This window comes from Pseudomonas sp. W2Oct36 (genome assembly GCF_041060465.1).
In the GTDB taxonomy this organism is placed as follows: domain Bacteria; phylum Pseudomonadota; class Gammaproteobacteria; order Pseudomonadales; family Pseudomonadaceae; genus Aquipseudomonas; species Aquipseudomonas graminis_B.
The window spans coordinates 56,061-171,403 of record NZ_JAUERW010000005.1 but is presented as its reverse complement, the minus strand read 5'-3'; the positions used below and the strand labels follow the sequence as shown (position 1 = coordinate 171,403).

Sequence of the window (115,343 nt, the reverse complement as noted above, 5' to 3'; positions counted from 1 at the left end):
GCCGCTCTCGCCGACAATCCCCAGCGTCTGGCCCTTGGGCAGACTGAAATGGATGCCGTCGACCGCCTTGACGTGATCCACCGTGCGCTTGAACACGCCTTTCTTGATCGGAAACCAGACCCTCAGGTCTTCAACTTCCAGCATCGGCGCGCCCGGCGGGTTGTTCGCCGGCCCGCCCTTGGGCTCGGCGCTGAGCAGTTCACGGGTGTACGGATGCTGCGGCGCGCGAAACAGCTCTTCGCACGATGCCTGTTCGACGATGCAACCGCGCTGCATGACACATACTCGGTTGGCAATTTGCCTGACGACGTTCAAATCATGGCTGATCAGCAGCAAGGCCATGCCCAGCCGGGCCTGCAATTCCTTGAGCAGCTCGAGGATTTTCAGCTGCACCGTGACGTCCAGCGCGGTGGTCGGCTCATCGGCGATCAGCAGCTCGGGCTCGTTGGCCAGGGCCATGGCAATCATCACCCGCTGACGCTGTCCGCCGGACAGCTCGTGGGGCAGAGCCTTCAAGCGCTTGGCCGGTTCCGGAATGCCCACCAGATCCAGCAGCTCCAGCGTGCGCCGCGTCGCGGCCTTGCCGGTCAGGCCCTTGTGCAGGCCGAGCACTTCGTTGATCTGCTTTTCGATGGACTGCAGCGGGTTCAGCGACGTCATCGGCTCCTGAAAGATCATCGCGATGCGGTTGCCGCGAATGCCGCGCAGGCGCTTCTCGCTGACTGTCAGCAGGTCATCACCGGCGTAGCGAATCGTCCCGGTCGGATGACGCGCGAGCGGGTAGGGCAGCAGCCGCAGGATCGAGTGGGCGGTGACTGACTTGCCCGATCCGCTTTCGCCGACCAGCGCCAGGGTTTCGCCCTTGCGGATGTCGAAGCTGATGCCTTCGACCACCCGCTGGACGTTGGTGCCGTTCACGAATTCGACGGAGAGGTCGCGAATCTCGATCAGATTGTCCTGATTCATCTCATTTCCTCGGGTCGAATGCGTCGCGGGCGGATTCGCCGATGAACACCAGCAGGCTCAACATGATCGCCAGCACGGCGAAGGCGCTGATACCCAGCCACGGCGCCTGCAGGTTGGATTTGCCTTGCGCCACCAGTTCGCCCAGCGAAGGCGAACCGGCGGGCAGGCCGAAGCCGAGGAAATCCAGCGCGGTCAGCGTGCCGATCGCGCCGGTGAGGATGAACGGCATGAAGGTCATGGTTGAGACCATCGCATTGGGCAGGATGTGGCGGAACATGATCGCGCCGTTTTCCATGCCCAGCGCCCGGGCTGCGCGCACGTATTCCAGGTTGCGGCCACGCAGAAACTCGGCGCGCACCACGTCCACCAGGCTCATCCACGAGAACAGCAGCATGATGCCCAGCAGCCACCAGAAGTTGGGCTGCACGAAGCTGGCGAGGATGATCAACAGGTACAGCACCGGAAGCCCGGACCAGATTTCCAGAAAGCGCTGGCCGATCAGATCGACCCAGCCGCCGTAGAAACCCTGCAGCGCCCCGGCGATCACGCCGATGATCGAACTGAGGATCGTCAGCGTCAGGGCGAACAGCACCGACACGCGGAAGCCGTAGATCACCCGCGCCAGCACGTCGCGGCCCTGATCGTCGGTGCCCAGCAGGTTCTCTCGCGACGGTGGGGCAGGGGCCGGGACTTTCAGGTCGTAGTTGATGCTCTGGTAACTGAACGGAATCGGCGCCCACAGCGTCCAGCCGTCTTTGGCCGCCAGCAGCTCCTTGATGTACGGGCTCTTGTAGTTGGCCTCCAGCGGGAATTCGCCGCCGAAGGTGGTTTCCGGGTATCGCTTGAACACCGGGAAGTACCACTCGCCGTCGTAGCGCACGGCCAGGGGTTTGTCGTTGGCGATGAGCTCGGCGCCGAGGCTGGCGCCGAACAGGATCAGAAACAGCCACAACGACCACCAGCCACGCTTGTTGGCCTTGAAGCGTTCGAAACGGCGTCGATTGAGGGGGGACAACGTCATATCAATGATCCCTGCGGTCGAAGTCGATGCGTGGGTCGACCAGCGTGTAGGTCAGGTCGCCAATCAGTTTCACCACCAGCCCCAGCAGGGTGAAGATGAACAGCGTGCCGAACACCACCGGGTAATCACGGTTGATCGCGGCTTCGAAGCTCATCAGGCCAAGGCCGTCGAGGGAGAAGATCACTTCCACCAGCAGGGAGCCGGTGAAGAAGATGCCAATGAACGCCGACGGGAAACCGGCGATCACCAGCAGCATGGCGTTACGGAACACGTGGCCGTAGAGCACCCGGCGCTGGGTCAGGCCCTTGGCCTTGGCCGTGATCACGTACTGCTTGCCAATCTCGTCGAGAAAGCTGTTTTTCGTCAGCAGGGTCATGGTGGCGAAGTTGCCGATGACCAGCGCGGTGATCGGCAGCACCAAGTGCCAGAAGTAATCGCCCACTTTGGCCAGCCAGCTCATCTCATCGAAGTTGCTCGACGTCAGCCCGCGCAACGGGAACCAGTCGAAGTAACTGCCGCCGGCGAACACCACGATCAGCAAGATGGCGAACAGAAACGCCGGAATGGCGTAGCCGACGATGATCGCCGAGCTGGTCCACACGTCGAAATGGCTGCCATGGCGCGTGGCTTTGGCGATCCCCAGGGGGATCGACACCAGGTACATGATCAGCGTGCTCCACAGCCCGAGTGAGATCGACACCGGCATCTTCTCGACGATCAGGTCGATGACCTTGGCGTCGCGGAAGAAACTGTCACCGAAATCCAGCCGGGCGTAGTTCTTGACCATGATCCACAAGCGTTCCGGCGCCGATTTGTCGAAGCCGTACATGTGCTCGATTTCTTTGATCAGGCTCGGGTCCAGACCCTGTGCGCCGCGATAGGTCGAGCCGGCCACCGAGACTTCAGCGCCGCCACCGGCGATGCGGCTGGTGGCGCCTTCGAAGCCTTCGAGCTTGGCGATCATCTGCTCCACCGGGCCGCCCGGCGCGGCCTGGATGATGACGAAGTTAATCAGCAGGATGCCGAACAGGGTCGGGATGATCAGCAGCAGACGCCGCAGAATGTAGGCCAGCATGCTATTGCTCCGTGCCTTTGGCTGACTCGGCGTCGGCCGGCATCTGATCTGGCGCGGCCTGCACGGGAATCGCCGGCGTCGCGTCGGGTTTGACCCACCAGGTCACGGTGCCGATGTCGTAGAGCGGGGTTTTGCCCGGGTGGCCCAGGTGATCCCAGTACGCCACGCGCCAGGTCTTGATGTGCCAGTTCGGGATCACGTAGTAGCCCCACAGCAGCGCGCGGTCGAGGGCGCGGGTGTGGTCGATCAGGCTCTGGCGCGAGTCGGCGTTGATCAAGCCGCTCACCAGCGTGTCGATCGCCGGGTCTTTTAGGCCGATCACGTTGTAGCTGCCCGGCTTGTCGGCGGCGGAGGAATCCCAGTATTCGCGCTGCTCGTTACCCGGCGAACTGGATTGCGGGAAACTGCCGACGATCATGTCGTAGTCCCGTGAGCGGCGGCGGGTGATGTACTGGGAGACATCGACCCGGCGGATTTCCAGATCAATGCCGATGTCGGCCAGGTTGCGTTTGTACGGCAGCAGCACGCGCTCGAATTCGGTCTGCGCGAGCAGAAACTCGATGGTGACCGGCTTGTTTTCGGTGTCGACCATCTTGTCGCCGACGATCTTCCAGCCGGCGTCCTTGAGCAGCTGGAACGCCTTGCGCTGTTGCTCGCGGATGATGCCGCTGCCATCGGTGACCGGCAGCTTGAATGCCTCGGTGAACACCGATTCCGGCAGCTTGCCGCGCAGGGGCTCGAGGATCTTCAGCTCGGCAGGCGTCGGCAGGCCTTCGGCGCCCATGTCGGAATTGTCGAAATAGCTTTTGGTGCGGGTGTAGCTGCCGAAGAACAGCTGCTTGTTGGTCCACTCGAAGTCGAGCAACAGGCTGAGGGCCTGACGCACGCGCACGTCTTGGAACATCGGCTTGCGCAGGTTGAAGATAAAGCCCTGCATCCCCTGAGGATTGCCGTTGGGGATTTCTTCCTTGATCAGACGGCCCTCTCTGACCGCCGGAACGTCGTAGGCCGTCGCCCAGTTCTTCGCCGCCATCTCCTGCCAGAAGTCGAAAGCACCAGCTTTTAAAGCTTCGAGGGCCACCGTGTTGTCGCGGTAGTAGTCGGTGGACAGCCGATCAAAGTTGTAGAAGCCCTTGTTGATTGGCAGGTCCTTGCCCCAGTAGTCCTTGACCCGCTCGTAGCGAACCGAGCGTCCGGCTTTGACTTCGACCACCTTGTACGGCCCGCTGCCCAGCGGAATTTCCAGGTTGCCCTTGCTGAAGTCGCGGGTGGCCCACCAATGTTTAGGCAACACCGGCAACTGGCCGAGGATCAGCGGCAGTTCGCGGTTGTCGTTGTGCTTGAACTTGAACAGCACCGTGGTCGGGTTTTCGGCGACGGCCTGATCAACGTCCGCGTAGTAACTGCGGTACAGCGGCGAGCCGTCCTTGATCAGGGTCTCGAAGCTGAACACCACGTCTTCGGCGCGGACCGGGTGGCCGTCATTGAATTTCGCTTCGGGCCGCAGGTAGAAACGCACCCAGCTGTTGTCCGGGGCTTTTTCGATCTTGCCGGCGATCAGGCCATATTCGGTGAAAGGCTCGTCCAGGCCCTGGCGGGCAAGGGTGTCGTAGATCAGGCCGATGTCGTCGGCAGGCACGCCCTTGCTGATGAACGGGTTGAGGCTGTCGAAGCCGCCAAACCCGGCGCTGCGCAGAATCCCGCCTTTGGGCGCGTCCGGGTTCACGTAATCGAAATGCTTGAAGTCCGCGGGGTATTTCGGCGCTTCGTTGTACAGGGTGATGGCGTGTTGCGGAGCCGCCTGGGTTGCACAGGTTACGCCCAGCAGCAGCGGGGCCAGCACGAACGGGCTCAGAAACAGGCCGCCGGCGCGGGTCAGGGAGCGCAGGGCAGTCATTGGGTTTTCTCCGAAGGCTTGAGCCACCACGCACGCAGGCCCAGGGTATAGGGCGGGGTGGTGACCATGGCGAACCGGTTGCGGTACGCCAGACGGTGATTATTGAGGTACCAGTTGGGGATCATGTAGTGCTGCCACAGCAACACGCGATCCAGTGCACGGGTCGCCGCCACCTGATCATCCCGGGTCTTCGCGGCCAACAGCTGGTTGAGCAGGTTGTCGACCACCGGGTTGGCGACGCCGGCGTAGTTTTTGCTGCCTTTGATGGTGGCCTGGCTGGAATGGAAATACTGCCATTGCTCCAGCCCCGGGCTGAGGGTCTGGTTCAGGGTCATCAGAATCATGTCGAAATCGAACTGGTCCAGCCGCTGTTTGTACTGAGCGCGGTCAACGGTGCGCAGGTGCGCGTCGACGCCAATCCGCGTGAGGTCTTCGATGTAGGGCTGCAGGATTCGCTCCAGGTTGGGATTGACCAGAAGTATTTCGAAACGCAACGGCTGCCCGGCGCTGTTGGTCAAACCGCGCTCGGTGAATGTCCAGCCCGCGTCGGCCAGCAGCCCCAGCGCCTTGCGAATGGAATCCCGGGGCACGCCGCCGCCGTCGGTTTTCGACACCGCGAAGGGCTGGGTGAACAGCCTGGCCGGCAACTGCTCGCGGTAGGGGGCGAGCATGAGGAACTCACGACCGGCGGGCAGTCCGCTGGAAGTGAATTCGCTGTTGGGGTAGTAGCTGGTCGAGCGCATATAGGCGTCATTGAACAGCGTGCGGTTGGTCCACTCGAAGTTGAACATCAGCCCCAGGGCTTCGCGCACACGGATGTCGGCGAACGCGCCGCGACGGGTGTTCATGAACAGCCCTTGGGTCTGCGTGGGGATCTGGTGCGGGATCTGCGCCTTGATCACCTTGCCCTCGGTCACCGCCGGGAAGTCATAACCGGTGAGCCAGTTCTTCGCCTGATGCTCGATGTAGATGTCGAACTCGCCCGCCTTGAACGCTTCGAACGCTACGTCGGCGTCGCGGTAGAACTCCACTTCGACGCGGTTGAAGTTGTACTTGCCGCGGTTGACCGGCAGGTCCTTGCCCCAATAGTCCTTCACCCGCTCGAACACCAGGCTGCGCCCCGGCCGCACCTGGGTGATGCGGTAGGGGCCGCTGCCCAACGGGGCATCGAAGGAGGTGGCCTTGAAGTCGCGGTTCTTCCAGTAATGCTGCGGCAGAACCGGCAGTTCGCCGAGGCGCAGAATCAGTAATGGGTTGCCGGAGCGCTTGAACACGAAACGAATGCGGTGGCGGTTGAGGATGTCCACACGCTGCACTTCCTGCAACGCCGTGCGGTACTGCGGGTGACCGTCCTTCAGTAACGTTCTATAGGAAAACGCCACGTCGTAGGCGGTAATCGGCTTGCCGTCGTGAAAGCGCGCTTCGGGGCGCAGGTTGAACACCACCCAGCTGCGGTCGTCGCTGTACTCGACGGTTTTGGCGATCAGGCCGTAACTGGAGGTGGGTTCATCGCCGGAGGGGTCGTACTGTCCCGTGCCGACCATCAGTGGTTCGTTCAGCTCGCTGACGCCGTACTGGCCGAAGTTGGCCGTCGAAATCGGGCTGCTGCCCTTGAAGGTGTACGGGTTGAGGGTGTCGAACGTGCCGTTGGCCATGATTCGCAGGGTGCCAGCCTTCGGCGCCTCAGGATTGACCCAGTCGAAATGCGTGAAGCTGGCAGGGTACTTGAGGACGCCGAATTGTGCGTAACCATGGCTTTCGCTGATGGTCGCGGCGGCTGTCGTGCTCAAGACCAGGCTGAAAGTCAGCAGCAGGTGACGTATCAAGTCGGCGGTCGATCCAGGCAGCGGTCGGTCACAGTAACAGCTTGTATCGGCTGGAAAAAGGGCAGGGCGGGCGGATGGAGGACGCCGACTCAGGCGTGAGCCTGTGGGAGCGAGCTGACTCCCACGATGGCGGGACTGGCCCTAGATCAATGGGACAAATAAACCGTCAGTGTCTGCCCTGGCTTGAGGGCCTGGCCGCTGCGCGGATTCCAGCGCTTGAGGTGCTGCATTTCGACGTTGAAGCGCTTGGCGACGAGGTACATCGAATCGCCTTTCTGGATCTTGTACTGCATCGACTTCTTGCCGGCGTCTTCGCCCCTGGCGCTGCTGTCAGCCTTGGCCACAGCGCGTGAGCTGGCTTTCGCCGGTTTGCTGTCGTCCTGCATGACCAGCGTCTGGCCGACCTTGAGGTTCTGGCCCGACAGCTTGTTCCAGTGCTGCAAATCCTTAACGTCGACCTTGTTGATGCGCGCGATCTGCACCAGGTTGTCGCCCTTCTTCACCCTATAGCTGCGGGTGCGCGCCGGCTTTTCGTCCACCTCGGCGACTTCTTCGAACACCGGCATCGCGTACTGCATGCCGGGCTGCACCGGAATCGTCAGCGCCTGGCCGCGTTTCACCTGATTGCCGGACAGCTTGTTGATGTCCTTGAGGGTGCTGGTCGACACCTTGTAGCGGCTGGCGATGCTGACCAGGCTGTCGCCCGGACGCACGCGGTATTGCTGCCAGTCGACCAGCTCTTCAGGCTTCATGTTGGACAGGTTGGTGGTCAGCAACTGGGATTTCGACGTCGGCACCAGCAGGTGTTGGGGGCCGTCGATGGTCAGACGCTTCTTGAAGGCGGGGTTGAGCTGCACCAGCTCGTCTTCGTCGATGTTCGCCATGGCGGCGACTTTCGACAGGTCCATGCGCTGATTCAGCTCGACGACCTGGAAGTACGGCTTGTTGTCGATCGGGCTGAGGTTGACGCCGTAGGCATCTGGCGACATGACCACCTGGGACAGTGCCAGCAGCTTCGGCACGTAGTCGCGGGTTTCCTGCGGCAGCGGCAGGTTCCAGTAATCGGTGGGCAGGTTGAGCTTTTCGTTGCGTTCGATGGCGCGGCTGACCGTGCCTTCGCCGGCGTTATAGGCCGCCAGTGCCAGCAGCCAGTCACCGTTGAACATGTCGTGCAGCTTGGTCAGGTAGTCCAGCGCTGCGGTAGTGGACGCGGTGATGTCGCGGCGGCCGTCGTAAAAATTGGTTTGACGCAGGTTGAAGTAGCGGCCGGTGGACGGAATGAACTGCCAGATCCCCGCCGCATCGCTGCGCGACAAGGCCATCGGGTTGTACGCGCTCTCGATCACCGGCAGCAACGCCAGCTCAAGGGGCATGTTGCGTTCTTCCAGACGCTCGACGATGTAGTGCATGTAAAGACTGCCGCGGTTACCGGCGGTTTCGAGAAACGAAGGGTTGTTCGCGTACCAGAGACGCTGCTGATCGATCCGCGGATTCTGGTCGTTGCCGTCTTGCAACTGGAAACCTTGACGCATGCGCTCCCACACATCATGGGGCGGTGCGAGGGGGACAGGTTTGCGCGCGATATAAACAGGTTTTGGCTTAGTGCTGGCGACGGGATGGGCGGCACTGGAACCGTTCCCGGATTCGAGGCCGCCGGTGCTCTGGCAGCCTGCCAGTGTCGCGCTCGCGACCACTGCGATTGCCTGGGCCAACCGAGTCAATGTGTCGGAATTGAAGGTTTTGCGTATAGATGACGACATTGGCTGGGGGATAGTTCCAGGCGAAAATGTCGGGCGATTCTAGAAAGTGACTGGTGAACGGTCAACCTTTCAGAATTTCCGTGCTGATTCGCAGCCTGTTTAGAACTTATCTTTCCATGCCCGCAGCACGGCAAAGACCTCTGTGGCCGTCGCGTTATGGGTTCCGCTCCGTTCGTCTGCTTTTTGTTTCACGGAGATGACGGCGGCTCGCAGAAACGGATTGGTCTTGCGCTCCAGTGCCAGCGTCGACGGCACACTGATACGATTTTGCGCACGCCATCGCGTCACTTCTTCAAAACGCTTCAGCACGTCGGCGTTGTCCGGTTCAACCGCCACGGCGAAGCGCAAATTGCTCAAGGTGTACTCGTGGGCGCAGTACACGAGGGTGCTGTCGGGCAGCTCGGCGAGTCGGCTCAGGGAATGATGCATCTGCTGCGGGGTGCCTTCGAACAAGCGGCCGCAACCGGCGGCGAACAGTGTGTCGCCGCAGAACAGCAGCGGCTGTTGTGCGTCGGCATGGTAAAAGGCGATGTGGCCCAGGGTGTGGCCGGGGACCGCATGGACGCTGAATGTCAGGCCGAGTACGGTGAGCTGATCGTTGTCGGACAGGGCCACGTCCCGCGCCGGAATCTTCTCATTGGCCGGGCCGTAGACCTTGGCGTCGGTGAGCGTTTTCAGTTGCGCGACGCCGCCGGTGTGGTCGGCGTGGTGATGGGTGATGAGAATGTCGGTCAGGCGCCAGTCCGGGTTGCGCTCAAGCCAGGCGATGACGGGGGCGGCATCACCCGGGTCAACCACGGCGCAGCGTTTGACGGCATTGTCTTGTAACAACCAGATGTAGTTATCGCTGAAAGCGGGCAGGGCATCGACCTGTATCATGGCGCGGTTCGCTTGGCTGGAAACATAGAGAAGCATCTTAGGGTCTGAACAGACTCGAGGCGAGTCTCTATCGCAATGACCCTCTCATGGAGACCGGAAATGACCGATGAAGCGTTCGCCCAGGCCGATCCCGAGTGGCTTGAGCTGATCAGCGCCGCCCGCGACTGGCTGTCCGGGCCCCTGGGGCAGTTGTTGCTGGAAGAAGAAAGCCGTGTGCTGGAGCAAGAGCTTGAGCGTTTTTTTGGCGGTTATCTGGTGCATTACGGCCCGTCGGCGCAAACGCCGCCGGCGGCGAAGCAAGTGCAGCGCAACGTGCGACTGGGCGCGCCGTTGCCGGGCGTCGAGATTGTCTGCGAAGAGCAGGCCTGGCCTTTGAGCGAGCACGCCGCGGATGTGGTGGTCATGCAGCACGGTCTGGATTTCTGTCTGTCGCCCCACGGCCTGTTGCGCGAAGCCGCCAGCAGCGTGCGCCCCGGCGGGCATCTGGTGATCGTCGGGATCAACCCCTGGAGCACCTGGGGCATCCGCCATTTCTTCGCCAATGATGCCCTGCGCAGGGCGCGCTGCATCTCGCCATCGCGGGTCGGCGACTGGCTTAACCTGCTGGGCTTCGCGCTGGAGAAACGCCGCTTCGGGTGCTATCGTCCGCCGCTCGCTTCGCCCAAGTGGCAGGCTCGTCTGGCCGGGCTCGAACGTCTCGGCGATGGCTGGCAAAGTCCCGGCGGCGGCTTCTATCTATTGATCGCGCGCAAGATGAGTGTAGGGCTGCGGCCCGTGCGCATGCCGCGCCGCGAGCCCATGGGCAAACTGCTGCCTCTGCCGATGGCCAAGGTCAATCGGCGCACGCCCGAGCCCTGATTCACCGGCTGACGCCACGCTTTCTCAATTTCTGGAAACATCGTAATGAGCGATACCGTAGAACTCTTCACCGATGGCGCCTGCAAGGGCAACCCGGGCCCCGGCGGCTGGGGCGCGTTGCTGGTGTGCAAAGGCGTCGAAAAAGAACTCTGGGGCGGTGAAGCCAACACCACCAACAACCGCATGGAGCTGCTGGGCGCCATTCGCGGTCTCGAAGAACTGAAGCGGCCGTGCGAAGTGATCCTGGTGACCGACTCGCAGTACGTGATGAAAGGCATCACCGAGTGGATGGTCAACTGGAAGAAGCGCGGCTGGAAAACGGCAGCGAAGGAACCGGTAAAAAACGCCGATCTGTGGAAGCAGCTGGACGAGCAGGTCGGCCGGCACAATGTGAGCTGGAAGTGGGTGCGCGGCCACATTGGCCATCCTGGTAACGAGCGCGCTGACCAGTTGGCGAACCGTGGTGTGGATGAAGTGCGCGGTATCAAGCACGCTTGATCAAGACACAGTCTTGGTGACGCTGATGATGACGAGTGTAGGAGCCGGCTTGCTGGCGAATCCATGCGTTCAGCCGACATCTTCATCCCTGACACAACGCGTTCGCCAGCAAGCCGGCTCCTACAGAAACAGCGTGCGCCCGTCGCCAGAAGGCGATAGCTGCGCGCGCACATCCCAAAACCGCCATGCTAATATCCGCGCCTGAAGCTGAGGCGGTAGGCAATGACTGTACAAAACATCATCACTGAACGAAGGGTTGTCCTCGATACCGAGACCACCGGTATGCCCGTCACCGACGGCCACCGGGTCATCGAAATCGGCTGCGTCGAGCTGATTGGCCGGCGTCTGACCGGGCGGCATTTCCACGTTTACCTGCAACCGGACCGGGAGAGTGACGAGGGCGCCATTGGCGTTCACGGCATCACCGACCAGTTCCTGATCGGTAAACCGCGTTTCGCTGAAGTCGCCGACGAGTTCTTCGAGTTCGTCAAAGGCGCGCAGCTGATCATCCACAACGCGGCGTTCGACGTCGGCTTTCTGAACAACGAATTCGCCCTGATCGGCCAGCACGATCGCGCCAATCTCAGCAGTTACTGCACGATCCTCGACACCCTGGCCATGGCCCGCGAGCGTCATCCGGGCCAGCGCAACAGCCTTGATGCGCTGTGCAAACGCTACGACGTCGACAACTCCGGCCGTGAGCTTCACGGCGCATTGCTCGACTCCGAGATTCTCGCGGAAGTCTATCTGGCGATGACCGGTGGCCAGACGACCCTGTCGCTGGCCGGCAACAACGACGGAGAGGGCGGCGCCGATCGCCCATCGGAGATCCGCCGCATCGCCAACCGCACGCCGGGACGCATCATCCTCGCCAGCGAGGCCGAACTGGCGGAGCACGAAGCCCGGCTGGCCGTGATCGCCAAATCCGCCGGTGCCCCGGCCCTGTGGACCCAGTTGCTCGAAGCCCAGGTTCAGGCCCGGGCGGAAGCCTGAAGGCGGCAGCGGCCTTCATAGAAGGTGATGTCGATCCCGGTAATCGTGCAGGAGGCACATGGTGAACACGTCCAGCCCGACTTTCAGCATTCGTGTCGCTGACGAATGCTTCGAGGATTACATCCTCAATAGCGAGTTCACCTTCACCGTCACCGGCTATGCCCGGGTGCAGATCGGCGAGCCCGTGGCGCAGTGGCACGTCGATGCAGTCGAGCCTTACCTGAAAAATTACGGCATCGATTCCGAAGAGTTCTGCAATTATCGGGACGCCGCCGACGGCACGGTGCTGGTGGCCTGGCTCGATGAGCAGCCGGTCGGGCATGTGGTGGTCAGCGAGCATTGGAACGGTTTCGCTCACATCGACGAGCTGGCGGTCGATACCGGGGCGCGACGCAATGGCGTGGCACAAAAGCTGCTGGATGTGGCGCAGTTCTGGAGCCGCAAGCGCGGGCTGCCGGGCATCACCCTGGAAACCCAGAACAACAATCTGGAGGCGTGCCGGTTATATGAGCGCTACGGGTTTGTGGTCGGCGGGGTCGATCATCTGCGGTATCGCGCGATAGAACCGTTGACGCAGGAGGCGGCGATTTTCTGGTATCTGCTGTTCGACGCCCCGGGCGTCGATTGAAGCGGCAAGCCCCTCTGACCTGACTCATGGCCGCGCGATGTCAGCGGCCTGTGTGGAAAGAGGCGGGCTTGCAGCGGTGTTTCAATGCTCTCGTATGAGCTTGACCTTGCCCTGAATCAACTCGAATTCCTCTCCGCCCAAATGTTTGACGCGGTCGCCAATGGCCAGGCGATAAGTGGAAACGGGCTCCTTTCCATCAGCCTCGTCAGGCTGTGATTCACGGAATTCATGCACCGAGTAAACGCGTCCCTCCGCATCCCTCGCATGAAATTGCCCAACTAGAACTGAAGCCATTTGCTTTGTAACCTCTGGAAATAACTGCTCGTTTTCGCTCGCATCCTAACACCGCGAGTGAATAAACCGTGTCCGCTTGTAAGGTAATTCCCAAATTTGTCCGGGGACCTTATTCGCCTAAGGCAGTCAGACCGCCGTTTCCGGGGGGAGTTTTCGGCGATTGGAAAAATAGTCGCGACCGACGGTAGCACGGCCCGCCCAAAGCAGGGGCCGATAACCCACGGGCCAGCATCGAACGCTTCGATGATTAGCAACGGAAAAACAACACAGAATTGCACTCATGTTTCATCTATAACTGTTGTCTCCTCCCACAGCAGAAGGTCCGTTTCATGAGCCAGGTTCATTCGATTGCAGTCATCGTCGGCAGCTTGAGGAAAGACTCCATCAACCGCAAAGTGGCCCACGCACTGGCTGAGCTGGCGCCGTCCAGCCTGAAGCTGAGCATCGTCGAAATCGGCGACCTGCCGTTGTACAACGAAGACATCGACGCGGATTCGCCGCCTGCCGCTTACACCGCCTTCCGTCAGGCCCTGCAGGGCGCAGACGGGTTTCTGTTCGTCACCCCCGAATACAACCGTTCAGTGCCGGGCGCGCTGAAAAACGCCATCGACGTTGGCTCGCGGCCCTACGGCAAAAGCGCATGGGGCAGCGCCAAACCGGCGGCCGTGGTCAGTGCGTCGCCCGGGGCGATCGGTGGTTTTGGCGCCAACCAGCATTTGCGCCAGTGCTTCGTGTTCCTCGACGTGCTGTGCATGCAGCAACCGGAAGCCTATCTGGGCAACGCCGGGACCTTCTTTGACGAACACGGCAAGCTGAGCGAGAAAACCCGCCCGTTCCTGCAGAACATCATCGATGCATTCGCCGGCCACGTTGCGCGCACCTTGAAAGCCTGATCATCTGTACCGTCTTTCGGTGAAAGGGCCTGCGCGCAACGCCGCGTGCCGGCCCCTCGCACCCACCGCGCAAGATCGTCGCGCCTTCGTCAGTCAATCCTGAATTTCCTTGCCCGTGTATAGCGTTATGTACCGCAATCGCGGTGGATTTCTTCCCTACGCTCCCAGCCTTTCCTGCCCATGCCCGGCCAATGCCGGCCGTGGGCGCTTGTGCTCAAGGAGTTGTCATGTCCACCGTTACCACCACGTACTTCAACAGCGCGTCATTGCGACGGCGCTTCCTCGAAGAACTCGACCGCGCCGTCACTGCCGATCTTCTCGTGTCATCCGAACAGACTTGGCTGAAACGCGCAGCAGGCGCGCCGGCAACCGATGATGCCGATCCGGTCCGAGTGGATCAGCTGCTGCTCAATGACGGCCTGCCCAACTCGCTGGAGCTCAGCGCGGCGTTGATGTTCAGCCATGGCCAGACCGCCGATCCGCGTGTGTTTCTGTTTACCCTTGCGTCCGGTGTTGAAGCTTTCGAAGATCGCGCACAGCTTTTGGCGACGCTGCTCAGGCGATTTGCCAACGATGATCCATTGGCCTCGTTCGAATACGAAAAAATCGACGGCGATGCTTTCCAGGCGCAAATGGAAGCCATCGTTGAGTACCAGGCCCATTCAGTCAGGCAGTTCACCGACCAGTTGAAGCTGATCCCGGACCTGATCGGCGCGGTCAATTCGTCCCTGGCCCTGCAGCTGCGCCGGCTGTTGCCGGATCAGCAGATGGATCCGGCGACGCACCTCATGCGCCTGGTGCAGCCGGCTTCCAGTGCCGAAGAAGAACTCGTGTTCAGGACCCAGACGCTGGTTCAAACGGCGTATGAAGCCGTGTGCCGTGCCGAGCTGGACCAGGGCGTGACGATGCAGTACCTGGATGCGCAGGGGCGAGTGGCGAGCGACAGCGATGCGGCGTTGTTCGCTCAGGCCATACGCGAGACGATTCCTGCGGTGCCTGCTCGATTCGCCCAATTGCTAAGCGACTATTGGGGGCAGCGACACGCGGCCGGTTCGTGCCGTGACATGGCCATGCAAATTTACGCCACGAGCCTGTGCCATGAGCTCTACCGTTATGGCCACGAGGCGAATCTCACTCGGCAGGAGCAAGCGTTGTTGCGGCCGTTGCTCGTGGCCGGGCCGCGCTTTACCGCATCAGACGCCGAGTTCCACTGCAGTCGTCTCGCGCTGCATGTGCCGGGCGCCCCTGCAAAGCCACTGGCCGGCACCCTGGTCTTCGATGTCAGCCCGGCAGCGTTGCCGTTGCTGTGGTTTACGCCGGAGCACGGCCTGCGCCGATTCGCCAATCTGACGGCGCTGAGTGCCTTTTGCTCGACCCCGGAAGGACGCGAGATGCTCCGCCCGACACTGGCGCTGGCCGATCAGCCCCTGTTGCTGCGCGAAGGCGCCCTGTCCCTTTCGATGCAACGCATCAGCGGGCCCCTGCTGGGCGAACGGGTTGATTCCATCCTTGCGCTGCAGGCGCGCAATCTGCAGTTCGTCACGGGGTTGTCGACCGAGTCGGAAATGATCTCGGCGATGTACGACGACGCGCTGGACGTGCGCCAACTGATCGACCCTCGTCAACTGCACTTCAGCGCCGGACGCTGGCGCCGCGAGCAGCCAATGGACTTCGCCGCCGTCTGGTGCAGCAGCGCCAACGATGACTTGGTGGTGGCCGTCACGGAGCCAGAGAGCATTGGCAGTCAACTGTCAGCGTCCGACCCTTCCCAGCCGACCCAACTGCAACCAACGCCGCCTTCCTGGCTGGAGCGAACCCAAGTGTTCGATGCCAATGCGGCGCATCTTCGCGAGCTGGACAACGTCCTTGCCGGTTACGCCGAGCAGGCGCTGCAACGATATCTGTGCGTGGCGTCGGCCCGGGGATTGCGCGCGAGCGAGGTGCGGGTGCGCTGGCTGGAGTCGCTGCCGCTGGGCTCCTCCGATGTCGAACCAGACTCCGTCGCCATCAGTGAGACCTTGAGTGCCACGTCGATGGATCTGGTGGCGCTGTTGCTGGAACGCGTCAGCGGACACCGTTGCGATCCGCTCGAATCGTCGGCGCAGGTGCTGCTCACCGCCCAGGCCGCGGGGGCACACCTGGATATCGAGCTCATCCGCTTCATGCTCAAGCGCGTGGCGGCGGATTTCATCGAACGTTATCTCGACCACTTCAGGCGCTTGCGCACGGGCCTTGCGCGTCTGGGCGACAGGCAGCTGCAACCGGTTGCCATGGCGCTGGTCCTCAGGGAAGACACGTTGCGGCTCGATCTGGCACTGCGCCAGCGAATGGAGCAGGTGACAAGCGCGTCGGCGAGCATGGTCATGCAAGTGCTGAACGCGCCGGTCCGCGCGCAGCGGACCGAGCCGGGGGCGCCGACCACTGAAGTGTTTGCGGTGTCGCTGGTCTACGGCCCACAGCCGGGGGCCACCCTCAGTGACTCAATGGCCCTCTGGCAACCCCTGGCCCTCGATGCGGGCGTGATGTTCTGGAGCTGCCAGCTGGGCTGGGAGTATTTCGTCTCCAAGCAGGCATTGAGCGACAAAATAGGCAGTCGCTTGCGTGGCGCTCATAGCGAGCGTTGGCTGGCGCTTTTGGGGGAACGCGACCGTGTGCTGCTGCGCAACCACCTGCAAGCGCACCCTGCGGGTCCGATTCGCATTCATTTCAGTCATCGCGCCGGCCACGCGATCGAGGCGTTGCAGCAAAGCGTGTTTGACCGACAGTCACAGAACCTCCAGCAGATGTGCGCCCGCGCCCGGCGTTGTCGCTTTGAAGCCGGGCTGTTCACGCGCCTTGCCCGGGCCACCGAGCTGGACACGCAATTGATCGAGATGCTCGATGCCCTGTCGGTGCGGATCGATAACACGCTCTTTCAAGAGCTGCTGCCGGACTGGCTGAAGGCGGCATCGCCCGGCGACCTTCGAGCGTATAACGCGATATGGCGTCGTTTCTTTCTGGCCAGCGACGGCGAGGAAGACTTTCTCTTCGACATCCCGACGCTCTCGGATTACGCACGCGACCGGCTGCTCGAACAGATGCGCAAGGATTTTCCCGAGCATGTCCTGCACCCCGACGAGATCACCGTCACCCAGCGCCGCTACGTTGCGGCGCCCACCGGCGTTGGCCAGATCCCGTCAGGGATTCCGGCCGCCACCCTCGTGCACAGTGAGACGCTGACCGATTACGCGATCAATCGCTTTTCCGACATCCCGGACGGTGTATTGAGCATCAATGACGCCGGCGACCCAGAGGCAGCCCGCCTGATCACGCCCGATTACCTGCGCAGCACGGTGCGAAAGCTGGACGTCGGCACAGGATTCAGGACGCTGCTGCGTCAGACGTTGAACCCCGCGGATGCCAAATGGGTGAGGCGCAACAAGCTGTTTATCGACCAACTGCCACCGATGATGCAGGCGGTGGCGATGCAGCAGAAGCTTGAAGGACAGCTGAGCGCCGAAGCCTACGCGTTCATCTCGCGTGTGGTTGAGATGCCTGACGGGATCGCCCGTGAACCGGTCAACGGGGTGCGCGTCATTATCAGTGCGTTGCGGCTGGTCGCCGACGCAGGCATGACGCCCGACATCCTCAAGGGCATTTATCTGATCTGCGCCGAGGCGGGCGCCAGCGGTCCGGTGATCCTGCACGCCGTGTTCCACCGCGATTTTGTCTTCCGCGAGTACGCCAGCCTGTCGGCGCTGGAGGCCGATATCCGCAGTGATGCGAGCCTGCAAGCGTTGTTGCTGCAGCGAGTGGACCCGGAAGTTCGCAAGCGGTATGAACACGGCGGCTTCATTGAGCCTCACCTGCCGTTCTTTGCGCAGGGGTTCGGGGATGTGCCGACACACACACCGGGTCCGGTCACGGTGTCACTGGCTGAGGAAAACGGCAACTCGCTGCAGTTCATGTTCACCGACACCATGAGCCTGCTGGTGGACATCGGTAAGTCCGACACGGTCACGAATCAGGAGGCCGATCACGCGTCACGCCAGTTTCTGGCGTCCCTTGGCCTTGAGCAGGTACTGAGTGTCATGCCCGGCAAGCTTGGCACGATGATCGCGCTGTGGCAGAGCCATACGTTGTTTCGTGCGTCAGCCGCGTCGGCCTCCGGGCGTCACTGGGGGGAAGCCCTCTCCGAATTTTCTGCCGCCCTGGGCGTCATGATGACGGCCCGGGACCAGGCTGAAAAAGACGAGTTGATCAGCGCCGATCTGGTGGAGGGCGAGGAGGTGCCTGCGCCGGTGTTCTTCTGGGGAGGCGCCACGCTCACAGGCGAGCAGCTGACCCGTCTGCATGCGCTGGAGGCCCGGAACGTCTCGCTCAAGGACTTGCGCCGGGACGACCTGCTGAGTCTGTTCATGAACACGGAAAACGGCAGGGCGTATGCTGCTGTTTCCGGGCGGGTCTATGAAGTGCGCCGTCAGGCCGAGAGTGGCCGCTGGATGATTATCGGCCCCGACCGATCGCCCGGCCCGAGCCTGAAGCTGGACGACAGGCAGCGCTGGCAGCTGGATATCGAGTCCGGTCTGAAGGGCGGCGGCGGGGCCATGACCAAACTGCGGAGCCACGCTGCCGATGTCAGTGCTGACGACGTGCTGCTTATCGAGGCCAGCGGCATGGCCGACATACGGACCTTCTATCGGGAGCGCGCCCAGCGTATCGGTGAAGCCCATCTGCAGGCCAAAAGGTACCTCGAAAATGCGCTGGACAACCTCAACGTGCATGCCCCCGGCACGCCGCTGGACCCGAGGGTCACGCAGATCATTGGCGACTTTTTCGGGGTCAGTGAGCCCGGTCAAGAGCTGCTGGTCGACACCGAACGCGCGGTCAAGGCGCTGTTTGATGAAGTGATGGATGCGTCGCTGTCACCCTATTCTTCGCCACGCTTTGTGGTGGGCACCAACCGCTCGGGGCGGGAGGGCACCATGGGCTTCGTCATTAAACGAGACCCGAAAAAGCGCGTGTTTCTGACCGACCGGTATTTTGATGCGCCGCCGTTTCCACTGAAGCCTGAGGCGGCGAACGAAGGGTTCGATTGCCCGGCCCATTACCGCGCGGCCACCTTGATCCATGAACTCTCGCATCTGGTGCTCGATACCCACGACATTGCCTACCTGGAAAGCACGGCGCCGTATCCCGACCTGCTGCTGGAAAACAATGCCAACAACATCAAGCTGAGGGGAGACATCGAACGCATGCAATCGTCTGGGTTGTCGCATCTGAGCGTGAAGAAGGACCTGTTTCTGCAATTCACGGACGGCGAGTGGCGCGATTTCGATGAGGAGGAGAGTTTCGAGTACGACGCGATCCTGAAGCTCACCAAGTGCAAGACCCTGGACGATGCCCGCGATGTGTTTATGAGCGATGCCCAGAAACGCAGCCGGGTTATTCTGGCCAACGCCGATTCGGTAACCCTGCTGGTGCTGCGGCTGGGGCGCCGAAGCTTTGTCGTGCCGAGCCCTTCGCCGGGCGGCCGCTGAGTGACAGACGCCGAGCCTTCAGGCTCGGCGTCTGTCCTTGATGGGCAGGCGCCGGTGTCGGCGAGCCGGCACGTACCTTACAGCGAGTAGTGGCGCAGCTCGCGGGCGATCAGCAGGCGCTGGATTTCGCTGGAGCCTTCGTAGATCTGGGTGATCCGCGCGTCCCGGTAGTATCGCTCCACCGGGTAATCTTCCAGATAGCCGTAGCCGCCGTGAATCTGCACCGCCTTGGAACAGACCCATTCGGCCATTTCCGAGGCGAACAGCTTGGCCTGGGACGCTTCCGACAGACAGGGTTTGCCCGCCGTTCTCAAGCGCGCGGCGTGCAGGACCAGCAGCCGTGAGGCGTTGATGCGGGTGTGCATGTCGGCCAGCAGATTGGCGACGCTCTGGTGCTCGATGATCGGCTTGTCGAACTGCACCCGCTCACGGGCGTAGCCCAGTGCCGCCTCGAATGCCGCACGGGCGATGCCCAGGGCCTGGGCGGCAATGCCGATGCGTCCGCCTTCCAGGTTTGAAAGGGCAATGGACAGTCCCTTGCCGCGTTCACCCAAGAGGTTTTCCGCCGGAATCCGGCAATCGCTCAGGGTCACGGCGCAGGTGTCGGATGCACGGATACCCATCTTGTGTTCCATGCGGTCGACGCGGTAGCCGGGGTTGTCGGTGGGCACCAGAAACGCTGACAGGCCGCGCTTGCCCAGCTCCGGGTCGGTCACCGCGAAGACGATCGCCAGCTGTGCGCGCTTGCCGTTGCTGACGAACTGCTTGGCGCCGTTGAGCACCCACTCGCCGTCTTTCAATTCGGCACGGGTGCGCAGGTTGTGGGCTTCGGAGCCGGCCTGGGGTTCGGTCAGGCAGAAGCAGCCGATGGCCTGGCCGCTGGCGAGTTTTTCCAGCCACTGTTGTTTCTGCGCGTCGCTGCCGTAATTGAGCACCGGCCCGCAGCCCACCGAGCTGTGCACGCTCATGAGCGTACCGGTGGCGCCGTCGGCGGCAGAGATTTCTTCGACGGCCAGCGCATAGGCGACATAGTCGATGTAGCTGCCGCCCCATTCCTCGGGGACGATCATGCCGAGCAGGCCCAATTCGCCCATCTTTGCCACGAGCGCGTCGTCGATCCAGCCGGCCTTTTCCCAGGCCTGGGCATGGGGCGCGATTTCATTGCGCGCGAAGTCCCGCGCCATGTCGCGGATCATCACTTGTTCTTCGGTCAATTCAAGATCTTGCATAGGTCACGCCTCATGACCGCTGAAGAAGCTTGCCACGTGCTCGGCATTCAAGGCCTGCACGCTGGAGGGGCTCCATTGCGGTTTCTTGTCTTTGTCGACGATCAAGGCGCGCACGCCTTCGATCAGGTCACCGCGTTCAAACCACTGGCGGTCCAGATGCAGCTCCAGGGCGAAGCAACGCTCAAGCGGCATATGCCGGCCGCGGCGCAGCAGCTCCAGAGTGACCGCCATCGCCAGGGGTGAACGGGTCTGCATCAGGTTGGCAGTGTCGACGGCCCAGGCATGGGTGTCGTGGACGGTCACCTCCAGCAGTTGTTCGATGATGCTCGGGATGTCCGGCAGCGCGAAGAAATGATCAATGGCCGGCCGCAGCTTTGCCAGCGGCGGCGCAGGCAAGTGCTGCACGCCGAGTTTCGCCAGCGCGCCCTGTACATCCTTGAGCGGGGTCAGGCTCCACTTCAGGTTATCCAACTGCAGATCGAGGTCTTCAAGGCGCTGGCTGTTGAGGTACCAGTTCGCCAGCCCGCAATACAGCGCATCGGCGGCCTGGATCTGCACGCCGGTGACGCCGAGGTAAATCCCCAGCTCGCCCGGTATCCGGGGCAGAAAGTAGCTGCCGCCTACGTCAGGGAAATAACCGATCGCCACTTCCGGCATTGCCAGACGGCTGCGTTCGGTGACCACGCGCAGGTCCGCCCCCTGGGCCAGGCCCATGCCACCGCCTAGCACGAAGCCGTCCATCAGGGCAATCACGGGTTTGCGGTAATGATGAAGGGTGAGGTCCAGCGCGTATTCTTCGACGAAGAAGTCCAGGTGCTCGTTTCGACCGGTTTTGAAGCTGTCGTACAGCGAGCGGATGTCGCCGCCGGCGCAAAACGCCTTTTCGCCTGATCCGCGCAGGACCACGGCGTAAACGTTGTCATCCTTCGCCCAGGCGTCCAGCTGAAACTGCAGCTGCCGCACCATGTGCAGGTCGATGGCGTTCAAGCCCTGGGGGCGGTTGAGGGTGATGTGACCGATATGATTGCGTACGTCGGACAGAACGCTCTCGCAGGCTGATTGCTCGCCCGCGTATTCGGCAGGTAGTACCTGAGCCGTCATCGCTGAATCCCTGTTGATTTTTGTTGTACTCAATTCCCGGCTGAACAGCCGGGATCCGTGAGGGTGCTGATGGATGCTACCAGCGCCATTTTGCAAATGAAAATGAAGATTCCTGCGGGGCCGGGCGCATGACCCCAGTCACGCCTGCAGGCTGAACAGCGCCATTTCCGGCGCCTCGCTGATCCAGCATTCGCTGACGGTCCACCCTGCACGGGCGGCCAATTCGGTGAACGATTCAACGGTAAACTTGTGGGAGTTCTCAGTGTGCAGTCGTTCCCCGGCGGCAAAGCGGAAGGTGTGCCCGGCGACGGTGACGCTCTGCTGCTTGCGGCTGACCAGGTGCATTTCCATGCAGGCCTGGTCGGCGTTCCACACCGCCAGATGATCGAAGGCGGACACATCGAAGTCGGCGTTCAGCTCGCGATTGATGCGGGTCAGCAGGTTCTTGTTGAACTGCGCGGTCACGCCCTCGGCGTCATCGTAAGCCGCTACCAGTGTCTGCTCATCCTTGACCATATCGACACCGACGATGAAATGCGCGTTTTCCCCCAGGACCTCATGGGCGCTGTGGAGGAAATCCACGGCCTGCTCGTGGCTGAAGTTGCCGATGGTGGAACCCGGGAAGAAGCCCACGCGGGTGTGGCCGTCGGCTTCTTCAGGCAGGGTGAGCACCCGGGTAAAGTCATCGACTTGCGGGGCAACGATCAGCGCAGGGTAGCGCTGGCGCAATGACCGCGCGGCCTTGTTGAGCGCCGTTGCGCTGATGTCGATCGGCACGTAAACGGCGATGTGCGGCGCGGCATCGAGCACCAGGCGCGTCTTCTCGCTGGCGCCGCTGCCGAACTCCACCAGCGCTGCGCCGGAGGGAATGGTCGCGGCAATCTGCGCGGCGATGCCTTTCAGCAGCCCGGTTTCGGCGCGGGTCGGGTAGTACTCGGGGGTTTCGCAGATGGCTTCGAACAGGTCGGAACCCGCTGCGTCGTAGAAATACTTGGGCGACAGGGTTTTCACCGCAGCGCCAAGACCGGCCACCACGTCCCGGGCGAATTCGCTGTCGTTCGGGTCCACGACGCCGGGCTGACGGCTGTCACGGGCCAGACGCAGGCCGGAGACCATCCAGCGCTTGTCGGCGTGGAAGAAGTTGCGGTAGGTCAGACGGCAATGATCGGGCGACGTGACGCTGGCGCCGCCGCGCAGGACCATCTGATTGACCATGAATTTGCCGTTGTACTCACCGACCGCGCCCACTGAGGGCTTGAAGCCTGGGTAGGCGCTGTAGGCGCTTTGCGTCCACTGCCAGGCGACGTCGTCCACCTGCTCGAGCAAGCCGGCGCGGGCGGCGGCTTCCCATTCCGCTTCGGTGGGCAGGCGCGCGTCGGCCCAGAGGGCGAATGCGGCGGCTTCGTAATAACTGATGTGGGTCACCGGCGCAGACGGGTCGATCGACTCAAGGCCGCGCAGGCTCATGCGCTTCCAGCCGTTCTCGTCGTGCTGCCAGTACATGGGCGAGTTCCAGCCGTTTTCCTGCACCAGGCTCCAGCCCTCGGACAGCCACAGGGCGGCAGTGTGGTAGCCGCCGTCGGCAATAAAACTCAGCCACTCGCCGTTGGTCACCAGCCGGTCGCTGATCTCAAAGGACTGCAAATACGTGGTGTGGCGCGGGCCTTCGTTGTCGAAAGAAAAACCGTCGCCGTCGTGGCCGATCTCGGTCAGGCCGGCGCTCAGCGGCTTGAAGTGACCGCGACGCCCCGATGGGTCTTTCGGCCAGCGCGGGCTGTAGGCGGGTTTCAGGGACGACAGGCTGAACAGATGAAGAATGTCCATCAGCAGCAGCTCCTGATGCTGCTCCTCGTGGGCAAGACCCAGCTCGATCAGGCTGGTCATCTCGTCGCTGAGCGGCGTCATCAACAGCGTCGTCATGTTTTCGTCGACGTGCCTGCGGTAGGCCAGCACCTGATCGACGCTTGGCCGGGTCATCAACCCGCGTTGGGGGCGGGGATGACGCGGGCCGACCGCTTCGTAATAGGAATTGAACAGGTAACCGAATGTCGGATCGAAGGCTTCATAACCCGGCAGATTCGGCGCCAGCAGAAAGGTTTCGAAGAACCACGTGGTGTGCGCCATGTGCCACTTGGCCGGGCTGGCGTCGGGCATCGACTGCACCACCATGTCCTCGGCGCTCAGTGGCTCGACCAGAAATTCGGTACGTTCCCGCACACTTTGAAAGCGCTGGCACAGGGTGTGGGTAGCGGATGTTTCACGAAGCTGGCGTAGTTGGCGCGTCATCAGGTGCTCTCCGGCGTTGCCGATGCCCGGTGGACCCGGTGGAGTGATTCCACGCAGCCAGGCGGTACGGCGATTCAGGGTTTGAGGCTCGTGTGGCCCGGAATGTTCAACCGAAATATCCAAACGAAGGATGGCCACTGCCCACGCGTACGTCGATGCCTTGAGTCATCAGCGTTTGCATGGATTTAACGGCACGCACCGAGTGTAGTCACAGCGTGGGTTGATTCGCGCAGTCGGTGACCGATGGCCAATGAGCGGCCAGTCTGCGTTACCCTGCCGGCCATTCCAGCGCAGTTGCGCTACCCAGGACGTACGTCTTGTGGGCAAAACCTGAACCTGCGCGGCAACTGGCAGTCAGCACAACAGCACGTTTGTCCGAGAGGGCAGGGGCGTTGCAGGTCAGGAGTCAGGTTAAAAGTGAATCACGTCAGATGAATGAACCGGTTTTTGGGGACGCGCATGAATGATCTATCCAGTCTGCTGGGGGCGCTTGATGAAGCGCAGACCGGGCAGCAGGAAGTGGTGATCGCCACGGTGGTCAAGGTCGAAGGCTCGGCTTACCGGCGCCCCGGCGCGCGGATGATTATTGCGCCGATGGGCGAAGCCACCGGCACCGTCAGCGGCGGATGCCTGGAAAGCGACGTCAGCAAGAAGGCCTGGTGGCTGACCGCCAACGGCAAGCCGTCCATGCGCACGTACAGCACCGGCGAGGATGACGACGAGCTCGAAGATGCCGAACTCAGCTTCGGCCTGGGCTGCAACGGCACGGTGCACATCCTCTTCGAACGGATAGATCCGCAGGCGGCGAGCCTGGTGGTCGACGTGCTGCGTGAGGTCAAGGCGAGCGGCACTGGCGCTGCGCTGGCGACAGTGATCGGTACGCAAAGCGAACGCCACACGGCACTGGGCGAGCGGGTGGCCATCCGTGCATCCGGGCAGGTCCAGAGTGAAATGCGCGAACGCTGGCTGGCGACGGCCGTGGCCGAGGACCTGAAAACGGTGCTCGACGCCCGCCGTTCAGCCACACGTACTTACGACAGCGCCGACGGCGCCGTCGAAGTCCTCCTCGAATACATCGCTGCGCCCCGCCGGCTGGTGGTCTTCGGTGCCGGGCACGACGCGATGCCGCTGGTCAGCATGGCGCGTCTGCAGGGCTGGCACATCACGGTGATCGATGCGCGCTCGCACTTCGCCCGGCCCCAGCGTTTCCCGGACGCCGACCAGGTGCTGTCGGCGCCGCTGCAGCCGATGCCTGAATTGCACGCAATGGTCGCCGATGCCGCCGTGGTGGTGATGACCCATAGCCTGACCCAGGACCGTCACTGGCTGGGGCAGGTCCTTGAGTCGACGCCGCGCTATATCGGCCAGCTCGGGCCGCGCAGCCGCACCGAGCGTTTGCTCGACGAGCTGCCGGATCAGCTCCGCGACGCCGCGGCTAAAGCCAGCCTCCATTACCCGGTTGGCCTTGATCTGGGCGGCGACGCGCCGCACAGCGTGGCGTTGTCGATTCTTTCGGAGATCAATGCGGTGTTCAACGGCCGCAGCGGCGGGATGCTCAAACACAGGCAAGCGAGCATTCACGCAGTGGATGTCACACTGGAGCAGGCGCGCGAACTGAGAATGATCAGCTAGCTTTGACGGGGGCAGCGCTGATAGAGCCCGCCCCATCGCGCTTCAGTGGTATTGCATGGCATTCATCAGGTTCGCTCAATGAACGACAAGTACAGACCCCACGACTGGGCCCCCCACGAGCGACCGACGTTGCCGGGGTCGCCGTCGACGCCCTTGCACGCGACGCCGAAACGCTGGGCCTATGCCATCGTTGGCGTCATCGTGGCGCTGACCGGCGGGCTCGGCAATGCGCTGGTGGTCGCCAACCTCCAGTACCTGCAGGGCTCGCTCGGCGCTACCCAGGCCGAAATCGCCTGGCTGCCCGCCGCGTATGTCATGACCAACGTGTCGATGAACCTGCTGCTGGTGAAGTTTCGCCAGCAGTTTGGTTTGCGGGCGTTCACTGAAGTGTTCCTGGTGCTGTACGCCCTGGTCACCTTTGCTCACCTGTTCGTCAACGACATCGAATCGGCGGTTGCCGTTCGAGCGGCCCATGGCATGGTAGGCGCGGCGCTGAGTTCGCTGGGCCTGTATTACATGATCCAGGCCTTCCCGCAGAAGTGGCGGATGAAAGCGCTGGTGCTGGGCCTCGGCACGGCGCAGCTGGCAACGCCGCTGGCGCGACTGGTCTCCGAAGACCTGCTGCAGATTGCCGAGTGGCGCGGGCTTTACCTGTTCGAACTGGGCATGTGCCTGCTGTCCCTGGGCTGCGTGCTGATTCTCAAACTGCCACCCGGTGATCGCTTCAAAGCCTTCGAAAAACTCGACTTCCTGACCTTCGCCTTGCTGGCATCAGGCTTTGCGGCATTGTGCGCGGCGTTGTCCCTGGGGCGGATCGAATGGTGGCTTGAAGAGCCGTGGATCGGCATCGCCCTGGCGTCGTCCATCGTGCTGATCCTCGCCGGACTGTGCATCGAGCACAACCGCACCCGCCCGCTGTTGATTACCCGCTGGCTGGGCAGTGGCCGGATGATCCGCTTCGCCTTCGGCGTGCTGCTGACGCGCATCGTGCTGTCGGAGCAATCCACCGGCGCGGTCGGTTTTCTTCAGGGCTTGAATCAGGGCACCGAGCAGTTGCACACGCTGTACCTGTTCATGCTGCTGGGCAGCGTTGCGGGCCTTGCGGTCAGCGCGCTGACGATCAATCCCCAGCACCTGTTCAAGCCGCTGATTATTTCCCTGGCGTTGATGGCTGTCGGCTCGAGCATGGACAGCTTCTCTACCAACCTCACCCGCGAGCCGCAGATGTATTTCAGCCAGTTTTTGCTGGCGTTCGGCGGCACCTTCTTTCTGGGGCCGACTCTGGTGATGGGCATCAGCGGGGTGATCAGCAACCCGCGCAACATGGTCAGTTTTTCGGTGATGTTCGGGATTACCCAGAACGTCGGCAGCTTGATCGGCTCGGCGTTGCTGGGCACTTTTCAGGTCTGGCGCGAGAAATTTCACTCGGCGCACATCGTCGAGCACGTCACGCTGATCGATGCCCAGGTGCAGTCGCGCCTGCAAAGCGCGAGCGGCGCGTATATGTCCGCCATCGCCGACCCGGCCGCGCGCACCAGCCTGGGCATTCGCTCGCTGGCGACCGCCGCCACCCGCGAAGCCAATACCCTGGCGTACAACGATGTGTTCATGCTGATCGCTGTCATCGCGGTGCTGACCATGATCTGGATCACCAGCCGCGCCACCTGGCTGTGGATCACCACCGAGCCGGTCGCACCCTTTACTCCGGCGACCCCTGCGGCATCTCCTCTCACACCTTCTGGCGCTCAACCTTCATGACAGAACCCGGTAAACCTTCTGGCAACGCTTCCAACAGTTCTGCGGGCGGCTCGGCTCCGTCTCAGGCAACCTCCGCAGCACCTGCACCGGCGGTCATGCCGGCCACCACGCAACCGCGTTCGGCGCGCATACGCCTGGTGTCGTCGATTCTGTTCGGCGGCATTGCGCTGGCGGGTGTGCTGGTGGTGCTCTACGCGTGGCAGTTGCCGCCGTTCAGCAGCCCGATTGAAAGCACCGAGAACGCGCTGATTCGCGGGCAGACCACGCTTATCGGTCCGCAGCTGAGTGGCTACGTCTACGAAGTGCCGGTGCAGGATTTCCAGTGGGTGAAGAAGGGCGACCTGCTGGTGCGCATCGACGACCGGATTTACCAGCAGCATCTCGATCAGGGCATTGCGCAGTTGGGCGTCCAGAAGGCCGCACTGGCCAATAATCTGCAGCAACGGCGCAGCGCCGAGGCCACCATCGCCCAGCGTCAGGCGGCCGTTGCGAATGCCCAGGCGCAGAGTGAAAAAGCCGCTGCCGACCTTCGCCGCGGTCAGGCACTGGTGACCGATGGTTCGGTGTCCAAGAGCGAATTCGACGTGACCCGCGCCGCGGATGCGCAGGCGAAAGCGGCACTGGCCGAAGCCAAGGCAGCGCTGGAGATTTCCCGTCAGGACCTGCAGACGGTGATCGTCAATCGCGGCTCGCTGGAGGCCTCGGTGAAGAACGCCGAGGCCGCCATAGAGCTGGCGCGGATTGATCTGACCAACACGCGCATTACCGCGCCTCGGGACGGTCAGCTGGGGCAGATCGGGGTGCGCCTGGGGGCGTACGTCAATTCCGGCGCGCAGTTGATGGCCCTGGTGCCGCGTCCGCGCTGGATCATCGCCAACATGAAAGAGACCCAGATGGCCAACGTGCGCCTGGGCCAGCCGGTGAGCTTCACCGTCGATGCCCTGGAAAACCTGAAGATGCGCGGTCGGGTGCAGCGCATCTCACCGGCGGCGGGGTCCGAGTTCAGCCTGCTGCCGGCGGACAACGCCACCGGCAACTTCGTCAAGATCGCCCAGCGCATCCCGGTGCGCATCACCATCGACGACGACCAGCACGACGTGGACCGGCTGCGCCCCGGGATGTCGGTGGTGGTCGGCATCGACACCAGCCAGGACGGCGCCGTACCGCCGGATCCGGTGGATGGGCGGGTGGATTCAGTCGGTCCTCGCTGATCCGCAGCAGGCTGACGCAAGCGGCGCCGCCGAATGAACGGTCCGGCCTACACCATGCGCTTGACGGTGTTGTCCTTGCGCACGAAGTGGTGCCAGATCGCCGCAATCACGTGCAGGCCGATGACGTAGTAGAAAATCGTGCCCAGCAAGACGTGGTAATGCTCCAGCGTTTCGGCGGTGTCCTTGGACAGGTCGAACGGCGCGGGAATGCTCAGGGATGTCAAGGGGATCGGCAGTGCGCCGCGCTCCAGCAGCACCGTGAACAGACCCAGCAGCGGTTGCGCGAACAGGAACGCATACAGCGCGTAATGGGACAGCGTGGCGGCCAGACGCAATACGCCTTCCAGGGGCGGAGTAATCCCCGGCGGCGTGTGGCGGTGACGCTCGGCGATGCGGAAAAACGCCATGACCAGCACCACGATGCCGACCCAGAAATGCGTTTGCACAACGAAAGTCCGCGCGTCACTGCCACGGGCCAGCTGGGTGCGGCTCAGGATCAGCGCATACGCCAGCACAATCAGGATCGCCATCACCCAGTGAAACCAGCGGGCTTTGTAGCTGTAGCGTTCGGTAGCGGAAGGTTTGCTCACGGTCAGGTCTCTTGGTCTGTTTTTTTTGAGTGGCGCAGTGCGGTGACCGCCCCTGCGCTTTCTTAACCCAATGGCTGACGGTCGTCGAGGAGAACGTGCAAGGCGCACTGCAAGAAAGCCGTCGCTTGTTCCTCGGAGAAACGTGTTGACGACACATACGCTTACATCTTGGCCACTCATTAATATAAGTAGTATGACTAATTAATTCAGCGATCCCTGGGTGTAACTTTTATTGTGAATCATGACGCATCAATACAATTTTGCACTGGATCTTGTATTGAACATTAATTTTCATTCGTTTGAGTTACTTCGAAAAAGGGAAGAAATTCTGATAGAGATTCATCTTCATATCAGCAATAACAAAGAGTGTTTCTTATTCTAATTTGGCATTAAAATCCCGGCGAATTACGTTTGACAGGTTATGGGAATGGATCCATCGTAATGTGTCGAAGGCTCAGATCCTTGACTATCAGCTTGAATAAGCTGGCATTTTGCCCGTATGCAGCCGGGGCCTTGATCTTCGTGACTTAATCGAAAAGGGAAGGACACCCTCATGGATGTTTCCGGCTTCGTTCAGCTTTTAAAAACATATAATTCCGATTCGGAAGTATGGTTCGATTCTTCACCCCTTATATATAAGCAGTGCCAAAGGCGGTTATTACAGACCTACCCGGATATGCAGTCGTCGGTTATTGCGCTGTTGCCTGAAGCACTGGGTTCATCGGCCGCGGGTGTCAGCGGAGCCACTACAAATCCTGCGTTGATGGGGCAGGCGTTGGTGACCCATTCAGCCCACTACCGATCATTCCTCCACACCTTGCCGGCGTCCATGCCTGCGGACATTCGCCTGCGATCGCTTTATGACCAACTGATCATCGACAGCGCGCAGCTGTTACTACCGCTGTTCCTGCAATCCTGGCATCGAACGGGCTGGCTGTCCGCGCAGATCGAGGGCGGGCACTGTATGAATCAGGACGCGCTGGTGGCCCGCGGGCTCGAACTGGCGGCGCTGGCGCCGAACATCATGATCAAGATCCCGGGCAGCGCCCAGGGCTATCGCGCCATCGAGCAACTGGTCGCCCGGGGCTGCTCGATCAATAACACCTTCTGTTTTAGCGTCTCTCAGCTGGATGCCTGCCTCAAGGCCATTCACGCCGGGCGTCAGCGGGCGCTTGCCAACGGTGTGAACACGGAGCGGGCGCGTTACGTGGTGAGCTTCATGATCGGCCGGCTGGGTGCGGAACCGGAATTCGAGCGGCAGGCGCGGGGCCGTCGCCTCCACCTTGGCCAGACGGATAAGCGCTGGGCCGAACTTGCGGTGTACCAGGCGATGCAGGCGCTGATGCGACGGTGCGAGACACCGGCGCAACTGTTGCTGTGCAGTATCAAGGTCGACACCGATGCGCGTGGGCGTGAACATTGCTGGCACCTGCAGCGCACCGGCGCCGACACCACGCTGTACACGTTGACGCCTGAACTCATCGAATTCCTCATACGCCGTCAGCAGGCCGGGCGCAGCATCGCACCGGCGACGGAATGGGTGCAGATTCCCGGCAAAGTGCTGGACCGCCTTCTGGCCATTCCGTATTTCAACCAGGCGTACTTTGAGGGCGGCCTGACCTCGGACGAATACGCCCGTTATCCGGCGTTCCTGACTGCGGGCAATGACGCACGCCTGGGCGTGCAGCGTCTGCAGTGCTTCATCGCCGACACGCTTGATCCGCCCGTTTCCACGCCGCCCGTCGCGCGTCACAAAACGACCATGGAGGGCCGCGCATGAACCGCATGATCGGCCTCTGGGCCCATCCCCGCTCGCGGTCGACGATCCTCGAAAGGGTGTTCATCGAGCGCGGTGACTTCGAGGTTTTTCACGAGCCGTTTTCGCACATGGCCTTCGACGAACAGTCCGCCATTCCCCATGGGGACCTCAACTGCGGCATGCCCCGTGACTATGAAGCGATCAAGGCCCTGTTGCGCGACGCCCGCCAGCGCGCTCACGTTTTCCATAAGGATATGGCCTACCACTGCCTCACGCCGCTGAAGGCCGACGCCGAGTTTCTCGCAGAGCAACAGAACGTCTTCATCGTTCGCGACCCGGCCCGGGCGATTGTTTCCCACCACGCCATCTTCCCGCAGATGCCGGCGCACGCCATCGGCCATCAAGCGCTGTACGAAGTCTTCTGCGAGGTCAGGCGGCTGACCGGCAAAACCCCTTGTGTGGTCAACGCCGAGAACCTGGCCAGCCATCCGGAAACCACCCTGCGCAGGCTTTGTGACCACCTGCAGCTGGATTTCCTGCCCGAAGCATTGAGCTGGAATGCGAGGTGCCCCGAGCAATGGAAAGCCTGGCGCAGCTGGCACAAGGACGCCGAGAACAGCACCACGATCATGCCGGATAGCGCCGATTTCGACCCGCGACCGCTGCACGATAATCCCCATCTGATGGCGTATGACCAGCTGCATCGACCTTTCTACGAACGCATGAATCAGTTCACCGAGCAGGGACAGCCATGAAAAAGATCGTGATCACCGGCGCCGCCAACGGCATTGGCAAGGCCACCACCCTGGCCTGCGTCAAGGCGGGCTACTACGTCATCGCAGCGGACAGCGACAGACTGGGCCTGCAGTCGCTTCAGGCAAGCCTGCCCCTGCACCGACTGGAAACCCACCTGGCTGACTTCTCCCAGGCGCACGTCTATCAGTCGTTTATCGGCAACCTGTACGACCTTCACAAACACCGGGCGCTGTATGCCCTGGTCAACAACGCGGGGATCTATCACGGCAAAGGTGTGTACGACTACACCGACGCGGAAGTGGATGAGATCTGGGCCGTCAACCTCAAATCCCTGGGGTATCTGTCCAAGGACTTCGCACGGCGGGAGTCGGCGGCCGACTACTCGCGCAGCATCGTCAACATCACGTCGGTGGCAGGGGAGGTCGGCAGCATGGATGCGTGGTACGGCGTGACCAAGGCTGGCGTGATCGGCCTTACCAAGGCGAACGCCTGGAATTTCGGCCCCCGGATCAGGGTAAACGCTGTGTCCCCGGGGCTGATTCGCGACACCTCGATCCATGACCGTATTCCCGAGCACCGACGCCGTGAGTACGAGCGCCAGGAAATCCTCAAGGAGCCCATTCAGCCGGACGGCGTGGCCGACGTCATTCTGTTTCTGCTGTCGGAACAGAGCCGTCACCTGACCGGAAAAGTCATCGCAGTGGATAACGGCGCCTACCCGCGCTAGCGATCGAAAACACCGTCGTCCCTCACGTATTTCAGGGAGAACACCATGCATCGCAAAAAACTGCTCATCGTTGGCGGCGGCAACCTGTGCCTGCAAGTCCTGCAGATCCTGGGCCCGCGCAACCCGTTCGAATTCCACGTCGCCAGTCGAGACCTCGGAAAGGCCACGCGGATGTGCAACCTGATCCGACTGGCCGCGCTTCAACAGAACGTCAACATTCAGATTGAAAGCCATCAGATGGACCTGCGCGAAGCCTGCATCAGCCGCAACGCCGAAACGCTGCTCAAGATTCGCCCGGACATCATCCTCAACTGTGCCTCGCTGCAATCCTGGCGGGTGATCACGCAGTTGCCGGCCGAGCGTTTTGCTGCCCTTGATCAGGCGCAGCTCGGGCCCTGGCTGCCGATGCACCTGGCGCCGGCCTACGCACTGATGCGAGCCGTCAAACAGTCCTGCCCGAAAAGTCTGGTGGTCAACGCGGCGTTCCCGGATGCGGTCAACCCGATCCTCTACAAGGTCGGCATGGCGCCCGACGTCGGCATCGGCAACATCGCCAACCTGATCCCGGCCACCCGCAGCGCCATTGCGCATTTGTCCGGCTGCCTGCCAACTCAGGTCTGCGCCAAGCTGGTCGGGCATCACTATTTCAGCCATTGCGTGCCTCGCCATGGCCTGCCGCCGCAACGCATGGAGCCTATCTTCAACCTGACGTACTGGATCGACGGTGAAGAGCGCACCGGCGAGCACGCGCCCGAGGCTATTTTCGATTGCGTCGCCCGTCAATTCAGCCGGCTGGGCGGCGTCGACGGCCAGTACCTCACCGCCATGTCGGCGGTGACGGTGCTGGAAAACCTGCATGCCGAGCATGAGGTGCGGGTGCATGGGCCCGGGCCTCAGGGGTTGCCCGGCGGTTATCCGGTCAAGGTTGGCATGGGCAAAGTCCTGCTCGACCTGCCATACGGCGTGACCCGGGAAGAGGCGATCAGGGTGAATGAGGCGGGGCAGCGGCTCGACGGCATCACGCTGATTCGTGCCGACGGCTCGGCGGTGTTTGGCGAGGTGCAGAGGCAGATCATGCAGCGCGAGCTCAACTTCGCCATGGCCGAGATGCGCGTGTGTGACGCTGCGGCGTGGGCGGAAGAGCTGGGCAGCAAATACCTGGCGTACGCAGAAGGCACTCCCCACACCAACAGCCACCACACAGGAGTCGCCGCCCATGGCGCCGGTCATCGCGCTTCTGCCTGCTGACCGATCGGCAATCGCCGATCACGACTACACCCGCCAGTACGTGGCGGACTTCGTCGAGCGCTGGGACGAACTCATCGACTGGGAAAAGCGCGCAGCCGGCGAGGGTTCTTTTTTCTTCGACCTGCTGCGCCAGGCCGGCGCCTGGCGTGTGCTGGATGCCGCCACCGGCAGCGGCTTTCATGGGGCGCAGTTGCACAAGGCCGGCTTTGACGTCACCGCGTGTGACGGCAGCGCGACCATGGTGGATCGCGCCCGGCGCAACTTCGATCGGCTGGGCGTCGATGTGCCGGTCCACCGTTGCGAGTGGCAAGCGCTGGACGCTCGCGTACTGGGCAGGTTCGACGCGGTGCTGTGCCTCGGCAGTTCGCTTTGCCATCTGTTCGACCGCGACGCGCGTATCGCGGTGTTGAAGCGGTTTCGGCAGATGCTCAAACCCGGCGGAATGCTGCTGATCGATCAGCGCAATTTCGAAGCGATTCTCGCCGGGCGCTTCACCTCTTCGGGGCGCTATTACTACTGCGGCAATTCCGCCAGCATCACCCTCGGCGAACTCGACGAGTCGGTGTGCGAGTTCGTGTATCGCTTTGCCGATGGTGCACAGTATCGGCTGCGGGTGTGCCCGATTCGTCCGCGACACCTGCAGGAAGAGTTGCGAGAGGCCGGGTTCCGTACCGTGTCTGCCTACGGCGATTTCAAGCCGATCTACGACGTCATGGACGTGGATTTCGTCATTCACAAAGCCCACATCTGATGCTGATCCACGCAGGAGTTTGGTCATGAGCACGCGCCATCCTGGGCTGACGCAGCACCACAACCTGGTGCCGTACCCGTTCAGCGAGATCACTCCGGCCCCGTCCGCCGTCCGACCGAGGGTCATCTGGTTGACCGGGCTCTCGGCGGCGGGGAAGTCCACCATCGTCGACAGCCTGAACCCGGTGCTGCAGGCGCGCGGGTTAACCACCTGCATTCTGGACGGGGATTCGGTGCGCAACGGCTTGTGCCGCGATCTGAGTTTTTCTGCGGAGGACCGAGAGGAGAATGTGCGGCGGGTGGCGGAAGTGGCCGCGTTGATGGTTGATGCGGGGCTGACGGTGATGGTCGCGCTGATCTCGCCGACCCGCTCGGCCCGGAAGCTGGCCCGCTCGATCATTGGCAGTGCGCGGTTTGTGGAAGTGTTTGTCGACGTGCCTCTGGCGGTGGCTGAAGCCCGGGACCCAAAGGGGTTGTACCGGCGCGCGCGGGCAGGGGGCATTCCGGGGTTTACCGGGGTGGATTCAGCGTATGAACCGCCGGTGTTTCCGGATCTGCATATTCGCAGTGATGAAGTGGATGTGAGACGGGCGGTGAAGATGATTGATGACTGGTTGTTGGCGCGGGGGTAGGCGCCCCTTGATCAAGGGCGCCGGTGAATGACAATTTCTGGTGAATGTGTTTTGCCGGTTTCAGCGGCGAACGGGCGCCCCTGGACTTACACTACGAACTTATTGACCAACTGATTCAAATTGACGGCCAACTTAGACATTTCGCCACACGCGGTTGCTGTCTGGGCGGCGCCCGCAGAACTCTGAATGGCAAGCTCGCGGATGCTGACCAGATTCCGGTCAACTTCTCGAGCAACGTGGGACTGCTCTTCAGAGGCTGTCGCGATCATCAGGTTACGTTCATTAATTTGACTAATGGCCGTGGATATCTGATCCAGCGAGGTACTGGCCTCCTGGGCCACGCCCAGTGATTCGGTCGCCAGGTCTTTGCTGGTATTCATCGCCTTCACGGCCAGGTCAGAATCGTTCTGGATGGCCGCAATCATCTGCTCGATTTCCTGGGTTGATGCCTGGGTACGATGGGCCAACGCCCTCACTTCGTCAGCCACGACCGCGAACCCACGGCCTTGCTCGCCAGCGCGTGCTGCTTCGATCGCCGCGTTCAACGCCAGCAGATTGGTTTGCTCTGCGATGGCCCTTATCACCTCGACCACTTTAGTGATGCTCTGGGCACGCTCTGACAATCCTTGAATCTGTACGCTAGTGTTTTCAACGTTACCGTTCAGCTTCTGGATGGACATCAGGGTCTGAGCCACACGTGCCAGACCCACCTCGGTATAGCCCTGGGTCCGCTTTGACTCCTCGGAAGCCGACTCCGCGTTACGCGCGACCTCATCAACGGCTGCGCTCATTTCGGTGACCGCTGTGGCCGCCTGATTGACTTCATCGTTCTGGGAAACAAGGCCACGACTTGATTCCTCCGTCACAACCGTCATCTCTTCAGACGCAGACGCCAGTTGGGTGGAGGAGTCGGATATCTGCAAGATGGTGGCGCGAAGGTTTGTCTGCATCTGAGAGAGCGCCTTCAACAGGCGCCCGGCTTCATCAGTGCCGCTGACCAGCACTTCCCTGGACAGGTCACTGGCGGCGATACGCTCGGCGACAGACAGCGCATCATTGATCGGGTTGGTAATGCTTTTCGTCAGCAGTAATGCCAAGCCAATCGTGAGGATGACGACAGCTGTAATCAGGCCGACAACCAGCCGCAGGCCGTTGTCATAGAAGGCGGTTGCGTTGTTTCCGGCTTGCTCGGCGCCTTCGTCGTTAAAGGTGGTCAAGTCTTTGATCTGGGTTTCCATCGTATTCGTCAGCGGGCGGATGCCGTTACTTACGAGGTTGACGGCTCCCGCTATATCGCCTTTTCTCATTAACGGCGCAAGAATATCCAGTTGTTTGGCGTAAGCATCGGCGCTGTTTTTTACCCGGGTATAAAATGAACGCTCTTTATCACTGGCGATGAGCGGCTCATAACCTGCTACCGCGTCGGTGAACGCCTTGCGATAGCCCGCGAAACTTTCAATATTCTTTTCAATGGACTGCGGGTCTGCGAGGCCTCGCTGTGTTTCGAGTCTGATGCGAAGGGCGGCGTTGTTCATCAACGCCGTTTGTCGAATGCTGGCCATCCAGTTGAGTTCGACATCTTTTTCAGAGTCCCTCAGTTTGCCCATTTGCAGGATTGCAAATACGCCCATCACACACACCAAAAAGATAATCGAGGCGAAAAACAGGGCCGCTCGTGGAGCGAGGTTGAGATCTCTAAGGCGCATGCGAAATTCCTGTTTTCCGTTAATGGCTTATATGTTCAATAACGCTATCGACTCAGGCTTGGAAACTTTAAGCATCTAGTCGGGAAGCGATGACGCTGGCAGGGAAGTCATTGAGGTCATCGAGTGGCGGTTGACCCTCGACTCTATTGCGGCCTTTGGTTTTGGCGCGATACAGCAGTCGGTCTGCCTCTTCCAGGGCGGCTTTGTAGCCATCCTTTCCGGGCGCGTTGACCGCCACCACACCTGAACTGATGGTCACATTGCCCAAGGGGCTGGTGGCGTGCGCTATGCGCGCATTTTCTATGGCCAATCTGACCTTGTCGGCGATGATCAGTGCCCCCTCTAAATGTGTATCAGGCAGCAGGATCACAAACTCTTCGCCGCCATACCGTGCCGCCAGGTCGCCGGGCCGGTTGATACAGGCCCCGATAATGCCCGCGACCTCGCTCAGGCAGTCGTCGCCCTGTAGATGGCCGTAGCGGTCGTTAAATTGCTTGAACCAGTCTATATCCAACAAAATAATGGAAATAAATGAGTTATTTCGAACAGCACGGCCCCATTCACGGTGCAAGGTCGCGTCGAAACAACGGCGATTGGGCAGATGGGTCAGGCTGTCGGTCTGGGCAATGACCTCCAGCTCGGTTCTGGCGGTGTTCAGGTCATTTTCCGCCGTGATGAGGTGCTGAATTTGCCTGTACAACAGCAAACCCAGCAAAACCAGAGCGAACGTGATCAACGCGATCGAAGCCATTGACCGGTACGCATAGTCCCACCACGGCGCGAATACATGCTCGCATGACACGCCTGCGGCAGCGACGATGGGTAACCCGGCCACACGCCGGTAGGCGTAGATCCTTTCTACTCCATCCACGACGGACTTGATCACGGCGTTACCGCTGTCGCTGTAAGGCAGGTACAGGGTGAAAAGATCACCTTTGGCCACGTTAGTCGTCATCAGTGCGGTCAGCGTCGGTCGCCGTGCCAGCAGGTCGCCGTTGTTTAGCGCAAGAAAAATAACGCCCTTGTCGTCCACGTCCATACGCTTGAAAAATGACTGGAAATAGGCAACAGGCACCGTTGCTAACGCGACACCTGCAAACGTTCCGTCGGCGGCATTGATGCGGCGGCTGACAGGGATGACCATGTCGCTCGTGCTGCGACTCTCGACAATTGAGCCGATGTGGATGGACGCATCGGGATTGTCGCGATGATAGAGGAAGTAGGCGCGGTCGCTGTTGGTGTTCAGCGGTGTGCCCTGGACCAATGAATTGGCGACCCAGTTACCCTTGGCGTCGTAAATGAACAGCCCCTGAATGCCATCCACGTTCATCACCGCCTGGGTCATCAGCTTTTCGAGTCGAACTTTCTGATCGCCCTCAACGCCGTCGTGCTCCACGCGCTCCGCCAAATCGCGAAGCGTGTTATCTGCCTGCCGTATGGTGTCCTGCGCTTGCTGTTCGGCCGCAAGCACGATATTCGAAACCGAAATTTTGGCCGTGGCGATGCGTTCATTGCGCGACTGTTTCATTTGCCAGGCGGTAGCCAAGATCAATGAAAGGCACACCAAAGCAATGAAACCAATCAGTGCTTTGGTCAGCACGGATGGGGCAAGCCTGGTGGATGTCAGGTACAGCGGCTTCATGGGCGCGTCATCAAATTGGCTAGTGCACGCTTTATGCAGCTATCGTACCGTTGCGGGCAGCTGCGGCGAAATGGGTAGCAAGGTGCTCGCCAACGCCCGCAATTGTTGCTTCTCCTCGTTCATCGTCAATGCGCTTTCCGCTCGTCTCAATAGGACATCCGCGTGCCTTGCGCACACGGCCCTGAACAAACCGGGATTGACCTGAGCAAGGCTGATCAAGGCTTTCAGAAAGCGCAGATCCACTTCGATGAGGGCGGCGCCGTCTCGGGCGATCGGCGCAAAGAAATCGTCGAATAAGTCGTCGACATTCAAACCATGCAGAAACACCTGATCGCAGCTGTTTGCATGCTTCGTGTCTAAGAATTCAGGCATACCCCAGGCCGTCAGGCTGCGAACGCCCCGCCCGATGACATCAATGGCCGTGCCGGGGTCATTGACGGCGGGTGATAAGGCGCGGGAGGCGATCTCCGACAGCACTGAAAGTCCAAAGCGGGGATCGTGCTCGAAGGTTCGTCGCACGCCTATGGTCAGTGCGGCGCGTGTTTTCTCGGAAAGAGCGTCGCACGCCTCGGAAGAAACGCTGTTCAGCCGCACCAGATACGCCAGGGGCATTCCCAGGTGTACAAAGCTGCCAGGAAGCACGTCTAGAAAGACTTGCATCCCCTCGGCCTTGGCCGTCTCACTCAGTGCGTTGACATCAATGTGTTGCACGTACCCCGTCGATACGCTGGCAACGGCTTGTGCTCCGTGAGGTAAAATCCATCCCTGCGGGAAGGCCCTGCCACCCAGGCAGGGCCATTGAACTCTATGATTGATCGCATCGATTGTCGCTTTCTCGACGCGGTCAATCGTTTCGCCCACGCGTCCCAGCCTGGACAGGTGATCAATCCAGCGCAGAAGGGTGTAAACGATGAGGATGACGACCAGGATGGTCACCGCGAACAGCAGGACCCTTCCTTGAGCACCGTACGCTCCGGTGCTCAAAGCAATGATGCCCACCAGGCTGAACAAGAAGGAACCGATGAATGTTGCAAGCGCGTTCTGTGTTGTCGTGTCCTCCATGACCAGTGTCGTTGCACGTGGGGTGACGCCAGTGCTCGCAGCGCCGTACGCCGTCACCATCGTGCTTAACGAAAAGGTGGTTACGGCAAGCATGCTAGAGGCAATGATGCTCAGGATTTTGTCGACGGCATCGGCGCCTACGCGGGCGGACAGCGAAAACGGAATTGAGTCCTTGACCAGAATTGATATCAGGGCAGTGGCAACGCCCAGCAGCGAAAACAGAGTGGCTCTCAGCCAAAGCTTTTTAGTCAGTTGCGTCAGCATCCATCGCCATCGAGCAATCATAGTCACACCTTTTTTGGACAACGGCGGGGAGTGACGCGGGCTCGATCCCCGATAATCTCGGTAAATGGAGTTTATCCGGCTACGCAAGGTTCAGTGCGATTAGGATCTAGAATAAGGCCAGCCATTGCATCCACGCGCCTGGCTTCCTATGATCGCGCAGGGTGCGCCATTGCATAAAGCGATGCGCAGGTTAAAAGCACACGCTGGTCGGGCCGCCAGTGGAGCTTGACTGTGGCCAGTAAAAGATCAGCACCGCCCGCTATTCCTCGTCCTCAGGTTCTAACTGAGCGTGCGCTTGCAGCGCTGGAACGTTTCTCCCATATCGAGGCTGTAAGCGGCATTGCACTGCTGTTGGCGGCGATCGTCGCGCTGATCTGGGCAAACAGTCCGATAGCGGCGTCGTACGAGCACTTCTGGAACGCCGAACTGACCTTGGGTCTGGGGCCGTTCAGCGTTTCACGCTCACTGCATTTCATGGTCAACGACGGGCTGATGACAGTGTTCTTCCTTGTGGTGGGCGCTGAAATCCGTCAAGAAATAAACGATGGTGCGCTGTCGAGCTTCAAGCTCGCTACGCTCCCATTGGGCGCTGCGCTCGGTGGGGTAATGGTGCCGGCCTTCATCTACACCCTACTCAATGTCGGTACTCCAGCCGCCAATGGCTGGGCCGTACCGACGGCGACCGACATCGCCTTTGCCGTCGGAGTCCTTGCTTTACTGGGTAAAGCAATCCCCGGCTCAGTCAGGATCCTGCTGCTGGCCCTGGCCATCATTGATGACATTGTCGCCATCCTGATCATTGCGATTTTCTACACCGCGAGTCTGGATTGCCTGGGGCTGGTCATCGCAGCTGGCGGGTTGTTGCTCGTGCTGATATTTCAACGCATGGGCATCGGGAAAGCCTACGCCTATGTCCTTCCGGGAGTGATCGTGTGGTTTGGACTGCTGAAGACCGGCGTTCATCCAACCCTTGCTGGCGTTGTCCTGGGGCTGATGACACCGGTCCACTCAAAGCCTCTGCGCGAGCGGCCGCTGGATACGATTGGGCGTACTTTCCATGAACTGATGGAGCGTTTGTCACAGACTCAGCAGGACCCAAAGGCCGCAGCCAGGCCGTTGAAACAACTGCGTCATGCTGAGCGGGAGGTGTTATCCCCGGTCCAGCGCGTTCAGATAGGGTTGCACCCATGGGTCGCTTACGGCGTCATGCCGCTTTTCGCGCTGGCGAATGCCGGGGTCAGTCTGAAGGGTGTCAACCTGGAGGATGCGGTGGCGCATGGCGTGTTTGTCGGGGTATCGAGCGCTTTGATAGTGGGTAAACCGTTGGGCGTCATCATGGCCAGCTTCGCGTTGGTCAAACTAAGGGTCTGCGAACTGCCGGAAGGCGTCACGTGGGCGGGCGTTGGGTTGGTAGGACTTCTCGCAGGCATCGGCTTTACCATGTCGATTTTCATTTCAGGACTGGCGTTCAGCGATCCTGGCTTGTTGGCGGCGTCCAAGCTTGGGGTGCTCGCCGCTTCCACAGTGGCGGCGATGCTGGGTTTGGCGTGGGGCCGGGCCAGGTTTCGTTCAGCTGCCGTGCCCCAGGCCTCAGATAGTTGATTGCTCGTCTTGTGAAGAACTCTCCAGGCACTGGGCAGCGCTGGACTGACTGCCCTTGCCCGATGCGTCGGCATACCCAAGAGAAGACCTGAATGCAAGCGCAGGCCCCTTGGCTATTTGAACCGAGCAGAGGAGTCCAAGTCATGCCGTTGAGCGCGCAGTTACTTCTGCTTTATGTGCGCCAACGCCTTGTTGGCCGCTTTGGCCTGCTGATGCTCATGGTGACATGACGAGGTGAAGTCTGCCTCCGTCTCTGCCTTCAGCTTGTCGAATGCTGCTTCGCATTCGTGATGATCATCCTTGGCCAATGCAGGTCCGGTGACGATAAGTGTGATAAGCAGCGATAAAGAAAGAAAACGCATCGACAATTCCTTTCAAATCACAGCCTTTGATGAGCGGAAATCAGCGCACTCAGAGATGTTTTTTGACTTCTTTATCCACATGCTTATCCGCTTTATGACGTTCCTCGTCGTCATGTTTAACGCCTTTATCCACTTCGCTGGCGTCGTGCTTGACGCCTTTGTCGGCTTCCTTGGCATCGTGTTCTACGCCCTTGTCCAACTCCCGATTGTCGTGACGGATACCTTTTGCCACGTCGTCTTCGGCGAGGGCCAAAGGAACAACGGACGCAGTCATCAGTGCAGTGATGAGTGCAGACGAAACGAGCTTGTGCATGGTAATACTCCTGAGCGAACGTCGAGGTCCTCATGACCCCATCGCTTTTCAGCGTAGACAAAGTTCCGCAACATGGAAGTCGTTTGGCAATGTCACGCCCACGCGCACAAGGGGGAACACGTGCTGGTGACCGGAATCCTCTGGATAGCGTTTTTCATCATTAACTTCAACGTGGTGATGATGATCCCGCTGCTGCCTTTTATTCAGCGTGATCTGCACCTTTCTTCCAGTGAGTCAGGGTGGATATTGGCCGCTTTTCCGGTCGTGGCGCTGATCAGCAATCTCGCCCTTGGTCCGCTGATTGATCGCTTTGGCAGAAAGCTGTTTATCACGGTGGGAGGGGCTGCTTGCTGCTGCACGCTGCTGATCACCGCCGCATCCTACAGCGCTTCGATGATCGTGCTGAGTCGGGCGGCGACAGGGCTGTTCATGCCGATGATTGGCGCATCGATTTTCGCCGCCCTGGCGGACTATGTCCCCGAGCCCACGCGCACCAGGGCAGCCGGGTATGTCACCACCGCCGCGCCCATTGCCTTTTTGTGCTCGCTGTCGATGGGCGTTGTCGTCGGAGGGCTGCTGTCGTGGCAAGTCACGGTCATTGGCCTCGCGCTTGTCTGCGCCGCCCTTGCCGGACTGGCGCTTACCTTTCCCACACCGCCTTCAGCTTCGTTGTCCTCTTCCAGAATAAGCCGAGCCATGTACAAGGAGCGCTTGACGTCGCTGTCGGCCAGTCCCGGCACCCGCCCGCTAATGGCGGCGTACTTTTGCTGGTCGATTGGCGTGTACGTTTTTCTGGGGCTGTATCCGAGCTGGCTGGTGCAGCACGGCCTGTCCTCATTCGGCGTCGATACCGTCGGCTCGGTCATCTTTATTGGCGAGGTCGGCGGACTGTTCGGCGCGATGCTTTCCGCCAGGCTTGCCAGTCGGTTCAACAATCCGTTGCGCCTGTGCGCCGTCGCCTCGATGGCGATCGCGGTGGTGATTCAGGTGATCCCATGGGGCGAGGGCTCGCCGTTTACGCAAGGCGCCGCCTACATGGCTTTCGCGTTCGGCCGAGACCTGATGCTGGCGTTGATCCTGGGCGATGCCATGGGGCTGGTTGAAGCGTCGCGCAGGGGAAGTCTTAACTCATCGCTCAACGCGGTCTACCAAACGGGCGGCACGCTGGGGGGATTGTTGAGTGCCTGGCTCTATGGCTTGAGCACCGGGTACTTTGCGAATGTCGTGGGCGCTTCGCTGGCGTTCGTGGCGTCTGCGGTTTTGCTGCACGGTATCTCGGGGGCGAGGATTCGTTCCTGAGGTCGCCACGGGAGTGTGTACTGCCATTTGTAGTCGGTGAGCCTGAAGCGGGCGCCTGACGCCCGCCCGCAGTGCTTGCATTGCCCCCACGACTATCAGGCGTTTTAAAAAAGAGCGAAAGCGCGTGATTGCATTGCTCTGTGCGCGGAACCGATCGGCCCTCCAGCGCCACACAAGGGCTACCCACTCACCATGCGAACCTCACAGCGATCGCCCCGTTACAACATCCAACACGCCTGCACCTGTGCAAGCGGCCAAGAGTGGGCTTGGGGCACTGCCAACCGACCTTTCAGTTTGGAGAAAAAACGTGAAATTACCCGGAATCGGCGCCTCGTCGCCCAAGACGCCTGACATCACCCCCCATGCTTCCAAGCCGGACGCCAAACCGACGCCCGACGCGGGCAAACCGACGAAAAGCCCCAACGACTCCGGTAACGGCGGCAGCCGCGCCACCGGTAACTTCAGCAACGTGGCCCAAGGTACCGGGGCTCTGGCCAGCGGCGGCGCGGCCATCTATCGGGCTGACCAAAGCACGCAGAATTCCCAATACGCCGCTCAGTCCCCCACAGGCGCGGTCAACTATGGCGGCCCTGCCGGGAGTGGCGCGCCGGCCGCTTTGCAAAACCAGTCTCTGGCTGAGCAAAGCCCGGGGCTGAGCAACAACGGTGAGGCCTCGAAGCCGTCTTCTCCCTTGATGCAGCTGCTTGATAAGTTAATCGGGGCGCTGTTGCAGCCGTTCGGTGGCGGGGCGAGTGCGCATTCCGCCGGCGATTCTGCCCGCACCCAGACCAAGGACGCCCCTGTGGCGGAGAAAGGCGATGACAAGAACGGACTGGCATCGGCCGCTGGCGAAGTGGGCAAAGCGCTGTGGATGGTCCCCGGCTTGAGTAACGTCATGACGCGGATCGGTGAGTCTGATGGCAGCGCTGGCGGGATGATCAAAGGCGGGGTCGAAGGCGGGGTGCACACCGCCAAAGGCGCGGCCGAAGGCCTGATCGGCGGTGGCGGCAACCCGGCAGCCATGGCGGCTGGCGCCTATGCCGGCGCCTTGTCAGAAACCAAAGCGGCACCCGAAGAGGTGCGCAACGTAGCGGGCATGCTCTAAACGATTCCTGCGCATGTTTCTCTTATGGGGGACATGCCTCGCAGGGAGCGACGTTCATCTGCACGGGTATGGGGTCCGTTGCGGCGTTCCTGGATCCGGCTACTGCAGATCATCTTTGACACTGGAAACCTTGTGAAAACTGGTCTTTGAGATACGCCGCCAGAGCAGTGACAGCCCTGGGAATTTGTGGCGAGTAAGGTCGAACCAAATTGATCTCGTCGGAGAACGCCCCCTTGAGTTGCCAGTGCTCAAGTAGTTGAACCAGAGAACCTTCCCCCCAACGCTGCCTGAGCGCTGATGTTGTTGCCGAGCGAGAGCGACAGGTGCAGTCAACCTGAGAAGCCCACGCACAGCGCCTGCAGAGTCCCTGACGTCTAAAAAACGTTTGGCGATACGCACGTAGGCGTCGCGCACCTCTGCGACCAGTGCGCTGCCTGCATCGTCCCCATCAATAGCAGTGTCTGTGTGGCGGAAGTCCTCGACCCTGCTTATCCCGTCAAAAAGTACCGCTCCGTGCTCGAAAAGGGCAGAGGCGTAGGGTGGACTAAAGCGAATCCATCTCCGCGCGCGTGATGCTGCACGTTTGATGGCAAATAACAGCCGGATTCAAGCTGCGAAGAAAGCTGTCGATAAGAGTGATGTCGGAATGATATCGACCAGATTGTTCACGAAAAAAACTAAAAGCCGGAGCGAAGGATGCTCCACTGTCGAAGTGCACACATATGTTTAGCAAACTCAGTATCACCCAAAAGCTCTATCTCAGTTTCGCCGCGATCGTGGTGATTCTGGGCATTCTTGTCTTCAGTGCCTATCGTGGTTTTGGTCAGGTCGACAGCGCAATTAACAGCAACGTCCACACGTATCGTGTGTTAAATCAGTCCCAGATGGCCCTTGAACAGTTGATCAATATCGAGACCGGCATGCGCGGCTTCGTGATTACTGGCAAGGACAACTTTCTTGAGCCGCAGATTGCCGGTGAAGCGAAGTTTTCCGAGGCGTTGGCAACGCTCAAATCATTGACGATTGATAACGCCGAACAACAGAAACGACTGGCTTCATTGGCGCAGTTACAAACACGCTGGCTGGACGAAGATGTTCATTCGATCATTGCTCAGCGTCGTCAATTGGCACAAAGCGGCAACTCCGATGATTCGGTTGATCAGCGCATCGACAGTGGCGCGGACAAAGCCAAAATGGATGGCATGCGCGGGATCATTTCAGATATGTCGCAGACGGAAGAAGCCCTGCTGGCACGGCGCACTCAAGAGATGAACGACGCCAAGGATCGCGCGATCACGATCCTGATGGCCGGTGGGCTGATTGCCGCCGTTCTGGCAATCATTCTGGCTTACGCCTTGGGCCGCACGGTCCGTGCCCGCCTGCAGGTGGCTATCGACGCGGCAACCGCAGTCGCCGAGGGCAGACTGGACACGGTGATCGATACCAGTACCAGCGATGAACTGCCGAAGGCGTTTGCTCGTATGCAAGCTCGCTTGCGAGAAATGATCCAGCAGATCAATCAAGCTGCCAGCCAGTTGATCGAGTCCGTGCAGAACATCTCAGGGGCGTCGCAGCAGCTTTCCGGCGCGGTGAGCGAACAATCCAACGCAGCATCAGCGATGGCGGCCACGGTTGAAGAGCTGACGGTCAGTATCAATCATGTTTCCAATAACGCGGGGGAGGCCGGTGGACTTGCCAGTCGCTCTGGTCAGCAATCGTTGGATGGATCGGCCGTTATCCAGAACACCCTTACCAGCATGAATGGTATCGCCAAGACCGTGCAGCATGCGTCGACCAAGGTGTCGGAGCTGGGCCAACACTCCGAGCAGATTTCCACCATCGTCAGTGTTATTCAGGGCATCGCAGATCAAACCAATCTGCTTGCCCTCAATGCGGCCATTGAGGCGGCGCGGGCGGGGGAGCAGGGTCGCGGCTTTGCAGTCGTGGCCGACGAGGTGCGGTTGCTGGCGCAGAACACCGGTAAATCCACCAAGGAAATTGCCGGGATGATCGACAAGATCCAGCTCGGCGTCCGCGATACCGTGGAGAGCATGCGCAGCGGCGTGATGGAAGTTAGCCAGGGCGTTGAGATGGCGGAGTCGGCAGGCAAGGCGATTACCGAAATCAGTGAAAGCTCTGGCCAGGTGCTCGTGGTCGTCGAACAGATATCGCTGGCATTGCGTGAGCAAACAGCGGCCAGTCAGGACGTCGCCCGTAACGTCGAGCGATCTGCACAGATGTCCGAGCAGAATAATCTGTCCGTGCAAGACCTTTTGCGCAGCAGCCATGATCTGAATTAGCTGGCGATAGGGCTCAAGCAGGAAGTGGGTCGGTTCCGTCTGTAGGGCTGTCAGAAATGATGTGTTCTTGAAGATGAATGCGGAAGGCTTGCCGGTATGCCGGGCAGAAGAACACTGCCCTGGCGTCCCCCGTGAGCTTCCCGGTTGGTCTGTTGGCGGGCTAAGCAGTCGCGCGGAATCCGGCCGAGGTCCGGCTGGGTGCGCAAACCGATCTTTGCCATGCCGGTTCGAGGTGACTTTTTTCACCCTTAAATACTCACCTTGAACAGGCCGTCCCAGCGAAGACGCTGGGTGCTGCATGAGCGCTAACCCGTGATGGCCTCATATATTTCTCTTTCGATACATAACAGGCTTGCAACTGGATATGTATTGTCCGACACTCTCGCTATCGGCTTCGACAATATACAGGCGCCATTGCGGTGACTATCGAAGGTGCATTGGATTAAGTATTTCTATATAGCCCGCGTCGCGACAACGGTATATAAGAAAAGGTCCAGATCGGCAGACGGGCGGCATGTATTAATCCCGTCACCCCCGGAAACACTGGGGCAAACGCCCATTAAGTTGCTCAAGAAGTTTCCATTCCCAACGAAATAAAAACCCCTAATCGACTGTTCATGACTTCAGAAGTTTCACACTGAATAATTAAACATTCTTTTTGCCCATCTGTGTTTGCAGTCATCCCTATTAGTGTTAATAATCCCGACTGCTCCGGGAAGCAAGGCAATGCGCCATCTCACAAGAAGTGAATATCAAGTCTGAATTCTGATTAAGTCCCCGGCCCAATAAACTCAATTCTCAGTTCGTTCAAGACGCAATGACGCCTTGAGCAGCGAGTAGGCGCGGAACATCCGTGTGAGGAGGGCATCATCGCTCGTAGTCATTCCGGGATTAAAATCCTGTCGATTTTCGGTACACGTCCGGAAGCCATCAAGATGGCCCCGCTGGTAAAGGCACTGGCTGCAGAGCCGGGTATTCACTCGCAGATCTGCATCACCGGCCAACACCAGAGCATGCTCAAGCAGGTGCTGGAGCTGTTCGATCTGAAAGCCGATTTCACACTGGATGTGATGACGCCGCACCAGACCCTCAATTCGCTGACAGCCGCGTTGTACGGAGCCATTGATCCGGTGCTGGAAATCACCCGGCCGGACCGTGTGCTGGTGCATGGTGACACCACGTCCGCCATGGTCGCGTCGATGTGCGCCTTCCATCGCCGGATCCCTGTGGGGCATGTCGAAGCCGGTCTTCGCACGGGTGACATCTACAGCCCATGGCCTGAAGAGATGAACCGCCGCTGCATCGATCTGAGTGCCGACATGCTGTTCGCCCCGACCGATGAATCGCGCCGCAATCTGCTGGGCGAGCGCTTGCAAGGGCGTTCCTACGTGACCGGTAACACGGTCATCGATGCCCTGCAGTTGACGGCTCAACGCATTGATCAGAACGCTGAACTGCGTACCCGTCTGGATCAGCAATTCTCCTTCCTGCGCAACGACCGCAAAGTGCTGCTGGTGACCGGCCATCGTCGGGAAAACTTCGGTGACGGCTTCCTGGATATTTGCAAAGCCTTGCGTCAACTGGCCCAGCGCAGTGATATCCAGATCGTCTACCCGGTGCACTTGAACCCGAACGTCTTGGGCCCGGTGACCGAGCATTTAGGCGGACTGGCCAATGTGCATCTGATCGAGCCGCTGGATTACCTCGCGTTCGTGCGTCTGATGCAGCGCGCCCACGTGATCCTTACCGATTCCGGCGGCGTGCAGGAAGAGGCGCCAAGCCTGGGCAAACCGGTACTGGTCATGCGCGATGTGACCGAACGGCCTGAAGCAGTTGCGGCGGGCACCGTGCGGCTGGTCGGCACTTCTCCGGACTCGATCATCAGCGGCGTCAACGCGCTGTTTGACGACGACCTGCTGTGGCGCCGCGCGTCCCAGGCGGCCAACCCGTACGGTGACGGCAAGGCCAGTTCGCGCATCGTTGATGCCTTGATGGGCCGCCCGGTCAACGACTTCGTGGTCGGCCAGTTGCACGTGCCCAGATACCTCGAGTATGGGCACAGCGCCCCGGCACGGGACGACAACCGCCCGTCGTCCACGTACCAGTAACAAACGCCCGACCCCTCTATTAGCTTGAGATCTGCCTGAATGAAGTCTTCCGTTGCCACCCAAACGGGCGCACTTAGCGCCCTTGTCTGTGGCGTGAGCCTGCTCGCGCTCATGCCCAACTTTGCCCTGGCGGCGGACAGCCCGCTCACCGAGGCGATCAACCGACTCAATGCCGATACGCTGCAACACCGGGAGATTAGCCTGAGGGATCTGGGCATCGACGCCCCCATCGTGCTCGGCTCCACGGATTCGCGCCGCGAACTGTACCTGCCGGTTCCGGCGGGTGTGCCGTTGTCCGATGCGTCGCTGAACTTCGATGCCAGCTACCTGAATGGGGAGGGCGGTCGCAACACCCTGCTGTTGTCCCTGGATGGCTATCCGGTACGGGCCGAAGGCCTCAGCGAAGCGCAAGGCAATGCCAGCTCCACGCTCGGCGTGGACAAGGCCGCTCGCAACAGCGGTTCGGTACGCCTGGGCGTGGCCTGGTCGTCGATCGTTTCTCGCGTGCTGTGTGAAGACGAACGCGCGATTGGCAACGTGTTGCGCATCGAACCCGACACCCGCCTCAATTACAGCTACGACGCCAACCTGTTGCAGGACGTCGGCGCTGCCTGGACCGCATTGCCGGCCAAGCCGGGCATCATGGTCGCGCCGGGCAGCCTGGCAGTCGGCACGTACGACGCCGCCTGGCGCCTGGGCGTTGCGCTGGAACGGGTCGGCAAACATGCGCGCATCCTGTCTTTCCCTGCCGTGCAGGACAGCGTTGACCTGAGCGCACTGCGCATTCCGGCCGAACTGCAGAGCATTCCGGCCTTCGCCAGCCTCAACGGCAAGGGCCCGCATGCCCTGGCCAACCCGGCGGAAATCGGTGCATTGCTGATGCTCGGCCAGACCCCTGACGTGCAGGCCGACCTGGCGATCAACGACCCGCAATTGCTCAAGGCGATCAACGAATCCCTGGACGCCTTGCAAAGCCAGATTCAAGGTGTGGACGCCACAGCTGCCAGCGCGTTCACGCAATGGCGCGAGCGTCACGTGAACGCCGGTTTGGCCGCCAAGGGCACGGATAACGTCCGTCTGGCATTGCTCGGCACCCGTCCGGTGCTGATGATCGCCCCTGAATCGACCGGCAAGGCCATGGCCCTGTTCAGCAGCGCCTGGAACAAACTGGCCCGCAGTCGCACGCTGACCGTCAGCGAAGCGCAGATGCCATTGAGTGCCGACGGCCGTGTGGCCCTGACCAATCTGGGCGGCAACCCCGGCACCATCGACGTGCTCGCCAAGTCCGACTGGAGCGCCTCCTTCCCTCTGGGCAGCGTGGCCTACGACGGTCGCCTGCCGGTCAAGGCCGTGATGGATGTGTCCGCCGCCCCTGGCGCTTCGGACACCGCTCCTGTGGCGTCACTGTTCCTCAACGATTACCTGATCGGCGCGCAACAGTTGCTTGCCAACGGTGAGAAACAGCGCATCGAAGCGCGTATCCCGAGCTACGCCCTGGGTTCCAAGAACGTCCTGCGTGTCTCGTTCCAGCGTCAGCCCGTCAGTGATCGCTGCCTGGAAACGCCGCAAGCGTTCCCGGTTTCCGTATTGCCGACCAGCCACATCGTGCTCGACAAAATTTCACTGGATGACGGTTTCTCCGGCATGGCCGCCCGTTACGCCACGAACACGCAGATCCTCGTGCCCCAGGCTTACCTGGATCACCCGGCCAGCAGCTTGCCGCAGGTGATCTCGGTGGCTGACGGTGCGGGCGTTTCGCCGCTGCGCGCTGAACTCAAAGTCAGCAGCGATCCTAAAGCCACGGTCACGCCGGACAAAGACTTCCTGGCCTTCGAGCTGCCGCTCAAGGACAGCAAGGAATCGGTTCGCGTCGATGACCAGGGTCGCCTGCGCATCAACCACCAGGATCAGCCGCTGCTGGACCTGTCGCCGCTCAACCACCTGGCGTCATTGCAGGCCGTGGATGCCGGTGGCCAGCACGGTCTGGTCTATCGCGTCCTGGGCAGCGATGCCCCGGTATTCGCCAAGCCCGTGCTGTTGACCCGCGGCGACGTGTCAATCCTGGGCGACAACGGTGTCGTGAACACCTTCGACAGCAAGGATCCGAGCGGTAGCCAGTTCATCGACAAAGAGGAGCCCAAGGGCCTGGACGCCTGGCGCACGCCTTCGCTGTTGTGGCTGATTCCCGGCGGCATCCTGTTGGTGCTTATCCTGATGTTGGCTGGCCGTAGCGCCCGTCGCAATCGCCAGTAACGGAACCCTTCGATGACGTCGCTTTATTGGCCCTACTGGCTGGCTCATTACTACAGCTTCCTGGAAGTCGCGACCATTGTGGTCGCTGTGCTGATCCTGATTTCCAGCCTGGACGATCTGTTCATTGACTTGTGGTACTGGTCTCGCCGCCTGTTTCGCAAGTTCACCGTGGACCGCAAATACCGGCCACTGACCGCCCAGCAATTGCTGGACCGGGATGAGCAGCCACTGGCGATCATGGTTCCGGCCTGGCTGGAATACGACGTCATCGCGCCGATGATCGAGAACATGGTGTCGACCCTGGACTACCAGAACTACGTGGTCTTCGTCGGCACTTACATCAACGACCAGCGCACCATCGATGAGGTGGAGCGCATGCGTCGGCGTTACAAGCAATTGCACCGTGTGGAAGTCCCCCATGCCGGGCCGACCTGCAAGGCTGACTGCCTGAACTGGGTGATTCAGGCGATTTTCCTGCATGAACAAACCCACGGCATGACCTTCGCCGGTGTCGTGCTGCACGACAGCGAAGACGTGCTGCATCCGCTGGAACTGCGCCTGTTCAACTACCTGTTGCCACGCAAGGACATGATCCAGCTGCCGGTCGTTTCCCTGGAACGCAACTGGTACGAATGGGTGGCCGGTACGTACATGGACGAGTTTGCCGAATGGCATGGCAAGGACCTGGTGGTCCGCGAAAGCATGACCGATACCGTGCCCTCGGCCGGCGTCGGTACCTGCTTCTCGCACCGGGCCCTGAGAGTGCTGGCCGGGGAAACCCAGAACCAGCCGTTCAACACCGACAGCCTCACCGAGGACTACGACGTTGGCGCACGCCTGGCCAAGGTCGGCATGAACGCCATCTTCGTGCGCTTCCCGGTGGAATTCCGGGTGCTGCGCAAATCGTGGTTCCGCAAACCCTACGAATCAACCCTGAAGATGCCGCTGTGCGTACGCGAATTCTTCCCGGACACCTTCCGCACGGCGTTCCGCCAGAAAGCGCGCTGGACCCTGGGCATCGGCCTGCAAGGCTGGGAGCAGATGGGCTGGAACGGCTCGCTGGCCAACCGTTACCTGCTGTTTCGCGATCGCAAGGGCGTGGTCACAGCGTTTGTCAGCATCCTGGCCTACGTGATCCTGGTGCAACTGGTGGCGCTGATTATCCTGCGCCAGAGCGGGCTGTGGAACGTGAGCTTCCCGACGCCGTTCGAATCCAACGGCTGGATCAAGTACCTGCTGATTGCCAACGGCCTGGCGCTGGGCTGGCGCATCCTGCACCGCTGCTACTTCACCACGGTGCTGTACGGCTGGCAGCACGGCTTGCTGTCGCTCCCGCGCATGGTGGTGGGCAACTTCGTCAACTTCATGGCCGCCTCCCGGGCGTGGCGCATGTTTCTGGTGGGCAAGGTGCTCAACCGCAAGCTGGTCTGGGACAAGACCATGCACGACTTCCCGTCCACCGACCTGGTCGCTGCTGCACCGCGCAAACTGGGCAGCGTGTTGTTGTCCTGGCAGGCCATCAACGACAGCAATCTGCAAACCGCACTGGACGAACAACAAACCCGCCACATGCCACTAGGCCGCATTTTGCTCAGCCACGGCTGGCTGGATGACGAAACCCTGGCGGAAGCCATCGCGTTTCAGAACGATCTGCCGCGGGTGTTCGATGTGGCCCACAAAGCCAATCCATCGCTGCTGGCCGACGAGTTCGCCCTGCGCTGGCGTGTTGTGCCACTGGGGACCAACGAGGAGGGCCGTGGGCAGATCGCCGTCGCCAGCCCGCTGTCTGCTGAAGGCCTGCAACAGATCAGCGATGAGCTGGGCAGCGAGCCGGTGCAGCTGATTGCCCGTGAAAGCGAGATCGTCGCGCAACTGCGAAACGTCTATGCGCTCGACGGCCAACCGGTGCCCAACGCCCGCGCACCGATGCTGGGCGACCTGTTGATCGAAATGGGGCTGCTGGATCGCGACGTGTTCAACCGCACCATGCTCAATTACCGCCCGCAGCACCACGGGCGCATCGGCGACTATCTCGTCGACAGCGGCGTGCTGCCTCGGACCACCATCGAACAGGCCGTGGCCCGTCAGCACAGTCATTACCCAACGGAGCTCCCGGCATGAACCGCCCTTTCCTGACGCTCATGGCCACGGGGCTGACCCTTTTGCCTGCGCTGGTGCATGGCGAAATTCTGCCGCTGCCGTTGACCGGTCCCGCGTATCAGGCGGCCAATGAGGCCTACAGCGCCTATGATCGCAAGGACTACGACCTGGCCATCGCCAAGGCCCGCGAAGCCTTGCGTCAGCGCGCCGATGTCACCCGTCTGAACCGGCTGATCGTGCAGGCGCAACGAGACAAGGAACAACGCGACAACCCCAAGCGCTACCCGCAGTCGCCTTCGCGCCAGGCCCCCGGTTTCAGCGAGGCGGCCCAGGCGTTCAAGGCCTACGATCGCGATAACTTCGGCGTCGCCGCGCAGGCCGCTCGCAAAGCGATCGCCCAGGCACCCAGGCGCATGGATTACCGCCTGCTGCTGATCGAGTCCCTGCAACGCCAACAGCATCTGGAGGAAGCCGATCATGCCACCACCGAAGCCCTGCGGGTGTTCCCGGATGACGACACCTTGCTGATGCGTCGCGAAGCGATTCGCCGTCAACTCGCCGCGCCACTGGCCATCGCCGGTTATCGCGCGCTGGAACAAGGCAACCTGCCGCTGGCCGTGGATCAAGCCCGCAAGGCCGTGGCCTGGGCACCGGAAATCGGCGCTCACCAGCAGTTGCTGATCAGCGCGCTGATCGCCAACAAGGATTACCGCGCCGCCGAACTGGCCGCCACCGGCGCGCTGGCCCAGGACGATGGCGAAACCGCGCCATGGATTCTGCGCAGCTACGCCCTGGATCGTCAGGGCAAGACCCAGGCGGCACAGGCCGACCTGACCCGGGCCTTGTCCATCGAAGGCTTGCTGGACTCTGAGGTGCGCGAGATTCGCTTTTTCGCCGCCGACCTGGCGCTGGCCAACAACGAGCCGCAGCAGGCTCTGGATCAATTGCAAAAACTGCCCGCCGACACGGGCGGTGAAGTCGCCCGCCGTCGCGCCGCCGCCCAGGTTGCGTTGCGCCAGAAGGACAATGGCCTGAAAACCGCGACGCGTTTTCCGGCCCCGGCCCTTAACTGCCAGGAAAGCGCATTCGGCCTGATCTGCGATATCTGGCCGGGCAACCAGCGCGATGGCGGCACGGACACGGCTGTGCAGGCTTACGCTGCGCTGGCCCGCAAGGACGCCGCTTCGGCGGCGGCCCTGGCCAGCGAAGCCATTCGCCGGGCGCCGCAGAATCCGGCATATCGCAGCCTCTTGGTCAGCGCCCTGACCGAGCAGAAGCGCCTGCCCGAAGCCATATCTGCGGCCAGCGATGGCCTGCAAGCCAATGGCGACGACGCCCGTCTGCTGGCCCAGCGCGGTCGGTTGAAGCAGCAGACCGGTGACGATGCCGGTGCCCGCAAGGACTTCACCCAAGCCCTGGCCTTGGGCAGCCTGCCCACGTATGAAGAAGCCAGTCTCTATGCTGCCCTGGGGCAGCGTCGTACGGCGCGGGAACGCCTTCAGGTCGCCCGCGACGCTGGCGAACTGGATGGCATGAGCGATCTGCAAGTGGCTTACCTGTCGGTACAGGCCGGCGACGATGACAGCGCCCATGAGTCATTCCGCAAGGCTGACGCTGCCACGCCTCTCGCGCCGACAGCGACTCAGGACGCGGCCTACAACGCGATGCGGGTCAGTGACGACGAACACGCTGTCGGCTATTTCAAGCGGGTTATCGACGCCAAAAATAGCGGCGAACTGGACATGACCGACCAGCAGCTGTTCGACACCCGTCGCGCCGTGGCCGATGTGTCGCGCACCTGGGGCCTGACCAGCACCACCAGTTATCGCGGCAACAGTTCCACCAGTGGCCTGAGCTCGGCGCCCAGCACTGGCAGCAATAATGGCAACAGCGGCAGTGGCAGTAGCAGCAACGACAGCCTGCAGAACAGCACCGAACTATCGTGGCGTCCGCTGGGTTACCGCAACGCCCGTTTCGTCGAACTGTATGGCCGGGTCACCGATACGCTGTGGAGCAAAAACAGCGATTCGGACACCGGGCTGGATGCACTGCAAGGCGCTTTGGGCGTGCGGGTCAAGCCGTTCACCTCGTTGAACGTCATGGCGGCCGTGGAACGCACCTTTCCCCTGGGTTCTTCCGACGTCGACGGCGACTGGCTGTTGCGCCTGGGTTACGGCTCCAGCATCGGCACCGATTTGCGGGTTGATGTCCCCAGCTGGTGGACGTCGCAGTTGTTCGCCGAAACCGGTCATTACGTCAACGACTCGCGCAATTACATCAACAGCGAATGGCAGGGTGGTCGCAGCTACGCCATTGGCGGCGCCGGCTCGCGCTGGGTGACGTTCCCCCACGTGGTGGCCGCGTTCGACTACGACTCCAAGATGGACAGCGAAACCCGCTCCGACGGCAGCACTGACTACTCTTCCGGCCATGCGGCTGGCGTCGGCGTCGGTAACAACGTGCGCTACTGGTTCCGGGAAGACGCGTACAACGCGCCGCGCTCCTATGTGGATTTTTCGCTGCAATACCGAGTGAAAGTGTCTGGCGATGACCGCGCCAAAGGTGTTTTCGCTCGTCTGACTTACTCCTATTGAGGACGGATATGCACCCTCGTATGTATTGGCTGATGTCCCTCGGACTGAGCCTGGGCATGGCGTCGACAGCGGCTCAGGCTGCTTCGGAAATCGCTCAACTCTATGCGCCGAAACTGCCGGAAGGCTCTTCCTGGGTGCGGGTGGTCAATCCCGCCGACGGCGCCGTGCAAGTGAGCGTGGATCGCAAGCCCGGCGTTGCCCTGTCTGCGCAGTCGGTGGTGGCCAGTCCTTTCCAGGTGGTGGACTCGCGGCAACCGCTGCGCATCACGATCAACGAACGTGAGCTCAAGGGCCTGAACGTCCCGAAAAACGCCTTTGTCACGGTGATTCTGGGCAGCGATCCTGCAGCGGCCCCCCGGCTGGTGATCGACCCGCAGCCGCGCGGCAAAGACTTGCGTGCCGAACTCAACGTCTACAACCTCAGCGCCGGCTGTGAGAAAGCCGATATCAAGCTGGCCAACGGATCCAGCGTATTTAGCCAGCTGCCGCTCAACGGCCAGGCGCAGCGCACTATCAATCCGGTGCAGGCGACGCTGATTGCCAGCTGCGATCAAAGCGCCAGCCTGCCGCTCAAGCTTGAGCCATTCAAGGCCGGTGACCGTTACAGCCTGTTCCTGGTCGGCTCACGCCAGACCCCCCGCCTGATTGGCCTCGTTGACCAGACTGCCCCATGACCTCTTTAGTAAAACCTCGCCATATCCTGCGCCGCCCTCCGGTATCCGGCCTGATTGCCGGTGTGCTGCTGAGTCTGTCCGGCGCCGCTGCCCAAGCTGATTCTGCAGTGATCACCGGGCAGGGCGGCTGGTTATTTCCTGCGTGGGAAAGCCTGAGCACCGTCGATAACGCCGGCATTGCCCGGGATATCGCCCTGATCAAAGACGTCCAACACCAACTTGAGCGCGAGAAAATCGCGCTCGTGGTGCTGGTGGTGCCGATGAAAGCGCCGTTCTACGCCCAGCGCCTGCCCGCCGACCACCCTCTGAGCCCGGCCGTGGTGCAGCGCTACGACCGTGTGCAAGGCGAACTGACGAAGGCTGGCCTGACGACGCTGAACATCAAGCCGATCCTCCAAGCCACGGAGCAGGGCAAGCAGACGGCGTTTTACCGCGCTGATTACCACTGGACCGCGTGGAGCGCCGAAAACACGGCCGATGCCACTGCGAAACTGATCACCGGACGCTATCGCCTGCAGGGTGAACCCGGCGGCGGTGCAGTGCTGGGGGAGTGGTTCGACAAGCGCGCCTTCGGCGATCTGGCCAGCAACTTCCTGCCGTCGATCAAGCGCAAAGCCATCGGCCGAGACATTTACACCGTGCGCCATCAGGTCGAGAAAGACCTGCTGATCGACGACGCCCCGGCCCCTGTTCAGGTCATCGGCAACAGCTTTGTGCAGCCTTACCTCGGCTATACCCAGAAGCTGTCCAACGCCCTGGACCGCCCGGTCACGTTGACCTGGAACCCCGGCGACGTCGGCCCCTGGGCGACACTGCTGCAATACCTCGAATCACCGGACTTTGCTCAGCACAAACCGCAGGTGATCGTGTGGCAATTCAACGAGGGCCAGTTCCACCTCGGCCCCGATGCAGCCGCCCAGTGGAATGCCAAGGGAGTGACGTCGTTGGGCCAGTGGCGCCAGCGCATCAACAAGGCCCTGCCTTGAAGATTCTCCCGGGGCGCCTCGGGCGTGCGACTCTAGCTGTCCTGCTGCTCGCAGCGACACTGGTCACAGGCACCGCCATGTTTTACGTCACCACGCAAAAACGGCTGGACCCTGGCATCGTTGGCATCGTCTGGCAGCCCGATAACAAAACAGTGGGCATCAAGGGGCAATGGGACCAGCTCGGAGCCAAAGAATTGCTGGTGCAATGGACCGTGGTCGACGATCAGGCGTTTGTGCCTGGCACCGGTCTGCCCAGCGTGCCGGTCCTGCCCGATTGGGCACGTATCGCCAAAGAGCCCTGGGCTCAGGATGTGATTATCGGCCTGGCGGGATACTTCAGCGAAAACCGCTCCCGGGACAACATCGAGCAACTGGCGGCCGTCTCGGAGCGCATCGCCAAACTGCCGACGCCGCTGCACGTGACCGGCTACTACTTCCCGGCCGAAGTCGACCCCAGCTGGACCCGTGCCAAGGAGCTGCCTGCGCTGCTGGCCAAGCTTCCGCGTCCGTTATGGATAAGCGTCTATGACGGCGCCAACATCGGCCCGGCCGCCACAGCAGACTGGCTCAAGCAATGGCTGCCAGACGACATCGGCGTGTTTTTTCAGGACGGCGTCGGGGTCTACGCCCGTACTGCACCGGTAGCCCGCACCTACGCCGACACCCTGCGCGAACGCTTGGGCAAGGACCGCGTCCGCATCATCGTCGAAGCCTTCCGCCCTAACTACGGCGGCGGTTTCCGCTCCGCAACGGCCGCCGAACTCAAACCGCAGCTCGCCGCCTATGACGGCTACCCGCTGTACCTGTTCGATGGCCCGCATTACGTGACGCCGGCGTTGGTGAAAGCGTTGGCGAAGTAATTATTCACGTCCCGTTTCGCGCGTGGGAGACGTCACCAGACGATGGGGGTGTCGTCCCAGGCCCAAAAGGTCCCGCTGTCGGCCGGCCCATGTGCGCCCACCACCTCAAGAATACGGTCCGCCGAGAACGCCGGTTCGAACAACTGGCCCTCAGGCACGTTCCCCTGGAATGGCCGGGACAGCTCGGTGTCGGTCGTGCCTGGGTGTATGGCCAGGACAGTCGAGGCAGGGTTCAACCGTTTCAGTTCGATGCTGGCCGTGTGCAGCAACTGGTTGAGCGCCGCTTTGCTGGCTCTGTAGCTGTACCAGCCTCCCAATCGGTTATCGCCAATAGAACCAACCCTCGCCGAGAGCGCCGCGAAGGTAGAAGGTTGTTTGCGCAATAAAGGGAGGAGGTGTTTAAGCAGCAGGATCGGCGCGAACGTGTTGGTCCCAAAGCTGGCTTGCAGGCTCGCAAGCGTCAACTGAGCCAGACCCTTTTCTGGTTTTGCGCCGTCCTGATGAAGAATGCCCAGCGCGCTGATAACCAGGTGCAGATGGTCGCACCCGGCAAGCGTCTCGCTCACGAGCGCTTCGAGGGATTGCTCATTGCGCGCGTCGCAGTCGACTCGCTTCAGGCGCTGGCCATAGCGTTCTGCAAGCGCTGCCAGTTCTGATGAGGTGCTGGCGTTTCGCGATACTCCCCATACCTGCGTCACATCATCGCGAGCCAGCAACGCCGCGCACAGTGCCAGGCCAATACCCCGGCTGGCGCCGCATATCAGCACATGAGCTTCGCTGTTCAGTTCAGGTATCAAACGCATAAGGCACCTTGAGGGGCGTGGCTGAAGTGTTTTTATGACCCTGAGTCAGGTTTTGACGTTCAGGTTTCGTGGCGTTCGGTTATGGACTAGCCTCTTCGCCAACCGTGATCATGGCACAGGACATTGGCTCATTCTCATGGGCGCTCTACACGCCTTACCCTGGAGATAAAATCATTTATGGAAAATAAACTGGCCTCCAAGACAGCCGTCGTTACCGGCGCGGCTCAAGGCATCGGTGCCGCCATTGCAAAACTCTTCGTGCAAGAAGGTTGCTTCGTTTACGTCACGGATATCAACGAAGCGCTTGGTCGTGCGGTTGCAAGCGCGTTGGGGGAGCGCGCCTGTTTTCTGCGTCTGGATGTGCGGCGTGAAGAAGATTGGCAACGATTGGCCGGGCAGATTTCAAATGACGGCCGCCGTTGGGATGTTCTCGTGAATAACGCGGGCATCACCGGATTCGAGGATGGCGCTGTGCGGCATGACCCGGAACATGCACGGCTGGAAGATTGGCGTTCGGTGCATCAAACCAATCTCGACGGTGTATTCCTCGGATGCAAATACGCCATTCGCTCCATGCGCCCGTCAGGCGCCGGTTCCATCGTTAACATCTCCTCTCGCTCCGGTCTGGTGGGCATTCCAGGTGCCGCCGCGTATGCGTCGTCCAAAGCTGCCGTCCGCAATCACACTAAAACGGTGGCGCTTTACTGCGCCGAACAAGGGCTGAAGGTTAGATGCAACTCGATACACCCGGCGGCCATTCTGACCCCCATGTGGGAACCCATGTTAGGCAGCGATGCCGGTCGCGAAGCGCGAATGGCTGCGCTGGTTCGAGACACGCCGCTCAGGCGATTCGGAATGCCTGAAGAAGTTGCCGCTCTGGCCTTGTTGCTCGCGTCGGATGAAGCCACGTACATCACGGGCAGTGAGTTCAACGTTGATGGTGGGCTGTTGGCCGGAACGGCTGCGACTCCCGCAATCGTAGATGACAGCGAAACCTAGGCATTAATGTCGCGGGGGCGAGAGACGGTTCCGCCCGATAAGGGGCCATCGCTGGGAGCAGCCTTTGACCCCTCGGCAGTACAAAAATGTAGTACACGGCGGGGAACCGATCTGCGTGCTGGTACCACACACAGCTACGAACATGCCTTGCCTACTTGTAACGCCCTTGGTAGCAGCTTTCCACGTGCCAGGGCGATTTAGAAGAAGGCGCTGACGGATTGGTGATTTCATGCTCACAGACCCCAACCTGCGTTTTTCTACGCCGTCTCGCTCGCCCCGGGCCCGCAATGCGCCCGCCGACACGACGCTAAACGGCCTCCCGCCAATGGGGGACGACACCCGCTCCTGGCTGACCGAAGTGGCCCGCGCACTGGGCCTGTCGCCCCAGGCAGCCGCCACTTTCACACGCTACGGCATGCTGACGCTGTCACCCTTGAACGTGGTGATGGTCCGCCAGCAAGAGGAACCACCCAGATGGTCCCTGCTGGGGTTCATTCAGTCGCCGACCGGGATCAGCCCTTTGCTTTGGCGCGAGGCCCTGCTGCGCGCCAACTGCGTGAGCATGGCCCTGGACACCTGCGTGTGGGCTCAGGATGCAAGCGGCGCCACGCTGCTGGTCAAGCAATTGCCCTTCTACCACCATAACGACAGCCAGGCGCTGATCAAGGCCTTCGAGCAGATGCAAGCGTTGGGGGCCAGCCTGCTGGTCACGCTGATAGCCGCCGCCAACGCCAGCGAGAATCCTCCCGAACAGCCCTCGGCGGATATGGCACCGGCCAACTCGCAATTGGCGCAGCTGGGCGAGAAGGTCGACGCCATCGCTCAGCAGCAGATCAACGACCAGTGGCACCGACCTTTGCTTGAGCGGGCCTTCACTGCTCTGCAAGTGCCGCTGCCAGGCCAGGCGTTCGGTAGCGTGGGCTCGCTTAAGGTGAATGATCGCTACATCGACATCATCGCCGACCCCGACCAACGCCACCTGTTGCTCAGCACGCCGGTGGCGGTTGCCCTGAACGGCAATGAGCAACGCGGCGCGGCGTTGCAGAGCAATCTGTACTTGATGACCGGCGCCCAATGTGGCGTCGCCCTGGCACCGGCTGGCGCCAGTCTGCAAGCGCGCTGGGACAGTACTGGGCTCGATGGCGACGACCTGGCGAGCTGGCTGGTGCGTTTCGTGACCCTGGCCGTTGGCATTGACAGTAATCACCGGCCTGGGGCTACCTCCGGCAGGCGTTTGAACGGGAGCAATATCTGATGGTTGGCGGCATTGGCAATAACCACGTTACGGCCCCTCTACTGCCCAGCACGCAGCCGTCTGCAGGCAACGCAGGCAACGCAGGCAATGCGGGGCATCAACCACCTACTCTGCAGGACCGCTTGCGCAACGCTGGTCACTCGGCATTGGCGACGGGTGGCATGCTCATTGACGATACGCGGAACAGCCTGCCTTCGGGCCGCACCATGGGCGCCATGGCGGGGCACGCTTTGCAACAGGCGGTGACTTGCGGGGCCACGACCTTCGCCCGCGAAGAAGTGTTCATGCATGCCTACAATGCCATGCTGCCAGTACTTCAGGACCAGGGTGCCCCGGCGTTGATGGCCGCCCAAGTGGCGGTGTCGGGCACCAAGATCGCGGCGAACCTCTATCGTCATTCACGCCTGGACCACCCGGATCCGGAAGCGGGGGTGAGGGGCCACTTTGGCCTCAGCCCCGAGCAGTGGCAGAGCAAGACGCCGACCGAAAAAGCCGCGCTCACGGCCGAACATAAGAGCGACTCGCGCAATGTGACGCGCAACGAGATCGTGGCCGACGCCGCTTTCCTGGTGATGTCCGCGCTGAGCCACAGCCATGGCGATGGCGCCCTGGCTGCCCGGGTGCTGGCCACCCAGATGCGCAATCTGACCTACGCCGCCAGCCGCGAAACCTTGCAGGCGACCGTCTCCACGACCACCAGCAGCAACGGAACGAGCACCCATGGTGTCAATTCCGATCATATGAACGCCAATGCCTGGACGTACTCAGCGATGACCCTGGCCATGGGTTACCTGCAAGATGCGGTGATCGGCCATGCCTTGCCCGCCGGGCAATCGGCGGCGGGCCCAACGGTTAATGATGAGCATGGCAAACCACTGACCGGCGCGGCGCTCAACAGCGCGATCAACACGGTGGCGGGCATACGCGCCTTGGCTAACACCGCGATCGAGACAGTGGATGCCTACCGGGGCAAGCACGCCAGCCTTGCTGAAGTGGGCGATACGCAAAAGCTTCAGACCGATGCAAGCAAATTGTTACCGCTCAAGGATTATGAGCGTTTGCTTGACCATTCTCCTGCGCGCTTGAGCTGGAACAATATTTCAGGGGCCCTGCCCCTGGCGCTGGACACTCTGACCAAGGGCAAGGTCTCGCCCGCTGTGTCTCAGTTCTTTAATAACGCTGGCGCCGCTGCCATGTTTGGTTTGACCTACGAAACGGTCAACAAGACCTACAATGCCCATGCCACCAACCGGGCTGCCCGCGCCGCATTGAATACCGGTAGCCCCCAGACTACCGGCGGCCAGGCGGGTGTTACCGCCACGGTAGCACCGGCGCAAGTGCAGCCAACTCCAACTGCACCGGCGCAAGCGCAGCCAGCTCCAGTCGCGCCGGCGCAAGCGCAGCCGGCTCCAACTGCACCGGCGCAAGCGCAGCCAGCTCCAGTCGCGCCGGCGCAAGTGCAGCCGGCTCCAACTGCACCGGCGCAAGCGCAGCCAGCTCCAGTCGCGCTGGCGCAAGTGCAGCCAGCTCCAACTGCACAGGCGCAAGCGCAGCCAACTCCAATTGCGCCGCCGCCGGCGCCTGTCGCCCAGCCGGCTCCAGCCCAACCTGCCCAGGCCCCGCAACCAGCCGCCCAGGCCAGCACACTTGCCCCGGCAACACCGGCGAGCCGAACTGCACCCAAACCAGCGCCAGTGCCGACCTCCGCCCTGGCCCAAGCCTCTATGAGGTCTCAAGCCCGTTTTGCTAATGTGGGCGTAGGCCAATCGTCCGCGGGCCCTGCCCGTTCGCCGGCCGCCGTGGCTGCCGGTGCCGCTGCCATTGCTCGTGCCGCCGCTGCCGCTCGACCCGCGCCCATGCCCACATCGACGCCGACCGCCGCTCAAGCCGCCGCTGCCTTAGCCACACCTGTCGAGCCAAGCGATGCGGCAGCGCCTGCACCTGAGAGCATAAATATGGACTTGGCAGACAGCTCGAGCGGGAAGCCGTAATCGGCAGGGGGATGTCAGCGTGCGGTGAAGGTACCTACCCGATCCGCCGCCTCTATCATCAGCAAGATCAAGCTGGCCAAGACCGGGCAGGGCGGGGCCTCGGGGATCTGGGGCCCAATCCAAACACCGATTACCGGCAAGATGATCGATACCATCACCCGCAGACCCCGGGTTATTTTGCCCGCCCGTTAGTTGCGATGGCCGGCCCGGAAGAGGCCCCGATTTACCTCCGACGCGTGCTGCGACGGGATATCGTTTCGAAGATGGTTCATGATTCCCCAGAGTGTGTTTTTTGTTCTGCAACGCTTATGTCGCAGCCATCGCGTGTGTTGGGGCGCCTGCTGAAACTACAAGTGCTTATAGGTCGCTGATCGAAAGGTCAGTACATGCAACCGCCGACATTCAGCTTTTACCCTGGGCGGCTGCAATTGGCAGCTAGCTGACCTCAACGAGCGGCCGATCTAGGTCGACCCTAAGCGGCCGCTCAGACTTAAGCCCCCCTAACGCTTAGCTGAATCGAGCGATGTTTACGTTGAATCCCTGGGAATGTGTAAGAGCATGACGTATTTCTTGCGCTGGTAATTGGAGCTGGCATCGCCGCTTTGCATAGGAAGTGTAGGGCTGCCTGCTCCTTAGAATGGTCATCACTCAGGCCCGTCAGAACCGTCCTGTCAACGGATACTCCACGGCCAACCTGATTTGCTCCGCATCTAGCTCTGCCTGAGCAGTATTTCCTCTGTGCAGATTATGCCGTATCGACACCGCTGCACCTTTGGCGGGCCCGCTCTGTACGACGTAGCGGGCCTCCAGATCTCTTTCCCAATGCTTACCATTGGCCCCATAACCTAGATAAGCGTAACCACCGCGAGTATCCACACGACTGCCATCAATCTTGCTGCCACGCGTATAGGCAGCGCTCAAAAGCAGACCCGGAGCGCCCCATTGCGCAAACGACAGGTCATACCGGGCTTGCCATGATTGTTCATTGGGCGCATTGAAATCCGACATCTGCACGGCGTTAGTGAGAAAGATGGCACCTCGGGTAACGTAGTCAAAAGGCGTATTCCCGTCGACGTGCTGATACCCCAATCCGAAGCTGTGTGCACCTTGAGCGTAAGTCGACATCAGACTCCAGGTCGTATTGTCGATGCGACCCGAAAGCGACTTTCCCGTATTGGTTGTGCGGTAAAGGTTCAGGTTGAAAGCAAGAGAGCGATTGTCATCCAAGGGGAACGCAAACGTGCCGCCCAGGTAGTGCTGGTTCCAGGTGTCTTCGTACCGAGAGCTGTAAAGGCTCGCAGTCATCTGTTTGGAAGGGGTAAACACCACGCCTGCAAGATCGAATGCGTTACCTTTCAAGCCGTTTGAGTAATTGACTACAAAACCTTGGTCGTGACTGGTTGCATTGCGATCAGTGCTTTCGGTGAAGTGTCCACCCACGAGCTTGACGCCTTGGAACTCATTGCTGCTAAGGAATACACCCGTCGCGGTCTCTGGCAGCAGGCGGCTATCTGAAGAGCTGAATACTGGTGTCTTTACCCGCTGCTCACCATAGGAAATGACAGTTGAACTGAACCGCAGCTTAAGCGCTGCCCCGGCTCGGCTGAACTCGTCTTTGGGATGTCCATCGTTATCCAGACCCAGCAGACGCGCTTTGCCGGCTCTGCCACCGCCGCTGTCGAGTTTCAAGCCTTGATAGGCATGTGCATCAACACCCACGCCCAGTGTTCCTTGGGTGAACCCCGACTGAACGGTGCCCATGAGACCGTATCCCCACTCCTCGGCATAGCCGTTACGATCAGCGCGTGGTTTGTATGCATTGCGAGCGCCGCCGTTGCGTGCCCCCTTCTGATAATTGCGATGGTCGTACACGCTTCGGTTAAGAACAGCCCAAGTGCTGTCCTCAATAAAGCCCTTTGCTTGAGATTGTGCCGAGTCCGCGAATGCAGAGGGGCTCAGGAGGCTGGTCAACATTACAGTTCGAAAAGATAGAGCGTTCATTTGGTTTTTGACTTGTCCATGCGTTGGGCGGGAAGGTGGCGAGCATGAAACTCTTCCGTCGAGGTAGCCGATAAGCGCCTTTTAATGGACTGGCTTGTCGGATATTGCTTCGAAAGACCTCCATGCGTGCACGGCGCGCGATCTTGCGAACGTGCGCTGTTAACCAATGGATTCAGCTTTTAGCCGCGTTGGAGAGGGCTTCTGCCTTTTCAGTGAAACCGGCTACGAGCTCGATCATGGCCTTCTTGACGTTCGGCGGTGCGGTCTTCATGGAACCGGCATTGAACGGCGGATCGGGATCGTATTCACCCATCAACTGAGCGCACTCGGCGTAGGTCTGATCGCGCAGCTCAGCGACCATGCTCAGGCCGAAATCCAGTCCTGCCGTTACACCCGCCCCGGTGATTCGGTTGCGGTCGCGCACCACACGGGCATCGGTGGGAATCGCACCAAACCCGGCCAAAGCATCCCGGCACGACCAATGCGAAGTTGCCTTATAGCCCTTTAAAAGCCCTGCCGCGCCGAGGATTAGCGAACCGGAACAAACACTGGTGACGTATTTGGCACGTGCGCCGCGATCAGCCATGAATGTCAGTGTCGCGGCATCTGTTGCAGCTGCAATGGTGCCGTCCGTGCCGCCCGGGGTGAACAGCACAGTGAGGTCGCGGGGGCAGGTGTCGAAGGTAGCGGTCGGGATGATCGTCAACCCTGCATCGCTCGTCACCGGGTCCAGTGTTTTGGCGACTATGTGAATTTTGGCGCCCATGAGAGAGCCGAACATGCAGTGTGGCCCGATCAGGTCCATGACCGTCATGCCGGGGTAGATCAGCATTCCTATTTGCTCGTCACCTACCCAGTGCACCTTGTCCATGTCGCGGTCCATGTCAGGCATGGTGTGTGCGTACGTTGGCTGTTCAGCTGCCGAGACTGCGCGAGGAATACTGGCCGCTAACGGCGCGAGAAGCGCGCCAAGCATCAGATTACGGCGTTGGTTATCGATCATGATGGTCGTCCTTAGAAGCGGGCAGTGAGAGTGAGGTACGCCGAGCGCGGCTGAGTGGGCAACACCAAGGGCGAGCCGAGGTATTGATAGGTCTCGAAGACCTTGCGTCCCGTGAGGTTGACTGCTGAGACCGAGACCGTGTAACGGTCGAAATCGTAGGAAGTCTGCGCATCGAGCAGTGCATATCCGGGTGCGGATACTGTGTTGGGGAGGGTGAGTTCGCGTGCGCTGAGCGCTGTGATACCGGCACCGAAGCCCACACCCTTGGCGGCGCCGTGGAGTATTCGGTAACGCGCGGCGAGGCGACCGCTGTGCCTCGGCACGCGCGGCAGGCCATCACCGACCGGGATCGAGTTGTCCTGCGTCACTTCTGCCTGGGTGTAGGCATAGTTGGCCAGCAATGAAAGGGCCGTGGTCGGTTCCCAGACCAGATCCGCCTCCACGCCACGAGCGCGTTGTTCACCGCTTTGCACTGAATAGCCCAGAAGCGCGTTAGCAGGATCTGGATCAGGGGTCGAGACATTACGACGCGTCTGCTCAAACACCGCGAGGGTGCCGGAAAGGCCCACATCGTTGAATGCCAGCTTGATGCCCGCCTCATAGTTGCGAGACAGCTCAGGCTTGGGTGTTTCATTACCGATGAAGTTGAACGCGCCGCGAAAACCGGTGGAGTACGCGGCATAAAGCGCGAGGCTCTCGGTCAGGTCGTAGGTGACGCCCAGCCGTGGCGTAACACGATGATAAGCGGTGTCGACGCCCTGTTCTTGCTGCTTGAGGTCTAGCTGGGTCAGACGCAACGAACCCAGCAAGTGCCAACGGCCGTAGGTCGCCTGGTCCTGAAAATAAGAGGCCGTGGTCTCGTAACGATTGGTCTGAGTCACGAGTACCTCAGGCGTCGCTCCGTAGGATATCCCATAGCGTGGATTGGCCAGATCAAGCTCGCCGATCAGCTCGGCATTGGAGACACCTGAGGTGAAGTCTGTACGGTCGTAACTGGCGCCCACGAGTAATTCGTGGCTCCCGCCCAGCGCCTCGACACGGGTGCCCAAATTGGTATCGAAGGTGTTTTCTCGTACGTTTCCTGGCAGGTACAGCTTGAAAATAGGATAGACGGTGGGTGACGCAGGACTCGCCCCGAGCAACTCCGGATAAACGAAGCTGCCGTAATCGCGGAACTTGCCCTCGTAGTGCTGAGCGGTGACGCTCATCCGCATGTCGTCATTCAACTCATGCGTGAGTTGCGCGGTGGTTGTTCGATTTTCGATAGTAGTGTGAGGCTGCCCACTGGTAGCACCCGGGAAGGCATTGCGATCAATCTGACCGCTCAATGCCTGGACGGCTGGCAGGCCGGAATATTCAAGCTGGCTGCGATCCTCGTACTGGCCGCGCAGCAACAACTCGGTCTCTGGCGTCAGCTGGAACGAGATGCTCGGCTGAATCGACCATTGATGGCCTTTGACATGGTCAATCCAGCTGTCGTTTTCCTGGTAGTCAGCGGAAAGCCGTGCAGTGACCTTGTCGCCGATGGGCGTATTGAGATCCATCGACGGATTCACCGTACCGAAGCTTCCGGTGCGCATCGACAGCAAAGCGCTTGGCTCGGCCTCGGGTCGTTTGGAAATCACGTTGATCAAGCCACCTAACGGCGCGCCGATGCCACCGCCATAAAGGGCAGATGTAGGACCTTTGAGCACCTCGATACGCTCGGTGCCAATCAGGCTGGTCGGATCGATACTTGCTGCTGTTCCTCCGAATGCGGGGAGCCCGTTCATGTAAATCTCAGCCGGAAAACCGCGCACGATCGGCTGAGCAAACAGTGCCTCTTGCGGCTTCGTGGCCCTTACACCCGAGACGTTGATCAGTGCGTCTGAAAGCGAGTGATTGTCTTGCTCCTTGAGCATCGATTGGGTGACGACTTGCACCGATTGCGGAACCTCATTCAGCGGCGTATCGGTCCGGGTAGCTGAAGAGGCTGTGGGTGCTGTGTAGCCGTCACGCACACCTGAAACGCTTATAGGCTCCAGTGTCCAGGTCTGTGAACGCTTGGCTAGTTGTGCGGCATCTACGGCGCCGTTCTCTGTTTGTGCGGCTTGGGCAAGCACGGGTGCCGCCAAGCCCACAAACATGCAGAAGGCATGACGCCAATACAAGCGAAATGGATCAACGTGGAACAGCGGCTCGTTCTGAGTCGAGTACATGGGATCGTCCGATGAAAGTCAGAGGCTGGCCGAGCGCGCAGGTCCGCATTCCATCAACGAGCACAACAGCCCATCGACGCAGAATCAGCGATTCGCGCTCAGCAAAAAGTAGAGGTGACGTTCAGCGGCCAAGCCGGTGGTGCCCTGCTTCGCGCACCGGGAAATACCGGCGCAGTCGTTAGCTGGGTGGTGAAGTGATTAGAACGATAATGCGGGGATGGGACATTCAGCCGCAAGACTGGCAGGTTGGATTCGGCAAGCGCGGGATGCTGGAACAGCAGCGAGCAATACCCACACTTCTCCCAGACGATCAGCGCATGTTTTTTCTCGGCAGCAGCATGGAGAGACATCTGGCTCATGCCAGGCATGTCGTGGCACTCCATGCCAGCCATCATCTGCACCGGCTGGCTTTTACCGTGGGCAAGGCTGATTCCCTGACTGATCAGCGGACCGACGAAGATCATCAGCATGGCGAACAGACTCAACCATGCTCCGATCAGACGCCTGTTACCCATTAGCCGCGCACCTGAAGATTACGCCTTGCTTTCGACAAAGCGTCTGGCGGCTCGCCGGTAACCCAGGAGTGCATCCAGAACGATGAAGCCCAGGAGACTGACGCCCAGTACGGGCAGCGCAAAGCCAATCAGCAGGGCTGTCAGGATCGTCGTCCAGCGCACTCCCGGACTCAATGAGCGCCAGAGATTCAAGAGCGTTGCCTGCTGCTTTCGCGCCAATGAGAGCGTTGGGCGACGTCGCCACCACATCACATAACCCATGACAACCATGGCAGCCAGGCCACTGGCGAAGACCACCAGCACCCATTGATTGACCAGACCAAACAACACGCCCATGTGTGCATCAATGCCCCACCGGGTGAGTTTGGCGGGCAACGAGTATTCCGAAAACCTGACGTGGTCGACTACGTCCAGCGTTTGCGGGTTGATCGACACAGCATCCACGTGCGTGGGCCAGCTGCGGTCTATCTCGCTGACTACCCAAGCTTTGTCATTGCTCGCGGAAGGCCTGATTTCAACCTTGGCAGCATCGATATGCTCGACGCGCGCTCTGGCCAAAACTCGGTCGAACAAGGCAGGGTCCAGCACGAATGCCTGTGCCGAAGCCGCCATGTGCATATGATGCTCGGCGTGCTCGTCCATGGGCATCTGCATCGGCGTTGCCCCCGACTTGCCCAGTGAAGTTGCGACGCTAGGCGTTGACCAGCCGTAGTAGGCACGCAAAACGCCAATGTTATCGCCGGCGTACTGCGACCACGTCAGCCCGGTGGCCGAGAAGAACAGCAGCCCCAACAGCAGCCATACGCCGGTAGTGGAATGCCAGCGGCGCACATTGCCGCGCTCGCGACTTTGCCTACGACGGCGAACTGCCCACAGTGTCAGGCCGCCGAGTGCCGCCACCCACAACCACGAGGCGGCCAACTCGCTGTAGATCCTGCCGATATCCCCAAGCAAAAGACCTCGATGGAGCTGATCGATCCAGGTGCGCAGCGGCAGTACACCGCTGGTACCGTAAACCTTCATGTCTCCGCGAATCTCGCCACTCACCGGATCTACGAACAGCGCCCGGTGCTCTGACGGGCCAAAACCCGGATCGCTGAACATGACCCGAGTGGTATCCCCTTGCCTGGGGGCAGGGCGTACCGCTGCAATGCTTAGACCTGGACCTGCCGATGCCTGGGCGTGTTGAATCTGATCCTGCAGGCTCAGAACAGGGCCACGGCTGTCTGTGTGGAGGGCATGTGCGTAGAGCGAATCTTCGATCTGAGGGGTTAACGCATAGACGATCCCGCTCAAAGCCGCGACCAGCATGAACGGACCGACAAATACACCGATGTAAAAGTGGAGCCTTTTCAGAAAGGCGACAAATGCCCCGGACGATTGGGGCTCCGTGCGTGAAGATGATACGGACATAAGGACTCACCAACGTGTAAACGTGTCCGACCGGGATCACATCCCGGAAGACTATAAATTCAGAATTGGTTATTCGTGCGAGCGATGCTCACACTTCCACGACAGCCGCTAAGGGGCCTGTGGGTTGAGTCCTGGGAGGGTGTGGCGTGATCTTTTGCTTATACAGAGGTCGGGCAACACGAAACGCGGACTGCGGGTACGGATCAGCCAGCTCAGCGCCACGAAAAAGATCATCGCCAGCGTGAGTGTCCCGGCGAATGAACAGTCTGCCGACTGCATCTTCATACTGTCTGACCGATCCTTCTTTACTGAAGCACCGTCCATGGACATAGGCATCTTGTGATGCCCACCATGCATATCCGACATGCTGTGGGCAGCAGGGGAGGCTGGGCCCGCTGCATCACCGGCAGAAGCCGACATCATCCGGCCGTGGCCGACACTGCACGCAAGACCATTGAACAGGACAACTGCATAAAGTATCCAGGCAATGGCCGAGCAGTGGGTTCGGAAAAAATTCATGGCGGGTAATTTAGCATCTCTCGCATGGCCTAAGCACACGTTTACGACCTGTCAAAACGACGCAGTGCCTTGCAGAACGCGCGCAGTCGATCTGCCTGGCAAGATCATGAACAGCCATGGGGTTCCCATCCGCATGCCCGCCAAGCTTTGCAGCCACACATCCAGGCATGCACACGTCGGCTCTATCGTCTCAACTTCGGGTCAGTTCCATTCGATCAAAGCCTTTGAATCGATACAAAGCCACCGACGCCAGCCAGCTCAATACGAAAACAGCGATGATCAGATAACCCAGCATGCCAAAGTGATCGTTCATGTCGCCGACCAAGTCCCAGAAAGGCCCCTGCAGGGACAACTTGTCCGCTAATAACCCAAGCCCCTCCACGCCGCTGATCAGTACCGCGACTACGACGGACACCAGGGTGATGGTCATGTTGTAGTAGATCTTACGCATGGGCTTCAGATAGGCCCAGCCATAGGCGCCAAGCATGAGGTGCCCGTCGAGGGTATCAACCAGTGACATGCCTGCGCTGAACAAGATCGGAAAGACCATGATCGACCACGGCGACATGCCTTGTGCGGCCTGTGATGCCGAAATACCCAGCAGCGCAATTTCCGAGGCAGTATCGAAGCCCAGTCCGAACAGAAAGCCCAGTGGAAACATGTGCCAGCTGCGAGTGATGACGCGAAACAGCGGACGGAACAGGCGTGCCAGGAAGCCGCGGTTGGCCAGTAGTAGGTCAAAATCGTCATCGTTGTACTTGCCTCCGGCGCGGACGTTCTTCCAGGCCTTGTAGATCGAGCGCAGTATGATCAGGTTCATGAGCGCGATGAGCAGTAGGAAGGTGGCTGATACAGAAGTGCCGATGACTCCGCCGATTTCTTTAAAGCCCTCGAAGCGATCGCTCAGGGCCGACGTTGTCAGCGCCACTAGCAGCGAGGCGATCACAACCACTGCGGAATGGCCCATGGAGAAGAAGAACCCGACCATGGCTGGGCGCTGTCCTTCCTGCATCAGCTTGCGCGTGACGTTGTCGATAGCTGCGATGTGATCAGCATCCACGGCATGGCGCAGCCCAAAGCCATAGGCGAGCAGAGCGGTACCGAGCAACACGGGGTGATCCCGGAAAGCGATGAATGCCCACATCCAGGCGAACACATTAATGGCCAGTAACAACGCATAGGTACTGATCAGCTTACGACGTGTTTCGGGATTGGCATTGCGGATGACGTTACGCCATTTGGAGAACATGAGCCTACCTCGGGAAAATGCGTCCCATTGGTGAAGATGAAGATCGGCAAAGACAGGTCTGGCTCCCAGCTAACTGGTTACAGTGGCGCGACCGCGCGGAATTTCACCGGCTTCCGTCTTTACGATAGTGTTGAGCCGTCTCAGTTTAACCCTGCGCGGGTCGAAGTCGACGGCTGTTTTGATGAGAGCAGCATGCGCCATCCATACCGGCCGGCGTCTGGCAGAGGACAGTCCGATCGGAGCCCTCGGCGGCCTGATTAGAAGACTCACATTTGCATATGATTCTCCACCAGCTTCAAGTCTTTGCTCAATTGAATCCGCAACGCAGAGATCAATCTTCGTGCGTTGTCCGCCAAAGGCTTCCCCGGGCGGAACAACAGTAAGCTGGTGAAGTTAACCTTAAGGGAGAACGGCCGAATGACCAGGCCACGGTCAATGTAATCCACAACCGCGACCGGGTTAGCGAAGCCAAAGCCGATGCCACGCATTGCCATCTCGCAGACTGTGTGGGCATAGGGCGTCTCAATCCTGATATTCGGCGTGACACCGTAAGGAGCTAGCGCTGCCTCCAATCGCCGACGGCTACTGTCTTCTGGGTTGAGCGCGATGAAGTCATGATCGCCTATGTCCTGCGGGGTGATCACTGACAGCCTGGCAAGTGGGTGATGGGGTGGCATTGCCATAACGCCTGGCGAATCCAGAAAAGACGAATGTTCAAGCCCTGCCACAGGCATCTCATCTGCCATCAGGCCAAAATCGCATTGGCCGGACGATACGTCTTGATGAACCTCCCTTGAGCTCAGCACCCGTAATGAAACCCTCATGTCTCGCGCTGCCAGATCGAAAGAGGAAAGGGCCCTGGGCATGAACGCATTGCCGAGTGCGGGATGGACGGCAATGGCCAGGCGATCGGTGCCGAATTGCTTGAGGCTCTTGATCCGATGCTCGATGGCGTCCATTCCGATGAAGAGTCTGTCCACATCCACCATCAACGCGTGAGCTTCCTGTGTGGGTACCAGACGACCGCGAATCCGATGAAAAAAAGCCAGCCCGGCTGAGGTCTCCAGTTTGCGAATCGCCTGGCTGACAGCGGGCTGCGATATTCCGAGCATATTGGCGGCTTTGCTGGTACTGCCTGCGTTCATGACGACCCGGAACACTTCGATCTCGCGGATGCTCATCTGTGCAGCCTATAATCTTTGCTTATTGAGTTAATAATTCTACGTGTAGCCGCCTTGGTAGGTCTATTGAACAATGTGCTTCAGTGTTAGTGACCCAACAAGGCGCATTCAGATGAAATTCGTAGACCCTGCCGGCAGCCCTTATGCCAGCCTCTCGCCAAGTGTGTGGCGAGGTTCCACTGTGGTATTCGACTCTTTCGAAGATTTCGTGAGTCGTAAAAGCCGTCAGCCAGATGGCTACAGCTATGGCATTACAGGTACGCCGACTTCCCGCGCCCTTGAGCGTCAAGTCGCAGAGCTTGAAGGGGCACGCCATTGCGTGATCATGCCGACCGGGGCTTCCGCGCTCATTACGACAGTCATGGGCTTTGTCCGAGCTGGCGACCACCTGCTTATTTCTGATTCCTGTTACGGCTCACTCAAGACGTTTGGTCGCCAATGGTTGGCCCAGTTTGGTGTGGAGGTCGAGTTCTATCCGCCGACTATCGACGCTGGGATCGAGCCGTTGATCCGGCCGAATACTCGCATGATCTGCATGGAAGCGCCCGGCACCGTCACCATGGAGATGCAGGACATCGGCGCTATTACCGCCATCGCCAAAAGGCACGGAGTGCTGACCATGATGGATAACACATGGGCCAGCCCCCTGTACTTCAAAGCTGTCGAGCACGGCGTCGACTTCGTCGTCCAGGCGGCCACGAAGTATTTCGGCGGACACTCCGATCTTCTGATGGGAACCGTCAGTCTCAACGACCCGGACCACTACGCCACGCTTCGCGAAACTCAAAGCATTTTCGGTCAGGCGACCAGCCCCGAAGATTGCTTCCTGGTCCAGCGGGGGCTCCAGACTTTTGAGCTTCGGCTGCGTGAGCAAAGTCGAAAAGCACTTGTGGTCGCGCGTTGGCTGGAGGCTCAACCGTTAGTACGACAAGTGCTCTTTCCCGCTCTGGAAAGCGATCCTGGTCATGACCTTTGGAAAAGGCAGTTCGAGGGTAGTGGCTGTCTGCTTTCGATCATCCTGGAGCCCGCTACCGATGAAAGTGCATTCGGCGCGTTCTTCAATGCCTTGCAACTCTTTCCCATCGGGGCGAGCTGGGGCGGTACGCATAGTCTGATTGCCTACTATCCGGCGTCGCAGCAACAGGCGCGGGAATTCTCGCCAACAGATCAACCTGTCGTGCGTATCTCGATCGGCCTTGAGGATGAGGCGATGCTGATTGCCGATCTGGCCAGTGCCCTGGATGCGTACGCCCGAGTGCGCTGACTCCACACAGCACGCTGCGCTTTAGACGCGGCGGCGACACAAGTTTTTTCTGCCGTTACTCCCGCGCGCCCATTGAGGCCGCACACTCAAATGAGGATGGACAAAAATGAAACAGAACGGCATTCGTTTCGCGATCGCAATGGTGTTGTCACTGGGCATCGGCTCGGCTGCGGTCGCTGAGGACTCCCTGCAGAACCTGCGTGAGCGTGGCGTTATCCGCGTCGCCAATACGCAGGCAAGCCCTCCCTGGAGTTATCTGGGGCAGGACAATCAGCCGGCAGGGTACGACGTAGCAATCGCCAAGGAAGTCGCTAAGCGCATTGGCGTTGCCAAAGTTGAGTTCATAGCCGACAGCTTCAAAAGCTTCGTCGAGGGATTGAAGGCGGACAAGTACGATATGGTGATGAACGACCTCACACCCACTGACGAACGCAGGAAGCAGGTAGATTTTGCGAGTCCTTATGGCGTTGAAGAGTTCTACATTTTCGTTCGCAACGATAATGAGGACATTCACAGCATCAAGGACATGCCAGCGCACTCCATCGGGGTAACGTCAGGAACCAGCAATGAGTCCTGGGCACGCAAGCACATGACCACGTCCGACATCCGGGCCTACGAAAACGGTGGTCTGGTATTTAATGACCTCGCCATCGGGCGCGTGGATGCCGTGTTGTCCTCTTTGTTCGGCGGTGAGAAATACAGAAAGGTTAATAACCTTCCGATAAAAGCAGTAGGTGAGCCGCTGACGTATCAGCTTTCAGCTCCGGCACTGGCCAAGGGTAAAGACAGCTTGCGTGACGCCGTCAGTAAAGCCATTGAGTCAATGGTCGAGGACGGCACAGTGGACGCTGTGGCCAAAGAGTGGATCGGGCCTGATTACCACATGACTAACGGCATCAAGGCCGCCCTCGCCGAACTGAACGAGGAATAGGTGATGTGGGATCTATTTCTACGCGCATTGCCTTTGTTGCAAAAGGCGATCGTTGTGACGCTAGGGCTTGGGCTGGGCGCGTTTGTATTGGGTACCGGCATCGGGCTGATGATTGCCCTGATGCGAATCTCCCCGGTGCGTTTGTTCCGTGTGCTTGCCTTCAGCTATGTCTCGCTCTTTCGCGGCACACCGTTGTTGGTACAGATACTCCTGATTTACTTCGGGCTGCCGCACTACGGCATCGTCATGACGCCGATACCCTCTGCGCTCCTGGCACTTACGCTATTTTCGGCGGCATACCTGAGTGAAACCTTCCGTGCAGGCATTAGCGCGGTCGACAGCGGCCAGTGGGAAGCGGCTAACTCAATGAGCATGGGGTACTGGACCTGCCTTCGCCGCATCATCATCCCGCAGGCGTTTCGGATAGCACTGCCGACCATGGGAAGCCGACTCATTGCGTTGATCAAGGACACCTCACTGGCCTCGACGATCACCGTAATGGAGTTGACCCGCGTCGCTGAGCAATTAGGTGCCTCCACGTTCCGTTACATGGAAATGTTCTTGATGGTGGGTGCGATGTACTGGGTGATCAACCAGGTGTTGACCATCCTGCAAACCTGGCTGGAAGGCCGCTGGACGAGGCACATGCGATGAATGCAAGCACTGTACGTGTTACTGGCCTGAGCAAGTCCTTCGGTGATCTTGCCGTACTCAAAAATATTGATCTGGAGGTACAGGCCGGCCAGGTCGTTGTTATTCTAGGGCCTTCGGGGTCGGGCAAGACGACGCTTCTGCGCTCTTTGAACCTCCTGGAAAAACCAGACGCCGGCGTGTTGGAGGTGTGTGGTCACCGGGTCGAAATTCCACGCAATGGGCGGTTCGACCGGGCAACGCGCAAGCAAGTGGCGCTGCTTAGGCAAAAGACCGCCATGGTCTTCCAGTCCTTCAACCTTTTCCCGCACATGACGGCGCTTGAAAACGTCATCGAGGGGCTCCTCAGCGTGAAGAAGGTCCCACGGGCACAGGCGCTTGAGCGAGGGCGCCATTTGTTGGATCAAGTCGGTCTCGCTGACAAAGCCGACAGTTATCCGGCCAAGCTTTCAGGTGGCCAGAAGCAGCGTGTCGCGATCGCGCGAGGGCTATCCATGGACCCTGAGGTGATCTTCTTCGACGAGCCGACTTCAGCACTGGATCCCGAGCTGCGTGACGAAGTGCTCGGCGTCATGCGCGAGTTGGCCAACACAGGTATGACCATGCTTGTGGTGACTCACGAACTGCGCTTTGCCCGGGAAGCGGCAGACCGCGTGGTGTTCATGGAAAACGGTGTGGTGATCAAGGATTGCTCCACTGATGCGTTCTTCGGTGGGGAAAGCGGTGAGCGCATTCAGCAGTTCCTGCGCCGGTATTGATCGCCAACTTCATCTGGAGCCAGACGATGACACCTTTAAGCAAATCTCGGTTACACCTTCTCACAGGCCTATTGTGTTGCTTACTGTTGAGCACCTCCAATGCTCATGCGGAATCAGCGCCTGATGCCTTGGCGCGCATCAAGGCGGCCGGCACCGCACAGGTTGCGACAACTTTTACCAGCCGGCCTTGGAGCTATCTAGACGATCAGAACCAGCCTGACGGCTATGACGTCGCAGTGTCCAGGGAGATCTTCAAACGCATTGGCGTTGCCCACGTGGAGTTCGTCGCAGACAAGTTTGCCAACTTTGTGGAAAGCCTCAAAACGCATAAATACGACCTAGTCGTCAGCGGCATGGCCAACACCCCCGATCGTGCCCGACTGGTGGACTTCACCAATGCCTACAGCGTTCAGGATTTTCGTATCTGGGTGAATGACCTAAACACCGATATTCACGACGCGCAAAGCCTCGCGGGCAGGAGTGTTGGCGTCAGCTCAGGCACATCCAACGAGTTGTGGGCGCACCGCAAGCTCACGCAGTCTGATGTGAGGGCATATGAAGGTGGTGGATTGCTGTTCACCGATCTCGCAACCGGGCGGCTGGACTCGGTGATTGCCTCGTATTTCGTTGGGGAGAAAACGCGTGTCGCGGGCAACCTGCCAATCAAACCGGTGGGAGAACCTGTCACCTATTCGCTTGGGGCAATCATTGTCCCAAAGGGCGACGACGCTCTTCGCATCGCGATCAACGGCGCGATCGCCTCAATGATCTCCGATGGGAGTTTGCAGGCTATCGGCAAACGCTATCTGGGCGCCGACTACGACGTGGTCGGCAACATGGCTAAAGCAAACGCCGATTGGTAGGCGTCTATGCATCACGAATGAAGGCTGGCAAACATGCTGCACACAATTAAAAGCGATATCGATTTAGACGCGCCCGGTAAGCATTTTGGTTATCTGCGCTTGCCTCACTCGGTCCATCGTTCTGCTTACGGCTGGATTCCGATCCCGATTGCGTCGATCAAACGGGGTGATGGCCCCGTGTTCATCGTGACTGCCGGCAGTCACGGGGATGAATATGAAGGCCAGATCATCGCCAGTAACCTGATCCGAATGATCGAGCCGGAAATGATTACCGGGCAGGTCATTATCCTGCCAATGCTCAACTACCCAGCGGCAGATGCAGGGTTGCGCACTTCCCCCCTGGATGATGGGAATCTCAATCGGCTTTACCCAGGTGATTTGGCCGGAACGCCCACCCAAGTGATCGCACATTTTGTGGAACACGTACTTCTCCAACGGGCGGACTACCTGGTTGATCTGCACTCTGGCGGTTCATCCTTGCAATACAACGGCGCGAACATGATGGGCTTGGAGCCGCGAGACAGAGAGGAAGAAGAGCGCGTAGTCGGCCTGTTGAAGGCGTTTGGGTTGCCGCGGGCTTATCTCTACTCTCCGAACCCGGTCAACATCACCGCAGCGGCACGTAGGCAAGGTGCGATCTGCTTTCTTACTGAATTGGGTGGAGCAGGCAACGTGAGCAAAGCGTTGCTGCAACAGGGTCAACAAGGATTACTGCATCTGATGGGGTATACCGGCGTCTTGAACGGGTCGCTGGTGCCAACCAAGCCGCCTGCCGAGGCCGTGCTCATGCGCATCGATCGACTCACCCACTACGCTTACGCGCGGCACCGAGGAATTTGGGAGCCCCTGGTCGAACTTGGCGATGAAGTGAAGGTCGGGCAAGCTGCTGCGCTGATTCATTTCCCGGACGAGCCGCTGCGTGAGCCAGAGGTCGTAGTCTTTGAGGGGACCGGCCAGGTAGTGTGCAAGCGGGCGATTGGCAGAGTCGAGCGTGGGGATTGTCTCTTTCAGCTCGCAGAGTCCCGACCAGGATTGCTCTAGCGTCACGATCCGTCTCTAAATGTAGCCATGGTCAGGATGCTAGCCGGAGGACAATCGCCTTGGCCTAGGATGTAATCGGTTATTTATCCTGACGGTATACTGCCTCGCTCAAAAGATGAGCTACTGCAAAGACAGTTTCTCATTGGCCTTACTCCCGAGGCAGTGATACCTTTCGCCGCCATGGACGGGACCCGCTCTTATCTCAAGTATCTAGCTCCAGCCTTGCTGATCCTCGTGCTACTTAATGGCATGGCATGCAGCATTGGGCACGGGCAGATGTTGCAGAAGATGTTTGCGCCCATTGTGGCGTCCCAATCTAGCCAAGTAATGTCCGCCGGACATGCGATGGTAATGGATCACGCTCATCACCACTTGAACACGGCATCCGCGAATCAGCCTATGCCACCCATGCCAGGCATGGATTCTCCTTTCAGCGACTGCTTTTTCGCAGCGTCACTGCCGTTGGGCCTCATTCTGTTCGCCGTGCTGGGCTGGCTGCTTAGGCGCCGACCGATGCGCCCAATTCCGCACCGCCTAACGCTACCGACCCATCCCACAGCGTTATTACTGAGTCTGCATCCTCGCGCGCCTTGAGTAGCCTGTTGCCCCTATAACCATCACTAAGCGCTTGGCTCTAACATGAGCTAAAAGCGCTTCTGCGCATGGTGCATAGGGAAACTGTCGAAATCCTGAAGTGCTGGCCCTGAGGCCTGTGCCATTCGTTGCTGCCTACTCTAAAGAAACTGACCATGAACAGTACATTCAACCGTTGGCCTATTCGCCCGCTCCCTTATGTCGTTTACCTTGCAGCAATCTCGTGCTCGCCAGGGCTTGCCTTGGCTTCAAACGGCAACGCGGAAATCGGTGCCGAGCCATCACCCGCTCAGGCAAGGAAAGAACCAGCCACGACATCCAACGATCCGGTAGTGCCGAACCCGGCACCACCTACTGTCGATCTGCCAAGTACCCTCGTCGTGGACACTCCCATCTCTAACTACGTAACCCAGACGTCGGTTAGCAGCATCCGAACAGATACGCCACTCAAGGAGTATCCCGCGTCCATTCAGGTCGTACCCAATGAACTGCTGAAGGACCGAGGCGTTACCCGAATCGATCAGGTGGCTGAAACCGTCAGCGGTGTCCATGCGGAGGCCAACTACGGTGGGAACGGTGGAACCTTCTTTAACATCCGGGGCTTTAGTGAAAGCAATGGCCTGCGCGATGGTTTTCGGAACTACGGCTATTACGCCTTCCGCGACGTGCAAAACATTGATCAAGTCGAAATATTCAAGGGGCCCGCTGGTGCGTTATACGGGGGCATCGGTGCGATTGGTGGCTACATCAATACCGTCTCGAAACGACCTGAGTGGAGTGACTTTGGAGAAGTGACCGGCACAGCAGGGAGCCACGACTTGGCGCGTTCCACCCTGGACGTTAACCGAGTTTTGAATGAAGACCTGAGCGTGCGTGTCAACGCGTCCGCCGAACATGATTCGTCTTTCCGCGACGACACCCGTGACCACTCCTGGTCATTTGCGCCTGCGATAACCTGGGATAACCACGACGGAACTTCTTTGACGCTGTTAAGTGAGTATAACCATCTCAACCGAGATGGATTCGACTTCGGCGTTCCCGCAGTGGCTAACTACCGCGAACTGTCGAAAACCCGATACTACGGACTCAGCAGGAGTCGGTACGCCGGCATTGACGGCGACTACGGGAAAAACGACACCCTCTCTGAAACTCTGCTGTTCGAGCATCAGCTATCTGACACTTGGAAGTTGCGTCTGGCAGGTCAGTATTCGTATGCACGGCAGCGTTCGACCCAGTCATTCCCTAACAGCACAACGACGACGGATAATTTGCTCGACTACTCTGTTTACAGCAACGCAAATGAGTCTTCTCGACAGCTCGGGACGCGTGCGGAGCTGGTAGGCGACATCATCACTGGGGACATCAAACACCAGTTGTTGATAGGCACCGACTACAGCCTCCAGAAGATTTCAAGCTCGGGTTCACAGGTGTCTGCGATGACGCTTGATCTGAGCAATCCGGATTACTTTTCAGGTTTGACGCCGGCCGGTTCGCTAAATGGCCACGAATCTCAAGGGAAGGACTACGGTGCGTACGTACAGGACCTCATCGAGCTGACACCGACGATCAAGCTCCAGGCCGCGTTACGTGCAGACCGATTCGTCAACCGCGCCAGGGAGTCGGGTGGTGACCCGGCTCAAGGACAACAATCGACCTTGTCTCCGCGTGTGGGAGTCGTATGGCAGGCCACTGACAGCACGTCGTATTTCGCGGATTGGAGCCTCAGCCATTCACCGAATGTCGGTCACAGCGGCAGCAACGTCACCTATGAAGCTGAGGTTGCGGAGCAGTTCGAGGTGGGGCTCAAGCACGAGCTGATCAAGGACCGCCTTGATGCCAATCTGGCGGTGTTCAATCTTGATCGTAACCATATCCTGACCACAGACCCGGACAACCCCTTGCTCCAGGTGTTAACCGGCAAACAGCGAAGTCAGGGCGTAGAGCTGGATATTACTGGCAACATCACCCCACGATGGAAAACTGCTGCGAGCTACACCTACACCGTTGCGAAGGTACGCAGTGATAGCAACTACCCTGTGGGGGATGTTTTGAGCAATGCACCGCGCCACAGTGCCAACCTGTGGACGGCCTACCAGTTAAAGTCAGTCGAAGGTCTGCAGGTGGGCGGCGGTATTTACTATGTAGGCTCTCGCGAAGCAACGCTGCCCAACACGTTCAAGCTTTCAAGCTATGTCCGAACAGATGTAATGGCCTCATACAAGGTTGGAGCCTGGACGACGCAAATGAACGTTTTCAACCTCTTCGACCGTACGTACTACACAGGAGGCACCGCTGCGACGTTTGACTACACGCTGATGCCAAGTCCGCCGAGAACGGTTCAGCTATCTGAAACCTATCGGTTCTGATCGCCACGAGCCTTGTTCAGCCCTTTAGTCGATACTATTCAGTACCTGGCAAAAAGGGCTGGCAATGGCTTTGAGTGTAGGTTTGACTGGGAAGCGAGCTGATATTTAGGCATGCGCAAGGCGACACTGGATACGAGACCGCTAGCCTAGATGATGTGGAAAAGGGGGGCCGCACCAGGCTAGTAGCTTCCGGTTAGCAGTGGGGCTTCATAAGGTCTCTCTGGACTGCAAAACCAGTAAAACGCTTTCATACAAGGGCATGCGTTGGGCGTATCGATGTGTCTGCCTGGAAGGTAAGCTCAGTACTCAAGAAAGCCGGCTTTTTCAAGCCCCAAGACAATCGGCGATCTACTGCTTACTGAGGGGTTCTGTTCGCGTGCCCTGGCCCTTTTAGCGCCTCCGCTCCCACAGCGCCCCTGACCGTTCTCGACCCAAGATCGCTAATCAATGGGCTCTTTTCCAAAGCTGACCATTTCCCACGGTAAACCGACCACTGCGGACACCGTGAAAGCGCATACCACGCTTTACCGTAGATGAAAGCTTGGTCATCCAGTTCGCCCCGCTACGTATAACTGCAACGTATCAAGTGCCTGACTTGATCTTGGTCCAAGCCCGCGTGCGGGCGCGTTCGGCGTCACGACCCAGAGGCTTGAGCGTATAGAGCGTGGCCATCGCGGCCTCGGTGGGGTAAAGGTTGGGGTTGTTGCGAATCGCCGGATCAACCTGTTCGGTAGCGTCTTTGTTGGGATTGGGGTAGCCGACAAAATCGCTGATTGGCGCAATCACCTGCGGCTGCAGCAGGTAGTTGATGAATGTGTAGGCGTCTTGTGAGTTCTTGGCACCCTTGGGAATGGCGAGCATGTCAAACCAGATGGGTGCGCCTTCCTTGGGCAGACGCATGTCTACGGTCACGCCGTTATTGGCCTCTTTAGCGCGGTTGGCGGCTTGGGAAAAGCTGCCGGAGTAACCGACCGCGACGCAGATGTCACCGTTGGCGATATCCGCCATGTATTTGGAGGAATGGAAGTAGGTGATATAGGGGCGGATTTTCATCAGCAGCGCTTCGGCCCTCACATAGTCCTTGGGGTTGCTGCTGTTGGGGTCGATGCCCAAGTGCTGCAGGGCCAGGGGCAGGATTTCGGAGGGCGAGTCCAGCAGCGCTACACCGCAGGACTTGAGCTTGCTGATGTTTTCTTCCTTGAAAATCAGGTCCCAGCTGTCCACTGGCGCATCGGCACCCAGGGCGGCCTTGACTTTGTCCGGGTTGAAGCCGATCAGGATGGTGCCGTACATGTAAGGCACGGCGAATTTATTGCCCGGATCGTTGGCCTCGATCAGCTTCATCAGCTTGGGATCGAGGTGGTTCCAGTTCGGCAATTGGCTGCGGTCCAGCGGCTGGAATATTCCGGCTTCGATCTGCTTGGCCAGGAACACGTTGGATGGCACTACCACGTCATACCCTGAGTTGCCGGTGAGCAGCTTGGCTTCCAACGCTTCATTAGTGTCGAAGATGTCGTACACCAATTTAAGGCTGGGATTGTGCGCCTTGAAGTCCTCCAGCGCCTTGGGGGTGATGTAGTCGAACCAGTTGTAGACCCGCAGGGTTTTCTCTTCGGCATGAGCCATGCCGCTGATAACGGCAGTGCAGAGGATAAGTGACTTGAACATGTTCATTGGGCAGCCCCTTCAAAACCTTCGAGAACGTTGACGGCATTGATGCCGATTTCTTCCACCGCGTAGCCGCCTTCCATCACGAACAGCGTAGGTTTACCCAAGCGGGAGATGCGTGCGCCCATCGCCAGATAATCCTCGCTGTCGAGTTTGAATGTCGAGATCGGATCGTCCTTGAATGTATCCACGCCCAGGGAGACGACGATGATGTCGGCGCCATAACGATCAATTTCTGTGCAGGCTTGCTCAAGCGCCGCGCTCCAGGTCTCCCAGCCGGAACCGGCCGGCAGAGGGTAGTTGAAGTTAAAGCCGGCACCGGCGCCTTCACCGGACTCGTCGGCATAGCCCAGGAAAAACGGAAACTCCGCTTCCGGGTGGCCGTGGATCGAGGTAAACAGCACGTCGCTGCGCGCATAGAAAATCGACTGGGTGCCGTTGCCGTGGTGATAGTCCACATCCAGAATCGCGACCTTTTTGTGGTCTTGATCAAGAAAGGCCTGGGCGGCAATTGCGGCATTGTTGAGGTAGCAATAACCGCCCATCAAGTCGCCAGCTGCGTGGTGTCCCGGTGGACGGCACAAGGCAAAAGCACTGTGGGCACCTTGCTGAATCGCCTGTTGGGCGCTAAGCGCAACCTGCGCCGCCGAGTAGGCTGCCTGCCACGTGCCGGCGGTGATTGGCGCTCCGCCGTCGAAGCTGTAATAACCGAGTTGACCATGCAGGCTTTCGGGTAACACGCGGCGCAGGGTGCGGGCGGGCCAGGTGTAGGGCAAGAGGTCGCCGTCCTGACCAAATTCGGTCCAGCGCGCCCAGGCACCCTTGAAGAAATCCAGGTACTCCCGGCTATGAACGCGTTGCAGCGGTTCCAGGCCAAAGTCCTGCGGCGCCTGTACCTCGCCAAGTTGGCGGTCCCTGACCCGTTGTAATACATGATCGGCGCGTGAGGGCATTTCGAAGCAGGGCATCAACTGCCCGTCCATCAGCTCACAGCGGCCGTGGTGCAGGTGGTGATCATCCGAGTAGATGGTCAGCATTGGTCGTTCTCCGCAGGCTGTATCGGTCAATACAGTCTTGCCCTGGGCGCGGCTTATGAGAACGGTAAGTGCGGCCAAAAGGGGATAAATATGGCCAGATTCTCTGTCCGTAATTCGCCCCTCAATGAGGCGTCATGCGCGAAATTGGCTCGGCGCCACGCCACTCCAGCGCACAAAGGCGTGCCGAAAACTTGCGGTCTCGCTGAAGCCCAGAGCCTCGGCGATCCGGTAGATGGGCCACCGGTCTTCGGCCAGCAGTTGCTTGGCGCGTTCGAAACGAAGTTCGTCGAGCAGTTCCTGATAGCTGCAGCCCAGGTCGTGCAAGTGTCGACGCAAGGTGCGCGCCGAGCAGTTCATCTGTCGGGCCAGCCCGTCCAGCCCAGGTGCGGCATGCAGTTGTGCAGCCAGCAATAGCCGGATTCGCCCCAGCCAGGCCTCGCGCCCGGTGAACTCAGTGTTCTGTTTTCGGCAGCGCTCGGTCATGGCCTGGTGTGTTACCGCATCAGCCAGCGGTAAAGGCTGGTCGAGCCAGCGTTTATCAAAAGCAAATGCATTGACGGTGGACTGGAATTGCAACGGACAGTCGAAACATTCGGCGTAGCGAGTCTGATAGTCCGGCGCATCATGCTCAAAGCGAGCGCCCAGCAAGGGCAGTGAGTGGCCGAGCAGGTCGTCGCAAATGACCTTTAGCGACCCCAGGCACAGCTCGACATTGAAGGCGGTCAGTGCCGGATTCTCGCGGTAATCGCCCGCAGTGAACCAGATCCGTTCGCCGTCTTCCTCCAGACTCAGCTCGAACAGTGTTCCCAGCAGCGCGGGATAACGCAGAGCCAGACGTAGCGCGTCACCGAAAGTGGCACTGGTAAGCAGGGCATAGCCCAGCATGCCGTAGGATGAGACATGCATACGCCGCCCCACGATCAGGCCGATATCGCGCTGCAGAGCCACGGCGTTGGCGCACACCTGCATCTCCTGATGCGTGGCGATGCGCGTGTCGGCACGGTTCAAGTCCGCTGCGCATATGCCACTGCCGGCCAGCAGCGCCTCGGCGGACCAGCCTTGCGCCTTGAACGTGCTCAGGACCAGTGAGACAGCATTGAGGGTGGTGAGATGGGAGTGCAGCATGGGACTTCCAGCCAGGCGAGGAATACGAGAAGGGCAAGTTATGTGCCGGAATCCCGCCTGGATGATTTTGCTTCGGCGACTGGCTGTTCGAGCCTGGGCCGGTTCAACAACCAATCGCCCGTTCCGGCCTCCAAGATCTCGGCGCTCTGCCATGCCGCATGGACGCTGACGCCGTCTATCGCAGCTCAGGCATGCTACCTTCACCCGACATCGATCACTGCGTCCTTTAGGGAGAATGTCCCGTGCTGATTGCCCACCTTTCCGATCTGCATATCAGGCCGCAAGGCATGCTTTATCAGGGGCTGGTTGATTCGAACACGATGTGCGAGCAGGCCATTGCACACCTGAACAGGCTCGTGCCGCGACCCGATGTCGTGATCATCACCGGCGACTTGGTGGATGAGGGGCTACCGCAAGAGTACGCAATGGCGCGTACATTGCTGGCCGGGATCGAGCCGCCGTTGCTGATGATTCCTGGCAATCATGATGACCCAACATTAATGGGCTCTGCCTTTTCTCTGCCGTATCTCTCTTCGACGGCAGGCCCGTGGCACTTCGTCGCCGATGACCTCGGGCCGGTACGTATCATTGGCGTGGATGTGACCGTACCGCAGGAACATCACGGCGACATGACCGAGGCGGCTGGGGCCTGGCTCGATGCGGCACTGGCCCAGGAGCCGGCGCGTCCGACTCTGATCATGCTGCACCAGCCACCGTTCCTCAGTGGCATTCCCTATATCGACACGTATGCCTGCCGGAACTCGGAGCGACTGCGCGAGGTGGTGCAGCGCTATCCGGCGATCGAACGTGTGGTGTGCGGACACATTCACCGCTCGATGCAATTACGTTTTGGCGGCACAGTCCTGTGCACTGCCCCCAGCACAACGACGGCCATCGGGTTGGCCCTGGATCCAGAGGCAGAAGAGGCGTCGTATGTGGAGCCGCCGGCGTTACTCCTGCATCACTGGAAGGTGGATACGGGTCTGATTACCCACTGGGTGCCAATCGGCACATTCCGCGGGCCACTGCCGTTTGCATGACCGCAGGAGTGGGGCGGGACCTGAAGAGGGGTGAGTCCCGGCATCGGTTAAGTGCGGGTGAAGGGTTGCTGCCGCCCCCAAAGGAGTCGTCTGTGCAACCAAATGCCTTGGATTCGATTTTGATGCGCAGAGTAGGGAATTTCGCTTACCTTGCACTTGATCCGGTCAGCTGTGAGCGAACCGTCGAACAGGCCTGAGAAAAGCTGATATTGGATAAGCGGCTCGGAGAGAGTCTGCTCGAACTGCGGAGTCGTATTCCCCACGCGGGAGAGACTCCTGCATCACCGTCTAAAGGAATAGGATTCATGTTTATGCGCCGCGTTGCGTTAGGTTTACTGATTCTGGGGTTCAATGTCCCGGCAGCACTGGCCGGGACTATTTGCACCCTTGTCGCCGATGCTAAAAACGGTGAGGTCCTGCTGGAAGAGGGTGATTGCCGAAGTCGAGTCACCCCCGCCTCAACGTTCAAGATCGCCATTAGCCTGATGGGCTTTGACGCAGCTTTTCTGCAAAACGAGCATTCTCCTACTTTGCCGTACCGTCCCGGTGATCCTGACTGGGGCGGAGCTGCATGGCGGGAGCCGACCGATGCAGCGCGGTGGTTTCAATATTCCGTGGTGTGGTTCTCTCAACGCGTTACGCATGCGCTTGGAGAGGCTAAGGTCAAGCGATATGCCGAGTCATTCGATTACGGAAATACCGACCTGACGGGTGATCCGGGGAAAAACAACGGCCTTGATCGTGCCTGGATCAGCTCCTCGTTGAAAATCTCTCCTCGCAAACAGATCACTTTTCTGAAGAGGCTGGTGAACCGTCAACTACCCGTGAGCCCCCATGCGTTCGATATGACGAGTCGGATTTCGCAAATCGCCTTGCGGCCAGACGGTTGGGACGTTCACGGTAAAACAGGCACAGCATTTCCTCGGATGGGAGACGGCACAAGCGATGAGGCTCATGGATACGGATGGTTCGTCGGTTGGGCAACGAAGGGCGAACAATCCCTGGTTTTCGCCCGTCTAGCTCAAGATGACCACGCGCAGCCGATGCCCGCAGGACTGCGAGTTCGTGATGCGATACTGGATGAGTGGCCCGAGCTGGCCAGATCGCTGGTGAAGCGATGAAGGAAGCCCAGCAGGCCGGGCGGCATCCGTCTTGACCGTTACTCAGCTGTCATCAGCGTAAAGGACCGCCTCATGCACATATCCCCTAATCTCGTCATTCACGAAACCACCCACTGGCTGATCAACCACCGCAAGGACAGCCACCTCCCAGGCTACCTGATGCTCAGCGCCAGGCAGTTAACCAATTCACTGACAACCTTACCCAACGAAGCGCTGGCCGAGCTCGGTGTATTGCAGGCCCAAATCCAGCAAGCCATCGAAACCCACCTGCTCCCCAAACGCCTCTACATCGGCCGTTTCGGCCATGACGCGGGCCATTCCATTCACTTCCATTTCATCCCGATCTACTCATGGGTCGAGGCGTTGTTCTGGAAAGACGAACGTTACAGATCGCTGCAAACCTTCGGCTCGCTACCTTTCTGCTCCAACCAAACCGACGGCGCGGAACTGACCCTCTTCGTATGGCGAGAATTCTGTGAGCGCCCTGATCCTCCGCCGATGGAAGGCCCGTCCATCGATCAAACCATCGCGGCGCTGCGGCATGCATTCAGTCCCGACACTCGTATCTGATGGCAGGGCCAATTTCAGAAAAACGACAGTCCCGCAAAAGCGCTCGGTCAACCAACGGCTGCCAACATGAAAGCGCCAACCCACCCGCCACAAAAAAACCAAAATCCTGCCCAATTGTGTGATCCCGCCCCTCCAGCATTCGTCATGAACCCTAACCCCTGCTGCCGTCAGGGGATCAACGCCAGGACCCTCCATGCAAACGCTGTTGAACGAGATTCTCGACGAAGTGCGTCCCTTGATCGGCCAGGGCAAGGTGGCTGATTACATTCCCGCGCTGGCTGACGTGCCGGCGCAGCAATTGGGCATTGCCGTTTATGGCAACGATGGCACCTATTATTGCGCGGGCGATGCCCTGGAGCCGTTCTCGGTGCAGAGCATTTCCAAGGTGTTCAGCCTGGTTCAGGCGATCGGTCATTCTGGCGAAGCCATTTGGGAGCGCCTGGGCCATGAGCCGTCGGGTCAGCCGTTCAACTCGCTGGTGCAGCTTGAGTTCGAGCGCGGACGCCCGCGTAACCCTTTTATCAATGCCGGGGCTTTGGTGATCTGCGACATCAACCAGTCGCGGTTCGCTGCGCCGACCTTGTCCATGCGCGATTTCGTACGGCGGCTGTCGGGCAATCCCCAGGTGTTGATCGATGCCCGCGTGGCGGATTCCGAATATCAATTCCGCGCACGCAACGCCGCCATGGCCTACCTGATGCAGTCATTCGGCAATTTCCATAACGAAGTCGAAACCGTGCTGCGCAGTTATTTCAGCTGCTGCGCGCTGAAGATGAGCTGCCTGGATCTGGCCCGGGCGTTCTGCTTTCTGGCGAACAACGGGTTCTGCAAACACAGCGGTGAGCAGATCCTCACGCCGCGCCAGACCCAACAAGTGAACTCGATCATGGCCACCAGCGGGCTATATGACGAAGCCGGCAATTTCGCCTACCGCGTGGGATTGCCGGGCAAGAGCGGGGTAGGGGGCGGAATCGTCGCGATCGTGCCCGGCCAATTCACCGTGTGCGTGTGGTCGCCGGAACTGAATGCTGCCGGGAATTCACTCGCCGGCATGGCGGCGTTGGAGTTGCTGAGTTCGCGGATTGGCTGGTCTGTTTTCTGACAGGGGTCGTGGTTGTTTGACGTTCGGTGGATCATTGGAAAAGTTTGACCGGCGGGCGCGTTGGTCGCTTTTCCGAGAAAGCCGAATCGAGCCGTGTCGAGGGCGAAGGGTTACCCGATACAATGCCGCTTTGGCCCTGTCCAGTTCGAACCAGTCTGCGGGATGTTGATGCCGTGGCGATGTCGGGAGATCCGTGTGACTACTGTTCCAGTCGACCCCAGCGGCGATGAGCGCCTGTCTCATGTGCTGAATGCCAGTGAACGGCTCGTCATGGCGGGATCCGTGGACGAAGTCATCGCCGTGCTGCGAGACGTGGCGCGTGCCACGCTCGGCGCGGATGGCATTGCGGTGGTGATTCAGGACGAAGGACGGTGCTCTTACATAGCCGAAGATGCGGTCTCTGCGCTGTGGCAGGGCCAGACCTTTCCGGCTGACCACTGTGTTTCCGGGTGGGTCATGCACCGCGGCGAGACGATTGCGATCCGTGACGTCCGGCTCGATCCACGCATCTCGCAAGACATCTACGCGCCGACCTTTGTGCGTAGCCTTGTTATGGCACCCATCGGTCGGCCTGTGCCGGTCGCGGCGCTGGGCGCCTATTGGTCGCAGGTCCGCAGTCACGATGACGACACGGTCAAACGCCTGGAAAGTCTGGCGCGGCTGGCAACCATCGCCATCGAGAATGCGCGCCTGACCCAGGCCCGCAATCGCGCGGCTGCACTCGGGGCCGCCCAGAACCGTATCCTTGAACTGGCTGTTGAAGAAACACCGCTGAACGCCGCGCTGGACGCGATCGTCCGCGAGGTGGAGGCGCTGTCGCCGTCCCGTTTCCTGGGCAGCATCCTGCTCCTGAACGAGGAGGGCAGCCAGCTGCAGCATTGCGCCGGGCCCAGCCTTCCCCTTGCATTTATCGAGGCTGCCGCACACATCAGTGTCGGCGCAGGTTCAGGCTCCAGCACAACCGCGACGGTTCCGAACTCGCGGACGGCGGTGTCCGACATCGTGGACGACCCTCACTGGGCCCAATTCAGGGCGCTTGCCGTCGGACACGGGTTACACGTTTGTGGGGCGATTCCGATCCGTTCGGCGCAGGGCGCCATGCTCGGCACTTTTGCCATGTATCACACCGAGCGGCGCGAGCCCTTGACGGCGGATATCGAGATCGGCGATTTCGTGGTCAAAACGGTGGGACTGGTCGTGCACCGTGCGCGCGCTGAGGCCGCCATTCGCAGCAGCGAGGTGCGCTACCGCCAGATAGTCGAAGGCTCCGAGGACTTCGCGATCATCACCTTCGATGGGCGGGGGGCCGTCACCGGTTGGAACATCGGCGCCCAGCGCATCGTCGGTTACTGCGCCGAGGAAGTCATGGGCCGCGACGGTGATCTCTTCTACACCGATTCGGACCAGATCGAACGGGTCTTTCAAGCCGAGCTCGAACTCGCCATGGAGCAGGGGCGCGCCGTCAACGAACGTTGGCACGTCGATAAACACGGCGCGCGCTTCTGGGGCTCGGGTTTGATGATGCCGCTGGCAACGGATCAGGGCGGCTTCGTGAAGATCTTCCGCGACCGCACGGCCGAGCATCAGGCGGAGGCGGCGCTGCAAGAGAGCGCGGCGCGGCTGAGCTTTTTTGATGAGCTCGACAACCGCCTTTTCAACATCCGCCGGGCCGAAGACGCGATGCTCGCGGCGACCGAGTTGCTCGGGCGCAGGCTCAACGTGTCGCGCTGCGCCTACGCAGATGTCGACATCGACCATGACCGCTTCTGGATTCGCAGCGACTACAACGCGGCTGGCATTCAGAGCTCGGTCGGCGCCTACAGCCTCGATCTTTTCGGCCCGCGGACGGCGGCTGACATGCGCGAAGGCCGAACCCTGATCGTGCGCGACGCCGTTGCAGAACTCGGTCCCGGCGAAGGCCTGGAGACCTTCCGCGGGATTGGCATCGACGCGATCATCTGCTGCCCGCTGGTCAAGAATGGCCGGCTGACGGCCATGATGGCGGTTCATCAAGATCAGCCTCGCGACTGGTTGCCCGCTGAAGTCCTGCTGGTCAGGGAAGTAGTCGAACGCTGCTGGGCGCATGTCGAGCGTGTGGGCGCCGAGATGCGGATGCGCGAGAGCGAAGAGCGCCTGCGCCTTGCCGTCGAACACGCCGATATCGGTTTCTGGGACGTGGATATCGTCCACGACGCGTTGATCTGGCCGCCCAGAACCAAAGCAATGTTCGGCATCCCGGCTGATGTGCGGGTCACGATTCAAGACTTTTATGACGGCTTGCATCCGGAGGACCGGGACGCGACGATCGAAGCCTTTACGGCGGCCAGCGACCCCGAACGCCGCGCGCTGTATGACGTGGACTACCGCACCGTCGGCAGAGACGATGGTGTGATTCGCTGGGTGGCCGCCAAGGGGCGGGGCGTGTTCGACGCCGCCGGACGCTGCCTGCGCGTCACCGGCACGGTGGTTGAAGTGACGGCCCGCAAGGATGCCGAGGAGGGGCTGCGCGAACTCAATGCCACGCTGGAAGTGCGGATTGCCAAAGCCATCGCCGAGCGCGAAGAAGTCCAGGAGGCGTTGCGCCAGAGTCAGAAGATGGAGGCCATGGGTCAGCTGACCGGCGGCGTCGCCCATGACTTCAACAACCTGCTCACCCCGATCGTCGGCGCCCTCGACATGCTCCAGCGCAAAGGCGTAGGCGGCGAACGTGAGCAGCGGTTGATCTCCGGCGCCGTGCAATCGGCCGATCGCGCCAGGACACTCGTGCAGCGGTTGTTGGCTTTTGCGCGCCGTCAGCCGCTGCAGCCGGTGTCGGTCGACGTGGCGAAACTGGTGAACGGCATGGGCGATCTCGTCGCCAGCACCACCGGGCCGCAAATCCGGGTCGTCGTCGATGCCCCGCCTGATCTGCCTGCCGCCATCGCGGACCCGAATCAGCTCGAGATGGCGCTTCTGAATCTTTCCGTGAACGCGCGGGACGCCATGCTCGAAGGCGGCACGATGAGGATCTCGGCGAGTGCCGAATGGGTGTCCACCGGCCACCGTTCCAGGCTGCCGACCGGCGACTACCTCTGTCTGTCCGTTGCGGACACCGGCATTGGCATGGATGCGTCCACGCTCGCCCGGGCGGTGGAACCGTTCTTTTCCACCAAGGGCGTCGGTAAAGGCACGGGGCTTGGGCTGTCGATGGTGCATGGGCTGGCGTCCCAGCTCAACGGCGCGCTGACGATCCAGAGCTCGCCGGGGCTCGGGACGAACGTGGAGCTGTGGCTGCCGCGCAGCATGACCGTGCCGGCGGCGTCGTTGCGTATCGACGAGGCCCCGGACCGGCGCTCCATGCGCGGGATCGCGCTGCTGGTCGACGATGAAGACCTGGTGCGCGCCAGTACGGCGTACATGCTGGCCGATCTGGGTTATCGCGTGATCGAAGCCTCGTCCGGCGAAGAAGCCTTGCAGTTGTTGGGCACCGGGCAGCCTGTCGATCTGATCGTCACCGACCACCTCATGCCGGGCATCAGTGGCACCGACCTGGCCAGACGCGTCCGAAACGCCCGGCCCGGGACGGCGATCCTGCTGGTCTCGGGGTATGCCGAACATGAAGGGCTCGACCCGGATTTGCCGCGCCTGACCAAACCGTTCCGCAAAAGCGAACTGGCGGCGAGTCTTGCTCAGTTGGGAGGGACGGCCTGAGGCGTCTGGCGGGTCTCAGGGGTATCAACACGCATCCCACGACCGTCCGAAACTTCAGCACTCCCTCACTTCTCTGCCATCATTCCCTCATCGCTTCAAACTGAGGGCAGGCAATGTCTATCGGACAGCTGAAGATCAACGCCATCCGTCTCGTCGGCGGGCCTGCGGTGCTGGATTACCTCAATACCTGTGACGGCCGTCGGCCGGGCACGGGGTTGCGGGAGGTCGTCGACAAGCTGGGCAATCTGGAGGACATCGTCCACTGGTTTCACCACGCCGGGCTGATCGACGATCAGGAGCATCAGCACTTCGTCGCGCTGGTACAGGATTCGTCCTGGCACACGATGACGGCATTTGGACAGTTAATCGATTTCCGCGAAGCGTTGTATCGGTTGCTGCTGCCCATGGCGCTGGACCACGGGCCTGGCACGTCCAGCCTGGATGCGTTGAATCAGGCACTGGTGGACACCGCTGGCCAGCGTTTGCTGGTGCTGACGCCTGCGGGCGTGATCTGGCGCTGGCGTGTGGGCGATGATCTTGGCTCGATGACGGCCGGTTTCATCGGTCGTCTCGCGGTGCAGGCAGCAGCGCTGCTGACCACCAGTGATCTGACGCGTCTCAAGGCCTGCGCCACGCCGGATTGCGACTGGCTGTTTCTCGATACGTCGAAAAACGGCCGCCGTCGCTGGTGCCAGATGAATATTTGCGGCGCCCGGGAAAAGATCAAAAGGGCCACGGTCGAGTCATGAGCACTGGCGTCCGTGCAGCCTGTGGCAATCTGCGCCCTAACACCGGCAAAAAGCCAGGGAACCTGCCACGTTCTCAAGCTTCTTATCTCTAGTTCACAAGCGTCGGGGCAGGTGCCGCGGCGGGACATGAGAGAGCACAGGCATGGGCGACATTCGTATCGGCATTTCAGGCTGGCGTTACACGCCGTGGCGCGGGGATTTCTATCCCGTCGGCCTGACGCAGAAAAACGAGTTGAAATTCGCCTCCAGAGCCGTGAGCAGCATCGAAATCAATGGCTCGTTCTATTCGCTGCAGTCTCCCGACCTGTACGCGCGCTGGTACAACGAGGCGCCGAAAGGCTTCGTCTTCAGCGTCAAGGGCCCGCGCTATATCACCCATGTCCGCCGCCTCAAAGAAATCGACGAGCCCGTCGCCAATTTCTTCGCCTCCGGTATTTTCCAGCTCAAGGAAAAGCTGGGCCCGATCCTCTGGCAGTTTGCGCCCAACTTCACATTCGACGCCGAGCGCTTCGAGCATTTTCTGAAACTGCTGCCCCACGACGGTAAAGCCGCCAAGGCCTGTGCCAGCAAGTGCGCCGAGCGGTTGCAGCAACCGGGTTATCTGGACATTCCGCCCCGCCTGAAGCTGCGGCACGCCGTTGAAATCCGCCATGAAAGCTTTAAGGTGCCGGCCTTTGTCGCGCTGCTGCGCAAGTACAAGGTCGCGCTGGTGGTCGCGGACACCGCCGGCAAGTGGCCCCACGTCGAAGACCTCGCCACCGACTTCGTCTACGTGCGACTGCATGGCGACAAGGAACTCTATGCCAGCGGCTATTCCGACGAGGCGATCAAGCACTGGGGCGACCGCATCGACGCGTGGCAGCGGGGCGCGCAGCCCAGGGATGCTCAACTGATCGTGGACAAAGCGCCCCGGGCGCGGAAGTCCCGCGACGTCTATTGCTACTTCGATAACGACATCAAGGTCCGCGCGCCCTACGACGCGCGCCGGTTGCTTGAGCGTTTCAATCTCACTGAAAACCTGGAAGTTGCGCCAGGCGATTTGCATGGAGCCACGTTGTGACCAGTGCCCTGATCCCCGAAGAACTCCACGGCCGACGACAAAGCGCGTCGACGTCGGTCACGCTTAATGTGCTGACCATGAACATGCACATGGGCTTCGGTTTCCTCAATAAACGCTTCATCCTGCCGGAGCTGCGCGACGCGGTGCGTACGGTGTCCGCCGATATCGTGTTCCTGCAGGAAGTCCACGGCGAGCATCAGGACCACGCGCAGAACGTGAAAAACTGGCCGACCACCTCGCAGTACGAATTCCTCGCCGACAGCATGTGGAAGGATTTCGCCTACGGCCGCAATGCCGTGTACCCCCATGGTCACCACGGTAATGCGCTGCTGTCCAAGTACCCGATTATTCGCCACGAAAACCTCGACATTTCCATCCACGGCACCGAAGAGCGCGGCCTGCTCCATTGCGTGCTGGACGTTCCGCATTTCGGCGAGCTGCATGCGGTGTGCGTGCACCTGGGCCTGAAAGAGGTTCATCGCCAGCAGCAGCTGAAATTGCTCGCTGATCTGGTGGGTCGGTTGCCTTCCAATGCGCCAGTGATTGTGGCGGGGGATTTTAACGATTGGCGGCAGAAGGCCGATGGCGTGTTGAATCCTGCCGGGCTGCGCGAGGTCTTTGTTGAATCATTTGGGGCGCCGGCGAAGAGTTTTCCGGCGCGCTTTCCGTTGTTGCGCCTGGACCGTATTTACGTGCGCAACGCGCACATCCGGTCGCCCAGGGTGATGTCCAATCGTCCCTGGTCGCACCTTTCCGATCATGCGCCGTTGGCGGTGGAGGTAACGCTATGAGGGGTATGAGAGCGATGGGCGCCATGTGTGGCCTTTGGCGGGACGGCAACTCGGTGGAGTTGTTGATCAATGGCGAAGACTTTTTCGCCCGGGTGTTCGACGCCATTCGTGCGGCGCGCGAAGAGGTGCTGATCGAGACCTTCATCATCTTCGAAGACCGCGTCGGCGAGGGTTTGCAGCAGGCCGTGATCGAAGCGGCCAGCCGTGGCGTTCGCGTGATTATCACGGTGGACGACTACGGCACCAGCGACCTGAGCACGGCGTTCGTCAGCAAGATGATCGAGGCCGGCGTGCAGATTCAGCTGTTCGACCCGCGCCCCAAGCTTATGGGCATGCGCACCAACCTGTTCCGGCGCCTGCACCGCAAAGTGGTGGTGATCGACGGCGAAACGTCGTTCATGGGCGGGATCAACTACAGCGTCGACCACATGGCCGACACCGGCATCACCGCCAAGCAGGACTACGCGGTTCTGGTGCGCGGGCCGATTGTCGCCGACATTTATCGCTCGACGCTGGGCATGCTCGGCCCCGCGGTGCGCAAGACTTTCAAGCCGCTCAAGCCGGTGACGCGTCAGGCCGGCAGCGCGCGCATGCTTCTCGCCGAACGCGACAACCGTAATCACACCACCGACATCGAAGAGCAATACCTGCTGGCGATGCGCAACGCGACTCAGCGCATCACCATCGCCAACGCCTACTTCTTTCCCAGCTACCGGTTCCTGCGTGAACTGCGCAATGCGGCCCGACGCGGGGTGAAAGTCACGCTGATCCTCCAGGGCCAGCCGGACATGCCATTTGTGCGCGTGTGCTCGCGTCTGACCTACACCTGGCTGCTGCGCGAAGGGGTGATCATCCACGAATACAAACAGCGGGCGCTGCACGGCAAGGTCGCGTTGATCGACCACGAGTGGTCAACGGTGGGCTCGAGCAACCTCGACCCGCTGAGCCTCGCGCTGAACCTGGAAGCCAACCTGTTCATCCGCGACCATGCCTTGAACCAGCGCTTGCACGAACACCTGCGCGACCTCGCCGTGGCCCACAGCAAACAGGTCAACCTCAAGGGCCTGGCGAAAGGGCAGTGGTGGCGTGCACCGATGATCTTCCTCAGCTTCCACTTCCTTCGGCACTTCCCGGCCATTGCCGGCCTGTTCCCGGTGCACGGTCCACGCCTGAAACCCCTGCGCGCGCCTGAAACCCTGCCGGAAGCCGCCGCGCTCAAAAACGAGCTGCCGGCCGATCAGGAGAAATCCCTATGACCGGCGTCTCTCAAGCCTCCACTCACGAGCAGAAACCGGCCGACGCGGGCAAGAATCGTCCGTGGCTGACGTGGGCCAAGCGCGCCTTCACGCTGTTCTTCTTCATCGCGGTGCCGGTGCTGCTGTTCACCCTGATGAAAAACCTCGACTGGAACGAGGTGATGCACGCGCTGGAGTCCTACAAGCTCAGCACCCTGGCGCTGGGCTTTATCATCGCGGCAGGCAGCTACCTGACGTATTGCTGCTTCGACGTCCTGGCCCGGCGCTACACCGAACACAAATTGGCGGTCAAGCAGATCATCCCCGTGACCTTCGTTTGCTACGCCTTCAACCTCAACCTGAGTTCCTGGGTTGGCGGCATTGCGCTTCGCTATCGCCTGTATTCGCGCCTGGGGCTGGACGTGCCGACCATCACCCGCATCCTCAGCCTGAGCCTGATCACCAACTGGCTGGGCTACATGCTCCTGGCCGGTTTCGTGTTCGCCGGGGACTTCGTCGACCTGCCCGAAGGCTGGAAGATTGGCGACACCACGCTGCAACTGATCGGCTTTGTCTTGCTGGCCGTTTGCCTGGCGTATTTTTTGGCCTGCCGCTTCTCGAAAAAGCGCACCTGGACCGTCCGCAAGCAACAGTTTGTCCTGCCCTCGCTGAACCAGGCACTGCGCCAAGCCCTGCTGGGCGCGCTGAACTGGGGGCTGATGGCGCTACTGATCTACGTGCTGCTGCCGGAAAAAGCCTTCTACCCGGCGGTGCTCGGGATCCTGCTCATCAGCAGCATCGCCGGCGTCATCGCCCACATCCCTGCGGGACTTGGCGTGCTTGAAACGGTGTTCATCACACTGATGCAACACCAATTCAGCAAAGGCCAACTGCTGGCGGCGCTGATTGGCTATCGGGTGATCTACTTCCTCATCCCGCTGATGATTGCGCTGGTGGTGTATGTGGTTTTGGAGAAACGGGCCAAGGCCATGCGCAGCAAGAACGAAGGGCAGTTGTAGGAGAGGAGATCGACTATCTGGGGCAGGTCGGGGACAGATTGCAGGTCGGGGACAGATTAATTTACGGTGAAGCGTTGTAAATAAATCAGTCCCCCTCAAACATCGGCTCTGACTGTAGGACCGGCTTCAGCCGGGAAGCTTTTGCTTTTGATCTTCATACACAGATGGTCCAGTCACCGCCAATCGCGACTTGGGTGCAGGCTGAACGCAGGTCTCGCGGAGTGGGCCGAGCCGCATGGATGCGGCGAGAGCTGCCCCCCGCCATGGATGGCGGATGGCAGCGGGCCCACGGAGCGAGACCGGAGTGAAGGAACCCCGAGGAACGAGGGGCCCAACCGAGAGCAAGCACCCTTGGTTACTTGGGGTGCTTTTCCAAGTAACTCGCCGAAGGCGAAACAGTCTGCCCCCAGGCAGACACCCTAGATCTTGATCTTGATCTCAAAGATCAATCCCGCCCAGCGAACATTTTGACGGCATCCACCGCATCATTCGTCCCCGAACTGATCTGCACAATCGCAGCCCCCGCCTGATCCGCCAGATCCACACCCTTCACCGCCGTACTCCGCGTATTGTCCATACTCACAATCGCCTGACGCGTCTCAGTCTGAATCACCTGAATCATCTCCGAAATCTCCTGCGTCGACCGACTCGTACGACCCGCCAGTTGCCGAACCTCATCGGCCACCACCGCAAACCCACGGCCCTGATCGCCGGCCCGGGCCGCCTCGATCGCCGCATTCAACGCCAACAGATTCGTCTGATCCGCAATACTGCGAATCGTATTCACGATCGCCGTAATCTGCTCCGAGCGCTCACCCAACTGACCGATGATCCGCGACGAATCATCGATATTCTGCGAAATCTGACGCATCTCACTGGCCGCCTGCTGAATCACCTGCGTGCCTTGCTCAGCGTATTTCTGCGTCTGCACCGAAATGTGATAGGCCTGCGCAGCACTCTGGGAATCCTCCTCGTGCTTCTGAATACGCGCGGTCACATCCGACGCAAACTTCACCACCTTCCACAGCTTGCCGCTGGCGTCATACACCGGGTTATAGGACGCCTCCAGCCAGAGCGTTCGGCCCTGCTTGCCGACGCGCTTGAACTGATCGCTGAAAAACTCACCCTTGTTCAACCGACGCCAGAAGTCCTGATAATCGGCGCTGTTGCTGAACTCAGGCGGGCAGAGCATCTTGTGGCTTTTGCCCAACAACTCCTGCCGACTGTAGCCCAACAAACGCAGGAGGTTATCGTTGGCCGCGATGATCGTGCCGTCCAGGTCGAACTCAATCACCGCCATGGCGCGGTCGATGGCCTGCAACTTGTTGTGGGTTTCGCTCTCGGCCTGAAGCTTGGCGGTCACGTCCATGGCGTACTTGACCACCCGGATGACCTTGCCGTCCGAATCCCTGACCGGGTTGTAACTGGCCTCCAGCCACACCGTGCTGCCGTCGCCGGCGACACGCTGGAACGTCGCGGTCACAAACTCGCCGCTGCGCAAACGTGACCACAACTGAGCGTACTCAGGGCTGCGCGCGTGTTCCGGGGTGCAGAACATGCGGTGCTCTTTACCGATGACCTGCTCGGGCCGGTAGCGCATGGTGTTGAAGAAGTTGTCGTTTGCCTTGAGCACCACACCGTTCAGATCGAACTCTATGCTGGCCATAGAGCGATTGATCGCTTCCAGCAGACTGGCCTGATGGGCGACGGTCAGCTGCAGGTCCTGGATGATTTTATTCTTGGACGAGTCGAAAAACATGATGGCGGCTCACGCAGGTGGAGAGGCGAGGGTCCAGGTCCATGACCGTGCGAGCGAGAGTCAGCTCAGATGCGTGTTCCCTGTGCAGTCCAGCGGATAATCACGCAGGTGATGTTAAAAAGCTATACCGAAGTTATACAGCTCGTCGGGTTTGTACAAGGCTGCCAGTTAATCGTCGAAACCGGCCTGCTCGGAGATCTCGTCCACCTTCAGCTCCAGTCGATAGGCCACGGCGATGAACAGTGCCTGACACAAACACAACGTAGCGCTGAGCGAACGAAACGCGAACGAGCTGCCTTCGTTGACCAGCAGCACGGCGTTGGCGCGCTTGGCCAGGGGCGACAGATTGCTGTCAGTAATGATCAAGGTCTTGGCCTGATGATGCTGGGCGATGCGCAGACAGTGCTGGGTTTCCTTGCCGTAGGGCGTGAAGCTGATGGCGATTACCAGGTCATTGGCGCGCACGCTGCGCATCTGCTCGCGGTAACTGCCGCCGAGGCCGGAAATCAGGTGGATGCGCTTATTGGTGTGCTGCAGGTTGTAGACCAGATAGTCGGCGACTGCGAAGGAGCGTCGTACCCCGACCACGTAGATGTTGTCGGCGTTGACCACCAGGTCCACGGCTTTCTCGAACGCTTCGTCGTCCAGTTCCAGCGCCAGCCGCTCCAGCCCCGACAACGTAGCGTTCACGCATTCGCGGGCCAGGTCGCCGGCGCTGGCCTTCTGCGATTTGTTGGCGATCATGCTGCGAATACGTTGCTGGTAGTTCTGCACCGGGGTGGTTTTGTGGGTGTAAGCCTCGCGAAACAGCGCCTGCATTTCGCTGAACCCGCTGAAGCCGAAGCGCTGGGAGAACCGCACAATGGCCGAAGGATGCACCTCGCATTCCCGGGCGATGTCGCTGATGCGGTCGACCATGATCCGGTCGCTCTGCTGGCTCATGTAGCTGGCGATGCGTTTGAGCTGGCGCGGCAGGCTCTCGTATTCGGCCGTGATCAGCTTGAGCAGGGCATCGGCGGTCTCCGGCGCGGCGGTGACGGGCGTTTCGCCGTCGGCTCCGTTATCGGGCGCGCCTGGCTGATCGAGGCTGGACATACGTGCAAATCCTTTGGCGGGTGGTGACGTGGCGGATAGTCCGGGAAGACAGGCGGCCAGTTTTGCAGGCTGTGACCCGCAATGCAAAGTGGAATAAATATTCCACCTGAAAATAATTTAGAAAAATTCATTGATCAAGGCCCGGCGCCGTTCTAGTCTGCATCCACGAACTCGCTTGCAAGCATCGGTTTTGCAGGCAAGGGCATCAGCACTCAAATCCATAACAATAAAAGAAGAGGGGCCGGCATGGGCCAGACTCGTTTTGCCACTGGGCGTCAGCTGGACGTGATTTGTCTCGGCCGCCTGGGTGTCGATCTCTACGCGCAGCAGATCGGCGCGCGCCTGGAGGACGTCAGCAGTTTCGCCAAATACCTCGGCGGCTCCTCCGCCAACATCGCGTTTGGCACCGCACGGTTGGGTGTGAAATCCGCCATGCTGACCCGCGTTGGCGACGACCACATGGGCCGTTTTCTGGTGGAGTCCCTGGCGCGGGAAGGCTGCGACGTCAGCGGCGTCAAGGTCGACGCCGAACGCCTGACCGCCATGGTCCTGCTCGGCATCAAGGACCGCGAAACCTTTCCGCTGGTGTTCTACCGCGAGAACTGCGCCGACATGGCGCTGCAACCGGAAGACATCGACGAAGCGCAGATCGCCTCCAGCAAGGCGCTGTTGATCACCGGCACACATTTCTCCACCGATCAGGTGTTCCGCGCCAGCAGTCAGGCGCTGGACTACGCCGAAAAACACCACGTCCGACGCGTCCTCGATATCGATTACCGCCCGGTGCTCTGGGGCCTGGCCGGCAAGGCTGACGGCGAGACGCGCTTTGTCGCCAACGACACCGTCAGCCAGCACGTGCAGCGCATCCTGCCGCGCTTCGACCTGATCGTCGGCACCGAAGAAGAATTCCTCATCGCCGGTGGCACGACCGATTTGCTCAGCGCCCTGCGTCGGGTCCGCGAACTCAGTGCCGCGACCCTGGTGGTGAAGCTTGGGCCACAAGGCTGCACGGTGATTCACGGCGCGATTCCGGCAAGGCTGGAAGACGGCGCGATCTACCCCGGCGTGCGCGTGGAAGTGCTGAATGTGCTGGGGGCAGGAGATGCGTTTATGTCCGGCTTTCTCAAGGGTTGGCTCAACGACGAGAGCGATGAGCGCTGCTGCCAGTTGGCGAATGCCTGCGGCGGTCTGGTGGTGTCGCGGCATGCGTGCGCGCCGGCCATGCCGACGCTGGTCGAACTGGAATACCTGTTCAACAGCCCGGTGCCGATTACCCGACCCGATCAGGACGCGGTGCTGCAGCGCCTGCACCGGGTCAGCGTGCCCCGTCGCGAATGGCAGCCGTTGTTCATCTTCGCCTTCGATCACCGCGGGCAACTGGTGGAGCTGGCGCAAAAGGCCGGGCGCGATCCGGCCTGTATCGGCCAGCTCAAGCAGTTGTTCGTGCAAGCGGTCGCGCGGGTCGAAGCCGAGTTGCACACGCGCGGCATCGCTGCCGATGTCGGCGTGCTGGCGGATCAGCGCTTCGGTCAGGATTCACTGAATGCCGCCAGCGGGCGCGGCTGGTGGGTGGCTCGCCCGGTGGAAGTCCAGGGTTCACGCCCGTTGGCGTTCGAGCACGGGCGTTCGGTGGGCAGCACGCTGCAAAGCTGGCCTCAGGAACAGATCATCAAGTGCCTGGTGCAATACCACCCGGACGACGAGCCGATGCTGCGCCTGGAACAGGAAGCACAACTGCTGGGGCTGTATCAGGCGGCACTGGCCAGTGGTCACGAACTGCTGCTGGAGGTTATTCCGCCCAAGGATCATCCTTCGACCCATCCAGACGTTATCTACCGTTCCCTCAAGCGCCTCTACAACCTGGGCATTTACCCGGCCTGGTGGAAAATCGAGTCGCAGCCCGCCGAGGTCTGGGAGCAGCTCGACGCGCTGATCCACGAGCGCGATCCGTACTGCCGGGGCGTGGTGTTGCTGGGGCTGAACGCGCCCGCCGAAACCCTGGCGGTCGGCTTTCGTCAGGCGGCGAAAAGCACCACCTGCCGCGGTTTTGCCGTCGGCCGGACGATTTTTCATGAGCCCAGCCGAGCCTGGCTGGAAGGCGAAATCGACGACGCGGGCCTGATCACGCGGGTGCAGAGCAATTTCGGTTTCCTCATCGAATCCTGGCGCGACGCCCGGGCCTGACGTCAGCACGCCAGGCCTGTGTTTTCAGTTGAACGAGATAACAACAATAAAGGTGCAGCCATGCCCGCTTCTGCAATCCGAATTGGCATCAACCCGATTTCCTGGAGCAACGACGACCTCCCGGCCCTCGGCGGCGAAACGCCCCTGAGCACCGCGCTGAGTGAGGGCAAGGAAATCGGCTACGAAGGCTTCGAGCTCAACGGCAAATTCCCCAAGGATGCCCAAGGCGTGGCCGATGTGTTGCGCCCCTATGACCTGGCGCTGGTGTCGGGCTGGTATTCCGGTCGGCTCGCCAGCCGCTCGGCGGCCGAGGAAATCGACGCCATCGCCAGCCACGTCGAGCTGCTCAAGCACAATGGCGCCACGGTGCTGGTTTACGGCGAAGTGGCCGATTCGATTCAGGGTCAGCGCATTCGATTGGTCGAGCGACCGCGTTTCCGCAGCGCCAGCGCCTGGCAGGCCTACGCCGACAAGCTCACCGAGCTGGCCCGGTTTACCCTGTCCCAGGGCGTGCGCCTGGCCTACCACCACCACATGGGCGCGTACGTGGAATCGCCGAAGGACATCGACACGCTGATGGCGCTGACGGGCGATGAAGTCGGCCTGCTGTTCGATTCCGGTCACTGCTACATGGGCGGCGGCGAACCGCTTCAAGTGCTGAGCAAACACATCGACCGCGTCTGCCATGTGCATTTCAAGGACGTGCGCAAACCGGTGGTGCAACTGGCGCGTAACCATTTGTGGAGCTTTCCGGACTGCATCGTCAACGGCACCTTCACCGTGCCCGGCGATGGCGACATCGATTTCGCCGCGCTGCTGGATGTGTTGATGCAGGCCGGTTACCAAGGCTGGCTGGTGGTCGAAGCGGAACAGGACCCGGCCGTCGCGCCGAGCTATGCCTATGCAAAGAAAGGCTACGAGACCCTGCGCGCGTTGCTGGCCGCCGCGCAGGTCAATCACTCCGCTCGACAACACCGCACGCCCCAACAACCGCCTGAACACAGGAGTCTGTGAACATGAATCTCTTGGTCAAGAGCAAGGCCGAAGGGCGCGATGTGGTCGCGCTGGCCGACGGCGTGCTGACGTACGTCGGCTTCTCCGCCCATCGATTGAGCGTCGGCGAACGTCTGCCGGTGAGTGCGGGCGACAAGGAAATCTGCCTGGTGCTGCTCAGCGGTCGCATCAGCGTCAGCGGCGAGGCGCCGGGGCAGGGCGGTTTCAACTGGGAAAACCTAGGTGATCGGCAGTCCGTGTTCGAGGACAAATCTCCCTTTGCGGTGTATCTGCCGCCGGGCAGCGAGGCCGAAGTCACGGCGTTGAGCGCGGTGCAGATTGCCGTGTGCGCGGCGCCCGGCGATGCGTCCAAAGACCTGCCGGCGCGAGTCATCACACCCGACACGATGAAACGCAGCGTGCGCGGCCGGGCGGCCAACACCCGTTACGTCTGCGACATTCTCCCTGATTCCGAGCCCGCGCATTCGTTGCTGGTGGTGGAGGTGCGCACGCCCTCGGGCCACTCGTCCAGCTACCCGCCGCACAAGCACGACACAGATGATTTACCGCACCAGAGCTTTCTCGAAGAAACCTATTACCATCAGGTCAACCCGCCCCAGGGCTATGTGTTCCAGCGCGTGTACACCGACGATCGCAGCATCGATCAGGCCATGGCCGTGGAGAACAACGACCTGGTCACGGTGCCCAAGGGGTATCACCCGGTCACCGTGCCGTACGGCTACGAATCCTATTACCTGAACGTGATGGCCGGCCCCAAACGCGCCTGGCAATTTCATAACGATCCGCAGCATAGCTGGCTGCTCGATTTGTAAATCTATTGGAAGGAGCCCCTCAATGAGCACTGCCCCGATCATCGGCCACTATATCAACGGCCAGATTCACGACAGCGCCGAGCGTTTCAGCGATGTGTTCAATCCGGCCACCGGCGCCGTGCAGGCCCGGGTCGCGCTGGCGGAACTGAAGACCGTCGATGAAGCCGTTGCCGCTGCCCAGGCGGCGTTTCCCGCTTGGGCGGATCAGTCGTCCCTGCGCCGTGCGCGGGTCATGTTCAAGTTCAAGGAGCTGCTGGACCAGCACCATGACGAGCTGGCGGCCATCATCTGCCGCGAGCACGGCAAGGTGTTTTCCGATGCCAAGGGCGAGGTGGTGCGCGGCATTGAAATCGTCGAGTTCGCCTGTGGCGCGCCGAGCCTGTTGAAAAGCGACTACAGCGACAACATCGGTGGCGGCATCGACAACTGGAACCTGCGTCAGCCACTGGGCGTCTGCGCCGGCGTCACGCCGTTCAATTTCCCGGTGATGGTGCCGCTGTGGATGATCCCCATGGCGCTGGTCACCGGCAACTGCTTCATCCTCAAGCCGTCCGAACGCGACCCGTCGGCGAGTCTGCTGATGGCGCAACTGTTGAAACAGGCGGGCCTGCCGGATGGCGTGTTCAACGTGGTGCAGGGCGACAAAGTGGCCGTGGATGCGCTGTTGCAGCACAAGGGCATCGAGGCGATTTCATTTGTCGGCTCCACGCCCATCGCCGAATACATTCATCAGCAGGGCACGGCCCACGGCAAGCGCGTGCAGGCCCTCGGCGGTGCGAAAAACCACATGATCGTCATGCCCGATGCCGACCTGGATCAGGCGGCCGACGCATTGATCGGCGCGGCCTACGGTTCGGCGGGCGAGCGTTGCATGGCGATTTCCATCGCCGTGGTGGTGGGTGACGTGGGGCAGAAACTCATCGACAAGCTGCTGCCGCGCATCGATGCCCTCAAGGTCGGCAACGGCATGAACGCCGATTCGGACATGGGCCCGCTGGTCACGGCGGTGCACAAGGCCAAGGTCGAGGGCTACATCGCCCAGGGCGCGCAGGAAGGCGCGAAGCTGATTGTCGACGGGCGCAACTTCACCGTGCCGGGGGCGGAACAGGGCTTCTTCGTCGGCGCCACGCTGTTCGATGAGGTGACGCCGGAGATGACTATCTATAAGGAGGAAATATTCGGACCGGTGCTGGGCATCGTCCACGTGCCCGATTTTGCCTCGGCGGTGGAGCTGATCAACGCCCACGAATTCGGCAACGGCGTGTCGTGCTTCACCAGCGACGGCGGCATTGCCCGGGCCTTTGCGCGCAACATCAAGGTCGGCATGGTGGGCATCAACGTGCCGATCCCGGTGCCGATGGCCTGGCATTCGTTCGGCGGCTGGAAGCGCTCGCTGTTCGGCGATCACCATGCCTACGGCGAAGAAGGCCTGCGGTTCTACAGCCGCTACAAGAGCGTCATGCAGCGCTGGCCGGACAGCATCGCCAAGGGCGCGGAATTCAGCATGCCGACGGCGAAGTAACAAAGGGAGCCATCGACATCTTCCCGGCTGAAGCCATTCCTACAGGATGCATCCGCGCTGTTAGTAGGACCGGCTTTAGCCGGGAAGCTCTTCGAGGCGCCACCGTACCCACAGGAAATCGCGATCAGCCTGCCAACCGCGCCCAGGGCTTTCATCACCGCCAATAACAACAAGGTGCAAGCATGACCACGACTCGATTGACCATGGCCCAGGCCCTGGTGAAGTTTCTCGATAACCAGTACGTCGAAGTCGACGGCGTGCAGAGCAAGTTCGTCGCCGGGGTGTTCACCATTTTCGGTCACGGCAACGTGCTCGGCCTGGGCCAGGCGCTGGAGCAGGACAGCGGCGAGCTCATCGTCCACCAAGGCCGCAACGAACAAGGCATGTGCCACGCCGCCATGGGTTTTGCCAAGCAGCACCTGCGGCGCAAGGTCTACGCCTGTAGCTCGTCGGTCGGCCCCGGCGCCGCCAACATGATCACTGCCGCGGCCACCGCGTCGGCCAATCGCATTCCGCTGTTGTTGCTGCCCGGCGATGTCTACGCCAGTCGCCAGCCCGATCCGGTGCTGCAACAGATCGAACAGTTCCACGACCTCAGCATCAGCACCAACGACGCCTTCAAGGCCGTGAGCAAATACTGGGACCGCATCAACCGCCCCGAGCAGCTGATGAGCGCGGCCATCAACGCCATGCGCGTGCTCACGGACCCTGCCGAAACCGGGGCCGTCACCCTGGCACTGCCCCAGGACGTGCAGGCCGAAGCCTACGACTACCCCGATTCATTCCTGCAAAAGCGCGTGCACCGCATCGACCGCCGTCCGCCCACCGAAGCGATGCTCAACGAGGCCGTGACGCTGCTCAAAGGCAAACGCAAGCCGCTGCTGATCTGTGGCGGCGGCGTGCGTTATTCCGGTGCGGCCGCCGAGTTGCAGGCGTTCGCCGAGCGCTTCGGCATCCCATTCAGCGAAACCCAGGCAGGCAAGAGCGCCATCGTCTCCGCCCATCCACTGAACATGGGCGGCATCGGCGAGACCGGCACCCTGGCGGCGAATACCCTGGCCCGGGAGGCGGACCTGATCATCGGCGTCGGCACCCGTTACAGCGATTTCACCACCGGCTCCAAATCCCTGTTCCAGAACCCTGACGTGCAATTCCTCAACCTCAACGTTGGCGCTTTCGATGTGCAGAAACTCGATGGCGTGCAGGTGTTGGCCGATGCGCGCCTCGCGCTTCTCTCCCTGTCGGATCAGTTGGGGGACTACAGCGCGCAGTGGGGCGATCAGCCGCGCGAGGCAAGGGCTGCGATGGACACGGAAGTGGATCGGCTGTACGCCGTGGAATACCAGACCGAGGCTTTCGAGCCGGAAGTCAGCGGCCATCTCGACCCGCAGGTGCTGCGCGATTTCATCGAAATGACCGGTTCGTGCCTGACCCAGAGCCGGGTATTGGGTGTGCTCAACCAGCAATTGCCCTCAGACGCGGTGATCGTCGCGGCGGCCGGCAGTCTGCCCGGCGATTTGCAGCGGGCGTGGCGCAGCACCAGTGTCGACAGTTACCACGTCGAGTACGGCTATTCGTGCATGGGCTATGAGGTCAACGCCGCGTTGGGCGTGAAGATGGCGGCGCCGGAGCGTGAGGTGTACGCGCTGGTGGGTGACGGTTCCTACATGATGCTGCACTCGGAACTGGCCACGTCGATTCAGGAACGGCGCAAGATCAACGTGGTGCTCCTCGACAACATGGCCTTCGGTTGCATCAACAATTTGCAGATGGGCAACGGCATGGGCAGTTTCGGTACGGAATTCCGCTACCGCAATCCCGAGACCGGTCAGCTGGATGGCGACTTCGTGCCGGTGGATTTCGCCATGAATGCTGCGGCTTATGGCTGCAAGACCTACAAGGTCAGCAACGCCCAAGAGCTGGAAGCGGCACTGGCCGATGCGCGCCTGCAGACCGTTTCGACGCTGATCGACATCAAGGTGCTGCCGAAAACCATGATCCACGGCTACCTGTCGTGGTGGCGCGTGGGCGTGGCGCAGGTGTCGACCACGGGAACAACGGCCGAGGCGTACGAGCGGCAAAAAGCGGCGTTGGCCAAGGCCCGCCAGTATTGATGCATGCGACCTTTGTAGGAGTGAGCTTGCTCGCGATGACGGTGTGTCAGATACAGATATGTACCGGACGCAACGCTATCGCGAGCAAGCTCACTCCTACCGTGAGAACGCTTTCATCCTGCAGAGACATACTTGTCCTGTAGGAGCCAGATACAGGGTGTTAGCAAGGAGACTTACACATGAAAATCGGACTCATCGGCTACGGCAAGGGCGGGCGTTACTTTCACGCGCCGCTGATTGCCAGCCAGCCCGGCGTGACGTTTGCCGGCGTGGTCACCCGTTCGCCGGAACGCCGCCAGGACCTGCGCAACGATTACCCCAAAGTCCCGGCTTTCGACAGCCTGGCCGATCTGGTCGCGGCCGGTGTCGATGCGGTGGTGATCTCGACGCCGCTGGCCTCCCGCCGTGCCTTGATTCTCGAAGCCATCGAACTCGGCGTCCCGGTCGTCAGCGACAAACCGTTCGCGCCGGATGCCCAGGCGGCCCAGGAACTGGTAGACGCCGCCGAACGCCGAGGCGTGCTGCTGGGCGTGTACCAGAACCGACGCTGGGACTCGGATTTTCTCACCGTGCGCAAACTGATCGATCAGGGCGTTCTCGGCGACATCAGCCGCTTCGAGTCCCGGGTCGAGCGCTATTCGCCGTCCTCGGTTGGCAAGGAAAGCGGCGGCGGCATTCTCCGCGATCTCGGCAGCCATCTGGTGGATCAGGCACTGCTGCTGTTCGGGCCGGTGAAGCGGGTGTACGCCGAGCTTGAGTTCGCGACGCCGGAGCAAAAGGTCGATCACGGCTTCTTTATTTCACTGACCCATGCCAACGGCGTGGTTTCGCACCTCTGGGGCAACTGCCTGCAAAACGCCCAGGGCCCGCGTTTTCGAGTCAACGGTTCACAGGGCTGCTATACCGTGGAGGGCCTCGACGGTCAGGAAGCTGCCGCACTGGCCGGGTTGTCCCCCCGATCCGAAGGCGATCGCTGGGGCGTGGAAGAACACCGACGCTGGGGCTGGTTCGAGCAGGGCGAGCACCGCGAGCGGGTCCCGTCGGAGCGTGGCTGCTGGACCGAGTTTTACCGGCAGTGGCAGGAAGCGGTGATGAATCAGGGACGTAATCCTGTGGATGCAAACAATGCGGTTGCCTCGGCCCGCGTGCTGGATGCCGCGAGGATCAGCGCGATGGAGGGCAGGGTGGTTGTGCTGTAGGACGTGCACCCGGATGTCTAGCGAGGGAGTGCGCTGCACCCACCGGATTGTCCGAACGAGGCGCATCAAACCGAAAATAGAAATTAATTCTAAAAGCTGTTGAAGTAGAAATTATTTTCCAATAGAGTCATTTCCAGGTTGCCGACGATCGCCGTCAGCGCCTGGTGCCGGGTCTCCCGGCAGCAGGCCGAACGAGCGACACAAAAACAAGAAAGCCAATCGCAGACAGGTACCGCCAATGAATATCTTCAGATCAGCCGCCAAGGCTTGCCGCCCCTTCTTACTCGCGCTTCCTGCTATTCCCCGCGCTGTTTCCCACAGATTGATCAACGCCGCCCCCGCTGTCGAATCCGCCCTCGAAACCATCGCCCATGTGCTCTGCGTCCAACGCCGCGGCGTTGTGGTATGCGGCGCATCGGGTGGTTCGGTCGCGCACCTTTCAGACACGGCGTGCACTGCTCCGCGCTGAGTGTCAGTACCTCCAGCCGTCATCATCCCCGTCATTACAACAACAAGAATCTGGAGAAAGACCGTTCATGAATACCCCGCTCCGTTTCACCTCACTCGCTCTAGCCCTCATGCTGAGCAGCGGCGCCACCCTGGCCGCCGACCTGAAGATCGGCGTGTCCATGTCGCAGTTCGATGACACGTACCTGACCTACATGCGCGAGGACATGGACAAAAAAGTCAAAGCCATGGGCGGCGTCGATTTGCAGTTTGTCGATGGCCGCAATGACGTGAACAAACAGCTCGATCAGGTGCAAGAGCTGATTGGCAAGAAGGTTGACGCACTGATCGTCAACCCCGTCGACACCGAAGCCACCGTGAAGATCACCAAGGCTGCCACGGATGCCGGCATTCCGCTGGTCTACGTCAACCGCCGTCCGGACGATCCGAAGCTGCCCGCAGGCGTTGCCTCTGTGACCTCCGACGACAAGGAAGCCGGGCGCATGCAAATGGAATACCTGGCCAAGAAAATGGACGGCAAGGGCAACGTCGTCATCTTGCTCGGTGAGCTGGCCAATAACTCGACCCGCGACCGCACGGCGGGCGTCAAGGAAGTCCTGAAAAACTACCCCGACATCAAGGTCACTCAGGAGCAGACCGGCGCCTGGCAGCGGCAGAAAGGCATGGACGTCACCAATGACTGGCTGACCCAGGGCCGCGACTTCAAGGCGGTCATCTCCAACAACGACGAAATGGCCATCGGTGCGGCCATGGCCCTGAAGCAGGCGGGCAAAAAAGGTGAGGTATTTGTGGCCGGTGTCGACGGCACGCCGGACGGTCTGAGCGCGGTCAAGAAAGGTGACCTCTCGGTCTCGGTGTTTCAGGACGCCAAGGGGCAGGGCGAGGGCGCAATCGATGCGGCGGTGAAATTGGCGAAGAAGGAAACGCTGCCCGAACAGGCCATCGTGATTCCTTTCAAGCTGATCACCCCGGAAAACGTCAACACCTTCAAATAACCGCTCATCTCAGACCGACTGACACCCGGCAGAGCACCGCCTGGCCGTGCCTCTGCCGACCCTGTCAACCGAGGAGCCTGTGACCATGTTCGCTTCCACAACCGCTTCGGCTTCAACCCTCTCGCCTGTCTCCGGGACGACGAACGACGCCGAGCACCCTTATCTGCTGGAAATCACCAACATCAGCAAGGGCTTCCCCGGGGTGGTGGCGCTGGACAACGTGCAACTGCGCGTGCGGCCCGGCAGCGTGCTGGCGCTGATGGGCGAGAACGGCGCGGGCAAGTCCACGCTGATGAAAATCATCGCCGGCATCTACCAGCCCGACACCGGTGAAATCCGCCTGCGTGGCGAGCCGGTGGTGTTTCAGTCCCCGCTGGCGGCGCTGCAATCGGGCATTGCCATGATCCATCAGGAGCTCAACCTGATGCCCCACATGAGCATCGCCGAGAACATCTGGATCGGCCGCGAGCAGCTTAACGGCCTGCACATGGTTGACCACCGTGCGATGCACCGCTGCACGGCGCAATTGCTCGGACGCCTGCGCATCAACCTCGATCCAGAGGAGATGGTCGGCAACCTGAGCATCGCCGAGCGTCAGATGGTCGAGATCGCCAAGGCCGTTTCCTACGACTCCGACGTACTGATCATGGACGAGCCGACCTCCGCCATTACCGAGACGGAGGTCGCCCATCTGTTTTCGATCATTGCCGACCTGCGGGCCCAGGGTAAGGGCATCATCTACATCACCCACAAGATGAACGAAGTGTTCGCCATCGCCGATGAGGTGGCGGTGTTCCGGGACGGCGCCTATATCGGTCTGCAGCGGGCCGACAGCATGAACGGCGACAGCCTGATTTCGATGATGGTTGGCCGTGAACTCACCCAGCTGTTTCCCGAACGCGACCAGCCCGTGGGCAAGTTGCTGCTGTCGGTTCGCGACCTGTCGCTCAACGGCGTGTTCGAAGGCGTGTCGTTCGACCTGCACGCCGGCGAAGTGTTGGGCATCGCCGGGCTGATGGGCTCGGGGCGCACCAATGTCGCTGAAACGATCTTCGGCATCACCCCCAGTACGCGCGGGGAAATCCTCCTCGACGGCACGCCGATCCGTGTCAGCGACCCGCACTTCGCCATCGAGAAGGGCTTCGCGTTGCTCACCGAGGATCGCAAGCTCAGCGGCCTGTTTCCGTGCCTGTCGGTGCTGGAAAACATGGAGATGGCGGTGCTGCCCCATTACGCTGGCAACGGTTTTGTCCACCAGAAAGCCTTGCGCGTGCTGTGCGAAGACATGTGCAAAAAGCTGCGGGTGAAGACGCCGTCCCTTGAGCAGTGCATCGACACGCTGTCCGGCGGCAATCAGCAGAAGGCGCTGCTGGCGCGCTGGCTGATGACCAACCCGCGGGTGCTGATCCTCGATGAGCCCACCCGCGGCATCGACGTCGGCGCCAAGGCCGAGATCTATCGGCTGATTTCCCTGCTCGCCAGCGAGGGCATGGCGGTGATCATGATTTCTTCCGAACTGCCGGAAGTGCTGGGGATGAGCGACCGGGTCATGGTCATGCACGAAGGCGAAATGATGGGCACCCTCGACCGCGCCGAGGCCACCCAGGAGCGGGTCATGCACCTGGCGTCCGGAAACCCGGTCCACTGAATCTCGGGCTATTGACGCTCCGATTCAAGCACTGCACCACGCCCCAGTCACACTGCCCCAGTCGGGTCGCACAAGAACAAGAGGCACACATGAAGATGAACGCGATGCTGGAAAACAAACCCGCACTGGCGCCCCGCAAGCACAAGCGCCGGCTGCCCACCGAATTGAGCATCTTTCTGGTGCTGATCGGCATTGGTCTGATCTTCGAGTTGTTCGGGTGGATCGTCCGCGATCAGAGCTTTCTGATGAATTCCCAGCGGCTGGTGCTGATGATTCTGCAGGTGTCGATCATCGGCCTGCTGGCCATCGGCGTGACCCAGGTCATCATCACCACCGGCATCGACTTGTCGTCAGGTTCGGTGCTGGCGCTGTCGGCGATGATTGCCGCCAGCCTGGCGCAATCGTCGGACTACACCCGCGCCGTGTTTCCGTCGCTGACCGATCTGCCGGTGTGGGCGCCCGTCATCGCCGGCCTTGGGGTGGGGCTGCTCGCCGGGGCGATCAACGGCAGCATCATCGCCATCACCGGCATCCCGCCGTTCATTGCCACGCTGGGCATGATGGTCTCGGCGCGGGGGCTGGCGCGCTATTACACCGGCGGCCAACCCGTGAGCATGCTGAATGACTCCTACACCGCGATCGGCCAGGGCGCCATGCCGGTGATCATCTTTCTGGTCGTCGCGGTGATCTTTCACATCGCCCTGCGCTACACCAAGTACGGCAAATACACCTACGCCATCGGCGGCAACATGCAGGCGGCGCGCACCTCGGGGATCAACGTCAAGCGGCATCTGGTGATCGTCTACAGCATCGCGGGTCTGCTGGCCGGGCTGGCCGGGGTGGTGGCGTCGGCACGGGCGGCCACCGGACAGGCCGGCATGGGCGTTTCCTACGAGCTGGACGCCATCGCGGCGGCGGTGATCGGCGGCACGAGCCTGGCCGGTGGCGTCGGGCGGATCACCGGCACGGTGATCGGCGCGCTGATCCTCGGGGTCATGGCCAGCGGCTTTACCTTCGTCGGCGTCGATGCCTACGTGCAGGACATCATCAAGGGCCTGATCATTGTCGTCGCCGTGGTCATCGATCAGTACCGCAACAAGCGCAAGCTCAAGCGCTGAGTCGTTCAGGCGTCATCAAAGAGGGCCTCATTGCAGGCCCTTTTCGTTTTTCATCGGTTTGAACCGATCACGCCACGGTCGGTCAGACACCATCTGCCTCGTTTCGAGGACGCCTGGGCCGGGTGAAGGGTGCGATCAAATCCCCGGCGCGACCCAATGCCACCGGGTATTGCGGCCCTTGTTGGACGAATCCTGATCAATTATGTTGCCGAGTACCGAACCCGGCCTTAGACTGCCGCCCCTCGTAAATTGAGTGCCAAGCGGCGCTTCGAGACTACGGCGCGTTTAATGCCAGGTTGAGGCGCACCTTTGAGATCGCCTTAATGCACGTTTTTTTATAGAGAAATCAATGACCAAGGAAAAGTTGCTGGCGATGCCGGCCGATGACTACATGAACGCCGAGCAGCACGCGTTCTTCGTCGGCCTGTTGCAAGCCATGAAAGTCGAAATCCACGAGCGCATCGAGCAGAGCCGTATCGCGATCGAAAGCCTGGACACCCCGGCTGACCCTGCCGACGCCGCTTCCGTGGAAGAAGAGCGCCACTGGCTGGTGAACGTGATTGACCGCGATCAGCGCATGCTGCCTCAGCTGGAAATGGCCTTGAGCCGCATCGCTGACGACAGCTTTGGCTGGTGTGAAGACAGCGGCGAGCCGATTGGCCTCAAGCGCCTGCTGATCAGCCCGACCACCAAGTACTGCATCGAAGCTCAGGAACGTCACGAGCAGATCGACCGCCACCAGCGTCAGGCGTGATCCATCGGGTTCGACCGCCCGCAACGGGTGGTCGAGCCGTTCCCTTGCGCACCGTTCAACCGCCTACTGTATAGCCCCCCGTCGCAGCACATTCCGACCGACTACCACCAATGACTCATGGCGCATGGCCGCTATTTGGGCGTTTAATGCTTTCACAATAATGAAAGCAGGGCAGGTCCCGGACATGGATGCGAAAGGTCGTCACGCAGCAACACCCTCCCACCCCGCGCACGCGGCCGTCGACAGTCAGGTCGTCACCGGTTCGCGCTGGCTGACGCCCGCCCTGCAAAGCCTTGGCTTGTGCCTGCTGTTTGCGGCGATGGCGTGGGGCCATGTGTCCGTTTACGTGTGCCTGCCCGTCGCGCTGTTGATTCTGTGGTTGCCGCCGCTGTTCGCCGGCCGAACGCCGGTGGCGGCGGGAGAGGCGGGCGAAGACACCATGACGCGTCTGACCCGGGACCTGTCCCGAAGCACCAGTCACAACGCGTTGTCTGCTGCGGCCGTGGCGTTTTCGGTCAGGCAACTGGCGGGCAAGCTGCAGTCTCAGGTCAACGCGGCCGAGCAGATCGTCAGCAGCGCCGATGTGATGATCGCTACCGAGCGCGCCACGTCGACCCTCAGCCAGCAAGCGCTGACGGCCGCCAGCCAGGCGCGGGAGAGCAGCGGCGCCGGGCTCAACGTCCTCAACGCTTCCATCGGCCTGATGCACCAACTCAGTGAGCGGGCCGACAGCAGCCGTGAACTGATCGAAGCGCTCAGCCAGCGCAGCGAAGACATTCAGCGTGTGACGGCGGTGATTCAGTCCATCGCCAGCCAGACCAA

88 protein-coding genes, 1 pseudogene and 1 riboswitch (2 of these 90 cut by a window edge) are annotated in these 115,343 nt (G+C 60.6%); of the genes and pseudogenes, 57 read left to right on the top strand and 32 right to left on the bottom strand.

Translation table 11 applies throughout. The features are described from left to right. The 7 genes from QWI18_RS10075 to gloB all read right to left on the bottom strand — a co-directional run. Positions 1-966: the 5' portion of an ABC transporter ATP-binding protein gene (locus tag QWI18_RS10075; RefSeq protein WP_369318770.1), read on the bottom strand. 645 nt of this gene lie to the left of the window's left edge; the window shows 966 of its 1,611 coding nt (coding positions 1-966); its start codon is at positions 964-966; its stop codon lies beyond the left edge, outside the window. Position 967: 1 nt separating this feature from the next. Beyond that, the gene (locus QWI18_RS10070; RefSeq protein ID WP_074891214.1) at positions 968-1,987 is read right to left on the bottom strand and encodes an ABC transporter permease; all 1,020 of its coding nucleotides are present in this window, start codon (positions 1,985-1,987) and stop codon (positions 968-970) included. A 1-nt stretch (position 1,988) separates the two neighbouring features. Continuing rightward, entirely contained in the window at positions 1,989-3,062 is a 1,074-nt protein-coding gene (locus QWI18_RS10065; RefSeq protein WP_369318769.1) for a microcin C ABC transporter permease YejB, read from the bottom strand. A gap of 1 nt (position 3,063) precedes the next feature. Beyond that, positions 3,064-4,959 carry an extracellular solute-binding protein gene (locus QWI18_RS10060; RefSeq protein ID WP_369318768.1) on the bottom strand — a complete coding sequence of 632 codons (1,896 nt, stop codon included), beginning with the start codon at positions 4,957-4,959 and terminating at the stop codon, positions 3,064-3,066. Then, positions 4,956-6,785 carry an extracellular solute-binding protein gene (locus QWI18_RS10055; protein WP_192134669.1) on the bottom strand — a complete coding sequence of 610 codons (1,830 nt, stop codon included), beginning with the start codon at positions 6,783-6,785 and terminating at the stop codon, positions 4,956-4,958. Before QWI18_RS10055 ends, QWI18_RS10060 begins: the two co-directional genes overlap by 4 nt. 146 nt (positions 6,786-6,931) lie before the next feature. Then, entirely contained in the window at positions 6,932-8,545 is a 1,614-nt protein-coding gene (locus QWI18_RS10050; protein ID WP_369318767.1) for a LysM peptidoglycan-binding domain-containing protein, read from the bottom strand. A 99-nt stretch (positions 8,546-8,644) separates the two neighbouring features. Beyond that, positions 8,645-9,424: a hydroxyacylglutathione hydrolase gene (gene gloB / locus QWI18_RS10045; protein ID WP_192134673.1), complete on the bottom strand. Its 780-nt coding sequence runs from the start codon at positions 9,422-9,424 to the stop codon at positions 8,645-8,647. A 99-nt stretch (positions 9,425-9,523) separates the two neighbouring features. Between gloB and QWI18_RS10040 the strand changes: the two genes are divergently transcribed. The 4 genes from QWI18_RS10040 to QWI18_RS10025 all read left to right on the top strand — a co-directional run bounded on the left by QWI18_RS10040 (position 9,524) and on the right by QWI18_RS10025 (position 12,401). After that, positions 9,524-10,282: a class I SAM-dependent methyltransferase gene (locus tag QWI18_RS10040; protein ID WP_065986459.1), complete on the top strand. Its 759-nt coding sequence runs from the start codon at positions 9,524-9,526 to the stop codon at positions 10,280-10,282. Positions 10,283-10,327: 45 nt separating this feature from the next. Next, positions 10,328-10,780, top strand: coding sequence for a ribonuclease HI (gene rnhA, locus QWI18_RS10035; RefSeq protein ID WP_192134675.1), 453 nt, complete (start codon positions 10,328-10,330; stop codon positions 10,778-10,780). Positions 10,781-11,020: 240 nt separating this feature from the next. Beyond that, entirely contained in the window at positions 11,021-11,773 is a 753-nt protein-coding gene (dnaQ, locus tag QWI18_RS10030; protein ID WP_192134836.1) for a DNA polymerase III subunit epsilon, read from the top strand. Between the two features lie 61 nt (positions 11,774-11,834). Next, the gene (locus QWI18_RS10025; protein ID WP_141695096.1) at positions 11,835-12,401 is read left to right on the top strand and encodes a GNAT family N-acetyltransferase; all 567 of its coding nucleotides are present in this window, start codon (positions 11,835-11,837) and stop codon (positions 12,399-12,401) included. A gap of 81 nt (positions 12,402-12,482) precedes the next feature. On the opposite strand, the gene QWI18_RS10020 is transcribed toward QWI18_RS10025, so the two are convergent. Further along, on the bottom strand, positions 12,483-12,695 hold the full coding sequence (locus QWI18_RS10020; RefSeq protein WP_083232993.1) for a hypothetical protein: 213 nt from the start codon (positions 12,693-12,695) through the stop codon (positions 12,483-12,485). A gap of 329 nt (positions 12,696-13,024) precedes the next feature. On the opposite strand from QWI18_RS10020, the gene QWI18_RS10015 reads away from it, so the two are divergent. After that, the gene (locus QWI18_RS10015; RefSeq protein ID WP_065986466.1) at positions 13,025-13,588 is read left to right on the top strand and encodes an NADPH-dependent FMN reductase; all 564 of its coding nucleotides are present in this window, start codon (positions 13,025-13,027) and stop codon (positions 13,586-13,588) included. Positions 13,589-13,815: 227 nt separating this feature from the next. After that, the gene (locus tag QWI18_RS10010) at positions 13,816-19,107 is read left to right on the top strand and encodes a DUF6543 domain-containing protein (protein ID WP_369318766.1); all 5,292 of its coding nucleotides are present in this window, start codon (positions 13,816-13,818) and stop codon (positions 19,105-19,107) included. A 77-nt stretch (positions 19,108-19,184) separates the two neighbouring features. Here QWI18_RS10010 and QWI18_RS10005 read toward each other — a convergent pair whose 3' ends face one another. The 3 genes from QWI18_RS10005 to egtB all read right to left on the bottom strand — a co-directional run bounded on the left by QWI18_RS10005 (position 19,185) and on the right by egtB (position 23,723). Further along, positions 19,185-20,336, bottom strand: coding sequence for an acyl-CoA dehydrogenase family protein (locus tag QWI18_RS10005; RefSeq protein ID WP_192134679.1), 1,152 nt, complete (start codon positions 20,334-20,336; stop codon positions 19,185-19,187). Between the two features lie 3 nt (positions 20,337-20,339). After that, the gene (locus QWI18_RS10000; protein ID WP_369318765.1) at positions 20,340-21,437 is read right to left on the bottom strand and encodes an enoyl-CoA hydratase/isomerase family protein; all 1,098 of its coding nucleotides are present in this window, start codon (positions 21,435-21,437) and stop codon (positions 20,340-20,342) included. Positions 21,438-21,575: 138 nt separating this feature from the next. Beyond that, positions 21,576-23,723, bottom strand: a complete 2,148-nt coding sequence (egtB, locus tag QWI18_RS09995; protein WP_192134683.1) for an ergothioneine biosynthesis protein EgtB — start codon at positions 23,721-23,723, stop codon at positions 21,576-21,578. A gap of 459 nt (positions 23,724-24,182) precedes the next feature. Between egtB and QWI18_RS09990 the strand changes: the two genes are divergently transcribed. From QWI18_RS09990 to QWI18_RS09980, 3 genes are all read left to right on the top strand, one after another. Further along, on the top strand, positions 24,183-25,355 hold the full coding sequence (locus tag QWI18_RS09990) for an XdhC family protein (RefSeq protein WP_369318764.1): 1,173 nt from the start codon (positions 24,183-24,185) through the stop codon (positions 25,353-25,355). Positions 25,356-25,433: 78 nt separating this feature from the next. Beyond that, positions 25,434-27,113, top strand: coding sequence for an MFS transporter (locus tag QWI18_RS09985; RefSeq protein ID WP_369318763.1), 1,680 nt, complete (start codon positions 25,434-25,436; stop codon positions 27,111-27,113). A gap of 95 nt (positions 27,114-27,208) precedes the next feature. Further along, positions 27,209-28,324 carry an HlyD family secretion protein gene (locus QWI18_RS09980; protein WP_369318809.1) on the top strand — a complete coding sequence of 372 codons (1,116 nt, stop codon included), beginning with the start codon at positions 27,209-27,211 and terminating at the stop codon, positions 28,322-28,324. A gap of 47 nt (positions 28,325-28,371) precedes the next feature. Here QWI18_RS09980 and QWI18_RS09975 read toward each other — a convergent pair whose 3' ends face one another. Beyond that, on the bottom strand, positions 28,372-28,914 hold the full coding sequence (locus tag QWI18_RS09975) for a cytochrome b (protein ID WP_167355767.1): 543 nt from the start codon (positions 28,912-28,914) through the stop codon (positions 28,372-28,374). Between the two features lie 676 nt (positions 28,915-29,590). Here QWI18_RS09975 and QWI18_RS09970 point away from each other — a divergent pair. Genes QWI18_RS09970 through cysC form a run of 6 tightly spaced genes read left to right on the top strand, consistent with a single transcriptional unit; the run spans position 29,591 to position 34,786 of the window. Continuing rightward, positions 29,591-30,694: a transaldolase family protein gene (locus QWI18_RS09970; protein ID WP_369318762.1), complete on the top strand. Its 1,104-nt coding sequence runs from the start codon at positions 29,591-29,593 to the stop codon at positions 30,692-30,694. Continuing rightward, on the top strand, positions 30,691-31,428 hold the full coding sequence (locus tag QWI18_RS09965; RefSeq protein ID WP_192134692.1) for a sulfotransferase family protein: 738 nt from the start codon (positions 30,691-30,693) through the stop codon (positions 31,426-31,428). Before QWI18_RS09970 ends, QWI18_RS09965 begins: the two co-directional genes overlap by 4 nt. Continuing rightward, complete coding sequence (locus tag QWI18_RS09960; RefSeq protein ID WP_192134694.1) at positions 31,425-32,156, top strand: SDR family NAD(P)-dependent oxidoreductase; 732 nt, start codon at positions 31,425-31,427, stop codon at positions 32,154-32,156. Before QWI18_RS09965 ends, QWI18_RS09960 begins: the two co-directional genes overlap by 4 nt. Positions 32,157-32,201: 45 nt before the next feature. After that, positions 32,202-33,404, top strand: a complete 1,203-nt coding sequence (locus QWI18_RS09955) for a hypothetical protein (protein WP_192134696.1) — start codon at positions 32,202-32,204, stop codon at positions 33,402-33,404. Then, positions 33,373-34,155 (top strand): bifunctional 2-polyprenyl-6-hydroxyphenol methylase/3-demethylubiquinol 3-O-methyltransferase UbiG, encoded by a 783-nt coding sequence (locus tag QWI18_RS09950; protein ID WP_192134698.1) that lies wholly within the window; start codon positions 33,373-33,375, stop codon positions 34,153-34,155. Before QWI18_RS09955 ends, QWI18_RS09950 begins: the two co-directional genes overlap by 32 nt. 25 nt (positions 34,156-34,180) lie before the next feature. After that, positions 34,181-34,786, top strand: coding sequence for an adenylyl-sulfate kinase (cysC, locus tag QWI18_RS09945; RefSeq protein ID WP_192134700.1), 606 nt, complete (start codon positions 34,181-34,183; stop codon positions 34,784-34,786). 86 nt (positions 34,787-34,872) lie between these two features. Here the strand turns inward: cysC and QWI18_RS09940 are convergent, their stop codons facing one another. From QWI18_RS09940 to QWI18_RS09930, 3 genes are all read right to left on the bottom strand, one after another. Further along, positions 34,873-36,492 carry a methyl-accepting chemotaxis protein gene (locus tag QWI18_RS09940; protein WP_192134702.1) on the bottom strand — a complete coding sequence of 540 codons (1,620 nt, stop codon included), beginning with the start codon at positions 36,490-36,492 and terminating at the stop codon, positions 34,873-34,875. Positions 36,493-36,559: 67 nt separating this feature from the next. Then, on the bottom strand, positions 36,560-38,134 hold the full coding sequence (locus tag QWI18_RS09935) for a diguanylate cyclase (protein WP_369318761.1): 1,575 nt from the start codon (positions 38,132-38,134) through the stop codon (positions 36,560-36,562). A gap of 39 nt (positions 38,135-38,173) precedes the next feature. Next, positions 38,174-39,481, bottom strand: a complete 1,308-nt coding sequence (locus QWI18_RS09930) for a DUF2254 domain-containing protein (RefSeq protein ID WP_192134706.1) — start codon at positions 39,479-39,481, stop codon at positions 38,174-38,176. Between the two features lie 231 nt (positions 39,482-39,712). Between QWI18_RS09930 and nhaA the strand changes: the two genes are divergently transcribed. Beyond that, positions 39,713-41,083 (top strand): Na+/H+ antiporter NhaA, encoded by a 1,371-nt coding sequence (nhaA, locus tag QWI18_RS09925; RefSeq protein WP_192134709.1) that lies wholly within the window; start codon positions 39,713-39,715, stop codon positions 41,081-41,083. Positions 41,084-41,244: 161 nt separating this feature from the next. Here nhaA and QWI18_RS09920 read toward each other — a convergent pair whose 3' ends face one another. Both QWI18_RS09920 and QWI18_RS09915 read right to left on the bottom strand, forming a co-directional pair. Next, entirely contained in the window at positions 41,245-41,445 is a 201-nt protein-coding gene (locus QWI18_RS09920; RefSeq protein ID WP_192134711.1) for a hypothetical protein, read from the bottom strand. Positions 41,446-41,494: 49 nt separating this feature from the next. Next, on the bottom strand, positions 41,495-41,758 hold the full coding sequence (locus QWI18_RS09915) for a hypothetical protein (protein WP_192134713.1): 264 nt from the start codon (positions 41,756-41,758) through the stop codon (positions 41,495-41,497). A 72-nt stretch (positions 41,759-41,830) separates the two neighbouring features. Here QWI18_RS09915 and QWI18_RS09910 point away from each other — a divergent pair, with 72 nt between their 5' ends. Both QWI18_RS09910 and QWI18_RS09905 read left to right on the top strand, forming a co-directional pair. Next, a complete protein-coding gene (locus QWI18_RS09910) occupies positions 41,831-43,057 on the top strand; it encodes an MFS transporter (RefSeq protein WP_369318760.1) in 1,227 nt (408 codons plus the stop codon). 307 nt (positions 43,058-43,364) lie between these two features. Then, a complete protein-coding gene (locus tag QWI18_RS09905) occupies positions 43,365-44,162 on the top strand; it encodes a hypothetical protein (RefSeq protein ID WP_369318759.1) in 798 nt (265 codons plus the stop codon). A 109-nt stretch (positions 44,163-44,271) separates the two neighbouring features. Here QWI18_RS09905 and QWI18_RS09900 read toward each other — a convergent pair. Further along, positions 44,272-44,603, bottom strand: a pseudogene (locus tag QWI18_RS09900) (hypothetical protein); the annotation flags it as partial. Between the two features lie 281 nt (positions 44,604-44,884). Between QWI18_RS09900 and QWI18_RS09895 the strand changes: the two are divergent. The 8 genes from QWI18_RS09895 to QWI18_RS09860 all read left to right on the top strand — a co-directional run bounded on the left by QWI18_RS09895 (position 44,885) and on the right by QWI18_RS09860 (position 58,037). Then, a complete protein-coding gene (locus tag QWI18_RS09895) occupies positions 44,885-46,462 on the top strand; it encodes a methyl-accepting chemotaxis protein (protein WP_369318758.1) in 1,578 nt (525 codons plus the stop codon). 890 nt (positions 46,463-47,352) lie between these two features. Then, a complete protein-coding gene (wecB, locus tag QWI18_RS09890; protein ID WP_279615250.1) occupies positions 47,353-48,570 on the top strand; it encodes a non-hydrolyzing UDP-N-acetylglucosamine 2-epimerase in 1,218 nt (405 codons plus the stop codon). 39 nt (positions 48,571-48,609) lie between these two features. Then, positions 48,610-50,823 (top strand): hypothetical protein, encoded by a 2,214-nt coding sequence (locus QWI18_RS09885; RefSeq protein WP_369318757.1) that lies wholly within the window; start codon positions 48,610-48,612, stop codon positions 50,821-50,823. Between the two features lie 12 nt (positions 50,824-50,835). Further along, a complete protein-coding gene (locus QWI18_RS09880; RefSeq protein ID WP_065986506.1) occupies positions 50,836-52,944 on the top strand; it encodes a glycosyl transferase family protein in 2,109 nt (702 codons plus the stop codon). Further along, on the top strand, positions 52,941-55,517 hold the full coding sequence (locus tag QWI18_RS09875; RefSeq protein ID WP_369318756.1) for a bacteriophage N4 adsorption protein A: 2,577 nt from the start codon (positions 52,941-52,943) through the stop codon (positions 55,515-55,517). Before QWI18_RS09880 ends, QWI18_RS09875 begins: the two co-directional genes overlap by 4 nt. Positions 55,518-55,525: 8 nt before the next feature. Continuing rightward, positions 55,526-56,191, top strand: a complete 666-nt coding sequence (locus QWI18_RS09870; RefSeq protein WP_141695097.1) for an alginate O-acetyltransferase AlgF — start codon at positions 55,526-55,528, stop codon at positions 56,189-56,191. Continuing rightward, entirely contained in the window at positions 56,188-57,177 is a 990-nt protein-coding gene (locus tag QWI18_RS09865) for a twin-arginine translocation pathway signal (protein ID WP_369318755.1), read from the top strand. The genes QWI18_RS09870 and QWI18_RS09865 overlap by 4 nt, the downstream gene beginning before the upstream one ends. Further along, complete coding sequence (locus QWI18_RS09860) at positions 57,174-58,037, top strand: hypothetical protein (protein ID WP_065986511.1); 864 nt, start codon at positions 57,174-57,176, stop codon at positions 58,035-58,037. Before QWI18_RS09865 ends, QWI18_RS09860 begins: the two co-directional genes overlap by 4 nt. Before the next feature lie 32 nt (positions 58,038-58,069). Here the strand turns inward: QWI18_RS09860 and QWI18_RS09855 are convergent, their stop codons facing one another. Further along, entirely contained in the window at positions 58,070-58,840 is a 771-nt protein-coding gene (locus QWI18_RS09855) for an SDR family NAD(P)-dependent oxidoreductase (RefSeq protein WP_192134729.1), read from the bottom strand. 177 nt (positions 58,841-59,017) lie between these two features. On the opposite strand from QWI18_RS09855, the gene QWI18_RS09850 reads away from it, so the two are divergent. The 3 genes from QWI18_RS09850 to QWI18_RS09840 all read left to right on the top strand — a co-directional run bounded on the left by QWI18_RS09850 (position 59,018) and on the right by QWI18_RS09840 (position 63,085). Continuing rightward, positions 59,018-59,839 carry an SDR family oxidoreductase gene (locus QWI18_RS09850; protein WP_369318754.1) on the top strand — a complete coding sequence of 274 codons (822 nt, stop codon included), beginning with the start codon at positions 59,018-59,020 and terminating at the stop codon, positions 59,837-59,839. A gap of 229 nt (positions 59,840-60,068) precedes the next feature. After that, the gene (locus tag QWI18_RS09845) at positions 60,069-61,094 is read left to right on the top strand and encodes a type III secretion system chaperone (protein WP_369318753.1); all 1,026 of its coding nucleotides are present in this window, start codon (positions 60,069-60,071) and stop codon (positions 61,092-61,094) included. After that, positions 61,094-63,085: a hypothetical protein gene (locus QWI18_RS09840; RefSeq protein ID WP_369318752.1), complete on the top strand. Its 1,992-nt coding sequence runs from the start codon at positions 61,094-61,096 to the stop codon at positions 63,083-63,085. Before QWI18_RS09845 ends, QWI18_RS09840 begins: the two co-directional genes overlap by 1 nt. A gap of 657 nt (positions 63,086-63,742) precedes the next feature. On the opposite strand, the gene QWI18_RS09835 is transcribed toward QWI18_RS09840, so the two are convergent. The 8 genes from QWI18_RS09835 to QWI18_RS09800 all read right to left on the bottom strand — a co-directional run bounded on the left by QWI18_RS09835 (position 63,743) and on the right by QWI18_RS09800 (position 73,164). Then, positions 63,743-65,086: an OprD family porin gene (locus tag QWI18_RS09835; protein WP_369318751.1), complete on the bottom strand. Its 1,344-nt coding sequence runs from the start codon at positions 65,084-65,086 to the stop codon at positions 63,743-63,745. A 172-nt stretch (positions 65,087-65,258) separates the two neighbouring features. After that, complete coding sequence (locus tag QWI18_RS09830; protein WP_369318750.1) at positions 65,259-66,089, bottom strand: DJ-1/PfpI family protein; 831 nt, start codon at positions 66,087-66,089, stop codon at positions 65,259-65,261. Between the two features lie 11 nt (positions 66,090-66,100). Beyond that, positions 66,101-68,287: a TonB-dependent siderophore receptor gene (locus QWI18_RS09825; RefSeq protein ID WP_369318749.1), complete on the bottom strand. Its 2,187-nt coding sequence runs from the start codon at positions 68,285-68,287 to the stop codon at positions 66,101-66,103. A gap of 98 nt (positions 68,288-68,385) precedes the next feature. After that, positions 68,386-68,772, bottom strand: a complete 387-nt coding sequence (locus QWI18_RS09820; protein ID WP_369318748.1) for a DUF2946 domain-containing protein — start codon at positions 68,770-68,772, stop codon at positions 68,386-68,388. 48 nt (positions 68,773-68,820) lie between these two features. Next, positions 68,821-70,215 carry a PepSY-associated TM helix domain-containing protein gene (locus QWI18_RS09815; protein WP_369318747.1) on the bottom strand — a complete coding sequence of 465 codons (1,395 nt, stop codon included), beginning with the start codon at positions 70,213-70,215 and terminating at the stop codon, positions 68,821-68,823. Positions 70,216-70,323: 108 nt separating this feature from the next. Continuing rightward, positions 70,324-70,734, bottom strand: coding sequence for a DUF2946 family protein (locus QWI18_RS09810; protein ID WP_369318746.1), 411 nt, complete (start codon positions 70,732-70,734; stop codon positions 70,324-70,326). A gap of 190 nt (positions 70,735-70,924) precedes the next feature. Beyond that, the gene (locus QWI18_RS09805; protein ID WP_369318745.1) at positions 70,925-71,983 is read right to left on the bottom strand and encodes a HoxN/HupN/NixA family nickel/cobalt transporter; all 1,059 of its coding nucleotides are present in this window, start codon (positions 71,981-71,983) and stop codon (positions 70,925-70,927) included. Between the two features lie 33 nt (positions 71,984-72,016). Further along, positions 72,017-72,138, bottom strand: a riboswitch (cobalamin riboswitch). 111 nt (positions 72,139-72,249) lie between these two features. After that, complete coding sequence (locus QWI18_RS09800; protein WP_369318744.1) at positions 72,250-73,164, bottom strand: LysR substrate-binding domain-containing protein; 915 nt, start codon at positions 73,162-73,164, stop codon at positions 72,250-72,252. Positions 73,165-73,276: 112 nt separating this feature from the next. Here QWI18_RS09800 and metC point away from each other — a divergent pair, with 112 nt between their 5' ends. From metC to QWI18_RS09765, 7 genes are all read left to right on the top strand, one after another. Then, the gene (gene metC / locus QWI18_RS09795) at positions 73,277-74,428 is read left to right on the top strand and encodes a cystathionine beta-lyase (RefSeq protein WP_369318743.1); all 1,152 of its coding nucleotides are present in this window, start codon (positions 73,277-73,279) and stop codon (positions 74,426-74,428) included. 106 nt (positions 74,429-74,534) lie between these two features. Further along, the gene (locus QWI18_RS09790; protein ID WP_369318742.1) at positions 74,535-75,359 is read left to right on the top strand and encodes a transporter substrate-binding domain-containing protein; all 825 of its coding nucleotides are present in this window, start codon (positions 74,535-74,537) and stop codon (positions 75,357-75,359) included. Between the two features lie 3 nt (positions 75,360-75,362). Further along, a complete protein-coding gene (locus QWI18_RS09785; protein WP_369318741.1) occupies positions 75,363-76,013 on the top strand; it encodes an amino acid ABC transporter permease in 651 nt (216 codons plus the stop codon). After that, a complete protein-coding gene (locus QWI18_RS09780) occupies positions 76,010-76,768 on the top strand; it encodes an amino acid ABC transporter ATP-binding protein (protein WP_369318740.1) in 759 nt (252 codons plus the stop codon). Before QWI18_RS09785 ends, QWI18_RS09780 begins: the two co-directional genes overlap by 4 nt. An 86-nt stretch (positions 76,769-76,854) precedes the next feature. Further along, a complete protein-coding gene (locus QWI18_RS09775; RefSeq protein ID WP_369318739.1) occupies positions 76,855-77,631 on the top strand; it encodes a transporter substrate-binding domain-containing protein in 777 nt (258 codons plus the stop codon). Between the two features lie 33 nt (positions 77,632-77,664). Then, complete coding sequence (locus tag QWI18_RS09770; protein ID WP_369318738.1) at positions 77,665-78,672, top strand: succinylglutamate desuccinylase/aspartoacylase family protein; 1,008 nt, start codon at positions 77,665-77,667, stop codon at positions 78,670-78,672. Between the two features lie 749 nt (positions 78,673-79,421). Continuing rightward, positions 79,422-81,632, top strand: coding sequence for a TonB-dependent receptor (locus QWI18_RS09765; protein ID WP_369318737.1), 2,211 nt, complete (start codon positions 79,422-79,424; stop codon positions 81,630-81,632). Positions 81,633-82,214: 582 nt separating this feature from the next. Here QWI18_RS09765 and QWI18_RS09760 read toward each other — a convergent pair. The 3 genes from QWI18_RS09760 to QWI18_RS09750 all read right to left on the bottom strand — a co-directional run bounded on the left by QWI18_RS09760 (position 82,215) and on the right by QWI18_RS09750 (position 85,462). Beyond that, positions 82,215-83,306 carry a polyamine ABC transporter substrate-binding protein gene (locus QWI18_RS09760; RefSeq protein WP_369318736.1) on the bottom strand — a complete coding sequence of 364 codons (1,092 nt, stop codon included), beginning with the start codon at positions 83,304-83,306 and terminating at the stop codon, positions 82,215-82,217. Continuing rightward, positions 83,303-84,337 carry a histone deacetylase family protein gene (locus QWI18_RS09755; RefSeq protein WP_192134739.1) on the bottom strand — a complete coding sequence of 345 codons (1,035 nt, stop codon included), beginning with the start codon at positions 84,335-84,337 and terminating at the stop codon, positions 83,303-83,305. Before QWI18_RS09755 ends, QWI18_RS09760 begins: the two co-directional genes overlap by 4 nt. A 132-nt stretch (positions 84,338-84,469) precedes the next feature. Continuing rightward, positions 84,470-85,462: an AraC family transcriptional regulator gene (locus QWI18_RS09750; protein ID WP_369318735.1), complete on the bottom strand. Its 993-nt coding sequence runs from the start codon at positions 85,460-85,462 to the stop codon at positions 84,470-84,472. Between the two features lie 242 nt (positions 85,463-85,704). Here QWI18_RS09750 and QWI18_RS09745 point away from each other — a divergent pair, with 242 nt between their 5' ends. The 10 genes from QWI18_RS09745 (at position 85,705) to QWI18_RS09700 (ending at position 97,839) form a co-directional block, all read left to right on the top strand. After that, positions 85,705-86,502, top strand: a complete 798-nt coding sequence (locus QWI18_RS09745) for a phosphodiesterase (protein ID WP_369318734.1) — start codon at positions 85,705-85,707, stop codon at positions 86,500-86,502. A 305-nt stretch (positions 86,503-86,807) separates the two neighbouring features. Next, entirely contained in the window at positions 86,808-87,623 is an 816-nt protein-coding gene (gene blaOXA / locus QWI18_RS09740; RefSeq protein ID WP_369318733.1) for a class D beta-lactamase, read from the top strand. A 72-nt stretch (positions 87,624-87,695) separates the two neighbouring features. Continuing rightward, positions 87,696-88,193: an HIT family protein gene (locus tag QWI18_RS09735; protein ID WP_369318732.1), complete on the top strand. Its 498-nt coding sequence runs from the start codon at positions 87,696-87,698 to the stop codon at positions 88,191-88,193. 193 nt (positions 88,194-88,386) lie between these two features. Next, positions 88,387-89,295, top strand: a complete 909-nt coding sequence (gene glsB, locus QWI18_RS09730; protein ID WP_065986527.1) for a glutaminase B — start codon at positions 88,387-88,389, stop codon at positions 89,293-89,295. 195 nt (positions 89,296-89,490) lie between these two features. After that, the gene (locus QWI18_RS09725; protein WP_369318731.1) at positions 89,491-92,985 is read left to right on the top strand and encodes a PAS domain S-box protein; all 3,495 of its coding nucleotides are present in this window, start codon (positions 89,491-89,493) and stop codon (positions 92,983-92,985) included. 113 nt (positions 92,986-93,098) lie between these two features. Continuing rightward, positions 93,099-93,734: a CGNR zinc finger domain-containing protein gene (locus QWI18_RS09720; RefSeq protein WP_369318730.1), complete on the top strand. Its 636-nt coding sequence runs from the start codon at positions 93,099-93,101 to the stop codon at positions 93,732-93,734. A gap of 142 nt (positions 93,735-93,876) precedes the next feature. After that, a complete protein-coding gene (locus QWI18_RS09715; RefSeq protein ID WP_369318729.1) occupies positions 93,877-94,794 on the top strand; it encodes a DUF72 domain-containing protein in 918 nt (305 codons plus the stop codon). Positions 94,795-94,871: 77 nt separating this feature from the next. Then, on the top strand, positions 94,872-95,585 hold the full coding sequence (locus tag QWI18_RS09710) for an endonuclease/exonuclease/phosphatase family protein (protein ID WP_366927133.1): 714 nt from the start codon (positions 94,872-94,874) through the stop codon (positions 95,583-95,585). A gap of 23 nt (positions 95,586-95,608) precedes the next feature. After that, positions 95,609-96,841: a cardiolipin synthase ClsB gene (clsB, locus tag QWI18_RS09705; protein WP_244657037.1), complete on the top strand. Its 1,233-nt coding sequence runs from the start codon at positions 95,609-95,611 to the stop codon at positions 96,839-96,841. Beyond that, positions 96,838-97,839: a lysylphosphatidylglycerol synthase domain-containing protein gene (locus tag QWI18_RS09700; protein WP_296308660.1), complete on the top strand. Its 1,002-nt coding sequence runs from the start codon at positions 96,838-96,840 to the stop codon at positions 97,837-97,839. The genes clsB and QWI18_RS09700 overlap by 4 nt, the downstream gene beginning before the upstream one ends. A 445-nt stretch (positions 97,840-98,284) precedes the next feature. Here QWI18_RS09700 and QWI18_RS09695 read toward each other — a convergent pair whose 3' ends face one another. Beyond that, entirely contained in the window at positions 98,285-99,598 is a 1,314-nt protein-coding gene (locus QWI18_RS09695; protein ID WP_065986207.1) for a PAS domain-containing methyl-accepting chemotaxis protein, read from the bottom strand. A gap of 168 nt (positions 99,599-99,766) precedes the next feature. Continuing rightward, positions 99,767-100,693 (bottom strand): MurR/RpiR family transcriptional regulator, encoded by a 927-nt coding sequence (locus QWI18_RS09690; protein ID WP_296311100.1) that lies wholly within the window; start codon positions 100,691-100,693, stop codon positions 99,767-99,769. A 246-nt stretch (positions 100,694-100,939) separates the two neighbouring features. Here QWI18_RS09690 and iolC point away from each other — a divergent pair, with 246 nt between their 5' ends. The 11 genes from iolC to QWI18_RS09635 form a co-directional block, all read left to right on the top strand. Next, positions 100,940-102,877 (top strand): 5-dehydro-2-deoxygluconokinase, encoded by a 1,938-nt coding sequence (gene iolC, locus QWI18_RS09685; RefSeq protein ID WP_296311102.1) that lies wholly within the window; start codon positions 100,940-100,942, stop codon positions 102,875-102,877. 60 nt (positions 102,878-102,937) lie between these two features. Continuing rightward, the gene (iolE, locus tag QWI18_RS09680; protein ID WP_369318728.1) at positions 102,938-103,891 is read left to right on the top strand and encodes a myo-inosose-2 dehydratase; all 954 of its coding nucleotides are present in this window, start codon (positions 102,938-102,940) and stop codon (positions 103,889-103,891) included. A gap of 2 nt (positions 103,892-103,893) precedes the next feature. Continuing rightward, positions 103,894-104,703, top strand: coding sequence for a 5-deoxy-glucuronate isomerase (gene iolB, locus QWI18_RS09675; RefSeq protein ID WP_369318727.1), 810 nt, complete (start codon positions 103,894-103,896; stop codon positions 104,701-104,703). A 22-nt stretch (positions 104,704-104,725) separates the two neighbouring features. Continuing rightward, positions 104,726-106,225 carry a CoA-acylating methylmalonate-semialdehyde dehydrogenase gene (locus tag QWI18_RS09670; RefSeq protein ID WP_369318726.1) on the top strand — a complete coding sequence of 500 codons (1,500 nt, stop codon included), beginning with the start codon at positions 104,726-104,728 and terminating at the stop codon, positions 106,223-106,225. Positions 106,226-106,407: 182 nt separating this feature from the next. Next, complete coding sequence (gene iolD / locus QWI18_RS09665) at positions 106,408-108,339, top strand: 3D-(3,5/4)-trihydroxycyclohexane-1,2-dione acylhydrolase (decyclizing) (protein ID WP_369318725.1); 1,932 nt, start codon at positions 106,408-106,410, stop codon at positions 108,337-108,339. 179 nt (positions 108,340-108,518) lie between these two features. Further along, positions 108,519-109,538 (top strand): Gfo/Idh/MocA family protein, encoded by a 1,020-nt coding sequence (locus QWI18_RS09660; protein ID WP_192134767.1) that lies wholly within the window; start codon positions 108,519-108,521, stop codon positions 109,536-109,538. Between the two features lie 536 nt (positions 109,539-110,074). Next, entirely contained in the window at positions 110,075-111,001 is a 927-nt protein-coding gene (locus QWI18_RS09655) for a sugar ABC transporter substrate-binding protein (protein WP_065986215.1), read from the top strand. Between the two features lie 85 nt (positions 111,002-111,086). Then, positions 111,087-112,649, top strand: a complete 1,563-nt coding sequence (locus QWI18_RS09650) for a sugar ABC transporter ATP-binding protein (protein ID WP_369318724.1) — start codon at positions 111,087-111,089, stop codon at positions 112,647-112,649. A 95-nt stretch (positions 112,650-112,744) separates the two neighbouring features. Next, complete coding sequence (locus tag QWI18_RS09645; protein ID WP_065986264.1) at positions 112,745-113,767, top strand: ABC transporter permease; 1,023 nt, start codon at positions 112,745-112,747, stop codon at positions 113,765-113,767. Positions 113,768-114,116: 349 nt separating this feature from the next. Further along, positions 114,117-114,521 carry a TraR/DksA C4-type zinc finger protein gene (locus QWI18_RS09640; RefSeq protein WP_065986217.1) on the top strand — a complete coding sequence of 135 codons (405 nt, stop codon included), beginning with the start codon at positions 114,117-114,119 and terminating at the stop codon, positions 114,519-114,521. 184 nt (positions 114,522-114,705) lie between these two features. Beyond that, positions 114,706-115,343, top strand: partial view of a methyl-accepting chemotaxis protein gene (locus QWI18_RS09635; protein ID WP_192134769.1) — the beginning only. 985 nt of this gene lie beyond the right edge of the window; 638 of the gene's 1,623 nt are visible here — the first part of the coding sequence; it begins with the start codon at positions 114,706-114,708; its stop codon lies off the right edge, out of view.

Bases quoted from the DNA above. Each gene is read 5' to 3' on its own strand.
- QWI18_RS10070 (WP_074891214.1), bottom strand. From the start codon at position 1,987: ATGACGTTGTCCCCCCTCAATCGACGCCGTTTCGAACGCTTCAAGGCC.
- QWI18_RS10065 (WP_369318769.1), bottom strand. From the start codon at position 3,062: ATGCTGGCCTACATTCTGCGGCGTCTGCTGCTGATCATCCCGACCCTG.
- QWI18_RS10060 (WP_369318768.1), bottom strand. From the start codon at position 4,959: ATGACTGCCCTGCGCTCCCTGACCCGCGCCGGCGGCCTGTTTCTGAGC.
- QWI18_RS10050 (WP_369318767.1), bottom strand. From the start codon at position 8,545: ATGTCGTCATCTATACGCAAAACCTTCAATTCCGACACATTGACTCGG.
- gloB (WP_192134673.1), bottom strand. From the start codon at position 9,424: ATGATACAGGTCGATGCCCTGCCCGCTTTCAGCGATAACTACATCTGG.
- QWI18_RS10040 (WP_065986459.1), top strand. From the start codon at position 9,524: ATGACCGATGAAGCGTTCGCCCAGGCCGATCCCGAGTGGCTTGAGCTG.
- rnhA (WP_192134675.1), top strand. From the start codon at position 10,328: ATGAGCGATACCGTAGAACTCTTCACCGATGGCGCCTGCAAGGGCAAC.
- QWI18_RS10020 (WP_083232993.1), bottom strand. From the start codon at position 12,695: ATGGCTTCAGTTCTAGTTGGGCAATTTCATGCGAGGGATGCGGAGGGA.
- QWI18_RS10015 (WP_065986466.1), top strand. From the start codon at position 13,025: ATGAGCCAGGTTCATTCGATTGCAGTCATCGTCGGCAGCTTGAGGAAA.
- QWI18_RS10010 (WP_369318766.1), top strand. From the start codon at position 13,816: ATGTCCACCGTTACCACCACGTACTTCAACAGCGCGTCATTGCGACGG.
- QWI18_RS10005 (WP_192134679.1), bottom strand. From the start codon at position 20,336: ATGCAAGATCTTGAATTGACCGAAGAACAAGTGATGATCCGCGACATG.
- QWI18_RS10000 (WP_369318765.1), bottom strand. From the start codon at position 21,437: ATGACGGCTCAGGTACTACCTGCCGAATACGCGGGCGAGCAATCAGCC.
- egtB (WP_192134683.1), bottom strand. From the start codon at position 23,723: ATGACGCGCCAACTACGCCAGCTTCGTGAAACATCCGCTACCCACACC.
- QWI18_RS09990 (WP_369318764.1), top strand. From the start codon at position 24,183: ATGAATGATCTATCCAGTCTGCTGGGGGCGCTTGATGAAGCGCAGACC.
- QWI18_RS09985 (WP_369318763.1), top strand. From the start codon at position 25,434: ATGAACGACAAGTACAGACCCCACGACTGGGCCCCCCACGAGCGACCG.
- QWI18_RS09980 (WP_369318809.1), top strand. From the start codon at position 27,209: ATGCCGGCCACCACGCAACCGCGTTCGGCGCGCATACGCCTGGTGTCG.
- QWI18_RS09970 (WP_369318762.1), top strand. From the start codon at position 29,591: ATGCAGTCGTCGGTTATTGCGCTGTTGCCTGAAGCACTGGGTTCATCG.
- QWI18_RS09965 (WP_192134692.1), top strand. From the start codon at position 30,691: ATGAACCGCATGATCGGCCTCTGGGCCCATCCCCGCTCGCGGTCGACG.
- QWI18_RS09960 (WP_192134694.1), top strand. From the start codon at position 31,425: ATGAAAAAGATCGTGATCACCGGCGCCGCCAACGGCATTGGCAAGGCC.
- QWI18_RS09955 (WP_192134696.1), top strand. From the start codon at position 32,202: ATGCATCGCAAAAAACTGCTCATCGTTGGCGGCGGCAACCTGTGCCTG.
- QWI18_RS09950 (WP_192134698.1), top strand. From the start codon at position 33,373: ATGGCGCCGGTCATCGCGCTTCTGCCTGCTGACCGATCGGCAATCGCC.
- cysC (WP_192134700.1), top strand. From the start codon at position 34,181: ATGAGCACGCGCCATCCTGGGCTGACGCAGCACCACAACCTGGTGCCG.
- QWI18_RS09940 (WP_192134702.1), bottom strand. From the start codon at position 36,492: ATGCGCCTTAGAGATCTCAACCTCGCTCCACGAGCGGCCCTGTTTTTC.
- QWI18_RS09935 (WP_369318761.1), bottom strand. From the start codon at position 38,134: ATGAAGCCGCTGTACCTGACATCCACCAGGCTTGCCCCATCCGTGCTG.
- QWI18_RS09930 (WP_192134706.1), bottom strand. From the start codon at position 39,481: ATGATTGCTCGATGGCGATGGATGCTGACGCAACTGACTAAAAAGCTT.
- QWI18_RS09920 (WP_192134711.1), bottom strand. From the start codon at position 41,445: ATGCGTTTTCTTTCTTTATCGCTGCTTATCACACTTATCGTCACCGGA.
- QWI18_RS09915 (WP_192134713.1), bottom strand. From the start codon at position 41,758: ATGCACAAGCTCGTTTCGTCTGCACTCATCACTGCACTGATGACTGCG.
- QWI18_RS09910 (WP_369318760.1), top strand. From the start codon at position 41,831: ATGGAAGTCGTTTGGCAATGTCACGCCCACGCGCACAAGGGGGAACAC.
- QWI18_RS09895 (WP_369318758.1), top strand. From the start codon at position 44,885: ATGTTTAGCAAACTCAGTATCACCCAAAAGCTCTATCTCAGTTTCGCC.
- QWI18_RS09885 (WP_369318757.1), top strand. From the start codon at position 48,610: ATGAAGTCTTCCGTTGCCACCCAAACGGGCGCACTTAGCGCCCTTGTC.
- QWI18_RS09880 (WP_065986506.1), top strand. From the start codon at position 50,836: ATGACGTCGCTTTATTGGCCCTACTGGCTGGCTCATTACTACAGCTTC.
- QWI18_RS09875 (WP_369318756.1), top strand. From the start codon at position 52,941: ATGAACCGCCCTTTCCTGACGCTCATGGCCACGGGGCTGACCCTTTTG.
- QWI18_RS09870 (WP_141695097.1), top strand. From the start codon at position 55,526: ATGCACCCTCGTATGTATTGGCTGATGTCCCTCGGACTGAGCCTGGGC.
- QWI18_RS09865 (WP_369318755.1), top strand. From the start codon at position 56,188: ATGACCTCTTTAGTAAAACCTCGCCATATCCTGCGCCGCCCTCCGGTA.
- QWI18_RS09855 (WP_192134729.1), bottom strand. From the start codon at position 58,840: ATGCGTTTGATACCTGAACTGAACAGCGAAGCTCATGTGCTGATATGC.
- QWI18_RS09850 (WP_369318754.1), top strand. From the start codon at position 59,018: ATGGAAAATAAACTGGCCTCCAAGACAGCCGTCGTTACCGGCGCGGCT.
- QWI18_RS09845 (WP_369318753.1), top strand. From the start codon at position 60,069: ATGCTCACAGACCCCAACCTGCGTTTTTCTACGCCGTCTCGCTCGCCC.
- QWI18_RS09840 (WP_369318752.1), top strand. From the start codon at position 61,094: ATGGTTGGCGGCATTGGCAATAACCACGTTACGGCCCCTCTACTGCCC.
- QWI18_RS09835 (WP_369318751.1), bottom strand. From the start codon at position 65,086: ATGAACGCTCTATCTTTTCGAACTGTAATGTTGACCAGCCTCCTGAGC.
- QWI18_RS09830 (WP_369318750.1), bottom strand. From the start codon at position 66,089: ATGATCGATAACCAACGCCGTAATCTGATGCTTGGCGCGCTTCTCGCG.
- QWI18_RS09825 (WP_369318749.1), bottom strand. From the start codon at position 68,287: ATGTACTCGACTCAGAACGAGCCGCTGTTCCACGTTGATCCATTTCGC.
- QWI18_RS09815 (WP_369318747.1), bottom strand. From the start codon at position 70,215: ATGTCCGTATCATCTTCACGCACGGAGCCCCAATCGTCCGGGGCATTT.
- QWI18_RS09810 (WP_369318746.1), bottom strand. From the start codon at position 70,734: ATGAATTTTTTCCGAACCCACTGCTCGGCCATTGCCTGGATACTTTAT.
- QWI18_RS09805 (WP_369318745.1), bottom strand. From the start codon at position 71,983: ATGTTCTCCAAATGGCGTAACGTCATCCGCAATGCCAATCCCGAAACA.
- QWI18_RS09800 (WP_369318744.1), bottom strand. From the start codon at position 73,164: ATGAGCATCCGCGAGATCGAAGTGTTCCGGGTCGTCATGAACGCAGGC.
- metC (WP_369318743.1), top strand. From the start codon at position 73,277: ATGAAATTCGTAGACCCTGCCGGCAGCCCTTATGCCAGCCTCTCGCCA.
- QWI18_RS09790 (WP_369318742.1), top strand. From the start codon at position 74,535: ATGAAACAGAACGGCATTCGTTTCGCGATCGCAATGGTGTTGTCACTG.
- QWI18_RS09785 (WP_369318741.1), top strand. From the start codon at position 75,363: ATGTGGGATCTATTTCTACGCGCATTGCCTTTGTTGCAAAAGGCGATC.
- QWI18_RS09780 (WP_369318740.1), top strand. From the start codon at position 76,010: ATGAATGCAAGCACTGTACGTGTTACTGGCCTGAGCAAGTCCTTCGGT.
- QWI18_RS09770 (WP_369318738.1), top strand. From the start codon at position 77,665: ATGCTGCACACAATTAAAAGCGATATCGATTTAGACGCGCCCGGTAAG.
- QWI18_RS09765 (WP_369318737.1), top strand. From the start codon at position 79,422: ATGAACAGTACATTCAACCGTTGGCCTATTCGCCCGCTCCCTTATGTC.
- QWI18_RS09760 (WP_369318736.1), bottom strand. From the start codon at position 83,306: ATGAACATGTTCAAGTCACTTATCCTCTGCACTGCCGTTATCAGCGGC.
- QWI18_RS09755 (WP_192134739.1), bottom strand. From the start codon at position 84,337: ATGCTGACCATCTACTCGGATGATCACCACCTGCACCACGGCCGCTGT.
- QWI18_RS09750 (WP_369318735.1), bottom strand. From the start codon at position 85,462: ATGCTGCACTCCCATCTCACCACCCTCAATGCTGTCTCACTGGTCCTG.
- blaOXA (WP_369318733.1), top strand. From the start codon at position 86,808: ATGTTTATGCGCCGCGTTGCGTTAGGTTTACTGATTCTGGGGTTCAAT.
- QWI18_RS09735 (WP_369318732.1), top strand. From the start codon at position 87,696: ATGCACATATCCCCTAATCTCGTCATTCACGAAACCACCCACTGGCTG.
- glsB (WP_065986527.1), top strand. From the start codon at position 88,387: ATGCAAACGCTGTTGAACGAGATTCTCGACGAAGTGCGTCCCTTGATC.
- QWI18_RS09720 (WP_369318730.1), top strand. From the start codon at position 93,099: ATGTCTATCGGACAGCTGAAGATCAACGCCATCCGTCTCGTCGGCGGG.
- QWI18_RS09715 (WP_369318729.1), top strand. From the start codon at position 93,877: ATGGGCGACATTCGTATCGGCATTTCAGGCTGGCGTTACACGCCGTGG.
- QWI18_RS09710 (WP_366927133.1), top strand. From the start codon at position 94,872: ATGAACATGCACATGGGCTTCGGTTTCCTCAATAAACGCTTCATCCTG.
- clsB (WP_244657037.1), top strand. From the start codon at position 95,609: ATGTGTGGCCTTTGGCGGGACGGCAACTCGGTGGAGTTGTTGATCAAT.
- QWI18_RS09700 (WP_296308660.1), top strand. From the start codon at position 96,838: ATGACCGGCGTCTCTCAAGCCTCCACTCACGAGCAGAAACCGGCCGAC.
- QWI18_RS09695 (WP_065986207.1), bottom strand. From the start codon at position 99,598: ATGTTTTTCGACTCGTCCAAGAATAAAATCATCCAGGACCTGCAGCTG.
- QWI18_RS09690 (WP_296311100.1), bottom strand. From the start codon at position 100,693: ATGTCCAGCCTCGATCAGCCAGGCGCGCCCGATAACGGAGCCGACGGC.
- iolC (WP_296311102.1), top strand. From the start codon at position 100,940: ATGGGCCAGACTCGTTTTGCCACTGGGCGTCAGCTGGACGTGATTTGT.
- iolE (WP_369318728.1), top strand. From the start codon at position 102,938: ATGCCCGCTTCTGCAATCCGAATTGGCATCAACCCGATTTCCTGGAGC.
- iolB (WP_369318727.1), top strand. From the start codon at position 103,894: ATGAATCTCTTGGTCAAGAGCAAGGCCGAAGGGCGCGATGTGGTCGCG.
- QWI18_RS09670 (WP_369318726.1), top strand. From the start codon at position 104,726: ATGAGCACTGCCCCGATCATCGGCCACTATATCAACGGCCAGATTCAC.
- iolD (WP_369318725.1), top strand. From the start codon at position 106,408: ATGACCACGACTCGATTGACCATGGCCCAGGCCCTGGTGAAGTTTCTC.
- QWI18_RS09660 (WP_192134767.1), top strand. From the start codon at position 108,519: ATGAAAATCGGACTCATCGGCTACGGCAAGGGCGGGCGTTACTTTCAC.
- QWI18_RS09655 (WP_065986215.1), top strand. From the start codon at position 110,075: ATGAATACCCCGCTCCGTTTCACCTCACTCGCTCTAGCCCTCATGCTG.
- QWI18_RS09650 (WP_369318724.1), top strand. From the start codon at position 111,087: ATGTTCGCTTCCACAACCGCTTCGGCTTCAACCCTCTCGCCTGTCTCC.
- QWI18_RS09645 (WP_065986264.1), top strand. From the start codon at position 112,745: ATGAACGCGATGCTGGAAAACAAACCCGCACTGGCGCCCCGCAAGCAC.
- QWI18_RS09640 (WP_065986217.1), top strand. From the start codon at position 114,117: ATGACCAAGGAAAAGTTGCTGGCGATGCCGGCCGATGACTACATGAAC.